Source organism: Microvirga sp. HS2 (genome assembly GCF_055792805.1).
Map to the genome: position 1 here is coordinate 56,991 of NZ_JBVVAJ010000010.1, position 112,341 is coordinate 169,331.

Annotated in this window: 105 protein-coding genes, 1 tRNA gene and 1 pseudogene (1 of these 107 cut by a window edge); 56 read left to right on the plus strand and 51 right to left on the minus strand. The window is 64.3% G+C overall.

Features of this window, described 5'->3' with window-relative positions; genetic code table 11:
* From ACS5Q0_RS11275 to olsB, 6 genes and pseudogenes are all read left to right on the plus strand, one after another.
* Nucleotides 1-14, plus strand: partial view of a TnsA endonuclease N-terminal domain-containing protein gene (locus ACS5Q0_RS11275; protein ID WP_473126726.1) — the 3' portion only. It extends 796 nt beyond the left edge of the window; the window shows 14 of its 810 coding nt (coding positions 797-810); its start codon lies off the left edge, out of view; the stop codon is at nucleotides 12-14.
* Between the two features lie 456 nt (nucleotides 15-470).
* Nucleotides 471-2,219 carry a Mu transposase C-terminal domain-containing protein gene (locus tag ACS5Q0_RS11280; RefSeq protein ID WP_473126727.1) on the plus strand — a complete coding sequence of 583 codons (1,749 nt, stop codon included), beginning with the start codon at nucleotides 471-473 and terminating at the stop codon, nucleotides 2,217-2,219.
* 112 nt (nucleotides 2,220-2,331) lie between these two features.
* Nucleotides 2,332-3,792 (plus strand): ATP-binding protein, encoded by a 1,461-nt coding sequence (locus tag ACS5Q0_RS11285; RefSeq protein WP_473126728.1) that lies wholly within the window; start codon nucleotides 2,332-2,334, stop codon nucleotides 3,790-3,792.
* A 77-nt stretch (nucleotides 3,793-3,869) separates the two neighbouring features.
* Nucleotides 3,870-5,495, plus strand: a complete 1,626-nt coding sequence (locus ACS5Q0_RS11290) for a TnsD family Tn7-like transposition protein (RefSeq protein ID WP_473126823.1) — start codon at nucleotides 3,870-3,872, stop codon at nucleotides 5,493-5,495.
* 168 nt (nucleotides 5,496-5,663) lie between these two features.
* Nucleotides 5,664-6,341: pseudogene (locus ACS5Q0_RS11295) on the plus strand (ATP-binding protein); the annotation flags it as partial.
* Nucleotides 6,342-6,478: 137 nt separating this feature from the next.
* The gene (gene olsB, locus ACS5Q0_RS11300; protein WP_473126729.1) at nucleotides 6,479-7,405 is read left to right on the plus strand and encodes a l-ornithine N(alpha)-acyltransferase; all 927 of its coding nucleotides are present in this window, start codon (nucleotides 6,479-6,481) and stop codon (nucleotides 7,403-7,405) included.
* Here olsB and ACS5Q0_RS11305 read toward each other — a convergent pair.
* Genes ACS5Q0_RS11305 through ACS5Q0_RS11315 form a run of 3 tightly spaced genes read right to left on the minus strand, consistent with a single transcriptional unit; the run spans nucleotide 7,393 to nucleotide 10,084 of the window.
* Complete coding sequence (locus ACS5Q0_RS11305; protein WP_473126730.1) at nucleotides 7,393-8,259, minus strand: SDR family oxidoreductase; 867 nt, start codon at nucleotides 8,257-8,259, stop codon at nucleotides 7,393-7,395. The two genes, olsB and ACS5Q0_RS11305, sit on opposite strands and share 13 nt — an antisense overlap.
* Nucleotides 8,256-9,368: a tRNA epoxyqueuosine(34) reductase QueG gene (queG, locus tag ACS5Q0_RS11310; RefSeq protein ID WP_473126731.1), complete on the minus strand. Its 1,113-nt coding sequence runs from the start codon at nucleotides 9,366-9,368 to the stop codon at nucleotides 8,256-8,258. The genes ACS5Q0_RS11305 and queG overlap by 4 nt, the downstream gene beginning before the upstream one ends.
* Before the next feature lie 26 nt (nucleotides 9,369-9,394).
* On the minus strand, nucleotides 9,395-10,084 hold the full coding sequence (locus tag ACS5Q0_RS11315) for a glutathione S-transferase family protein (RefSeq protein ID WP_473126732.1): 690 nt from the start codon (nucleotides 10,082-10,084) through the stop codon (nucleotides 9,395-9,397).
* A 177-nt stretch (nucleotides 10,085-10,261) separates the two neighbouring features.
* Here ACS5Q0_RS11315 and ACS5Q0_RS11320 point away from each other — a divergent pair, with 177 nt between their 5' ends.
* Together ACS5Q0_RS11320 and ACS5Q0_RS11325 are read left to right on the plus strand one after the other, a co-directional pair.
* Nucleotides 10,262-11,059: an undecaprenyl-diphosphate phosphatase gene (locus ACS5Q0_RS11320; RefSeq protein WP_473126733.1), complete on the plus strand. Its 798-nt coding sequence runs from the start codon at nucleotides 10,262-10,264 to the stop codon at nucleotides 11,057-11,059.
* 3 nt (nucleotides 11,060-11,062) lie between these two features.
* A complete protein-coding gene (locus ACS5Q0_RS11325; protein WP_473126734.1) occupies nucleotides 11,063-11,308 on the plus strand; it encodes a hypothetical protein in 246 nt (81 codons plus the stop codon).
* A gap of 4 nt (nucleotides 11,309-11,312) precedes the next feature.
* Here ACS5Q0_RS11325 and nth read toward each other — a convergent pair whose 3' ends face one another.
* Nucleotides 11,313-12,071 (minus strand): endonuclease III, encoded by a 759-nt coding sequence (gene nth / locus ACS5Q0_RS11330; RefSeq protein WP_473126735.1) that lies wholly within the window; start codon nucleotides 12,069-12,071, stop codon nucleotides 11,313-11,315.
* 20 nt (nucleotides 12,072-12,091) lie between these two features.
* On the opposite strand from nth, the gene ACS5Q0_RS11335 reads away from it, so the two are divergent.
* The 13 genes from ACS5Q0_RS11335 (at nucleotide 12,092) to ACS5Q0_RS11395 (ending at nucleotide 23,871) form a co-directional block, all read left to right on the plus strand.
* A complete protein-coding gene (locus ACS5Q0_RS11335) occupies nucleotides 12,092-12,604 on the plus strand; it encodes a DUF2244 domain-containing protein (RefSeq protein ID WP_473126736.1) in 513 nt (170 codons plus the stop codon).
* Nucleotides 12,605-12,673: 69 nt separating this feature from the next.
* Nucleotides 12,674-13,030, plus strand: a complete 357-nt coding sequence (locus ACS5Q0_RS11340) for an energy transducer TonB (protein ID WP_473126737.1) — start codon at nucleotides 12,674-12,676, stop codon at nucleotides 13,028-13,030.
* Nucleotides 13,031-13,830: 800 nt separating this feature from the next.
* Nucleotides 13,831-14,739: a bifunctional transcriptional activator/DNA repair enzyme AdaA gene (locus ACS5Q0_RS11345; RefSeq protein WP_473126738.1), complete on the plus strand. Its 909-nt coding sequence runs from the start codon at nucleotides 13,831-13,833 to the stop codon at nucleotides 14,737-14,739.
* Nucleotides 14,740-15,124: 385 nt separating this feature from the next.
* Nucleotides 15,125-17,047, plus strand: coding sequence for a molecular chaperone DnaK (gene dnaK / locus ACS5Q0_RS11350; protein ID WP_473126739.1), 1,923 nt, complete (start codon nucleotides 15,125-15,127; stop codon nucleotides 17,045-17,047).
* 212 nt (nucleotides 17,048-17,259) lie between these two features.
* Complete coding sequence (gene dnaJ, locus ACS5Q0_RS11355; protein ID WP_473126740.1) at nucleotides 17,260-18,402, plus strand: molecular chaperone DnaJ; 1,143 nt, start codon at nucleotides 17,260-17,262, stop codon at nucleotides 18,400-18,402.
* A gap of 66 nt (nucleotides 18,403-18,468) precedes the next feature.
* On the plus strand, nucleotides 18,469-19,092 hold the full coding sequence (locus ACS5Q0_RS11360; RefSeq protein ID WP_473126741.1) for a class I SAM-dependent methyltransferase: 624 nt from the start codon (nucleotides 18,469-18,471) through the stop codon (nucleotides 19,090-19,092).
* Nucleotides 19,089-19,823, plus strand: coding sequence for an orotidine-5'-phosphate decarboxylase (gene pyrF / locus ACS5Q0_RS11365; protein WP_473126742.1), 735 nt, complete (start codon nucleotides 19,089-19,091; stop codon nucleotides 19,821-19,823). The genes ACS5Q0_RS11360 and pyrF overlap by 4 nt, the downstream gene beginning before the upstream one ends.
* Nucleotides 19,824-19,875: 52 nt before the next feature.
* Nucleotides 19,876-20,163, plus strand: a complete 288-nt coding sequence (locus tag ACS5Q0_RS11370) for a DUF1330 domain-containing protein (protein ID WP_473126743.1) — start codon at nucleotides 19,876-19,878, stop codon at nucleotides 20,161-20,163.
* 4 nt (nucleotides 20,164-20,167) lie between these two features.
* Nucleotides 20,168-20,473 (plus strand): DUF1330 domain-containing protein, encoded by a 306-nt coding sequence (locus ACS5Q0_RS11375; RefSeq protein ID WP_473126744.1) that lies wholly within the window; start codon nucleotides 20,168-20,170, stop codon nucleotides 20,471-20,473.
* 211 nt (nucleotides 20,474-20,684) lie between these two features.
* Nucleotides 20,685-21,491 (plus strand): 4-hydroxy-tetrahydrodipicolinate reductase, encoded by an 807-nt coding sequence (gene dapB / locus ACS5Q0_RS11380; protein WP_473126824.1) that lies wholly within the window; start codon nucleotides 20,685-20,687, stop codon nucleotides 21,489-21,491.
* A 31-nt stretch (nucleotides 21,492-21,522) separates the two neighbouring features.
* A complete protein-coding gene (locus ACS5Q0_RS11385) occupies nucleotides 21,523-22,143 on the plus strand; it encodes a 2,3-bisphosphoglycerate-dependent phosphoglycerate mutase (RefSeq protein WP_473126745.1) in 621 nt (206 codons plus the stop codon).
* A 117-nt stretch (nucleotides 22,144-22,260) separates the two neighbouring features.
* A complete protein-coding gene (locus ACS5Q0_RS11390; RefSeq protein WP_473126746.1) occupies nucleotides 22,261-22,899 on the plus strand; it encodes an alpha-ketoglutarate-dependent dioxygenase AlkB family protein in 639 nt (212 codons plus the stop codon).
* A gap of 33 nt (nucleotides 22,900-22,932) precedes the next feature.
* Entirely contained in the window at nucleotides 22,933-23,871 is a 939-nt protein-coding gene (locus ACS5Q0_RS11395; RefSeq protein WP_473126747.1) for a hypothetical protein, read from the plus strand.
* Here the strand turns inward: ACS5Q0_RS11395 and ACS5Q0_RS11400 are convergent.
* The 3 genes from ACS5Q0_RS11400 to ACS5Q0_RS11410 all read right to left on the minus strand — a co-directional run bounded on the left by ACS5Q0_RS11400 (nucleotide 23,868) and on the right by ACS5Q0_RS11410 (nucleotide 28,167).
* The gene (locus ACS5Q0_RS11400) at nucleotides 23,868-24,506 is read right to left on the minus strand and encodes a trimeric intracellular cation channel family protein (RefSeq protein WP_473126748.1); all 639 of its coding nucleotides are present in this window, start codon (nucleotides 24,504-24,506) and stop codon (nucleotides 23,868-23,870) included. The genes ACS5Q0_RS11395 and ACS5Q0_RS11400 overlap by 4 nt on opposite strands.
* A 227-nt stretch (nucleotides 24,507-24,733) precedes the next feature.
* The gene (gene grpE, locus ACS5Q0_RS11405; protein ID WP_473126749.1) at nucleotides 24,734-25,357 is read right to left on the minus strand and encodes a nucleotide exchange factor GrpE; all 624 of its coding nucleotides are present in this window, start codon (nucleotides 25,355-25,357) and stop codon (nucleotides 24,734-24,736) included.
* A 62-nt stretch (nucleotides 25,358-25,419) separates the two neighbouring features.
* Nucleotides 25,420-28,167 (minus strand): [protein-PII] uridylyltransferase, encoded by a 2,748-nt coding sequence (locus ACS5Q0_RS11410; RefSeq protein WP_473126750.1) that lies wholly within the window; start codon nucleotides 28,165-28,167, stop codon nucleotides 25,420-25,422.
* Between the two features lie 259 nt (nucleotides 28,168-28,426).
* Between ACS5Q0_RS11410 and ACS5Q0_RS11415 the strand changes: the two genes are divergently transcribed.
* The 4 genes from ACS5Q0_RS11415 to ACS5Q0_RS11430 all read left to right on the plus strand — a co-directional run bounded on the left by ACS5Q0_RS11415 (nucleotide 28,427) and on the right by ACS5Q0_RS11430 (nucleotide 31,713).
* Complete coding sequence (locus ACS5Q0_RS11415) at nucleotides 28,427-29,398, plus strand: aliphatic sulfonate ABC transporter substrate-binding protein (protein ID WP_473126751.1); 972 nt, start codon at nucleotides 28,427-28,429, stop codon at nucleotides 29,396-29,398.
* Nucleotides 29,399-29,418: 20 nt separating this feature from the next.
* Nucleotides 29,419-30,273 carry an ABC transporter permease gene (locus ACS5Q0_RS11420; RefSeq protein ID WP_473126752.1) on the plus strand — a complete coding sequence of 285 codons (855 nt, stop codon included), beginning with the start codon at nucleotides 29,419-29,421 and terminating at the stop codon, nucleotides 30,271-30,273.
* Between the two features lie 126 nt (nucleotides 30,274-30,399).
* Nucleotides 30,400-31,188, plus strand: coding sequence for an ABC transporter ATP-binding protein (locus tag ACS5Q0_RS11425; RefSeq protein WP_473126825.1), 789 nt, complete (start codon nucleotides 30,400-30,402; stop codon nucleotides 31,186-31,188).
* A 15-nt stretch (nucleotides 31,189-31,203) separates the two neighbouring features.
* Nucleotides 31,204-31,713 carry an OsmC family protein gene (locus tag ACS5Q0_RS11430; RefSeq protein WP_473126753.1) on the plus strand — a complete coding sequence of 170 codons (510 nt, stop codon included), beginning with the start codon at nucleotides 31,204-31,206 and terminating at the stop codon, nucleotides 31,711-31,713.
* Between the two features lie 9 nt (nucleotides 31,714-31,722).
* Here the strand turns inward: ACS5Q0_RS11430 and ACS5Q0_RS11435 are convergent, their stop codons facing one another.
* A complete protein-coding gene (locus ACS5Q0_RS11435; RefSeq protein ID WP_473126754.1) occupies nucleotides 31,723-33,039 on the minus strand; it encodes a penicillin-binding protein activator in 1,317 nt (438 codons plus the stop codon).
* A gap of 137 nt (nucleotides 33,040-33,176) precedes the next feature.
* Between ACS5Q0_RS11435 and rsmI the strand changes: the two genes are divergently transcribed.
* A complete protein-coding gene (gene rsmI / locus ACS5Q0_RS11440; protein ID WP_473126755.1) occupies nucleotides 33,177-34,115 on the plus strand; it encodes a 16S rRNA (cytidine(1402)-2'-O)-methyltransferase in 939 nt (312 codons plus the stop codon).
* Between the two features lie 89 nt (nucleotides 34,116-34,204).
* Nucleotides 34,205-34,582 carry a YraN family protein gene (locus ACS5Q0_RS11445; RefSeq protein WP_473126756.1) on the plus strand — a complete coding sequence of 126 codons (378 nt, stop codon included), beginning with the start codon at nucleotides 34,205-34,207 and terminating at the stop codon, nucleotides 34,580-34,582.
* A 208-nt stretch (nucleotides 34,583-34,790) separates the two neighbouring features.
* Here the strand turns inward: ACS5Q0_RS11445 and ACS5Q0_RS11450 are convergent, their stop codons facing one another.
* The gene (locus ACS5Q0_RS11450; RefSeq protein WP_473126757.1) at nucleotides 34,791-35,663 is read right to left on the minus strand and encodes a LysR family transcriptional regulator; all 873 of its coding nucleotides are present in this window, start codon (nucleotides 35,661-35,663) and stop codon (nucleotides 34,791-34,793) included.
* Nucleotides 35,664-35,766: 103 nt separating this feature from the next.
* On the opposite strand from ACS5Q0_RS11450, the gene ACS5Q0_RS11455 reads away from it, so the two are divergent.
* Nucleotides 35,767-35,985 carry a YjiS-like domain-containing protein gene (locus tag ACS5Q0_RS11455; RefSeq protein ID WP_473126758.1) on the plus strand — a complete coding sequence of 73 codons (219 nt, stop codon included), beginning with the start codon at nucleotides 35,767-35,769 and terminating at the stop codon, nucleotides 35,983-35,985.
* Here the strand turns inward: ACS5Q0_RS11455 and ACS5Q0_RS11460 are convergent.
* Complete coding sequence (locus tag ACS5Q0_RS11460; RefSeq protein ID WP_473126759.1) at nucleotides 35,982-36,851, minus strand: lipid kinase; 870 nt, start codon at nucleotides 36,849-36,851, stop codon at nucleotides 35,982-35,984. The two genes, ACS5Q0_RS11455 and ACS5Q0_RS11460, sit on opposite strands and share 4 nt — an antisense overlap.
* Nucleotides 36,852-37,112: 261 nt before the next feature.
* Between ACS5Q0_RS11460 and gshB the strand changes: the two genes are divergently transcribed.
* Complete coding sequence (gene gshB, locus ACS5Q0_RS11465; RefSeq protein ID WP_473126760.1) at nucleotides 37,113-38,060, plus strand: glutathione synthase; 948 nt, start codon at nucleotides 37,113-37,115, stop codon at nucleotides 38,058-38,060.
* A gap of 154 nt (nucleotides 38,061-38,214) precedes the next feature.
* Here gshB and hemW read toward each other — a convergent pair whose 3' ends face one another.
* The gene (gene hemW, locus ACS5Q0_RS11470; protein ID WP_473126761.1) at nucleotides 38,215-39,375 is read right to left on the minus strand and encodes a radical SAM family heme chaperone HemW; all 1,161 of its coding nucleotides are present in this window, start codon (nucleotides 39,373-39,375) and stop codon (nucleotides 38,215-38,217) included.
* A 208-nt stretch (nucleotides 39,376-39,583) separates the two neighbouring features.
* On the opposite strand from hemW, the gene ACS5Q0_RS11475 reads away from it, so the two are divergent.
* Nucleotides 39,584-40,249 carry a TetR/AcrR family transcriptional regulator gene (locus ACS5Q0_RS11475; protein ID WP_473126762.1) on the plus strand — a complete coding sequence of 222 codons (666 nt, stop codon included), beginning with the start codon at nucleotides 39,584-39,586 and terminating at the stop codon, nucleotides 40,247-40,249.
* 139 nt (nucleotides 40,250-40,388) lie between these two features.
* Nucleotides 40,389-40,865 carry a DUF2852 domain-containing protein gene (locus ACS5Q0_RS11480; RefSeq protein WP_473126763.1) on the plus strand — a complete coding sequence of 159 codons (477 nt, stop codon included), beginning with the start codon at nucleotides 40,389-40,391 and terminating at the stop codon, nucleotides 40,863-40,865.
* A 207-nt stretch (nucleotides 40,866-41,072) separates the two neighbouring features.
* Here the strand turns inward: ACS5Q0_RS11480 and ACS5Q0_RS11485 are convergent, their stop codons facing one another.
* Entirely contained in the window at nucleotides 41,073-41,954 is an 882-nt protein-coding gene (locus tag ACS5Q0_RS11485) for a LysR family transcriptional regulator (RefSeq protein WP_473126764.1), read from the minus strand.
* 104 nt (nucleotides 41,955-42,058) lie between these two features.
* Between ACS5Q0_RS11485 and ACS5Q0_RS11490 the strand changes: the two genes are divergently transcribed.
* Nucleotides 42,059-42,766 (plus strand): glutathione S-transferase family protein, encoded by a 708-nt coding sequence (locus tag ACS5Q0_RS11490; RefSeq protein ID WP_473126765.1) that lies wholly within the window; start codon nucleotides 42,059-42,061, stop codon nucleotides 42,764-42,766.
* Between the two features lie 179 nt (nucleotides 42,767-42,945).
* On the opposite strand, the gene rdgB is transcribed toward ACS5Q0_RS11490, so the two are convergent.
* Both rdgB and rph read right to left on the minus strand, forming a co-directional pair.
* The gene (rdgB, locus tag ACS5Q0_RS11495; RefSeq protein ID WP_473126766.1) at nucleotides 42,946-43,587 is read right to left on the minus strand and encodes an RdgB/HAM1 family non-canonical purine NTP pyrophosphatase; all 642 of its coding nucleotides are present in this window, start codon (nucleotides 43,585-43,587) and stop codon (nucleotides 42,946-42,948) included.
* Nucleotides 43,584-44,297 (minus strand): ribonuclease PH, encoded by a 714-nt coding sequence (rph, locus tag ACS5Q0_RS11500; protein WP_473126767.1) that lies wholly within the window; start codon nucleotides 44,295-44,297, stop codon nucleotides 43,584-43,586. Before rph ends, rdgB begins: the two co-directional genes overlap by 4 nt.
* Nucleotides 44,298-44,443: 146 nt before the next feature.
* Here rph and hrcA point away from each other — a divergent pair, with 146 nt between their 5' ends.
* From hrcA to ACS5Q0_RS11520, 4 genes are all read left to right on the plus strand, one after another.
* Entirely contained in the window at nucleotides 44,444-45,535 is a 1,092-nt protein-coding gene (gene hrcA / locus ACS5Q0_RS11505; protein WP_473126768.1) for a heat-inducible transcriptional repressor HrcA, read from the plus strand.
* 203 nt (nucleotides 45,536-45,738) lie between these two features.
* Nucleotides 45,739-46,146 (plus strand): hypothetical protein, encoded by a 408-nt coding sequence (locus ACS5Q0_RS11510; RefSeq protein WP_473126769.1) that lies wholly within the window; start codon nucleotides 45,739-45,741, stop codon nucleotides 46,144-46,146.
* Nucleotides 46,147-46,566: 420 nt separating this feature from the next.
* Complete coding sequence (lepA, locus tag ACS5Q0_RS11515) at nucleotides 46,567-48,372, plus strand: translation elongation factor 4 (protein WP_473126770.1); 1,806 nt, start codon at nucleotides 46,567-46,569, stop codon at nucleotides 48,370-48,372.
* Between the two features lie 248 nt (nucleotides 48,373-48,620).
* A complete protein-coding gene (locus ACS5Q0_RS11520) occupies nucleotides 48,621-49,871 on the plus strand; it encodes an MFS transporter (protein ID WP_473126771.1) in 1,251 nt (416 codons plus the stop codon).
* 12 nt (nucleotides 49,872-49,883) lie between these two features.
* Here the strand turns inward: ACS5Q0_RS11520 and ACS5Q0_RS11525 are convergent, their stop codons facing one another.
* From ACS5Q0_RS11525 to ACS5Q0_RS11540, 4 genes are all read right to left on the minus strand, one after another.
* Entirely contained in the window at nucleotides 49,884-50,663 is a 780-nt protein-coding gene (locus ACS5Q0_RS11525; protein WP_473126772.1) for an SDR family oxidoreductase, read from the minus strand.
* A gap of 69 nt (nucleotides 50,664-50,732) precedes the next feature.
* The gene (gene arsC / locus ACS5Q0_RS11530) at nucleotides 50,733-51,158 is read right to left on the minus strand and encodes an arsenate reductase (glutaredoxin) (RefSeq protein ID WP_473126773.1); all 426 of its coding nucleotides are present in this window, start codon (nucleotides 51,156-51,158) and stop codon (nucleotides 50,733-50,735) included.
* Complete coding sequence (locus ACS5Q0_RS11535) at nucleotides 51,149-52,456, minus strand: sensor histidine kinase (RefSeq protein WP_473126826.1); 1,308 nt, start codon at nucleotides 52,454-52,456, stop codon at nucleotides 51,149-51,151. Before ACS5Q0_RS11535 ends, arsC begins: the two co-directional genes overlap by 10 nt.
* Before the next feature lie 189 nt (nucleotides 52,457-52,645).
* The gene (locus ACS5Q0_RS11540; protein ID WP_473126774.1) at nucleotides 52,646-53,284 is read right to left on the minus strand and encodes a hypothetical protein; all 639 of its coding nucleotides are present in this window, start codon (nucleotides 53,282-53,284) and stop codon (nucleotides 52,646-52,648) included.
* Nucleotides 53,285-53,422: 138 nt separating this feature from the next.
* On the opposite strand from ACS5Q0_RS11540, the gene ACS5Q0_RS11545 reads away from it, so the two are divergent.
* Nucleotides 53,423-54,256, plus strand: a complete 834-nt coding sequence (locus tag ACS5Q0_RS11545; RefSeq protein WP_473126775.1) for a lytic murein transglycosylase — start codon at nucleotides 53,423-53,425, stop codon at nucleotides 54,254-54,256.
* Nucleotides 54,257-54,317: 61 nt separating this feature from the next.
* On the opposite strand, the gene ACS5Q0_RS11550 is transcribed toward ACS5Q0_RS11545, so the two are convergent.
* The 6 genes from ACS5Q0_RS11550 to ACS5Q0_RS11575 all read right to left on the minus strand — a co-directional run bounded on the left by ACS5Q0_RS11550 (nucleotide 54,318) and on the right by ACS5Q0_RS11575 (nucleotide 59,613).
* Nucleotides 54,318-55,406, minus strand: coding sequence for a TRAP transporter substrate-binding protein (locus ACS5Q0_RS11550; protein ID WP_473126776.1), 1,089 nt, complete (start codon nucleotides 55,404-55,406; stop codon nucleotides 54,318-54,320).
* A gap of 182 nt (nucleotides 55,407-55,588) precedes the next feature.
* Nucleotides 55,589-55,762 carry a DUF1328 domain-containing protein gene (locus tag ACS5Q0_RS11555; protein WP_473126827.1) on the minus strand — a complete coding sequence of 58 codons (174 nt, stop codon included), beginning with the start codon at nucleotides 55,760-55,762 and terminating at the stop codon, nucleotides 55,589-55,591.
* 87 nt (nucleotides 55,763-55,849) lie between these two features.
* Entirely contained in the window at nucleotides 55,850-56,941 is a 1,092-nt protein-coding gene (locus ACS5Q0_RS11560; RefSeq protein ID WP_473126777.1) for an ATP-dependent DNA helicase, read from the minus strand.
* The gene (locus ACS5Q0_RS11565; protein ID WP_473126778.1) at nucleotides 56,938-57,804 is read right to left on the minus strand and encodes a DMT family transporter; all 867 of its coding nucleotides are present in this window, start codon (nucleotides 57,802-57,804) and stop codon (nucleotides 56,938-56,940) included. The genes ACS5Q0_RS11560 and ACS5Q0_RS11565 overlap by 4 nt, the downstream gene beginning before the upstream one ends.
* 498 nt (nucleotides 57,805-58,302) lie before the next feature.
* Nucleotides 58,303-59,061: a hypothetical protein gene (locus ACS5Q0_RS11570; protein ID WP_473126779.1), complete on the minus strand. Its 759-nt coding sequence runs from the start codon at nucleotides 59,059-59,061 to the stop codon at nucleotides 58,303-58,305.
* Between the two features lie 141 nt (nucleotides 59,062-59,202).
* On the minus strand, nucleotides 59,203-59,613 hold the full coding sequence (locus ACS5Q0_RS11575) for a PRC-barrel domain-containing protein (protein ID WP_473126780.1): 411 nt from the start codon (nucleotides 59,611-59,613) through the stop codon (nucleotides 59,203-59,205).
* A 441-nt stretch (nucleotides 59,614-60,054) separates the two neighbouring features.
* Between ACS5Q0_RS11575 and ACS5Q0_RS11580 the strand changes: the two genes are divergently transcribed.
* Nucleotides 60,055-61,218, plus strand: coding sequence for an SDR family oxidoreductase (locus tag ACS5Q0_RS11580; protein ID WP_473126781.1), 1,164 nt, complete (start codon nucleotides 60,055-60,057; stop codon nucleotides 61,216-61,218).
* Between the two features lie 234 nt (nucleotides 61,219-61,452).
* Nucleotides 61,453-62,379, plus strand: coding sequence for a penicillin-insensitive murein endopeptidase (gene mepA, locus ACS5Q0_RS11585; RefSeq protein WP_473126782.1), 927 nt, complete (start codon nucleotides 61,453-61,455; stop codon nucleotides 62,377-62,379).
* Between the two features lie 36 nt (nucleotides 62,380-62,415).
* Here mepA and msrA read toward each other — a convergent pair whose 3' ends face one another.
* Both msrA and ACS5Q0_RS11595 read right to left on the minus strand, forming a co-directional pair.
* Complete coding sequence (gene msrA, locus ACS5Q0_RS11590; RefSeq protein ID WP_473126783.1) at nucleotides 62,416-63,075, minus strand: peptide-methionine (S)-S-oxide reductase MsrA; 660 nt, start codon at nucleotides 63,073-63,075, stop codon at nucleotides 62,416-62,418.
* An 84-nt stretch (nucleotides 63,076-63,159) separates the two neighbouring features.
* Nucleotides 63,160-63,480: a PetM family of cytochrome b6f complex subunit 7 gene (locus ACS5Q0_RS11595; protein WP_473126784.1), complete on the minus strand. Its 321-nt coding sequence runs from the start codon at nucleotides 63,478-63,480 to the stop codon at nucleotides 63,160-63,162.
* Between the two features lie 197 nt (nucleotides 63,481-63,677).
* Here ACS5Q0_RS11595 and ACS5Q0_RS11600 point away from each other — a divergent pair.
* A tRNA-Ser gene (locus tag ACS5Q0_RS11600) sits at nucleotides 63,678-63,767 on the plus strand.
* Between the two features lie 124 nt (nucleotides 63,768-63,891).
* Here ACS5Q0_RS11600 and ACS5Q0_RS11605 read toward each other — a convergent pair.
* Both ACS5Q0_RS11605 and ACS5Q0_RS11610 read right to left on the minus strand, forming a co-directional pair.
* Entirely contained in the window at nucleotides 63,892-64,065 is a 174-nt protein-coding gene (locus ACS5Q0_RS11605) for a DUF1328 domain-containing protein (protein WP_473126785.1), read from the minus strand.
* 90 nt (nucleotides 64,066-64,155) lie between these two features.
* Entirely contained in the window at nucleotides 64,156-66,552 is a 2,397-nt protein-coding gene (locus ACS5Q0_RS11610) for a bifunctional diguanylate cyclase/phosphodiesterase (protein ID WP_473126786.1), read from the minus strand.
* A 424-nt stretch (nucleotides 66,553-66,976) separates the two neighbouring features.
* On the opposite strand from ACS5Q0_RS11610, the gene ACS5Q0_RS11615 reads away from it, so the two are divergent.
* Both ACS5Q0_RS11615 and ACS5Q0_RS11620 read left to right on the plus strand, forming a co-directional pair.
* Nucleotides 66,977-68,140, plus strand: coding sequence for an HlyD family secretion protein (locus ACS5Q0_RS11615; protein ID WP_473126787.1), 1,164 nt, complete (start codon nucleotides 66,977-66,979; stop codon nucleotides 68,138-68,140).
* Nucleotides 68,141-68,149: 9 nt separating this feature from the next.
* Nucleotides 68,150-69,697, plus strand: coding sequence for a DHA2 family efflux MFS transporter permease subunit (locus tag ACS5Q0_RS11620; RefSeq protein ID WP_473126788.1), 1,548 nt, complete (start codon nucleotides 68,150-68,152; stop codon nucleotides 69,695-69,697).
* Between the two features lie 5 nt (nucleotides 69,698-69,702).
* Here the strand turns inward: ACS5Q0_RS11620 and ACS5Q0_RS11625 are convergent, their stop codons facing one another.
* The 6 genes from ACS5Q0_RS11625 to ACS5Q0_RS11650 form a co-directional block, all read right to left on the minus strand.
* Nucleotides 69,703-70,464 (minus strand): TIGR02186 family protein, encoded by a 762-nt coding sequence (locus ACS5Q0_RS11625; RefSeq protein WP_473126789.1) that lies wholly within the window; start codon nucleotides 70,462-70,464, stop codon nucleotides 69,703-69,705.
* The gene (locus ACS5Q0_RS11630; RefSeq protein WP_473126790.1) at nucleotides 70,461-71,390 is read right to left on the minus strand and encodes a sulfite exporter TauE/SafE family protein; all 930 of its coding nucleotides are present in this window, start codon (nucleotides 71,388-71,390) and stop codon (nucleotides 70,461-70,463) included. Before ACS5Q0_RS11630 ends, ACS5Q0_RS11625 begins: the two co-directional genes overlap by 4 nt.
* A gap of 145 nt (nucleotides 71,391-71,535) precedes the next feature.
* Nucleotides 71,536-72,507: an aliphatic sulfonate ABC transporter substrate-binding protein gene (locus tag ACS5Q0_RS11635; RefSeq protein ID WP_473126791.1), complete on the minus strand. Its 972-nt coding sequence runs from the start codon at nucleotides 72,505-72,507 to the stop codon at nucleotides 71,536-71,538.
* Nucleotides 72,508-72,526: 19 nt separating this feature from the next.
* Complete coding sequence (locus tag ACS5Q0_RS11640; protein ID WP_473126792.1) at nucleotides 72,527-73,312, minus strand: ABC transporter ATP-binding protein; 786 nt, start codon at nucleotides 73,310-73,312, stop codon at nucleotides 72,527-72,529.
* Complete coding sequence (locus ACS5Q0_RS11645) at nucleotides 73,309-74,055, minus strand: ABC transporter permease (RefSeq protein ID WP_473126828.1); 747 nt, start codon at nucleotides 74,053-74,055, stop codon at nucleotides 73,309-73,311. The genes ACS5Q0_RS11640 and ACS5Q0_RS11645 overlap by 4 nt, the downstream gene beginning before the upstream one ends.
* Before the next feature lie 181 nt (nucleotides 74,056-74,236).
* Nucleotides 74,237-75,016 carry a helix-turn-helix domain-containing protein gene (locus ACS5Q0_RS11650; RefSeq protein ID WP_473126793.1) on the minus strand — a complete coding sequence of 260 codons (780 nt, stop codon included), beginning with the start codon at nucleotides 75,014-75,016 and terminating at the stop codon, nucleotides 74,237-74,239.
* Between the two features lie 295 nt (nucleotides 75,017-75,311).
* Here ACS5Q0_RS11650 and ACS5Q0_RS11655 point away from each other — a divergent pair, with 295 nt between their 5' ends.
* The gene (locus ACS5Q0_RS11655; RefSeq protein WP_473126794.1) at nucleotides 75,312-76,850 is read left to right on the plus strand and encodes a sulfatase family protein; all 1,539 of its coding nucleotides are present in this window, start codon (nucleotides 75,312-75,314) and stop codon (nucleotides 76,848-76,850) included.
* A gap of 6 nt (nucleotides 76,851-76,856) precedes the next feature.
* Nucleotides 76,857-77,792 carry a formylglycine-generating enzyme family protein gene (locus tag ACS5Q0_RS11660; RefSeq protein ID WP_473126795.1) on the plus strand — a complete coding sequence of 312 codons (936 nt, stop codon included), beginning with the start codon at nucleotides 76,857-76,859 and terminating at the stop codon, nucleotides 77,790-77,792.
* A gap of 16 nt (nucleotides 77,793-77,808) precedes the next feature.
* On the opposite strand, the gene ACS5Q0_RS11665 is transcribed toward ACS5Q0_RS11660, so the two are convergent.
* On the minus strand, nucleotides 77,809-78,621 hold the full coding sequence (locus ACS5Q0_RS11665; protein WP_473126796.1) for an IclR family transcriptional regulator: 813 nt from the start codon (nucleotides 78,619-78,621) through the stop codon (nucleotides 77,809-77,811).
* A gap of 176 nt (nucleotides 78,622-78,797) precedes the next feature.
* Between ACS5Q0_RS11665 and ACS5Q0_RS11670 the strand changes: the two genes are divergently transcribed.
* From ACS5Q0_RS11670 to ACS5Q0_RS11700, 7 genes are read left to right on the plus strand one after another with little or no spacing between them, the layout of a single operon-like run.
* Nucleotides 78,798-79,865, plus strand: coding sequence for an ABC transporter ATP-binding protein (locus ACS5Q0_RS11670; protein WP_473126797.1), 1,068 nt, complete (start codon nucleotides 78,798-78,800; stop codon nucleotides 79,863-79,865).
* A gap of 9 nt (nucleotides 79,866-79,874) precedes the next feature.
* Nucleotides 79,875-80,735 (plus strand): ABC transporter permease, encoded by an 861-nt coding sequence (locus ACS5Q0_RS11675; protein WP_473126798.1) that lies wholly within the window; start codon nucleotides 79,875-79,877, stop codon nucleotides 80,733-80,735.
* A 5-nt stretch (nucleotides 80,736-80,740) separates the two neighbouring features.
* Nucleotides 80,741-81,535, plus strand: a complete 795-nt coding sequence (locus tag ACS5Q0_RS11680) for an ABC transporter permease (RefSeq protein ID WP_473126799.1) — start codon at nucleotides 80,741-80,743, stop codon at nucleotides 81,533-81,535.
* Nucleotides 81,536-81,546: 11 nt separating this feature from the next.
* Nucleotides 81,547-81,837: a (2Fe-2S)-binding protein gene (locus ACS5Q0_RS11685; protein ID WP_473126800.1), complete on the plus strand. Its 291-nt coding sequence runs from the start codon at nucleotides 81,547-81,549 to the stop codon at nucleotides 81,835-81,837.
* Entirely contained in the window at nucleotides 81,834-83,210 is a 1,377-nt protein-coding gene (locus ACS5Q0_RS11690; protein WP_473126801.1) for an FAD/NAD(P)-dependent oxidoreductase, read from the plus strand. Before ACS5Q0_RS11685 ends, ACS5Q0_RS11690 begins: the two co-directional genes overlap by 4 nt.
* Nucleotides 83,207-84,382 carry an NAD(P)/FAD-dependent oxidoreductase gene (locus ACS5Q0_RS11695; RefSeq protein ID WP_473126802.1) on the plus strand — a complete coding sequence of 392 codons (1,176 nt, stop codon included), beginning with the start codon at nucleotides 83,207-83,209 and terminating at the stop codon, nucleotides 84,380-84,382. Before ACS5Q0_RS11690 ends, ACS5Q0_RS11695 begins: the two co-directional genes overlap by 4 nt.
* Nucleotides 84,379-85,431 (plus strand): ABC transporter substrate-binding protein, encoded by a 1,053-nt coding sequence (locus tag ACS5Q0_RS11700; protein WP_473126803.1) that lies wholly within the window; start codon nucleotides 84,379-84,381, stop codon nucleotides 85,429-85,431. Before ACS5Q0_RS11695 ends, ACS5Q0_RS11700 begins: the two co-directional genes overlap by 4 nt.
* Nucleotides 85,432-85,559: 128 nt before the next feature.
* On the opposite strand, the gene ACS5Q0_RS11705 is transcribed toward ACS5Q0_RS11700, so the two are convergent.
* The 12 genes from ACS5Q0_RS11705 to ACS5Q0_RS11760 form a co-directional block, all read right to left on the minus strand.
* A complete protein-coding gene (locus tag ACS5Q0_RS11705) occupies nucleotides 85,560-86,189 on the minus strand; it encodes a histidine phosphatase family protein (protein ID WP_473126804.1) in 630 nt (209 codons plus the stop codon).
* 40 nt (nucleotides 86,190-86,229) lie between these two features.
* Nucleotides 86,230-86,898, minus strand: a complete 669-nt coding sequence (gene gph, locus ACS5Q0_RS11710; RefSeq protein ID WP_473126805.1) for a phosphoglycolate phosphatase — start codon at nucleotides 86,896-86,898, stop codon at nucleotides 86,230-86,232.
* A gap of 75 nt (nucleotides 86,899-86,973) precedes the next feature.
* Nucleotides 86,974-88,071 (minus strand): ABC transporter ATP-binding protein, encoded by a 1,098-nt coding sequence (locus tag ACS5Q0_RS11715; protein ID WP_473126806.1) that lies wholly within the window; start codon nucleotides 88,069-88,071, stop codon nucleotides 86,974-86,976.
* Between the two features lie 29 nt (nucleotides 88,072-88,100).
* Nucleotides 88,101-89,843: an ABC transporter permease gene (locus tag ACS5Q0_RS11720; RefSeq protein WP_473126807.1), complete on the minus strand. Its 1,743-nt coding sequence runs from the start codon at nucleotides 89,841-89,843 to the stop codon at nucleotides 88,101-88,103.
* 70 nt (nucleotides 89,844-89,913) lie between these two features.
* Nucleotides 89,914-91,236, minus strand: a complete 1,323-nt coding sequence (locus ACS5Q0_RS11725) for an ABC transporter substrate-binding protein (RefSeq protein ID WP_473126808.1) — start codon at nucleotides 91,234-91,236, stop codon at nucleotides 89,914-89,916.
* A 201-nt stretch (nucleotides 91,237-91,437) separates the two neighbouring features.
* Nucleotides 91,438-92,784, minus strand: coding sequence for a sigma-54-dependent transcriptional regulator (locus tag ACS5Q0_RS11730; RefSeq protein ID WP_473126809.1), 1,347 nt, complete (start codon nucleotides 92,782-92,784; stop codon nucleotides 91,438-91,440).
* Nucleotides 92,781-94,685, minus strand: coding sequence for an ATP-binding protein (locus ACS5Q0_RS11735; protein ID WP_473126810.1), 1,905 nt, complete (start codon nucleotides 94,683-94,685; stop codon nucleotides 92,781-92,783). The genes ACS5Q0_RS11730 and ACS5Q0_RS11735 overlap by 4 nt, the downstream gene beginning before the upstream one ends.
* A complete protein-coding gene (locus ACS5Q0_RS11740; protein WP_473126829.1) occupies nucleotides 94,682-95,995 on the minus strand; it encodes an ABC transporter substrate-binding protein in 1,314 nt (437 codons plus the stop codon). Before ACS5Q0_RS11740 ends, ACS5Q0_RS11735 begins: the two co-directional genes overlap by 4 nt.
* A gap of 194 nt (nucleotides 95,996-96,189) precedes the next feature.
* Complete coding sequence (lpdA, locus tag ACS5Q0_RS11745) at nucleotides 96,190-97,587, minus strand: dihydrolipoyl dehydrogenase (RefSeq protein WP_473126811.1); 1,398 nt, start codon at nucleotides 97,585-97,587, stop codon at nucleotides 96,190-96,192.
* A 5-nt stretch (nucleotides 97,588-97,592) separates the two neighbouring features.
* On the minus strand, nucleotides 97,593-98,918 hold the full coding sequence (locus ACS5Q0_RS11750) for a dihydrolipoamide acetyltransferase family protein (RefSeq protein ID WP_473126812.1): 1,326 nt from the start codon (nucleotides 98,916-98,918) through the stop codon (nucleotides 97,593-97,595).
* A complete protein-coding gene (locus tag ACS5Q0_RS11755) occupies nucleotides 98,919-99,932 on the minus strand; it encodes an alpha-ketoacid dehydrogenase subunit beta (RefSeq protein ID WP_473126813.1) in 1,014 nt (337 codons plus the stop codon). It abuts the gene before it with no gap.
* 3 nt (nucleotides 99,933-99,935) lie between these two features.
* Nucleotides 99,936-101,195 carry a thiamine pyrophosphate-dependent enzyme gene (locus tag ACS5Q0_RS11760; protein WP_473126814.1) on the minus strand — a complete coding sequence of 420 codons (1,260 nt, stop codon included), beginning with the start codon at nucleotides 101,193-101,195 and terminating at the stop codon, nucleotides 99,936-99,938.
* Between the two features lie 189 nt (nucleotides 101,196-101,384).
* On the opposite strand from ACS5Q0_RS11760, the gene ACS5Q0_RS11765 reads away from it, so the two are divergent.
* Both ACS5Q0_RS11765 and ACS5Q0_RS11770 read left to right on the plus strand, forming a co-directional pair.
* A complete protein-coding gene (locus tag ACS5Q0_RS11765) occupies nucleotides 101,385-101,741 on the plus strand; it encodes a lysozyme inhibitor LprI family protein (RefSeq protein ID WP_473126815.1) in 357 nt (118 codons plus the stop codon).
* Between the two features lie 174 nt (nucleotides 101,742-101,915).
* A complete protein-coding gene (locus ACS5Q0_RS11770; RefSeq protein ID WP_473126816.1) occupies nucleotides 101,916-102,134 on the plus strand; it encodes a hypothetical protein in 219 nt (72 codons plus the stop codon).
* A 135-nt stretch (nucleotides 102,135-102,269) separates the two neighbouring features.
* Here ACS5Q0_RS11770 and ACS5Q0_RS11775 read toward each other — a convergent pair whose 3' ends face one another.
* Both ACS5Q0_RS11775 and ACS5Q0_RS11780 read right to left on the minus strand, forming a co-directional pair.
* The gene (locus ACS5Q0_RS11775) at nucleotides 102,270-103,007 is read right to left on the minus strand and encodes a Crp/Fnr family transcriptional regulator (protein WP_473126817.1); all 738 of its coding nucleotides are present in this window, start codon (nucleotides 103,005-103,007) and stop codon (nucleotides 102,270-102,272) included.
* 117 nt (nucleotides 103,008-103,124) lie between these two features.
* Complete coding sequence (locus ACS5Q0_RS11780) at nucleotides 103,125-103,379, minus strand: hypothetical protein (RefSeq protein ID WP_473126818.1); 255 nt, start codon at nucleotides 103,377-103,379, stop codon at nucleotides 103,125-103,127.
* 144 nt (nucleotides 103,380-103,523) lie between these two features.
* Between ACS5Q0_RS11780 and ACS5Q0_RS11785 the strand changes: the two genes are divergently transcribed.
* The 3 genes from ACS5Q0_RS11785 to ACS5Q0_RS11795 all read left to right on the plus strand — a co-directional run bounded on the left by ACS5Q0_RS11785 (nucleotide 103,524) and on the right by ACS5Q0_RS11795 (nucleotide 108,701).
* A complete protein-coding gene (locus ACS5Q0_RS11785; RefSeq protein ID WP_473126819.1) occupies nucleotides 103,524-104,552 on the plus strand; it encodes a chemotaxis protein CheB in 1,029 nt (342 codons plus the stop codon).
* A gap of 163 nt (nucleotides 104,553-104,715) precedes the next feature.
* Entirely contained in the window at nucleotides 104,716-108,303 is a 3,588-nt protein-coding gene (locus ACS5Q0_RS11790; RefSeq protein ID WP_473126830.1) for a CheR family methyltransferase, read from the plus strand.
* Nucleotides 108,304-108,494: 191 nt separating this feature from the next.
* Entirely contained in the window at nucleotides 108,495-108,701 is a 207-nt protein-coding gene (locus tag ACS5Q0_RS11795) for a hypothetical protein (protein WP_473126820.1), read from the plus strand.
* A 166-nt stretch (nucleotides 108,702-108,867) separates the two neighbouring features.
* Here ACS5Q0_RS11795 and ACS5Q0_RS11800 read toward each other — a convergent pair whose 3' ends face one another.
* Nucleotides 108,868-111,468: a DNA translocase FtsK gene (locus ACS5Q0_RS11800; protein ID WP_473126821.1), complete on the minus strand. Its 2,601-nt coding sequence runs from the start codon at nucleotides 111,466-111,468 to the stop codon at nucleotides 108,868-108,870.
* A gap of 499 nt (nucleotides 111,469-111,967) precedes the next feature.
* Nucleotides 111,968-112,341, minus strand: a 374-nt coding sequence (locus ACS5Q0_RS11805) for a hypothetical protein (RefSeq protein WP_473126822.1), incomplete at its 5' end; no start/stop codon positions are given.

The window sequence follows — 112,341 nt, forward strand, 5'->3', positions numbered from 1 at the left end:
TGTTCCAATTCTGATCGCCGATGACCTGGTCAGCACAGATTCCACTCGCACGTCGAATGCTAATCTGGGACGTCGCGCACGAGGAAGTGTGCCGAATAGTCGATCTCAATCCAATGACAGGGCTGGCCTGGCTTTATAGGGTACAGAGGTCTGAATGGCCCTACCCAGTTCCCCAGGAGACACTGCTAAACGCAATCCAAATGCCTGACGGTGACTTCCGCATATACTGCGATGACCCACTGAGACCGACCTTCTCCTCCACGACCGGCCTGGATGACGCGGCACTGAGTGCAACCGATAGGAAACACGCCAAACTCTGGGAGATGATCAAGCCCTTGGTAACGGGCGAAAATGCGCGTGCACTGCTGACAAAGGCTACCCGGACGCCGCTTATTTCTGCCCGATCGAAGGAAGTGAAATGCAGCCGACAAACTTTGGTCAGGACGCTTTGGCGTTTTTGGGCGCGCGGAATGACCTACCAGGCAATAAGGCCTGATCTACGAAACTGCGGGGCACCCGGCAAGGCCCGCATCGCAACTGAACGTAAGCTTGGGCGGAAGACTCCAGACTCATCAGGTACAGGAGTCCTCATAAATGAGGAAACTCGTCATTGGCTTCATATCGGTGCAGATTACTATTTTCACACCAAATGCACCCGACAGCAGGCATTGGATTTCGTCGTAGAGCGCTTCTGCACAGAAGACTCCGTCGACTCCATGGGCCGCCCGGATGTTCGCATCGATGATCGCACTCCAACCCTCCGCCAGTTCGACCATTTCGTGCGAGTTTTTTATTCTTACTCCCGCCGTTACCGTGGAGTGCATGGAGAGAAAGCTTGGAATCTTCAGGGTCGGCCCACAACAGGCGATGCCAAGGGCGACGTACTTGGTCCTGGTGATCGCTACTACATCGATGCTACTGTTGCAAACGTTTACCTCCGGTCGCAGCTTAATCGCCAACTCATTGTAGGCAGACCGATCATCTACCTCGTTGTAGACGCCTATAGCGACATGGTCGTCGGAATCTACGTCGGCTTCGAGGGACCCTCTTGGATAGGTGCCATGATGGCGCTCGTCAACGTCGTGACTCCCAAAGTCGAGTTCTGTCGTCAGTTCGGCGTCGACATCACGAGGCATGAGTGGCCATGCCATCAGCTTGGGAAGGTAATCCAGGGTGATTGCGGAGAGCTGAAGCATGCTGTCGCGGGCCAGAACATCGAGAGATCCCTTGGTGTTGAAATCGACAACACCCCTGTGGGGCGACCGGACCTGCAAGCCCCGGTCGAGAGACGCTTTGGCACAATACCCGCGACGTTCAGGGAGTTCACCCCAGGATATGTTGAACCAGACTTCGGTGAACGCGGTGCCAAGGACTATCGTCGCGCAGCGAGACTCACCCTAAAAGAGTTCACCGCAATCCTGATCTACGCAGTATTGGATCACAACTACCGTCCAGTTGAAGGCAGGCCCATCCCACCTGAGATGATTACTGCTGGCATGGTTGGCTCTCCACTCGACTTTTGGGAATGGGGGATCGCCAATCGGAGCGGTGAGCTCACGCTCGCCTCAATCGACGAGGTAGCCCTGAGCGTTTTATGCATGACTTCGGCGCAGGTGACTCGGAATGGTATCCGCTTTGAAGGCGAATACTATACCTGTGACACCGCTCAAAACGAGGAGTGGTTCGCCAGAGCTCGCGTTCGCGGCTGGCGCGTTTCGATCTCGTATGATCCACGAGATCTCGGTACCTTTTATCTTCGCGACCCGAAGCTTCACGGCGGATATGAGATTTGTCGCACCATCAACCCAGACTCTGACCGTGTCGGCACATCTCTTGTCGAGGTCAGGGATCTCAACCGGGAGAGAAAGGCCGTACTGGCCACCACTGCCAAGGATCGACTGAAACGCCGGATCAAATATCGCCGCGCCGTCGCTGCAATTGAGAGGCAAGCGACTGCGAAGACCGAAGCTGTACTAGACCCCAATCTATCAAAGGCGGAGCAAGTGTCATCGATCAAACAGAACAGGGCGGAGGAGAAGCATGCGCAACGTAAACGAGAAAGCCTTCTATTCAGACTGGATACGTCCGAAAAGTTTGACGACAAGAAAATCCTCACTGAAGCGGCTGAAGCGGTGATGCGCTTTGAACAGGATGCAATCACCTCCCTTGAAGAACATGACCACGAGTTCGAGAGGCCAGAGCAGGATGACGACACTTGAGAGAATCCCTCGCCCCAAAATCCTAACCGCCGAGTACCGGCCCGCAGCGCTTCCGGAGCACCGCGGAAACCCCCTGATTGAAGCGCTCCCTCCTTTTGCTCAGGGCAAAGACATGGCGAAGGCCTTCGCACGCTACCCACCAATCTCGAAAGAGGAGAGGCGTTATCCCCCCGAAATTCGACTGCAAGCAATACTGCGGCTGCACCGCTACCTTCAGCCTCTCCCTTCTCACTTCGAGATCATGGAAAGGATCAATCTCATTTTGCGTGCCGGTTACGTATATCGCAATCCATTGGATGAGCAATTTCGAGCCGCCCAGGTGGCTTTGTACAGGGCAAGTATGGATGGGCTATTCCAACCCATAACGTACTATGAGCCAACCACAGCCCCATCCGCATCCCTATTTGGAATATCTGGTGTGGGGAAGTCGACCGTGGTGGAACAGACTCTCTCATTCCTTCCACGCGCAATATGTCATGAAAGACATGGCTTCATCCAGGTCCCTTGGCTCAAAATCGATTGTCCGCCAGGGGGACACCTTAAGGATTTTCTCCTTGCAGTTCTATTGAAGATTGATGACTTACTTGGCACTGAGTATCGTCCAGCTAGACGTTCCGATAGGACCATTGCGGAGCTGATACTCAACACTGCGAAAGTTGCCGCGAGCCACTACCTAGGTATTCTCGTGATTGACGAGATCCAAAACCTAATCGATGCAAGTGGCGTCGGCCTGGACCTTCTCTTGCAGTTTTTCGTGATGTTCGCAAATGTCGTGAAGATACCGATCTTCGTAATTGGCACCCCTCGCGCAGTCAATCCGATCCAGCGTACGTTCCATGGAGCACGGCGGGTCGGAGACTTTGGCGCGATAGTCGCCCTACCTCTTAGCCGTGGCCGGTCTTGGGACTTCTTCTTGCCTCGAGTGTTCAAATACCAGTGGGTGGCGAAACCGGTCGTTCTGGATGATGAACTCTCATCTGCCATATTTGACCTGACCCAAGGGGTACACGCACTTGTCATTCGGCTATTCCAACTAACGCAAATCGAGGCTATTCGCCTTGGAACTGAGACGCTCACAATACAACTGCTTCGGATGGTGGCTTCGCGCCAGTTTCAGCTTGTCGAACCAATGCTAAAAGCGCTGCGGAGAGGAAAGGATATCAAGAAAAGGAGCCACGATGATCTTTTCGCCACCGGATTGACCGCAATCGGAAATTCTGTGGCAGATACCGTTCGCCTGGAGACCTTGAGGCAGGCAACAACTGAAGATGACCTTTCCAATGCGCACAGGCTCCACGTCATATCCGTTCTGATTGGATTCGGCTTCGACCAGGATCGCGTGGATGAAGTTGTAAACGCAATGTTTAATGCTGATCCAATTCTGAGTGTTGCAGATGCAGTGCGCCAGGCATTGGAGCAACTGCAAGTACGATCTGCATGCAACCAACACCCTCCCCACCCGACTTTGCAGGAAATCGTCGGAAATGCTGCGTCCGACGCTCGCCCGGCTGAAGCATTACGATCGGCTGGAGTGATCTACCCCTTGATTGGAGACAGCAGCAAGTCACCTTGAACGACAGGGAGATCTGACTGTTCCGTTAAAGTAACGGCAACGAACTATAGGGATTTCGCATGTCGGTTCAACTCCCGATGCCGTATCCGGATGAGCTTCTATACAGTGTCATCGCACGCTACGTCCGGTATCTTGCTCTGTCGTTCAAGCATGTTCAATGGGCATTGTTCGGCCGTTTGGAGGCACCTCGCATGGCCCTACCAGTGTCTCTTGGTGAATTGGCGGCTAGGACGGCTGCGACCTGGGGGAAGTCGGCTAATGAGATCGCGATCGAATTGACGCTTTTTCCATACTATGGATGCTGGGCAGTTGAGAGAAGATCCAATAACTGCCTCGAGCTGATGCGAAGTGGCGGAGGCAGTGCATTTCTCAGTATCGGCGCGACCGCTTCGTCCGTAATGCCAAAGCACTATCCAATGTTCTGCCCGGAATGTCGAAGTGATGACTTGTCGAAGTATGGAGAAACCTACTGGCGTCGATGCCATCAGCTTCCGGGTGTCTTCGTTTGCGTCGAACACGAGTGTCATCTTGCATTTAGTGGATGTAACACTAAGGCGCAGCACTATTTTGACGCTACGGACCACACACACTCGGCCGCGCCAATGCGCCTACCGACTTCGGGAGCTGATATGGCGCATTTGATCGCTATTGCAAAGAGATCTCGAGACATACTCTATGGTAAGGCTCCGGATTGGCTAGGTGATGACTTGCACTTCGCCTATGCCACGAAATTGGCCAATGCGGGATTTACAGGGGCCAAGAGTCGCGATCTCATCGATAGGATCGAACGAGCCTTTGACGAACATTTTGGAGGGTTCGCACTTAGGTTCCTCCCATTACAAGGTAGGCGATCTTGGCTTCGTGAAATACTGTGGCGAAGAAAGGAGACGACATGCCACCCTCTGCGTCACATACTATTCCAGCTTTTCCTAGAAGCGTGTGGTAATGAACCGTCTGGAGAAGTCCGCTTCGCGGCTGGTCCGTGGAAGTGCCCCAATAAATACTTTCAGCATGAAGACCCCTTTCCGATTACGGGGACGTTCAGCAAGCCCAGATGCGATGGAGTACGATCGGTATCGGCACGATGTTCCTGCGGCATGCGTTTTACGTTTTCCCGCTGCAATGAGGCAGACGCACGACTTCCTATTATCAGGACGGTTCGCTGTCTGGCCCCAACTTGGGCAGAGGAAATTAATCGCTTGAAGGCATCCGGTATTAGTACCTTACGGATTGCTATGCAGATGCAGCTTCCTTTCAATTCAGTAAAGTATCTTCGCAATTGTAAAGTTGGTCCAAACTGGTTGCGGGACCGCCAGTCTGATTTGCGAAAACGTTGGAAGCAATGTGTTCAAGAGGCACCAAGAGGTAGCTGGAGTATCGCGCATAGCAGAAACAGGCAGCTATACAGAGAATTGCTAGCGCTTGATCGGAAATGGATGGAAGAAAACAGGCCAAAAAGGGGTAGACCCGCGCGCCTGACTAAGAGCGATTGGCACCTTAGGGACAGGGAATACTCAAAACGTTTGAGAGATGCTGTGCGAGTCCTCAGAAGAGATATGACACACTGCTCAATATCAGCCCACCGAGTCATCCATGCAGCGAATTTGAAACCGTGGCTCTACAGGAGGCTTGGCTGTTTGCCCAAATGTCGACGGCTATTAGCGCCAATGATGCGACGACAGCATCGAGTGATACCGCCCTAGGAAATGGGACAATATATCACAATATTCTTTATGACTGGCGCTAACCAAATCTCAGCTTAAACTTGTACCGGTTGAGCATTTTACCGGCTTGATTGCCCAACGCGGCGAAACTTTATTGTTATGTACAAACTTTATTGTTATGTACAAACTTTATTGTCGCCCCACACCAGGCCCGGCGAGGCGTCACTCGCCCATCACGGCGTTCTCTTCCTCGATGAACTGCCCGAATTCCAGCCTCAGGTGCTCGATTCTCTTCGCCAGCCCCTGGAGGTGGGGGAGATCCTGATCGCGCGTGCCAATCACCGCGTCACCTATCCGGCACGCTTCCAGCTCGTGGCCGCCATGAACCCCTGCCGGTGCGGACAGGCAACGGAGCCCGGCTATGTCTGCCGTCGCCAGCCCAACGAGCGCTGCATGGCGCAATATCAGGCGCGGCTCTCCGGCCCCCTTCTCGACCGCATCGATCTCGCCATCGAAGTGCCTGCCGTGACCGCGGCCGATCTCATTCTGCCGCCACCTGTGGAAGGCTCGTCGCAGGTCGCGGCCCGGGTGGCGGCAGCCCGCAGGCGGCAGGAGAAGCGCTATTCCGCCTTAGGCATTGGAATTGCTACCAATGCCGCATGCCCGCCGGCTCTTCTGGAGGAGGTCGCGCAACCCGATTCGGAGGGGCTCTCGCTGATCCGCGACGCCGCCAACGCCATGCGCCTCTCGGCGCGCGGTTTCCACAGGGTCCTGAAGGTAGGCCGGACACTTGCCGATCTCGACGGCGAAGAGCGCGTCCGGCGCATCCACATCGCCGAGGCCCTGTCCTACCGGTCCCAGATGGATCGCCGGTCGGCGGCATGAGTTGAGGAAACCAACCTTGTGTTCTTGTGAAATCACACTGCTCCCGTGATATACTTTGTCACAAAACAGTTTGAAACAATGGCTATGTCACGGCGAAAGGCCGCATATCCACCGACCGCCCGTCCCACGAGACCTCGATGACCTCTTCTCTGCTGAATGGAATGGCAGCTTCCGTAAAACCTGCGCTGACACCAACCTTGAAGGGCTTTCGTGCCATGGTGAGGCGAGCCGTCCGCGATTACGGCAGCCTCGATCCCGTGCTCGGCCGCATCGGCTCCCTGGAGGTCCGCCTCGCCACGACGGCTCAGGAGATTCGCCAGGCTCAGAAGCTGCGGTTCAAGGTCTTCTACGAGGAGATGTCGGCGGTGCCGAAGGGAGCCGCCTTGCTCTCGCGCCGCGATGTAGATGATTACGATTTCATCTGCGATCATCTTCTCGTTCTCGACTACGGTGCGAAGTCAGGCCCCCTGCGGCGGGCCAAGCCCAGGGTGGTGGGGACCTATCGCCTGCTTCGTCAGGATGTGGCGGAGCGCCACCAGGGTTTTTACACCCGTGGCGAATACGACATCGCTCCGCTTTTGAAGGCACATTCCTCTTTGCGCTTCCTCGAGCTCGGCCGCTCCTGTGTGCTCGAACCCTATCGCAACAAGCGTACCGTCGAACTCCTGTGGCACGGCATCTGGACTTACGTGCTCCACTACAAGATCGACGTGATGATCGGCTGCGCGAGCCTGGAAGGCACCGATCCCGAGGCACTCGCCCTGCCCTTGAGCTTCCTCCACCATTACGCAGCTGCACCTGCCTCCTGGCAGGCTCGCGCCTTGCCCGAACGCTTCGCGCGGATGGATGTCCTGCCGAAGGAAGCCGTCGACCCCAAGCCTGCGCTCCATGCCCTGCCCCCTTTGATCAAGGGCTATCTGCGCCTTGGCGCGACCTTCGGGACGGGCGCAGTGATCGATGAGCAATTCGGCACGACGGACGTGCTCGTCATCCTGCCCGTCTCAGCCATCAATCCGCGCTACATCGATCATTTCGGACCGACCGCGAACCGTCACGCGGCCTGAGCATATTCACCCGACGCATAGAGTTCGGCCAAGCCTTCGCGGTAGGTGGGAAAGCGCAGGCGCACACCGAGTTCATCCTTGATCAGGTAGTTCGAGATACGCTTGTTCTCGGCATAGAAGCTGCGCGCCATCGGGCTCATCGGAGCGTCCTCGAAAGCCACTTCGGGCGGCGGCTCGATACCGGCCAGCCGAGCGGCATAAGCGATGACATTCTGGGGCGGCGCGGGCTCGTCGTCCGTCACATTGTAGATGGCGCCGGCCCGTGGCTTATGCAGGGATACGGCGAGCGTCGCAGCGATGTCGTCCACATGGATGCGGTTGAACACCTGCCCCGGCTTGATGATCCGTCGCGCGGTGCCTTGCGCGAGACCAACGAACGCATTGCGTCCCGGGCCATAGATCCCGGTGAGCCGGAAAATATGGACGGCCTGCCCCGTTCTGCGCCCGAGATCGAGCCATGCCTGTTCGGCTGCGAGGCGCTGCTGCGATGAGCGGCTATGCGGCGCCGCGGGCGTCGTCTCGTCGATCCAGGCTCCGCCATGATCGCCATAAACGCCGGTCGTGGAGAGATACCCGATCCACGAAGCGCCCGACGACGCGATCCGATCCGCGAACCGGATCAGCGTGGGATCGCCCTCGGCGTCGGGCGGAGTCGAAATCACGATCGCATCGGCGCGCCGGAGATCGTCCAATAGATCCATGTCGCGTTCGGCCAACGCATGTGCGGCAATGCCCTCGGCCCTGAGGCGCTCCGCCTTCTCCGCCTCGCGCACCGTTCCGGCGACATGCTCCCACTCAGCCGAGCGGATGAGGGCTTGCGCTGCATATCCGAGTCCGAAAGCAAAAAGCCTCACGCGACCTCCTCGTCGACTGAAAGAACACGACTCCATTCCGCGCGCACATCCGCATCGGCCTCACGCTCGAAACGGGAAGCGCCCAGCGAAACGACAGCCCTGCCCGGAAGCAGCCGGCCGATCGCCCACACCGCCATGGCGCGAACGAGCGGCGAAGGGTCGTCGAGGAGGCGCACGGCCTCCTCGGCCAAGGCGGCATCACCGGAGTTACCGATGGCGACGAGCACGTTGCGGATGAAGCGGTCGCGCCCCGTGCGCTTGATCGGCGTGCCGGAGAACCGCGCGCGGAAAGCGGGATCGTCGAGGCGCGCCAGTTCCGCGAGCGGCAGAGCGGCGAGATCGTCCCGCTGCATGAGCTTCGCCTCGCGGCTGGCCTGCGCGAACTTGTTCCAGGGGCAAACCGCAAGGCAATCGTCGCAGCCGAAGATGCGATTGCCGATCCCGGAGCGAAGCTCCTCGGGAATATGGCCCTTGTGCTCGATCGTCAGATACGAGATGCAGCGCCGCGCATCGAGCTGGAATGGGGCCGGAAAGGCATCGGTCGGACAAACGTCGAGGCAGCGGCGGCAGGAGCCGCAATGGTTGCGTTCCGGCTCGTCGGCAGGCAGTTCCGCCGTGGTGAAGATCGCCCCCAGGAAGAGCCAGTTGCCGAACTCGCGGGAGACGACGACCGTATGCTTGCCCTGGAATCCGAGGCCCGCCGCTTCCGCCAGAGGCTTTTCCATCACCGGCGCCGTATCCACGAACACCTTCACGTCGGCCGAGGCCTTCGCGGCGAGGAAGCCTGCGACCTCCTTGAGCTTGCCCTTGATCACATCGTGATAATCGCGGTTGCGGGCATAGATCGAGATCGAGCCGTGGTCCTTCTTCGAAAGCGTCGCCAACGGGTCGCCGGTGGGGCCGTAATTGACGCCGAGCAGAATGACGCTGCGCACCTCCGCCCAGAGGGCGCGGGGATCGGCGCGGCGCTCGGCGGTATCCGCCATCCAGTCCATGGAAGCGTGATGGCCCGCCTCCAGCCAGGCTCTCAGCCGTTCCGGCGCCAGCGGAATGGAATCGGGAGCCGCGACCCGGACAGTGTCGAAACCGATCTGCGTCGCGCGCTCCACGAAGGCGCGCTTCAGGGCACTCCCGCTCAGAAGTCCAGATTGTCGTAGTGATCCGCCGGAGCCATGCCCGGAACCCGGTCCGCCAGGAGCGCACGAAACGACGGCCGGGATTTCACCCGGGCGTACCAATCCTTCGCCGTTTCGTTCTCTTCCCATGGCACGTCGCCGAGATAATCCACCACCGAGAGATGGGCCGCCGCCGCCAAATCCGCATAGGTCATCTGGTCGCCGGCCAGCCAATTCCGCTTGGAAATCAGAAATCCGATATATTTCAGGTGATATCGCACATTGGTCCGCCCAGCGCGAATCGCGCTCATGTCGGGCGGACCGCCGCCCAGCTCCGCGGGCATGAACCGCTTGTAGATCTTTTCCGTGGCGAGGTAATCCGAGACCTCCTCGTGGAACTTGCCCAGGAACCAGTCGAGCAGGCGACGAACCTCGACCCGCTGCACGATATCCTGCGGCAGGAGCCTGCGGTCGCTCAGATCGCCTCCCCGTACATCGTCGAGATAATCCGCGATCCCCCGGGCGCCCGGAACGGGCAAGCCGTCATCCACCAGCACCGGAAGGGTCCCGGCAGGATTCATTTCCAGAAGTGGGATCCGCCGATCCCACGGCTTCTCCTCGACGAAATCCGCCTCGAGACCCGTTTCCGCCAGGGCAAGGCGCACAAACCGCGAGTGCGGGCAAAAAGGATAGGAATGTAGGGTGGCCATGGATTATGTGAGCGCCAGACAGACGGCGAGAATAAGGCCGCGTTTTGTTAACGTGCGGTAAGGAATTTTGGTGAATCTCATGTCCCAGACGCATAAAGAAGGCCTTGTGGTTGCAATGCTTTCTTGACACGCCCGGGAGCGCCCCTGCATCTGGCGCCGTTTTTAGGATTTTCAACGATGGCGAACATCATCGAGGCGCTCTTCCTGGGCCTCATCGAAGGGCTGACTGAATTCCTGCCGGTCTCCTCCACGGGGCATCTGCTGCTCGTCGGCCATTTCCTGGGATTTGAATCCACGGGCAAGACCTTCGAGGTCCTGATCCAGCTGGGCGCGATCCTTGCGATCCTCTCGGTCTATTTCCACAAGCTCCTGACCATCGCCAAGGCCCTGCCCCGGGATCCGGACGCCCGGCGCTTCGTGGTCGGCGTCGTGATCGCCTTCCTGCCGGCCGCCCTCATCGGCGCCTTGCTGCACAGCTTCATCAAGGAGGTGCTCTTCGACCCCTGGATCGTGTGCATGACCCTGATCGCGGGTGGCTTCGTGCTGCTGCTTGTCGACCGCATGCCCCTGGAAGCCACCCGGGACGACGCGACCCGCTTTCCCCTGCCCATGTACCTGAAGATCGGCATTCTCCAGTGCCTCGCGATGGTGCCCGGCGTGTCCCGCTCGGGCGCCACCATCGTGGGCGCCATGCTGATGGGCGCCTCCAAGCGGGCAGCGGCGGAGTTCTCGTTCTTTCTCGCCATGCCCACCATGGCGGGCGCCTTCGCCTACGACCTTCTGAAGAATTACAAGATCCTCTCGGCCAACGATGCGATCATCATCGTCGTGGGCTTCATCGCCGCCTTCATCGCGGCGGTCTTCGTCGTGAAGAGCCTGCTGGACTACGTCTCCCGCCACGGCTTCACGCCGTTCGCCTATTGGCGGATCCTCGTCGGCGTGGCGGGGCTTGCCGGCCTCATCGCCTTCGGGTGAGCCATGCTGTCCCGTGACGAGGCTCTCGCCGTTTCGCTCGCCATCCTGGTCGCTCTGATGGTGACGGTGCTGGCGCTGCTTGCGGGCGCTCTCGCAGGCCCGCCGGCCGCCGGTCAGGCCGAATCCGAACCCGCCTGCTCCGAATGGACCGACGGCTGCCTCGTCTGCGCCCGCACCGCGCAGGGGCTCGCCTGCTCGACCCCCGGCATCGCCTGCATCTCCAAGCCGCTGCGCTGCGTGAGGCCGTGAGGCGTTACGGAATCATCTTGTCCGGGTAGCGGCAGAGGTCGTTGACCGGGCAGCGCCAGCATTCGGGCCGCCGGGCCTTGCAGATGTAGCGCCCGTGCAGGATGAGCCAGTGATGGGCGTGGAGGAGGTATTCCTTCGGGATCAGGGCCTCCAGCGCCGCTTGCGTTTCCAGCGGCGTCTTGGTGACCACGAGCGGCAGGCGGTTGGCGACGCGGAAAATATGCGTGTCGACGGCGATGCGCGGGTCGCCGAAGGCGATGTTCACCACGACGCTCGCGGTCTTGCGTCCGACCCCCGGCAGGGTCTCGAGGATCTCGACGGAATTGGGCACCTTGCCCCCGAATTCCTCGACGAGCCGCTTCGCCATGGCGATCACGTTTCTCGCCTTCGTGTTGAAGAAGTTCAGCGTCTTGATGTGCTGACGGAGGCCTTCCTCGCCCAGTTCCAGCATCTTCTGCGCCGTATCGGCGATGCGAAAGAGCTCCTTCGTCGCCTTGTTGACGCCCACGTCCGTGGCCTGCGCGGAGAGCGTCACCGCCACGAGGAGCGTATAGGGATTGGTGTAATCCAGCTCGCCCTTGGGCTCCGGATTGGCCTCCTTGAGGCGACGGAAAATTTCGATCATGGTAGCCCTGTCGACGGGCTTCGGCTTGCGCAGGCGCAGGGCCTTCCCAACGGCCCTCGCCGGGACGGCGGCCTTGGGCGTCGGCGGAGACTTCTTCGACACGGATTTGCGGCGGATCGGCTGCTTCAGATCGGACATGCCCGCGTTATATCTGGACCATGGCAGGCAGCAAGGTGACATTTGAGGATGAGGGCGACCGGTTCGAGAAGCCGGTGTTCTCGGCCGTCATCCGCCCGCACAGGTCCTTGAGCCCGCAAGGGTTCAGAATCGTGATGGCGCTGGTCTGCCTGACCTCCGTCGTCGCGAGCCTGCCCTTCGTGATCATGGGCTTCTGGCCCGTCGCCGGCTTCTTCGGCCTCGACTTCCTCGGCCTCTTCATCGCATTCCGGATCAGCTACCGGCAGGGCCAGGCCTTCGAGCTTCTGGAGCTGACCCCGATCCGGCTGCTGCTTCGCAAGGTCAGCGACCGGGGCGAGGCGCACGAATGGCAGTTCAATCCGCTCTGGACCCGCCTCGACCGCGAGGTCGACGACGAGTTCGGCCTGCAGGAACTCGCCCTCACCTCCCGCAACCAGCACGTGGTGATCGCCCGGGACCTCTCCCCGGAAGAACGGGAGACCTTCGCCGATGCCTTCAGCCGGGCGCTGTCGGACGTGAAGCGGGGCTATTGAAGCGACCGCTCTCGCGAGCATTGATTCCTACAGCCTTTCAGCGATGATCGTCGGGCGAAAGGGTGTCCGATGAAACCTCCGTTCTCGCTCCTGCTGTTTGGCACGGTCGCGACCGCCTTGTCTGCGTGCGTCACCGCCTCCGACACGCGGGAGGATCTGAAGGCCGCGTTCCATGATCAAATCAAGGCTTGCTACAGGCTCCCGAGGAAAGCGGCCGGAGCGGAACCCGTCGTCCTGGAGGTTCGGTTGAAGCCGGACGGATCGGTGGAGCGCCAGCCGAAGGTCACGAGCGGCTCGCCCGATTCCCTTGCGGCCAAGGGTGCTCTGCAGGCCCTCGATGAATGCACGCCTTTCAGGATCTCGCCGGGCTGGGCTTCCCGCTACAGCGATTGGAAGGTGCTGCACATCCGGTTCGACACTCGGTAAGGCCAGATCCGCGGTCATGTCCGCGGCCAGGTACCGCTTGCCGCACGGGGGCCTTCCGATGCGTCTGACGCATCGCTTGCCGTGAGCGATGGGGCGCGTGGCAGGCGTGGGCATGATGCAAGATGAGCGGAGCTGTCAAAGAGCGCAGAGCATGGAGGATCGGCCTCGGAGCGGATTGGCACCGAGGGGGAGCAGTCGAGGGGTCGCGCGAGGAGCGGTCCGGCTCGATGGAGAATGGTGATGGCTGGGGAACCCGACGGCTCCTCGCGCACGGTTCTTTTAGGCGGACTGGCGACGCAGGCTCCGGGATGCCGTTGGCGAGCGCGCCTGCCGTTGCGTCCTGCGACGCGCCGGAGACGGCGGGCGGCGGTGCATGCCCGGACCCCTGGGCCGAGCCAGGGCCTCCCGTCCGCCCAGGCTGCGTGGCCTGGAGCGCGGGACCGTGCCCCGGCTCCACAACCTGCGACGCCTCGCGAGCGCGCCCCTCGGTGAGCCGGGACAGGTCACGATATAGTTTAGCTTGGCGCGCCTGTCAAGAACAAAACTGGAACATGCCTCCTCATCCCCATGCGACCACCCTCCCCGTCATCCCCGGCCTTGAGCCGGGGATCCACGTCTTTACGCCGTGGCGGGTCCCAAGACGTGGATGGCCGGGACAAGCCCGGCCATGACGAGAGGGGGCCAGAACGGCGGGAGGATCATGACAAAAAGGTTCGGACTGGATTGAGTGAACAATGCCACAGAAATCGGGTGTCGCCCTCTCCTGGGACCGCTTAGAGTGCCCACAAGAGGAAAACGTCATGCTCGATACATTGCGCGACATCACCATTGAGCCCGGCCAGCTCACCCTGCCGGAGGAGCCGCAGGCCGATTACGAGCGGGTGCGCCGCATCATCGCGTACATCTCGGAGCGCTGGCGCGAGCAGCCGTCGCTGGAGGCCATCGCGGACCATGTGGGGCTCTCCACGACCCATGTGCACCACCTGTTCCGGCGTTGGGCGGGTCTGTCGCCCAAGGCGTTTCTGCAGGCGATCACCCTCGACAACGCCAAGGCGCTCCTGTCCGATTCTGCCAGCGTTCTCGACGCCACCTACGCGGTCGGGCTCTCGGGCCCCGCCCGGCTGCACGATCTCTTCGTGACGCATGAGGCCATGACTCCCGGCGACTACAAGACGGGCGGAGCGGGCCTCACCATGCGCTACGGCTTCCACCCCTCCCCCTTCGGCGAGGCGGTTCTGGTGGTGACGGAGCGGGGCCTCGCCGGGCTCGGATTCGTGGACGACGGGGATCGGGAGGCGGGCCTGGCCGACCTCACCCGCCGCTGGCCGAAGGCGCATTACGTCGAGGACCAGGCCGCCACCGCGCCGCTCGCCCGGCGCATCTTCAACCCGTCCCAGTGGCAGGCGGAACAGCCCCTGCGGGTGGTCCTCATCGGCACCGATTTCGAGGTGCGGGTCTGGCAGACCCTGCTGCGCATTCCCCGAGACCGGGCCACCACCTATTCCGACATCGCCCGCCACATCGGCAAGCCCGCCGCCTGCCGGGCCGTTGGCGCGGCAGTGGGCAAAAACCCCATCTCCTTCGTGGTCCCCTGCCACCGGGTCCTCGGCCGCTCCGGCGCGCTTACGGGCTACCATTGGGGGCTGACCCGCAAGCAGGCGATCCTGGGGTGGGAAGCGGGGCGGGGTTTGGAGACGAATGCATCTTGACGCATCGGGTCGACCACCTCTCAGTTGACCGCCCTCCATTGTCATGGCCGGGCCTGTCCCGGCCATTCCGACCCGATGAGCGCCACATCTTTCCAATCGAGATCACCGGCACAAGGCCGGTGATGACGAGGGGGTAACGAGGAGAGGACTGATCTGCCCCTTCCCCAGTCGCCTCCCCCTATTGCAGCCCTGCAACAGCGCCCGTCTCCGATAAGATCCGGCAAACAAGCCATCAGGATCGTCTTGCAGCGCTTGAAAGCCCTTCTTATATCAGCGCCAGCAGGGCTCGCCTCGGAAGAAGCGGACCTGTTCAGTCAGTCAACATAAGCCATGGGCCGCGCCGCTTCGGGGTGCGGCGGTCTGCTTGAAAGTGAGGGATCCCGCCATGGGTAAGGTCATTGGTATCGACCTCGGCACCACCAATTCCTGCGTCGCTGTCATGGAAGGCACGACGCCCAAAGTGATCGAAAATGCGGAAGGCACCCGGACGACCCCGTCCATCGTGGCCTTCACGGACGAAGGCGAGCGCCTCGTCGGCCAGCCGGCCAAGCGCCAGGCGGTCACGAACCCGTCGCGCACCTTCTTCGCCATCAAGCGCCTGATCGGGCGCACCTTCAACGACCCCATGACCCAGAAGGACATGGGCCTCGTTCCCTACCACATCATCAAGGGTCCGAACGGCGACGCCTGGGTCGAGGCCGACGGCAAGCAATATTCGCCGTCGCAGATCTCCGCTTTCACCCTGCAGAAGATGAAGGAAACCGCGGAGGCCTATCTCGGCCAGCCGGTGACGCAGGCCGTCATCACGGTTCCCGCCTACTTCAACGACGCCCAGCGCCAGGCCACCAAGGACGCGGGCAAGATCGCGGGCCTCGAGGTTCTGCGCATCATCAACGAGCCGACCGCTGCGGCGCTGGCCTACGGCCTCGACAAGAAGCAGACCGGCATGATCGCGGTCTACGACCTCGGCGGCGGCACCTTCGACGTGTCGGTCCTGGAGATCGGCGACGGCGTGTTCGAGGTGAAGTCCACCAACGGCGACACCTTCCTCGGCGGTGAAGACTTCGACATGCGCCTCGTCGAGTACCTCGCGGCCGAGTTCAAGAAGGAGCAGGGCATCGACCTGACCAAGGACAAGCTCGCCCTTCAGCGCCTGAAGGAAGCCGCCGAGAAGGCGAAGATCGAGCTCTCCTCGGCCGCCCAGACCGAGATCAACCTGCCCTACATCACGGCGGACGCCTCCGGTCCGAAGCACCTCGCCCTCAAGCTCTCGCGCGCCAAGTTCGAGCAGCTCGTGGACGACCTCGTGCAGAAGACGATCGAGCCCTGCAAGAAGGCCCTCAAGGACGCCGGCATCTCGCCCGGCGACATCGACGAGGTGGTCCTGGTCGGCGGCATGACCCGCATGCCGAAGATCCAGGAAGTGGTGAAGAACTTCTTCGGCAAGGAGCCCCACAAGGGCGTGAACCCGGACGAGGTCGTGGCCATCGGCGCAGCGATCCAGGCGGGCGTGCTCCAGGGCGACGTGAAGGACGTTCTGCTCCTCGACGTGACCCCGCTCTCGCTCGGCATCGAGACGCTCGGCGGCGTGTTCACCCGTCTGATCGAACGCAACACCACGATCCCGACGAAGAAGAGCCAGGTCTTCTCGACCGCGGAGGACAACCAGAACGCGGTGACTATCCGGGTCTTCCAGGGCGAGCGCGAAATGGCGGCGGACAACAAGCTGCTCGGCCAGTTCGACCTCGTGGGCATTCCGCCCGCCCCGCGCGGCGTGCCGCAGATCGAAGTGACCTTCGACATCGACGCGAACGGCATCGTGAACGTCACGGCGAAGGACAAGGCCACCGGCAAGGAGCACCAGATCCGCATCCAGGCCTCCGGCGGTCTGTCGGATGCCGATATCGAGAAGATGGTGAAGGACGCCGAGGCTCACGCCGAGGAAGACAAGAAGCGTCGCGAGCTCGTCGAGGCGAAGAACCAGGGCGAAAGCCTGGTCCACGCCACCGAAAAGTCGCTCAATGATTACGGCGACAAGGTTGGAGAGTCCGACAAGCAGGGCATCCAGACCGCCATCGACGCGCTCAAGCAGGCCCTCGCCGGCGAGGATTCGGAGGTCATCAAGGCCCGCACCACGGACCTGATGCAGGCCTCCATGAAGCTGGGCGAGGCCATGTACCAGGCTCAAGCCAATGCTGGCGAAGGCGCCGAGCAGCCGGAAGGCGGCGAGAGCGCCCAGAAGGACGACGTCATCGACGCCGACTTCCAGGAAGTCGACGAAGGCGACAACAAGAAGAAGCGCGCCTAAGAACGATGCGCACTTCGTGAAGAGAATTCGGCACCCGGTTTGATCGCCGGGTGCCGTTTTCGTGAAACGGCTAGAAACAACAATGACCGATCGTTCGTCTCATCATCACGACGCCTTGGCCGACGGGCCCGCTGCCGCGGGCCGGTCCAAGCGCCCGGATTCGACGACCGGCCGCATAACGGAGCGTTTCGTCGCTCCCTGGGGCGCCTGACATGTCCAAGCGCGATTACTACGAGGTTCTCGGCGTTGCGAGGACCGCGACCGAAGCGGAGATGAAATCCGCCTTCCGCAAGCTCGCCATGCAGTATCACCCGGACCGGAACCCGGGCGACCATGAGGCCGAGATCAAGTTCAAGGAAATCAACGAGGCCTATCAGACCCTCTCCGACGGGCAGAAGCGCGCGGCCTACGATCGCTACGGCCATGCGGCCTTCGCCAATGGCGGCGCAGGCGGACCGGGCTTCGGCGGCGACTTCTCCGACTTCATGTCGGACATCTTCGAGAATTTCTTCGGCGATGCGGGCGGCGGACGCGGCCGAGGCCGCGCGTCCAGCGGGCGCGAGCGTGGCGCGGACATGCGCTACAACCTCGAGATCACCCTCGACGAGGCGTTCCACGGCAAGACCGCCGAGCTGAAGATTCCGACCTCCGTCACCTGCGAAGCCTGCTCGGGCTCCGGCGCGAAGCCCGGCTCGAAGCCGAAGGCCTGCCCCACCTGCGGCGGCGCGGGCCGCGTGCGGGCGACGCAGGGCTTTTTCTCCATCGAGCGCACCTGCCCGAACTGCCATGGGCGCGGCGAGGTGATCGACGATCCGTGCGGAGCCTGCGGCGGCGCCGGCCGCGTCACCCGCGAGCGTACGCTCTCGGTCAACATCCCGGCCGGCGTCGAGGACGGCACGCGCATTCGCCTGGCGGGTGAAGGCGAGGCGGGCCTGCGCGGCGGCCCGGCGGGCGACCTCTACATCTTCCTGTCCCTCAAGCCGCATCCCTTCTTCCAGCGGGACGGCGCGGACCTGTTCTGCCGGGTGCCGATCTCCATGGTGGCGGCGGCGCTCGGCGGCGAGTTCAGCGTGCCGACGCTCGGCGGCACCGACGCGCTGGTGAAGGTTCCCGAGGGGACCCAGACCGGCAAGCAGTTCCGTTTACGCGGCAAGGGCATGCCGGTCCTGCGCTCGCGGGACGTGGGCGACCTCTACATCCAGGTTGTTGTGGAAACCCCGCAGAAGCTCACCAAGCGCCAGCGCGAGCTTCTGGAGGAATTCGACAGGGAATGCTCCAAGGAAAACCACCCTGAAAGCTCGGGCTTCTTCTCGCGCTTTAGGGAGTTTCTCGATGGCTTCAGCGGATCAAGTTAACTTGACGGTCGTTTCCTTTGAGTTCTAAACAACCCGTGTGATCCGCCCGCTTGAGGGGTCTTCCCAGTGCTTCAGTCGTCCCAACGGCCCACGACCCGGAAACTGCCCTTCAAGAAAGATCGCTTTCAGGACGAGGCCCGGTTCCTCCGCTCCTGGCTCGAGCGCCCGCTCGTCGTCGGCGCGGTGACGCCCTCGGGCAAGATCCTGGCGCGGACCATGGCCTCCTATGTCGATCCCCGCATTCCGGGGCCCATCGTCGAGCTGGGTCCCGGCACCGGCCCGGTCACCGACGCCCTGATCAGGCGCGGCGTGGAGCAGGAGCGGTTGATCCTCGTCGAATTCAACCCCGAGTTCTGCCAGCTCCTGAAACGCCGCTTCCCGAAGGCGACCATCGTTCAGGGCGATGCCTACGACCTCAAGGAAACGCTGTCCGGCGTCCTGAAGGAACCCGCGGCCGCCACCGTGTCGAGCCTGCCGCTCTTCACCAAGCCCATGGACCAGCGCCTGACCCTCCTCGAGACGGCGCAGGGGCTGATGCATCCGAGCGCCCCCTTCATCCAGTTCACCTATGCGGTGGTGCCGCCGATCCCGGCGCGCTCGCAATCGCACAAGGCCAGAGCCTCCAACCGGATCTGGCGCAACCTGCCCCCGGCCCGCGTCTGGGTCTACAACAAGGTCTCCCATCCATGAGCCAGCCTGTGTCTCCTTCAACGAATCCCGTTTCGAAGGGGGACATGCGCGACAGGCTCATCATCGGCCTCGACGTTCCGAGCGTCGAGGAAGCGCGCTCCATCGTGGCGCGCATCGGCGACGCGGGCACCTTCTACAAGATCGGCTACCAGCTGGCCTATGCGGGCGGCTTCGAGTTCGCGCGCGAGCTGATCGGCCAGGGCAAGAAGATCTTTCTCGATCTCAAGCTGCACGACATCGGCAACACGGTCGAGGAAGGCGTGCGCTCCATTGCCCGCATGGGCGTCACGTTCCTGACCGTTCACGCCTATCCGCAGACCATGCGCGCAGCCGTCGCCGGAAAGGCCGGATCGTCCCTGAAGATCCTCGCGGTGACCGTGCTGACCTCCTATGACGACAAGGATCTCGTCGAAGCGGGCTATGTGCCCGTATCGGCGGCCGAGCTCGTCGCCCGCCGGGCGGCCCAGGCACGCGAGATCGGCATCGACGGCCTCGTCTGCGCGGCCACCGAAGCCCAGCGCGTCCGCAGCATCATCGGCCCCGACCGCTTCATCGTCACGCCCGGCATTCGCCCCGCGGGAGCGGAGGCCGGCGACCAGAAGCGCGTCGTCACCCCGGGCGATGCGATCCGCAACGGGGCCACCCATCTCGTGGTGGCGCGCCCCATCGTCAAGGCAGCGGATCCGCGCGCGGCGGCAGAGGCCATCGTGCGGGAGATGGCCGGGGCCTGACGCCTCGCGCCGCCCCGCCTTCGTCGTTCATTCACTTCAGGAGGAGCCCACCATGCCCAAAGGCTACGTCATCGCCCGCGTCACCGTCACGAACCCCGAGGCCTATGCCGAATACGCCAAGGGTGCGACGGAGGCGATCAAGCAATATGGCGGACGCCCGCTCGTGCGCGGCGGCGCCTACGAGGCGCTGGAGGGCGAGGCCCGGGCCCGCAACGTGGTGATCGAGTTCGATTCCGTGGAGCAGGCCCGCACCTATTACCATTCCCCCGAATATCAGGCGGCCAAGGCCAAGCGCGAAGGCGCCTGCGTGGCCGAGTTCGTGCTGGTGGAAGGAGCCTAATGCGATGCCGAAGGGCTATTGGATCGGCCGGGTCGATGTGCAGAACCCGGAAGCCTACAAGAACTACGTGACGGCCAACGCTGCGGCCTTCTCCAAGTACGGCGCCCGCTTCCTGGTGCGGGGCGGCGGCTTCCGCGTCGCCGAAGGCGGCTCGCGCGACCGCAACGTGGTGATCGAGTTCCCGACCTATCAGGCGGCCCTGGAGTGCTGGGATTCGCCCGAGTATCAGGCCGCGAAGGCCGAGCGGGACGGCCACGCGGTGGCGGATATCATCATCATCGAAGGCTACGAGGGCCCGCAGCCGGGTTGACGCTTTTCGTCATTCCCGGCCTCGTGCCGGCCATGCCGGGGGCGAGATACAGCGCTTCTCAGCCCCCCTCCGAGCCGCTATATCCAGCGTCTTGAGCCATTTCCGGCGAAGTGGCCCCGGTTCGCCGCCAAAAATGCGGCACACCGAAGAGAAGAGCTGATTCCACGCAAGGGGAAACGGCTCTAACAACAGGAGATCCAGCATGAGCGAAATGCGACTTGTCGTGGTCGGAGCGGCCGGGCGCATGGGGCGCATGCTCATCGATACCGTGGCCGAGACGGAGGGCTGCCGCCTCGTCGGCGCCATCGAGCGCGAAGGCTCCCATGCGCTCGGACAGGATGCGGGCGTGCTCGCAGGGCGTGCCCCGCTGGGCGTGAGCGTCACCGCCGATCCCCTGCCCGTCTTCGCCAAGGCCGACGGCGTTCTCGACTTCACCACGCCCGCCGCCACGGTGGCCTTCGCGGGTTTGGCCGCCCAGGCCCGCATCGTCCATGTGATCGGCACCACGGGCCTGCAGGACGACGACTTCACGAAGCTCGAAGCCGCGGCCCGGCATGCGCGCATCGTCCAGTCCGGCAACATGTCCCTCGGCGTCAACCTGCTCGCAGGCCTCGTGCGCAAGGTGGCGGCGACCCTGGGCGAGGACTTCGACATCGAGATTCTCGAAATGCATCACCGCATGAAGGTGGATGCGCCCTCGGGCACCGCCCTGCTCCTCGGAGAGGCGGCCGCGGCGGGGCGCGACATCTCGCTCAAGGACCGCGCGGTGCGCAGCCGCGACGGACACACCGGCGCGCGCAATGCGGGCGATATCGGCTTCGCGACCCTGCGGGGCGGCTCGGTGGTCGGCGACCATACGGTGATCTTCGCGGGAGCGGGCGAGCGTCTGGAGCTGTCGCATCGCGCCGAGGACCGCAGCATTTTCGCGCGCGGCGCGGTGAAGGCCGCGCTCTGGGGCTTCGACAAGAAGCCCGGTTACTACACCATGGCCGATGTGCTCGGCCTCAAAGACCTCTAAGACCCCTACACGATTACGGAGACGCTGAGAGATGGATCGCCTTCTTGTGCTTGCCCGCCACGGCCAGAGCGAATGGAACCTCAAAAATCTGTTCACCGGCTGGAAGGATCCGGGCCTGACCGACCTCGGCATCGAGGAGGCGCGCACGGCCGGCCGTCGCCTGAAGGAGATGGGCGTGCAGTTCGACGTCGCCTACACCTCGGCCCTGGGTCGCGCCCAGCGCACCTGCAAGCTGATCCTGGAGGAAATCGGCCAGCCCGACCTCAAGACCATCGCCGACCAGGCCCTCAACGAGCGCGATTACGGCGACCTCTCCGGTCTCAACAAGGATGACGCCCGCGCCCGCTGGGGCGAGGAGCAGGTTCACGTCTGGCGCCGCTCCTACGACGTGCCCCCGCCCGGCGGCGAGAGCCTGAAGGACACCGTGGCCCGCGTGCTGCCCTATTACATCCGCGAAATCCTGCCCCGCGTGATGCGCGGCGAGCGGGTTCTGGTGGCCGCCCACGGCAACTCCCTGCGCGCGCTCGTGATGGTGCTCGACGGCCTGACCGCCGAGACGATCCCGAGCCTCGAGCTCGCGACCGGCATTCCGCTGGTCTATCACCTCAATGCCGACACCACCGTCGCCAGCAAGGAAGTGCTGGAGGGGTAAAAACAAGCTCGACCTACTCTCCTCCCCCTTGTGGGGAGGAGTTGGAGGTGGGGGTGTTGGCACCAGACCTGAATAGGCTATCGCTCACACCCTGGCCCTCCCCACAAGGGGGAGGGAATGAGGACAGTGCTTTTCATGCCCTCCATCACCCTCGCCCCCGGCCTCGTCTATCACCCGGATTACCTGGACCGTCCGTCCCAGGAGCGGCTGCTCCAATCCCTGCGCGAGATCACGCGCGCCGCGCCTCTTTTCGCCCCCCGCATGCCGCGCACCGGCAAGCCCTTCTCCGTACGGATGACCAATTGCGGAAGGCTCGGCTGGGTCTCCGACATCGACGGCTATCGGTATCAGCCGACCCATCCCGAGACGGGACAGCCCTGGCCTAAGATGCCCGACCAGGTCCTGGAGGCTTGGGACGACCTGAGCGGCTATCCGCATCCTCCGGATGCCTGCCTGATCAATTTCTACGATCCCGGAGCCCGCATGGGCCTGCACCAGGACAAGGACGAGGAGGAGCTCGGCGCGCCGGTCGTCTCGCTCTCCCTGGGCGATACGGCCCTGTTCCGCTACGGCGGCCTCGAGCGAAAGGATCCGACCCGCTCGATCCGCCTGAAATCCGGTGACGCGATCGTGTTCGGCGGACCGGCCCGCCTGATCTATCATGGCATCGACCGGCTGATCCCCGGCCATTCGGACCTGCTGCCGCAGGGGGGGCGCCTTAATCTGACCTTGCGCAAAGTGGAAAAGCCGCTCTAAGCCTTAAAGCTCAAGAACGCTCAAGGGGTTACCATGAAAGTTCCGACCGCTGCAGCATTCGGTTTCATCCTGTCGCTCCAGGCGGCTTTTGCCGCCGAAGCCGTCTTCCCGCCGGCTTCCCGCCTCGGCCTGGTCCCTCCGCCGGACATGACCCTCTCGAAGCGCGGCGGCGGGTTCGAGAACGAGGAGCGGGCCGCCGTGATCACCTTCGCGGAACTGCCCCCCGGCGCTTTCGAGCAGCTCGCTTCCGGATTGAACAAGGACGTGCTCAGGAAACAGGGCATGGAGCTGACGTCCCGGGAGAACGTGAAGCTCGGCTCCAGTTCCGGCATTCTCGTCAGCAGCACCATGGCGAAGCCCGATATAGGTCGCAAATGGCTCCTCCTGGTCAAGGACGAGGCCCTGACCGGCCTCGTGGTGGCGCAGGTGAGCGGCGGCCAGGACGGCTACAGCGACACGCAGATCAAGGATGCCTTGAAGAGCGTTGTGGTGCGCCACGACGTGTCTCTGGAGGAGCAGGTTTCCGCCCTGCCCTTCCGCCTCGTCGAGACGGCCGGCTTCAGGCCCGTCCGCGTGATCGCCGGGACGTCCGTGCTGTACACCGATGGGCCGAAGGATACGATCAGGGCCGTCGAGCAGCCGATGATGATCATCGGGGCCTCCGTTCAATCCCCGCCCCCTTCCGATGAAAAACGGAAGCAGTTCGCGCAGGCGGCTCTCTACGCCAACCAGGTGATCAAGAACGTCAAGATCGAGCGGTCCGATTCCTTCCGCCTCAGGGGGCAGGATTGGCATGAGATCGTGGCGAGAGCCATCGAGGCGGAATCGGGCCAGCCGATCGTGGTGATGCAATCGATCCGCTTCGAGGGGGACCGCTATCTGCGCATGGTCGGCCTGACGCGCGAGGAGCAGCGGGACCAGAACCTGCCGCGCTTTCGTGCGATCGCCGACAGTATCGAGTCGAAATTTTAAGACTCGCGGCCCGGAAAGGTCGGGAGCGACCATCCACGCAGGATTGCGAGCGCCCTCAACCCGAAGGCGGCGGCAAAGCCCGCCATGGCGCTCCAGGAAAGCGGAAGGCCGATCGACTGCAGCGTCACCATGACGGCTGCGCCCAACGCCGCCGCCGTCACATAGATTTCCTGTCTGAGGACGAGCGGCGTGATCCCGGCGAAAACGTCGCGAATGATCCCGCCGAAGGTCGCCGTGATGGTGCCGAGCGCGACGGCCGAGAGGACGGGGACATCGGCGGCCAGGGCCTTCGCCGTGCCGGTGATGGCGAAGAGAGCCAGGCCCAGGCCGTCCGCCCACAGGAGCAGGCGACTGCGTCGGCCGCCTTCCAGGGCCGCCACCTTCTTCGGACCCAGCGCGAAAACCAGCTCGGCGACGATCAGGCAGACGAGCACGTCCGTCGGATCGCCCACCCAGAAGACGGGGCGGGTTCCGATCAGCAGATCCCGCACCGTCCCGCCTCCCACGCCCGTGAGCGTGGCGAGCAGGGCGAATCCGAACGGATCCATGCCCTTGCGAGCCGCCACCAGCGCGCCCGTGAGCGCGAAGACGGCGACTCCGATGGCTTCGAAAGGAATATGGTGGAGAAGGTCCACGGCAATACCTTGCCTGATCTGGCGCTGGAACCCCTCCCCCGCATGCCCCCGGCTTGCCCGGGACTTGTCTTTGTCTGCCGCAGGTCGGGAATATTCGTCTTGCAGTGGGGGAATGGGGTGTGAGCGATGGCCGATGGGGGTGCGGCGCCCGCACCCCACCCTGCCCCTCCCCGCAAGGGGGAGGGAGTTCAGTGCCCTATCGGCAGATGCTTTGCGCTATGCCGTCTCTAGGAAGCGGAGGAAGGATTGTCGGCGGCCTCCGAGCCCGCGCCGTTCGCCGGGGCCTTCGGGCCTCCCTTGGAGACACCGACGAGAGCCGGGCGCAGCACGCGGTCGCCGATCACGTAGCCGGACTGGACCACCTGCACCACCGTGCCCGTCGGCACGTCCGGGTTCGGCACCTCGAACATGGCCTGATGCACGTTCGGATCGAATTTCTGGCCCTGCGGATCGAGCTTCTTCACGCCGTGACGTTCCAGCGTGTTGAGGAGATCCCGCTCCGTGAGGTCGATTCCCTCGATGAGGCCCTTGAAGGCCCCTTCGGCCCCGGCGCGAGCCTCGTCCGGCACGCTCTCGATGGCGCGGCGCACGTTGTCGGCCACGGTGAGCATATCACGGGCGAAATTCGCGACTGCGTAGGTGCGGGCATCGGCGACCTCGCGCTCCGTGCGGCGGCGCAGGTTCTCCATATCCGCCATGAGGCGCAGGAGCTTATCCTTCAGATCGGCTTTCTCGGCCTCGAGAACGGCCACCGGGTCGGGCTGAGACGCAGCGGCGGCCTCGGTCTCGGCGCCGTTGGGGTTCTCGGCCTGTGGATTCATGTTCTGGTTGTCCGTGTCGTTCGGGTTCATGGTCGATCAACTAAAGGTAGGAAAAAGGGTCAGGGCACATATCAGGTCGAAGCGCTCACAAATCAAGCGCTTCGCCGCTGGAACGGCTCAGCTTCGTCCGTCTTGAACACATCGAGCAGGGCGCGGCGGATGGTGGATTGGCGGCCCGCATGGGTCACCTTCGTGCCCGTCAGGTCGGTCACATAGAACACGTCCACGGCCTTCTCGCCGAAGGTCGCGATGTGAGCGGAAGCGATGTTGAGGTTGAGTTTGCCGAGAGCCGTCGTGAGGTCGTAGAGCAGGCCCGGCCGGTCCAGCCCCGAGATCTCGATGACGGTCTGGCGGCTCGACAACGAGTTGTCGATAGTGACCTCCGGGGGCACATGGAACGCTTTCGCGGGCTTCGAGGGCCTCTTGCTCTCCACGAGGTCCGCGATCTTGACCTCGCCCTTCAGGGCACGCTCGATGGCCTTGGCGACACGCTCCGCCCGGCGCAGTTCGTCCTCGTCCCGGTCGAAAGCGCGCGACAGCACGATCGTGTCGAGGGCCATGCCGTCCGTCGTCGTGAAGATCTGCGCGTCCACGATGTTGCCGCCTGCCGCGGCACAGGCGCCTGTGACGATCGCGAGCAGACGCGGATGGTCGGGCGAGAGGATGGTGAGTTCCGTGACGCCGCGGAAATGATCCGTCTCGTAGGACGTCGTGACCGTGCGCCCCGCCCTTTCCGCATCGCGCACGAAATGCGCCTGCTTCGCGCGCCGCTCCTCGTCCGTCTTCAGCCAATAGGCCGGCATGTGCCGCGCCGCGTAGGCTTCGAACGCCTCGTCCGACCAGTCGGGGAGCGCCGCCCGCAGCTGCTCCTGCGCGAGCCGGACGCGATCCGAGCGCGCCACGTCCGCCGCGCCGCCGCCGAGCTGCATTTCGGTTTCGTAATAGAGCGTGCGCAGGAGCTGCCCTTTCCAGCCGGTCCAGGTGCCGGGCCCCACCGCCTTGATGTCGGCGATGGTGAGCACGAGCAGGAGCTTCAGGCGCTCCATGGTCTGCACCATATCCGCGAAGCTCTTGATGGTGGCGGGGTCCGACAGGTCGCGGCTCTGGGCCGTGTTGGACATGAGCAGGTGATGCTCGACCAGCCAGGCGACCGTATTCGTTTCGGCTTCGGTCAATCCGAAACGGGGGCCGAGCTTGCGGGTGATCGCAGCGCCCGCGATCGAGTGATCCTGCGGCCGACCCTTGGCGATGTCGTGCAGGAAGACGGCCACGTAGAGAGCCCGGCGGTTCTGGATCGTACCGAAGATCTGGTTGGCGAGAGGATGTTCGTTGCCGAGCTGTCCCGCCTCGATTTCCGTCAGCACGCCGATGGAGCGGATGAGGTGCTCGTCCACTGTGTAGTGGTGATACATGTTGAACTGCATCATCGCGACGATGCGTCCGAAATCGGGAACGAAGCGGCCGAGCACGCCCGCCTCGTTCATGCGCCGCAGCACCACCTCCGGCGCGTTCTTCGAGGTGATGATGTCGAGGAAGAGCCGGTTTGCTTCCGGATCACGACGAAGGTTGGGACCGACCAGCTTGAGCGAGCGCGTCGCCAGCCGCGACGCATCGGGATGAATTGCGAGGTTGTGCTTGTCCGCGAGCCAGAAAAGACGAATGAGATTGACGGTATCGCGCGCGAAGACGTCCTCGTTCTTCACGTTGATGCGGTTGTTGTCGATGACGAAATCGTTGCCCGCGATCGCGCCTCCGCGCCGGCGACGGAAGCGCCCCAACATGCGATCGAGCATGGGCCGCTTCTTCGTCTGACGCGCTTCGAGCTCTGCGCAGACGATGGCGGTCAGGTCGCCGACGTCCTTGGCGATGAGGAAATAGGCCTTCATGAACCGCTCGACCCCGGACAGCCCGCCCCGGGGCGCAAAGCCGATGCGCTCGGCGATGACGCGCTGCAGGTCGAAGGTGAGACGCTCTTCGGCGCGGCCGGTCGCAAAATGCATGTGGCAGCGCACGCGCCAGAGGAACTCCTCGCATCGCTGGAAAAGCTTGAACTCCTCGGGCGTGAAGAGTCCCGCCTTCACGAGATCCCTCGGCTTCTTCACCTGATAGACGTATTTGCCGATCCAGAAGAGCGTGTTGAGATCGCGCAAGCCGCCCTTGCCGTCCTTCACGTTGGGCTCGACGAGGTAGCGCGACGCACCGGCCTTGGCCACGCGCGCATCGCGCTCCTTCAGCTTCGCGTCAACGAACTCCGCGGCGGACGTGGCGACGATCTCCTTGTCGAAACGCTGCACGAGATCGTTGTAGAGCGCCCGATCACCGAACAGGAACCGGGCTTCGAGAAGCGAGGTGCGGATCGTCATGTCCGCAGAGGATTCGCGCAGGCAATCGTCCACCGAGCGGGTGGCGTGCCCGACCTTCAGCTTGAGATCCCACAGCACATACAGCATCGCCTCGACGACGCTCTCGCTCCAGGCGGTCTGCTTGTAGGGAAGAAGGAAAAGAAGATCGACATCCGAGCCGGGGGCAAGGGTTCCCCGCCCGTATCCGCCCGTCGCCACCACGGCGATGCGCTCGCCCGACGACGGGTTCCCGGCCGGATAGAGATGCCGCACCACGGAATCGTGCACGAGGCGGACGAGATCGTCCATCCGAGCCGAGAGATACTTGGCGCAGACGAGGCCGTCTTTCGTCTCCAGGAGCTGCCGCTCGGCCTCGGCGCGGCTTTCGTCCAGGTAGAGCTTCAGCTCGGGCACGAGCCTGGTCCGCAACTGCGCCGAGTCGCGGATCGGCTCGTCGCCAAGGGACGCAAGGATGGCATCGGGAGATTGAAGCGGCATGGGGCAACCATCGCGGATACTTGCACTGGCTTACCACTCCGGATGGCCGCCCCCAAGAGCAGGCTGGACTTATCCGTTAAGACGAATAGAGTGTTCTTTATAAGAGATTTTGTTTGACATAAGAAACGATCAGTTTCATAAAACGAACACGCGCCGATTTGAGCAAGCAGCTTGCGGGCGCGAAACAAGTGCAGCTAAAGCGCCGGGCGCTGCCGGATCACGGTCCCAAGCCCCATGCGCGCAACATGGGACTGACACAATGAGCCTGACCCGCCGTCTCCTGCTCGCCGCCTCCTTCGCCACGGGCCTGACCTCCTTCGCCACCGGCGCCCTCGCCCAGCCGAAGGAGATCAAGATCGACTTCGCCACCTACAATCCGGTGAGCCTCGTCTTGAAGGACAAGGGTTTCCTGGAGAAGGAGCTGGAAAAGGACGGCATCGGAGTCCGCTGGGTGCAGTCGCTCGGCTCCAACAAGGCCCTCGAATTCCTCAATGCCGGCTCCATCGATTTCGGCTCCACGGCCGGCGCCGCCGCCCTGATCGCCAAGATCAACGGCAATCCCATCAAGTCGATCTACGTCTATTCCCGTCCCGAATGGACCGCCCTCGTCACCCGCAAGGACACGGGCATCACCAAGGTCGAGGACCTGAAGGGCAAGCGCGTCGCCGTCACCCGCGGCACGGACCCGCACATCTTCCTCGTCCGCGCCCTCCAGGACGCCAAGCTCACCGAGAAGGACGTGAAGCTCGTCCTGCTCCAGCACCCGGACGGCCGCACGGCCCTCGAACGCGGCGACGTGGATGCCTGGGCCGGCCTCGACCCGCTGATGGCCGCAGCAGAAGTCGAAAGCGGCGCGCAGCTCTTCTACCGCAATGCGGCCGCCAACACCTGGGGCGTGCTGAACGTGTCCGAGAGCTTCGCCAAGGACAATCCGGCCCTCGTCGGCCGCGTCCTGAAGGCCTATGAGCAGGCCCGCCAATATGCGCTCGCCAATCCGGCGGAGCTGAAGAAGACCCTCGTGACCTACACCAAGCTGCCGGAAGCCGTGATCGAGCGTCAGCTGGAGCGGACCGAGCTCACCCATTCCGCCATCGGGCAGCCGCAGGCCGACACGATCATCGCTGCGGGCGTCGCGCTGCAACAGGCCGGCGTCGTTCCCGCCGATACGGATGTGCGCGCCGTCGTCGATGCCCTCATCGACCGCCGCTTCGCCACGGCCGCGGCTCAATGACTTCGTCACGGGAGAGCGCCGTGTCAGGCGAAATCGCAACTTCCGCCTGGTCCTCCCAACAGGAGTCCGCCGCTCTCGCGGCTCCTTCCCTTGCCGAGAAGCGTCGCGCCTTCGACTGGCGCATCCTTCTCGGCATTTTACTCCCCGTCGCGGTCGCGCTTCTCTGGGAAGCCGCCGTGCATGCCGGCCTCGCGCAGGGGCGCCTCGTTCCGCCGCCGAGCCGGATCTTCGCAACGCTCTGGGCTCTCGCCGAAACGGGCGAATTGTGGACCCATGTCTGGGCCACGCTGTGGCGCATCGTGACCGGTTTCGTGCTCGGCGCCGTTGCCGGCATCGTCTTCGGCGCGCTTTCGGGGGCGAGCGAAACGATCCGCCGCATTCTCGATCCCACGCTGCAGGCCCTGCGCGCCATTCCGTCCATCGCCTGGGTCCCGCTCTTCATCCTCTGGCTCGGGATCTTCGAAGCCTCGAAGGTGGCGTTGATCGCTGTTGGCGTGTTCTTCCCCGTCTATCTCGGCATCGCGGGAGCGATCCTGTCCGTCGACCGCAAGCTCGTCGAGGTCGGCCATGTGTTCCGGCTCTCGCGCTACAAGCTCGCCAAGCGCATCCTGCTGCCAGCCATTCTGCCGGAAGCCGTTATTGCGCTGCGCTCAGGTCTCGGCCTCGGGTTCATGTTCGTGGTCGCGGCCGAATTCATGGGGGCTTCGGAGGGCCTCGGCTACCTGCTCGTCGACGGGCAGCAGATGGGCAAGCCCGACCAGATCCTGGCCGCCATCATCGCCTTCGCCCTCCTCGGCAAGATCGCCGACAGCCTGCTCGTCCTTCTCACCAAGCCGCTCGTGCGCTGGCAGGACACCGTGCGGGAGAGATTGTGATGCGATCACCAGCCTACACCCCGTCATCCCCGGACTTGTTCCGGGGACCCACGTCTTGCGTGGCGTGGAGTTTCGAAGACGTGGATGGCCGGGACAAGCCCGGCCATGACGAATGGAGCCTATGAGATGCTTCAGCTCGAACACCTCTCCAAGACCTATGCCGACGGCACGCGCGCACTGTCCGACATCAACCTCTCGGTCCGCCAGGACGAGATCATCGCTCTCATCGGGGGCTCTGGCTGCGGCAAGACCACCTTGCTGCGCCTCATCGCGGGCCTCGATCAGGCAAGCGCGGGCGCCATCCGCCTCGATGGCGAGGCGCTTGCCGGCCCGCACCCTTCCGTCGGGATCGTCTTCCAGGAGCCGCGCCTGCTGCCTTGGCTGTCGGTGGCGGACAACATCGCCTTCGGCCTCGAACATCTCACGGCAGCCGAACGCAAGGCGCGCGTCCGGCACGCCCTCGAGAAGATCGGCCTGTCCGAACATGCCGGCCGCTGGCCCCGAGACCTGTCCGGCGGGCAGCAGCAGCGCGTGGCAATTGCCCGCGCTTTCGTGACGAACCCGAAGGTGCTGCTGCTCGACGAGCCCTTCTCCGCCCTCGACGCCTTTACCCGTGCGAGCCTGCACGAGCATCTGCTGGGCTTGTGGGAGGAGACGCGCCCCACGGTCGTTCTCGTGACGCACGACGTGCAGGAGGCCGTGACACTCGCCGACCGCGCCGTCGTGATGCAGCCCAAGCCCGGACGCATCTTCGACGAATTGCCGCTCACCCTCTCGCGGCCGCGGGACAAGACGGGGCTGCCGTTCGAGACCTCCGTGCGCCGCGTCTTGACGGCGCTCGATCATTCGCTCAACACACCACAACAGCAGCCCCAACGCGAGCGCGACCGCCAGGCTGCCGCTTTGTGGTGGTAACCAAGGACAGGCATCATGGACTCGACCGAATTGCGCGCCCTCCAGGCGCCCTTGAAAGACCAGTATCGCAGCGATCCGGACTCCGCCGTCATCACGCTGAAAGCACAGGGCACGCTGGACGACCAGCACATCGCCTGCAAGGTCGAGACCGGCCGTGCCCTCGCCGTGGCGGGCCTGCATCCGGCCACCGGCGGCTCGGGCGCGGAACTGTGCTCCGGCGACATGCTGCTCGAAGCGCTCGTCGCCTGCGCCGGCGTCACGCTGAAGGCGGTGGCGACCGCCCTCGAGATCGATCTTCGCGATGGCACCGTGAAGGCCGAGGGCGACCTCGATTTCCGCGGCACGCTCGGCGTCGACAAGACCGCCCCGGTCGGCTTTAGGGATATCCGCCTCTCCTTCGAGATCGACACGGATGCGCCGCAGGAGAAGATCGATCAGCTGCTCAAGCTGACGGAGCGCTATTGCGTGGTGTTCCAGACTCTCAACAACAAGCCGAACCTGAGCGCGACGCTGACGCGCAAGTAGGATTTGCGGTCAGTTGTTCGCCATCAGAGTACGCGGCGCGGTGCTGAGAACGGCAGCCGCGCCGCCTCGAATTTCCTGAACGGTCAGGGCACGGTCGTTGGTGCCGTTAGGATTGAAGCGGAACACCCCGTCGGCTCCGGCAAAGCCCGCTCCGTTCGTGAGCACGCTGTCGTTGAAGGCCTGCGGCCCCTGGATGCGGGCAAGCGCAGCCGCCAGCGTCACCGCATCGTAGGACAGCGACGCGAGGCGAACCGGATCGCTGTTGAAGCGCACCCGGTAGCGCGTGGCGAAATCCATGAAGCCGCGCTTGTCCGGAGCCGCGAACCAGCCGCCCTGGAGCGCGGGCAATCCGAAGACGCGCGCCTCGTCCCACACGCCGGTGCCGAGGAGCTTGACCTGCTGCCCGTTGAAGCGAACCGTTTGCAGAGCCTGCGCGACGGCGGGCAATCCGTCGCCGTTGTCGGGAACGAAGAGCGCGTCCACCCGAGGCGACATTCCGCCGATGACGGAGCCCAGGCGCTGCACGGCATCATGCGGCTGTCCGGCGGGGTAGCGCTCGATGGCGACGACACGCATGCCGTTCTCGGCTGCCGCCTCCCGCAGCTGCGCCTCCGCCACGGAGCCATAGGCCGTATTCGGGATCAGAGCCGCGAGCGAGCGGCGGTTCTGCGAGACGGCATAGGCGATGATGCGGTCGACCTCCGATTGCACCATGAAGCTCAGGAGATAGACGCCCCGTGTTCCGGCCGCCCTGTCGGAGGAGAAACCGATGAGCGGTTTTCCGGCCTGTCGCGCCACCTGCCCCGCCGCCTGAACGGAACCGGCGAAAAGCGGCCCCAGGATGAGCTGGGCTCCTTCCGCGAGAGCCTGATTGGCCGCCTCCCGCGCGCCTTCCGGCGTGCCGCGATCGTCCTTGACGAGAAGGGTGAGGTCCGAGCCCTGGAATTCACCGATGGCCAGCTCGGCGGCGTTACGCATGCTCTGCGCCACGGCGGCACCCTGCGGGGAGCCGGACAGCGGCAGGAGCAGCGCGACTTTCACAGGGCCGTTGCCGATGGTTGCGCTGCCCATGGGCGCATACGTGGGCCCGCCAGGATACTCCTGCATCGGGGCGGTCTGCACCTGACCGGCAGCTGGGCCTTCCGGAGACGGATCGGCATTGTAGACGGGCTGAGACGACGCGGCTTTCTGCGCGGGCCGGCTCGGCTTCTGCGTCTGCCGGGTCGCCCCGACGCATCCCGAAAGGGCCAGTGCGACGGCCAGCAGCACGGTCAACGGGGCCCGTTCGACAGGGCCCGTCTCCCAATCCTTGAAAAGCGACGCCATCTCCGCCCCCTTATGGAAACAGTCATCGGACCAGCGTCGATCTTGGCCTCAAATAGTAAACATTGTTTCCACGGGGGCTTGTGGAGAGAACGGGACCGCTTTCGCCAAGCGGGGCGTTTATGCGAGAGTGAGCGGCAATGACACAGAGAATCGACAACCGGACCAGACGGCGCGAGCCGGGCGAACGGACCGCCACCTTCACCGCCTTCGGCCTCGCCGCCGAGGCCAAGCCCCTGACGCCCGGCCTCTACGTGGTCGCAACCCCCATCGGCAACCTGCAGGACGTATCCTTCCGCGCCCTGAACGTGCTGGCCGCCGCGGATGCGATCCTCGCCGAGGACACGCGCGTGACGAAGACGCTGCTCGCCCATTACGGCATCACCACGCCGCTGGTGGCCTATCACGAGCATTCCAACGACGCGGTGCGCGACCGCATGGTTCACCGCATCCGCGAAGGACAGGCCCTGGCGCTCGTCTCCGATGCGGGCACCCCGCTCGTCTCGGACCCCGGCTACAAGCTGGTGCAGGCGGCGATCGAGGAAGGCCTGCCGGTCACCCCCATTCCCGGCCCCTCGGCCGTGCTCACCGCTCTGGTGGCCTCCGGGTTGCCGACCGATCGCTTTTTCTTCGAAGGCTTCCTGCCGCCCAAGAGCGCGGCGCGGCGCGCGCGTCTGACCGAGCTCGCCGCGATCCCCGGAACGCTCATGCTCTTCGAAGGTCCGCACCGCCTGCCCGAGATGCTGGCGGATGCCGCGGCGGTTCTCGGCGAGCGGCAGGCCGTGGTCGCGCGCGAACTGACCAAGATGTTCGAAACGATCCGGCGCGGCACCCTGCCGGAACTCGCGGCGCAATTCGCGGAGGAAGGCCCGCCGAAGGGCGAGATCGTGGTGCTGATCGGCGAGGCGACGAAGGAAATGCACGCCGCCGAGGCCGACGCAGCGCTCGACGGCAAGCTCGAAGCGGCACTCAAGAACCATTCCATCAAGGACGCGGCCGCGCTCGTCGCCGCCGATCTTGGCCTGCCGAAGCGCGAGGTCTATGCCCGCGCCCTCGAACTCGCGAAAAGGGATGCATGAAGACGGCGCCAAAGCATTTTCCGGCGAAGTGGCTCCGGTTCGCCGCCAGAAAATGCGGCACACCAAAAATGAGCGCTGATTCCAGGCCAATGGAATCAGCGCTCCAACGGCGGCGCGCCACGTTCCTGCGTGGCCATCATGCCGAATGGATCGCGCTGCTGTTCCTGCTGGCCAAGGGCTACCGTCCGCTCGCCCGCCGCTATGCCGCCGCAGGCGGTGAGATCGATCTCATCGTGGCGCGCGGCGACACCGTCGCCTTCGTCGAGGTGAAGGCGCGTGGATCGATGGACGATGCGCTTTCCGCCATTACCGCCACCAAGCGCCAGCGCTTTTCCCGCGCCGCGCGGGCATGGCTCGCGCGGCATCCTCATGCGCAAGGGAAGACATGGCGCGCCGATGCGGTGTTCATCGCGCCGCGACGATGGCCACGGCACATCGTGTCGGCATTCGAGCTGGAGATATCCTAAATGGAGCCTTCGCCGTCATGCCCGGGCTTGTCCCGGGCATCCACGCCTTGACTCGCCAAAGACGTGGATGGCCGCAACAGGTGCGGCCATGACGAATTGGTGCGTTCCCTAGCGCATCGTGCGGACCCAGCGGGCCGCGATGCTCTCATCCAAGAAGGGAGCATCGGATCGATCCCAAAAGTGCAAATCCACTTTTGGGTCCGATGCTCTAGGCCGCGATCTTTCTTGGGTCCCTCACGGCGTTGCGGATCGTGCGCGCCATTTCCTGCACGATGTGGTTGCCGCCGCCTTTCGGCAGGTAGAGATTGACCATGAAGGGTGGAAGCAGCGGCAGGCCCGTCTCGGGGCCGATCACCTCCAGATTGCCGGGCACGGTGGACGCCATCCAGGCCATCACGGCGGTATCGGCCGCAACAGTCGCCACCTGCGCCGATGTATTGGTGGAATCGAACACCGAGCGCCACTCGATGCCGGCCTTCTGCAAAGCCTCGCGGACAGGTGCGCGGAAGGCGCAATCGGAGCAGCCGATGGAGACCGGCAAGGGTCGCTTCCAAGCTGCCTCCCCGCCGCGTGCGCCGACCCAGACGAGTCGGTCCATCACGAGGTTTTCGCCATCCGCGTCGCACGCGAGTTCGGTCGCCATCACCACGTCGACCTTTCCGGCGCCGAGCCTCCCGCGAAGCTCTGCGCTCGAACCGCTTTGGAGCGTGATCTGCACGCGGGGGTAGCTGCGCGCGAAATTCTTCAGGAAGGTGGGCAGGTAGGTCGTGATGATGTCGCTGGGAATGCCGAGGCGGATCTCGCCCTCGAACTCGGGCGTCGTCATCTCGGTCCAGATCTCGTCGTTCATGGCGAGCAGGCGCTTGGCGCGTCCGAACAGCCGCTCGCCCGCGCGCGTCAGGGTCATCCCCCGCCTGTCACGGGTGATCAGCTCCTCCCCCAAGGCCTCCTCGAGCCGCTTGACCTGCTGGCTCACCGCCGCCTGGGTCAGGTTGAGAACGCCCGAAGCCGCTGTCATGCCGCCGGTATCCACCACCGCCACGAAGGCCCTGAGAAGGCTGACATCGAGATTGCGAGGCATGAGCAGAATCCATAATGGGTCATTATTCTCGATATAATGAACATTCGTTTCCCTTATGCAAGGGGCAGCCTCATACTCTCCCCATCAACTCAAGGAGAGCGCCATGTCGAACTTCTCGAACACCTGCACCGAAAGCTATGAAACCTCCGCGGCCCGCGCTTCCGGCCTCAGGGGCTTCTTCTCGGCCGTCATGCGCGAGATCCGCATCCGGCGCGCCCTGCGGGAGGTGAACGCCCTGGACGATGCGATCCTCCAGGACATCGGCCTCGGTCCCAGCCACGGCGCCATCGAGGGCGCCATCCGTCGCGGGCGCGATTGCTAAGGCGCGAACACCGTTACGGCACTGGGCCGGATAGAGAAATGTGCGGGCGTCTCGGTTACGATCTCGCCATCCGCATTAATGGGCCTCGGCCTCCTCGTGCGGATGTCGAATTCTCTCGCCCGAATCGCCCGCACCTCGCTCCAGGCGCCATGCTCGCCATAACGGAAGGAGCGCGCCATGAAGGCGAGCTTCCAGGCGCGCTCGAATTCCAGGCTGTAGAGATCGAGATGCTGGTCGTCGATGGCGGCATCCTTTTCGACGGCGTTCCCGCCACCGTAGAAGCGCCCGTTTCCGACCGCGATCTGCAGCGTTCGCACGCGGACGGACTCGGCTTCGCTCGTGATCGTCGCGCGGAAGGGCTTGGCCTGCGCCAGAACCTTCATGGCGACGAGCGCATAGCCGAGCCGGCCGAAGCGCCGCTTGATGTCCCGCGTCAGCTTCTGCGCCAGCTCCGCCGAGAGGCCGATGCTCGCCACGTTGAAGAAGGGCTCGCCGTTCACGAGGCCGAGATCGATACGGCGCATGCGCCCATCCGCGATGACCTGTGCCGCGCCGTCGAGATCGAAGGGGATGCCGAGCGTCCGCGCCAGATCGTTGGCCGTGCCGAGAGGCAGGATCCCGAGCGGCAGCCCGGCCTCGATCACGCCGAGGGCCGCCGCGTTCAAGGTTCCGTCCCCTCCGCCGACGACGGCGCATTCCACATCGTCACGATGCTTCACGATGAGAGGGGACAGATCCTCCCGCCGGCTGCATTCCACATGAATGGGCTCGATTCCGTGGGACTCAAGAGCGGCGACGGCTGCCTGCGCCTGGGCTTCTCCGCTGCGGCTTTTGGCATTGATGATGAGAAGGGCGCGGCGTGACATGACCTATCAGATGTGGAAGCTGGGGCTTATCCGCAAGGTTCCGGAGAGGCCCGAAGCGCGGCTATTCGACAACCCTCCTCCACCTTTTTCGTTCATTCCGGCGCTCACAAGAGTTGCCTTCCTCGAGAAACAGTCCAATAAATCCGCTCAGCCGGAGCCGATCTCACACGCCGTGAGATCGGCTCCGTTCCTTGCAGCGCCGCATTTTCGAACGCGAACCAAAATCCTTTCGCCAGGGAAATGCTCCAGGAGGCCTGACCGATGACCCTCACCGTTGCGATCCAGATGGATCACATCAACAGCATCAAGATCGCGGGCGACACGGGCTTTGCGCTGCTGCTCGAGGCGCAACGGCGAGGCCACCAGATCCTGCACTACACCCCCGACCGCCTGTCGCTCCGCGACGGCAGGGTAATCGCCATCGCGGATCCGATCACGGTGCGCGACGAGGAGGGCAACCACTTCACCCTCGGCGCGCAGGAACGCGTCGACCTCTCGGAGGTGGACGTGGTGCTCATGCGCCAGGATCCGCCGTTCGATCTCGCCTACATCACCGCCACGCACTTCCTGGAGCGCATCCATCCGAAGACCCTGGTGGTCAACGATCCGTCCCACGTGCGCAACGCGCCGGAAAAGATCTTCGTCACCCAGTTTCCGCACCTCATGCCGCCGACGCTGATCTCCCGCGACAAGGCGGAGATCGAAGAGTTCCGCCGCGAGCACGGCGACGTGGTGATGAAGCCGCTCTATGGCCATGGCGGCGCGAGCGTGTTCAAGGTCGGGCGCGAGGATCCGAATTTCGGCTCGCTCTACGATCTCTTCTCCAATCTGTTCCGCGAGCCCTGGGTGACCCAGCGCTTCCTGCCGAAGATCACGGAAGGCGACAAGCGGATCATCCTCATCGATGGCGAGGCGGCCGGAGCGATCAACCGTGTTCCGGCGGCCAACGACATCCGCTCGAACATGGTGCGCGGCGGCGCAGCGAAGCCCACGGATCTCACGCCGCGCGAGCGTGAAATCTGCGAGACGATCGGGCCCGATCTGAAGCGCATGGGCCTCATTCTCGTCGGCATCGACGTGATCGACGGGAACCTCACCGAGATCAACGTGACGGCCCCGACGGGCATCCGCGCCATCAAGCGCCTCGGCGGGCCGGATCTCGCGGCGACTGTGTGGGACGCCATCGAGAGCAAGGTGAAGCGCGTTTAGGAATGCGATTCTGGACAAAGCGTCGTTTGTCTCAAAAGACCTGAACTCCCTTCGTCATGCCCGCGCTCGTCGCGGGCATCTACGTCTTGGGAGCCGCTGAGCCATCAAGACATGGATACCCGGCACAAGGCCGGGCATGACGGGAAGGCGTTGTTCAAGCTGCGAGTTCCGCAATCACCGCATTGAGCACCGGAAAGCCTTTTTCCGTGACCGCGAGACGCGTGCCATCCGTGCGGACGAGGCCTTCTTCCTCCAGGATCCGCAGGCCGCGCTGATTCAGCGGCTTTCCCGTGAAGGCCTCGTAGCGGCGCGGATCAATGCCCTCCTTCAGGCGAAGGCCCATGAGGAGGAACTCGTCGCCTTCGGATTCGGAGGTCAGAACTTCCTCTTCGATCACCCCGTGACCATCGCGCTCCACATGATCGAGCCATGTTTCCGGGTGCTTCTCGGTAGAGGTGGCGAGCCTCGCATTGCCCGTGACGAGCCGTCCGTGAGCGCCGGGTCCGATGCCCGCGTATTCGCCGTAGCGCCAATAGAGCAGATTGTGCCGGGATTCCGCGCCGGGCCTGGCGTGGTTCGAGATCTCGTAGGCCGGAAGCCCATGCTTCTCGCAGGTTTCCTGCGTGATGTCGTAGAGCGCGCGGCCGGTTTCCTCGTCGGGCACCGTGATCTTGCCGGCATCGTAGAGCCGCTGGAACCAGGTGCCGGGCTCGATGGTGAGCTGGTAGAGCGAGAGATGCTCCACGGCGTAGCCGATGGCCTGCTCCAGCTCCGCCGCCCACGCCTCGGGCGTATGTCCGGGACGGGCGTAGATCAGATCGAAGGAATAGCGCTCGAAGATGGAGGCCGCGATCTTCACGGCGGCCAGGGCCTCCTCCACGGAATGCATCCTCCCGAGGCGCCGCAGGTCGGGATCGTTGAGCGCCTGCACGCCCAGGGAGACGCGGTTGATCCCGGCGTGGCGGTAGCCGCGGAAGCGCTCCGCCTCGACGCTGGTGGGGTTCGCCTCCAGTGTCACCTCTGCCTTGGAATCAATGGCCCACGCCCCGCCGATGGCATCGAGGATCGCCCCGACCGTCTCCGGCTTCATGAGCGAAGGCGTGCCGCCGCCGAAGAAGATGCTGGTGACCGTGCGCCCGGGAATGCGCGCCGCCGTATGCGCGATCTCGCGCCTGAAGGCCGAAAGAAACCGCTCCTGATCCACCGGCTTGTGGCGGACATGGCTGTTGAAATCGCAGTAAGGGCATTTGGAGGCGCAGAAGGGCCAATGGACGTAAACGCCAAAGCCAACATCGCGCGTCGGATGATCGATCATGGGGCGTATATGGCAGGTCTTGCCTCTCCCGTCACGGGCGGCGTTGTCACGCGCTGCTTGCCGCCTTTCGGGCACAGGGGTAAGGCCCCGCGAACATTTCTGAACCTCTTGCGACGGCGTTTGTTCACCCCTCATGCGTCCTCTGCCCTAGCCTCCCCCGTGGCCGGAGCCTAAGATCGGCGGACGTCGAGTTCAAAAAGGACCCATCATGCGGCACTGGCGCGGCCCGTTCGACCGGCAGGGTTATCACCACGGCAATCTCAAGGAGGCGCTGATCGAGGCGGCGCAGCGCTTCATCGCGGAGCGCGGCCTCGGCGGCTTCACCCTGGCGGATGCCGCCAAGCTCGTCGGCGTCACTCCGGCCGCCCTCTATCGCCATTTCCGCGGGCGTGAGGCCCTGGTCGCGGAGGTGGCCTTCCGGGGCTTCGACGAACTCGCCAAGCGGCTTGGAAAAGCCCTGCAAAGCGAGGGCACGCCCCGGGAGCGTTTCACCCGCATGGGAGAGGCCTATCTGGCCTTCGCCGAGCAGGAGCCGGGCTTCTATGCCGCGATGTTCTCGGCCAAGCCTGTTGAGGGAGAAGGCTGCGGCCCCTGGAGCAAGGGCGCCGGGGACAGCTCAAAGGGCAACAATGGCGCCTTCGACTACCTGGTCGAAGGCCTCATGAAGACCTATCCGGAAGGCTTCCAGAACGTCGACGTTCGCTTCATCGCTCTCGAGGTCTGGGCTCTTTCCCATGGCATCGCCACGCTCGACGCCGCCGGCCAGCTGCCGAAGGGCCCGAACCTGCCGGACAAGTACGAGCTTCTCCGGGCCGGCGTGCTGGCCCTCGTCCATGGCGCCCTGAAGGACAAGCGGGAGACGCCGTCCGGCTGAGCCCCTCCGGATCTTACGACGAGAGCCGAACCCTGCCCCGCTCCGAGCCTCCACGAAAAATTCGTGAGAACCTCTCTTGAAAGCGCCAAAATCGATCCGCATGTTAATGTTGTTAGCATTAACATAGCGAGACCCACCGATGTCTGACTCTTCTTCAACCGCCTGGAATCAGGGCCCGCATGCGGGACCTTGGAATGCCGGCGCTCACCGTCGCTGCGGGCGCTCCCCCCGACGCGGTCTGGAGATCGCCGGGATCGTCTTGGGCTTCATTTGGTTCTGGCCGCTCGCGCTGGCCTATCTGGTGTGGAAAATGTGTGGATATCCGAAATACGACGAGGCGAAGGCCTTCTTCCGTGACACCGTCGGCCGGGCCAAGGACGACTTCTTCGGCTCGCGCGGCCCCACGGGCGGCTTCGGCTATGCCAGCTCGGGCAATGCGGCCTTCGACGATTACCGCCGCAGCGAGCTGGAGCGCCTTGAGGAAGAGCGCCGCAAGCTCGACGAGGAGGCCCGCGCTTTCCGCGACTTCGTGGAAGAGCTGAAGCGCGCCAAGGACCGCGAGGAGTTCGACGCCTTCATGGCCAAGCGCCGCGGCAACGGCCCGACGAACGTTTAAGTCTTGGAATAAGAGAAGCGCCCTGCGGGGCGCTTCTTCGTTTTGGAAGCCACCTTACATCGGCTTTCGACAGCAAAAGCCACCAATTCGGATCGAACCCGTCTGATGTCCTCAAGGATCGTCAGGACGGCGCTCTCCACGTCATGCCCATGACGCGCACCCGCCTCCCACCGCAGCGATGCTCGCCGGAGGCATCCGCGACCGCCGTTAGCCGCCTGCCAAGAAGTCGATGACTGCCCTGACGGCCGGGAGTTGGCCGCGCCGATGCGGCGTCAGAATCGTGGAGGTCACGCTCCCTGCGGTCCAGTCCGGTAGCACCGTTGCCAGTTCCCCGGTTCCGACCAATGCCCCTGTCATGGTCTCAGGAAGGCAAGCGATGCCAAGCCCCGCAGCCGCCGACCGCAACAGCACCGAGGACTCATCGGCAACCAGCCGCGCCATCGGGGTGACCTGAACCTCCAGACCGCCGGTGTCCTTCAGGTGCCATGTCCTCGACGCGGGACCCGTCAGCAGCCCATCATGCCCGACGAGGTCCTCCGGACGCCCAGGCGTGCCCCGCCGCGCCAGATAATCCGGCGAGGCGACCAGCGTGATCTGCTCGATCTTCATCCGGCGCTGCATGAGATCGGAATCTGGCAACGGCGCAAAATGGCTCCGGATCGCAATGTCGAAGCCCTCGCGGATCAGGTCGACGAAGCGGTCGGTGACGTGGAGTTGCAGGTCCAGCTTGGGATAGGCGCGGGCGAGAGCCGGCAGGCGGTCGGCGAGATGGAACTGCGCCACCGGCACGGAGGCGGTGATCCTGACCGTGCCCTGCGGCTCCGCCTGCCGTCGCTGCACCACGCTTTCCGCGGCCTCCGCCTCGATGACGGCCGCCCGAGCATGGTCATAGAAATCCTTCCCGACGTCGGTCAGCACGAAGCTGCGCGAGGTCCGATGGATGAGACGGACGCCGAGATCCGCCTCGAGCTCGGCAACGCGCTTGCTGATCGTCGACTTGGGAACGCCCAGGTGACGCGCCGCAGCCGCGAAGCCCCCGCTGTTCACTGCCTGGGCGAAGATATGCAGATCGTTGAGGTTGAACCTCATGCGCCATCGTTCACGCTTGTGGACTTTGAGTTTCCAAATTAGCTGCTACAGCCTGAAAGTCCATAGCGTCATCTTGATGTCGTCACAGACACAAGGAGACACCCATGGTTCAGACCCTCATGTACGGCATCCCGTCGGGATGCTCGCTCGGCTCGATCGTCGCCCTCGAATGGCTCGGGGAGCCGTATCGGCTCTGCCGCATCGAGATGCCGGCGGAGGTGCAAAGCGAAGCCTATCGTCAGATCAATCCTGTCGGCGAGACCCCGACTCTGGTGACCGCTACGGGCGAGCGGATCAGTGAGAGCATGGCGATCCTCCACCATCTCGGTGCGCGGGGGATCGGCAAGGGACTGTCCTTTGCCCAAGGCACGCCGGGGTTCGATCGGCTCAACCAGGTCCTGGCATTCCTCAACACGAGCTTCTTCGCCGCCTTCGGCCCGCTCTGGTACGCCCTTGAGCATGGGATTGAAGGAACCGACAAGGACGCCCTCAAGGCCTACGGAGCGGCGAAGGTGGCCAAGGCTCATGCCGATCTGGAACGGATGCTCGGAGACAAGGAGTGGCTGCTGGGAGATCGGCGCACGTTGGCCGATGCTTACTTCATCGGCATCGCGCGTTGGACCAAGTATCACGACGTTGTCGATCGCCGCGCTTATCCCGGCTTGCAGCGGCTGTTCGAGAAGCTGGCGGCTGATCCGGCCGTCCGTTTCGCGCATGCGATCGAGCGCGGCGAGACCGCTGTCAGCGGTGGCGGATTCGTGGGCGAGGTCACATTGGACGATATTCTACGTCAGCAGGCGCTCGCTGCCTGATCCAGCACGGAAATCCCGCCTCACGCTATGAGGCGGGTTTTCGGCATGAGGTGAACCCCATCCGTCGAACGCACCCGCTGAAGATCCGTTGGGTGCCGTCTGACGATATCCCGCTTGGGCAGGCGCAGTATCCCGAACCATGTCGTCACCGGCACAAGACCGGTGACGACATGGGAGGATCACGCCCTCTTCAGACACCCCGCCGCGAGCTTCAGGAAGGCCCGCGCCCGGTGCGACAGCCCTTCCGGCTCCGGCTTCGACCAGTCGATGCCGTGTTTCTCGTCCGACGACAGCTCGCCGAAGGTCTGGGTGAACCCGTCCGGCTGGAACATCGGATCGTAGCCGAACCCCTTCTCGCCGCGCGGCGGCCAGACGACATTTCCGAACACCCGGCCCTCGAAGAGCTCCTCGTGCCCATCGGGCCAGGCGATCACGAGGGCGGAGACGAAATGCGCCCGGGTGTCGGTGGCCTCACGCTTTTCCATCTCGCGTTGCACCCGCGCCATAGCCGCAGAAAAGTCCCGGTTCGGGCCGGCCCAGTCCGCCGTGAACAGCCCCGGCGCGCCATCGAGGGCATGGACGCACAGGCCGGAATCGTCGGAAAAGGCAGGCAGCCCCGTGGCTTTCGCAGCCGCGTGAGCCTTGATGGCGGCATTTTCCGCGAACATATGGCCGGTCTCGTCGGGGACCGGCAGGCCGAGCTCGCCCGCCGAGACGGCCTCGATGCCGAAAGGCGCCAGCAGCTCCTGCATCTCACGCAGCTTGCCCGCATTGTGCGTTGCGACCACGACCTTGCCGGTGAGAGGACGGTGCTGCATCACGCCACCGCCTTCTTCTGAAGCTCGACGAGCTGCGCCACGCCCGCCTTCGCAAGGCGCAGAAGGCTCAGGAACTCCTCCTCAGAGAAGGGTTTCCCCTCCGCCGTGCCCTGCACCTCGACGATGCCGCCCGAGCCCGTGATGACGAAATTCGCATCAGTCTCGGCAGCGGAATCCTCCGCGTAATCGAGATCGAGCACCGGCTGGCCCTGATAGATGCCGCAGGAAATGGCGGCGACGGGCTCGCGCAGCGGGTTGATGGAGATGATCGAGCGGTTCTGCATCCAGGTGAAGCATTCGTGCAGGGCGACCCAGGCTCCGGTGATGGAGGCCGTACGGGTCCCGCCATCGGCCTGGATCACGTCGCAATCGAGCACGATCTGGCGCTCGCCGATGGCCGGCAGGTTCACGACCGCGCGGAGCGAGCGGCCGATGAGGCGCTGGATCTCCTGGGTACGGCCGGAAGGCTTGCCGGAATTGACTTCGCGCTTGGTGCGCTCGTGCGTGGCGCGTGGCAACATGGAATATTCCGCCGTCACCCAGCCCCTGCCGGTGCCCCGCAGCCACGGCGGGCCCTTTTCTTCCAGCGAGGCGGTGCAGAGCACCTTGGTATTGCCGAAGGTCACGAGACAGGAACCCTCCGCATAGCGCGCGACGCTACGCTCCAATGTGACGGGACGCAGTTCGTCGGGGGCGCGCTTGGACGGACGCATGTTCGTTATCTCCATAAGCCTTGGTCAGAACGCCTGTTTGAGGCCATGAGGCCCATTAGGCAAGCTCAAGCCTTGCCTAATGCATCGTTCATCCGCACATAATGCCGACTTGCAGGGTGGAATTGTGAACGGGTAGAACCTCTTACATGCACGCAACCGGTCCCTTCTCAAATCTGTCCGAAGCCCGCGCCATCGCGGAGCTGAACGAGCGCTCCCGCGAGATTTTCCGCCAGATCGTCGAGAGCTATCTCGTGACCGGCGAGCCGGTCGGCTCGCGCCATCTCTCCCGCATCCTCCCGATGACGCTCTCCCCGGCCTCCATCCGCAACGTCATGGCGGATCTGGAGGCGGCGGGCCTGATCTTCGCGCCCCACACCAGCGCCGGGCGCCTCCCGACGGAAATCGGCCTGCGCTTCTTCGTGGACGCCATGCTGGAGATCGGCGACGTGACGGCCGACGAGCGCACCCGCATCGAGGCGCAGATGCGCGCGGCGGCAAGCGGGCACACCATGGAGACCGCCCTCGCCGAGGCCTCGGCGCTCCTGTCGGGCGTCTCGCGCGGGGCGGGCGTGGTGGTGACGTCGAAATCCAATGCGCGCCTCAAGCATATCGAATTCGTACGGCTCGATCCCACCCGGGCCCTCGTGGTGCTGGTATCGGAGGATGGCTCCGTCGAGAACCGCCTCCTCGACCTGCCGGCCGGCTTGCCGGCGGGCGCGCTGGTGGAGGCGGGCAACTTTCTCAATGCCCGCATCCGCGGCAAGACCTTGAGCGATCTGAAGTTCGAGATCGAAGAGCGGCGCACGGACATGGAGCGCGAGCTGGACGCTCTGACCGCCAAGCTCGTGGAGGCGGGGCTCGCGACCACGGTCGGTCCGGTGGAATCGCGCCAGCTCATCGTGCGCGGCCAGGCGAACCTGCTCGACGACCTGAAAGCCGTCGAAGATCTGGAGCGCATCCGCCTGCTCTTCTCCGATCTCGAAACCCAGACCGATGTCATCGACCTGCTCAGCCGCGCGGAAGGCGGTGAAGGCGTGCGCATCTTCATCGGCTCCGAGAACAAGCTCTTCTCGCTCTCTGGCTCCTCGATGATTGCAGCTCCCTTCAGGGACGCGAGCCAGAAGATCGTCGGCGTTCTCGGCGTGATCGGTCCGACACGGCTCAACTATGCCCGCATCGTCCCCATGGTCGATTACACGGCCAAGGTCATCTCACGCATTCTTGAACAGGGACGCTGACGGTCGAGCCTGCAGCCTCTTTGCAGCAGCATCAGGACAAAGCTCCGCTCGGCATTCGAAAACGACATCGCTGCAGAATTCGTTCTTGCGGCCCGGATAGAACCGTCACACCCCCGTCTCGAATAGGAAACCATCTCCTCTCCAAGCGTTAAACCTCCGGACCGTGGAAGCGGCCAATTTTCCCATCAACCCTGGAGGTTTCTGTGAAGACGCTCTCGATTATCGCCAGCACCGGTCTCATGGTGCTCGGAACCATCGGCCTTGCGCAGGCTCAGGTCAGCGGAACGCCCACGTCGCCCTTCCCGAATGCTGCTCCGCATGAAATCCGGACGATCAACGGCGTTCCGTGCCGCACCGTCCTCGACCGCGAGAGCGGCCATCGCGTTCCGGTGCAGTGCGCCGCCCCGACCGGCATGGTCGGCATGGATCCGGGCTCGACCGGCAGCATTCTCGTGGCTCCTCCGGCTGGCGGCGTTGCAGTCTCCGGAACTCCGGCTTCCGCCTTCCCGAACGCCGCGCCACATGAGATCCAAGTCATCAACGGCGTTCCGTGCCGCACCGTCCTCGTCCAGGGCACGAACGAGCGCGTTCCCGTCGAGTGCGCCCGCTAAAGGGCTTTTCCAAAGCACGACAAGCCTGCTCTGAGCCTTGTCGTGCTTTGGGTTCTCTCGGAGAGGAGCGGAATTCCTGAGCGAAGCGCCCGAACGGCCGAGCTGACCGGATTCAGCGCGGAGAAGCGGCCCTCACCATCGCCGACGGGGCTCCCGGCTGACAAACGACCTCCCTCCCCCTCGCAATCCTCCCCTACGTCCGTGGCTCGCCTTTCCGGGCCATGACCGGCATTGCCGCTCTCGACCGGGTTGTGCCGAGGTTCCGCCACCCCGATATTCTGGTTTGGATGCGGGCTCGACGAGGCGAGCGCCGCCCTGCCGGGCAGCCAAAACGTCGGCGCGGCACCGCCTTCCCTTGGCATTACGGGGCCGGGCTGCTATTGCCCGGCCCACAGGGTTTCATGCCCGCCGAGTTTAGCGATGACCGTACGTACGTTCGACAATATCCGGAATTTCTCCATCGTGGCGCATATCGACCACGGCAAGTCGACCTTGGCCGACCGCCTGATCCAGACCACGGGGGCGCTCTCCGCCCGTGAAATGACGGAGCAGGTGCTCGACAACATGGACATCGAGCGCGAGCGCGGCATCACCATCAAGGCCCAGACCGTGCGCCTCGAATACAAGGCCCAGGACGGTCAGACCTATATCCTGAACCTCATGGACACCCCCGGCCACGTGGACTTCGCCTACGAGGTCTCCCGGTCGCTCGCCGCCTGCGAAGGATCGCTGCTGGTCGTCGACGCCTCCCAGGGCGTCGAGGCCCAGACGCTCGCCAACGTCTACCAAGCCATCGACGCCAACCACGAGATCGTGCCCGTCCTCAACAAGATCGACCTGCCCGCCGCCGATCCGGACCGGATCAAGGAGCAGATCGAGGAGGTGATCGGCATCGACGCCTCGGACGCGGTTCCGATCTCGGCGAAGACCGGGCTGAACATCGAGGGCGTGCTGGAGGCGATCGTCAAGAAGCTGCCGCCGCCCAAGGGCGACAAGGAAGCGCCGCTGAAGGCGATGCTCGTCGATTCCTGGTACGACGCCTATCTCGGCGTGGTCGTGCTCGTGCGCATCATCGACGGCACCCTGAAGAAGGGCCAGACCATCAAGATGATGGGAACCGGAGCCACCTACGGCGTCGACAAGGTCGGCGTGTTCCGGCCCAAGATGACCGATGTGGAAGTGCTCGGCCCGGGCGAGGTCGGTTTCCTCACCGCCTCAATCAAGGAAGTGGCCGATACCCGCGTCGGCGACACCATCACCGACGAGCGCAAGCCGACGGCCGAAGCGCTGCCCGGCTTCAAGCCCGTGCAGCCGGTGGTGTTCTGCGGCCTCTTCCCCGTGGATGCCGCCGACTTCGAAAACCTTCGCGCCGCCATGGGCAAGCTGCGTCTGAACGACGCGAGCTTCACCTATGAGATGGAGACCTCGGCCGCGCTGGGCTTCGGCTTCCGCTGCGGCTTCCTGGGCCTTCTGCATCTCGAGATCATCCAGGAGCGCCTGGAGCGCGAGTTCAACCTCGACCTCATCTCCACCGCGCCTTCCGTGGTCTATCACCTGCGCATGCGCGACGGCTCGGTCAGGGAGCTTCACAATCCGGCCGACATGCCGGACGTGATGCAGATCGAGACCATCGAGGAGCCGTGGATCCGCGCCACGATCCTCACGCCCGACGATTATCTCGGCGCGGTGCTGAAGCTCTGCCAGGACCGCCGCGGCGTGCAGATCGACCTCAACTATGTCGGCAAGCGCGCCATGGTGGTCTACGATCTGCCGCTCAACGAGGTGGTGTTCGATTTCTACGACCGCCTGAAGTCGGTCTCGAAGGGCTACGCCTCGTTCGATTACCATATCTCCGACTACCGCGAGGGTGATCTCGTGAAGATGTCGGTGCTGGTGAACGGAGAGCCGGTGGATGCGCTCTCGATGCTGGTGCACCGCACCCGCGCCGAGGGTCGCGGACGCGCCATGTGCGAGAAGCTGAAGGAGCTGATTCCGCCGCACATGTTCCAGATTCCGGTGCAGGCGGCCATCGGAGGCAAGATCATCGCGCGCGAAACCATCCGCGCGCTGCGCAAGGACGTGACCGCCAAGTGCTACGGCGGCGACGCCAGCCGCAAGCGCAAGCTGCTCGACAAGCAGAAGGAAGGCAAGAAGCGCATGCGCCAGTATGGCAAGGTCGACATTCCGCAGGAAGCCTTCATCGCCGCGCTCAAGATGGATTCCTGAGCCGGCGCGGAGCGCATGCATTTTCAAAAGGCCCGGCTTGTTCCGCAAGCCGGGCCTTTTGCTGTGGCGCATGATCTTCGGAACCTCGCCCCACGGGCAGAGTTCAACTCTCGCACAGGGCTCATAGCCTCCATCGTTGTTCGTCCGCAGCACGGTGTCACTTTCGACGCCGGGCTTTGGCACGTCGGTTGGGCTTGAGGTCGTTCGCCAACCATGCGCCGGGCCACCGGGTCCGACTTGGGAGAGCCATGCCTACTTCACTGCGGAACACGCTGCCGACCCTCTTCGCGCTTCTCTTCGGTTACGCCCTCATGCAGATCGGCAACACCCTGCAAGGGACGCTGCTGAGCGTGCGCGGGGGACTTGAGGACTTTTCGCCGACGCAGATCGGCGCCGTCGGTGCCGCCTTCTGGGTCGGCATCGTCGTCGGCTCTCTCTGGGCGGGCCGGGTCATCAAGCAGGTCGGCCATGCCCGCACCTTCGCCGCTCTTGCGGCCGTCGCCTCATCCGTCGCCCTGCTGCATCTTCTGGTGATCTCGCCCGCGGTCTGGATCGCAGCGAGAGGGGTCACCGGCTTCTGCTTCGCCGGCCTGTTCATCGTCGTGGAGAGCTGGCTCAACGCCGCCGCGACGCCTCAGAACCGCGGCCAGATTCTTGGCTTTTACGGCATGACGGGGCTGATCGCGGGGATCGGGGGGCAGATGCTCCTGCCGACGAGCGATCCTGCGGGCTTCAGATTGTTCTGCTTCGCCGCCATTCTCATCTCTCTCGCACTGGTGCCCACCGCCCTCTCGCGCGCCAGCGCACCCGCGCACGCGGTCGGGGAGGTCTCGATCAACCTGAAGCGTCTCTACCGCCAGTCCCCCTTCGGCGTGATCGCAGCCGTTCTCTGTGGCGTGACGACAAGCTCGTTCTTTGCCCTCGGCCCCGTCTGGGCTCAGCAACGGGGATTGAGCACGACAGAGATCGCCGTCTTCATGGCCTGCGGAACGCTCGGCGGCTTCCTGACCACCTGGCCCCTCGGCTGGCTCTCCGACCGCATGGACAGGCGCTACGTCATCATCGGCGCATCGGCGATGGCGGCGACGATCCTGACCGCACTCATCCACTTCGTTCCCGGCAACGTGGCCGTCTGGCTGCTCTTCATCTATGGGGCGATTTTCGGCGGCAGCGTCATTCCCACCTACAGCATTGTCACTGCGCACGTGAACGACATGGTCAAGCCCGGCGAATTCGTGTCGGCCTCGGGCGGCCTTCTCATTCTTCAGGGATTGGGCGCCGCATCGGGACCGATCGTCTCCGGCATGGCGATGTCGCAGTTCGGGAGAACCGGCCTTCCCTATGTGGTCATTGTGGCACAGGCTCTGATGGCCTTGTGGGGAGCTTACCGGAGCCTGCAGCGCCCTGCCCCGTCGGACGAGGACAAGGAAGGCTTCGTTCCGGAGCCCACAATTCCCGTGGGCACGGCGCTGGCGCCGGCCCACGAGAGCGCCCACTGACGGAGGGCGCCTTCACACCACGAGCGACTGCCCGCCGTCGATCCACACCGGCGTACCGGTGATGTGCCGGGCACGGTCGGAGGCGAGAAAGAGCACGAGTTCGGCCACCTCTTCGCTCGTCCCCGGCTCGCTCCCCGTAAGCGGAATGGGGCCTTCGGGAAACTCGGCGGGCACCCTGGCCTCTTCGGTGTTCCGCCGCTGGGTGTTGTCCTGGATCTCCGTGTCGATCCTGCCGGGGCAGACCACGTTGACCCGGATCTTATGCTTGGCCAACTCGACCGCCAGCATCTGCGCCATCGCCACTTGCGCGGCCTTGGTGGCGGAATAGGCGGTCGCGCCCGCGCTCGTGAAGGTGCGCGAACCGTTGATGGACGCCGTGATGATGATCGAGCCGCCGGCCCGTTTCAGATGCGGCACGGCATGGTGAAGGGTCAGATAGGTTCCGCGCAGGTTCGTGTTGATGGTGCGGTCCCATTCCTCCGGCCGCAACTCGTCGATGGGAGCCCACACGCCGTTGATGCCCGCATTGGCGAAGACGATATCGAGACGGCCATAGGCTTCGATCAAACCTGCCACGGCCGCCCTCATCCGGGCGTCGTCCGCCACGTCCGCCACGAGCGGAATGGCCTTTCCGCCGGCGTTGACGATCTCCTCCGCCGTCTCGCGGATCTCGTCCTCGGTGTGGCTCAGAACCCCCACCATCGCGCCCTCCCGCGCGAAGCGCAGGGCTGCGGCCTTGCCGATGCCCGACCCCGCGCCTGTCACAAGCGCAACCTTACCCTGAAGCTCCATGTCGGTTTCTCCTCCATGACGGAACCGTCACAGGCTGAACCGAAGGAGAAGCGGCTTGTTCCTCGATCTTCAGGCTGTTCCGGCGCGTCTTCCGGAGGCATCCACCACGAGTTCCCCATCCTCCTTCCGGAACTCGCCCAGCTGCGGCGGCAGAATGTCGAGGACGAGCTCGGAAGGACGGCAGAGACGGACGCCCATGGGCGTGACGACGATGGGGCGATTGATCAGGATGGGATGCGCGATCATCGCATCGAGCAACTGATCGTCGGTGACGGAGGGATCGTCGAGGCCGAGCTCGTGAAACGGCGTTCCCTTCTCGCGGATCACATCGCGCACGCTCACTCCCATTCGCGCGATGAGCTGCCGCAGGAGAAGGCGGGTCGGAGGCGTCTTCAGGTATTCGATGATGTGCGGCTCGATGCCGGCATTGCGGATCAGGCCCAATGTGTTGCGGGAGGTGCCGCATTGAGGATTGTGATAGATGATCACGTCCATGATCCGTCTCCTGATGAATCCGTCAGTGGAATCCTGATCCGGCATTCAAGGCCGGATGGCGAATAGTCCGCTTCGATGCAGCCGCCGAGCTCATGCGCGATGCTGCGGTCGATGAGGCGCGTTCCGAAGCCTTGACGTCTGGGCTTCGTCACGGGCGGACCGCCCTGCTCCCGCCAGTGAATGAGGAGCTGGCGCGAGCCGGCGTCAAGGCTTTCGACGCGCCACGTAATCGTGACATTCCCCTCGGCCGACGAGAGGGCGCCATATTTCGTGGCGTTGGTCGCCAGCTCATGGAAGGCCATGCCGAGGCTCAGAGCCTGCTGAGGCTTGAGCTTCACGGTTCCTCCCTGCGCCTTGATGCGCTTCTGATCAATCCCTCCATGGGGACGCAATTCGGCGTCGAGCACCTCGCTGAGCGAGGTGCTCTCCCAGTAGGTCTGGGTCAGGAGATCGTGGGTGGCGGAGAGCGCCATCAGACGCGCCATGAAATTGGACTGAAACGCTTCCGGATCGGGACTGCTGCGCACGGTCTGGATGGCGAGGGATTGGACCGTCGCTAGAGTGTTCTTGACCCGGTGATTGAGCTCGTGGATCAGGAGCGACTGACGCTCCTCGGCCCTCTTGCGGCCGGTGATGTCCAAGCATGCGCCGATCATATAGAGCGGCTCTCCTTCGGCATCGTAGATGGCGCGGCTGCGGTCATAAATCCATCGCTCCTCGCCCCCCGGGAGCAGAGCGCGGAACTCATATTCGATGGTCCGCCCGTCCTTAATGGCATTCGCAATCACAGCTCTCGCATAGTCGCGATCATCGGGGTGAATGAGGGCGGCGAACTCCTCGACGTTCCGTGGCATCTTCCGGATGCCGATTCCAAAGACGTTGACCATCGCCGGATCCCATTCGACGATGTCCTTCTGAATGTCCCAGCGCCATGTGCCGGTGTTCGACGCATCCAAAGCCGCGAGCAGTTTCTCCTGAGCCTCCTCGAGACGCTGGACCGCGCGCCGCATGGACGTGGCCACGAGAACCATCAGCAGTGCCCCCAAGGTAAAGAAGAGGATGCTCGTCACATCCGCCACCGAGACGGGGCCGAAGGTCAAACCCGGCGAAAAGAAGAAGAACCAGGTCGCCGCAATGCACAAAGCGGTCGCTAGCAAACCCGGCCTGAGCCCTCCGACGATCGTCGCCACCAGAACGGCGGGGAACATGGTGATGAAGGGAGCCGTGGGGCCGATGATCGCTGACAAGGCGACCCGCACACCCGTGGCTAAAGCGACACACCCGACCGCTATCCCCATCGCGAGAGGAGAATTGGCCGGAACGAGCTTTGTATAACGAGTGAGCAAGAAACGAGCTTTTTACCGGAGGAGAAACAGAGGCTTCTACATAGTCTGCAAGAGCAGAAGAGGAAACCGCATCCGTTCGGCGTCCCCCTCGTCTTTCCGGCCTTTCCACGAAGACCGGCTCTCATTCAGGCTTCCGGCCGATCAGAAAGCCGCGTGGCTGGTGCATCGCGCCCCCTGATGCACGCTCAGACCCGTCAGGAGGCTGCGCGAGAGGGAGTTGTATTCCTCCTCGGCGTTGAGACGTGAAAAGGAGAGTTCGAGCACCCAATCCTCGGACAGAGGAACGATGAAGGCTTCGACGGTCATGGGACCGCCCGGGAGATTGGCATCGACCCAGGTCGCCGACCACCGGCTCGCTCCGGGCGAAAGCGAGGCCAGGGAGACCGATTGCGCGGGGCGTCCGAGGAGGTTCTCATAATCCTGCTGCAGCAGCGCCGCATCCCGGCTCGTCAGGTCCGGCTGCGGCAGGCCGCGGAGTTCATGCGAGGATCGAAGGCTCACCTGAAGTTCCGCGTCGGACCGAGCCGATTTCAGGCGTGTTTCCAATCCGCCCGACATGGAACGCCATTCCTGCGGCAACGCGAATGCGAAACACTGGCTCGAACCGACGAAACCGGCGACGCGGGTTTGACGCGACTGAGGATCGAACCGGACCTGGACGTCGTCCGCGAGATGGGCGGAAGTCTCGATCGGGACCTTCGCGGCGTCGGCGTCCGGCGTCCCGGACAGCACCGCCGCCAAAGCCACGACACCAGAAAGCAATGCAAGCTTCTTGCCCATGTCCTGAAGATCCTCGAACCTCATTCTGCTGGTAGCAACGCCTGAGAACTGCGCAGGTTGCCTGTCGAGCCTTGGCCTTGAGTTGCCCGCCGATGGCCCTACCTCGCTCAAGAACCAAACGAAACTGGGAGAGAGCACATGAGGGCTTTGGTGCGCGCCTCGATCATTGCAACCCTTCTTCTTGCGGCGGGACAGGCCTCGGCGGCGACCTGCCGCGATCCCGCCGGTTTCGAGAAATGGCTCGGCGACATCGAGCAGGAGGCTATCGCTCGCGGCATCTCGCCCCAAGCGGTCAGGCAGGGCCTGTCGGGTGTGACCTTCGATCAAGGCATCATCAACCGGGATCGTGGCCAGGGCGTGTTCAAGCAGAGTTTTGCACAATTTGCCGGGCGCATGGTGTCCCCTGCCCGCCTGAAGGGTGGAGCGAACATGCTGAAGAGGCATGCTGGCACGCTCTCGCGGATCGAGCAGCGCTATGGTGTGCCGGCCCCTATTCTCGTGGCGATCTGGGGACTGGAGACCGATTTCGGCGCGGTGAAGGGCAAGCTCCCCGTGATCCGTTCCGTCGCGACGCTGGCCTTTGATTGCCGCCGCTCGGAATTCTTCCAGGCTCATCTCTTCGACGCGCTGCGCATTGTCGATCGGGGAGATCTGACGCCGGACGAGATGCGCGGCGCTTGGGCCGGCGAGATGGGGCAGACGCAGTTCATGCCTTCGAACTACGTGAAATACGCCGTCGATTTCGACGGCGACGGGCGCGCCGATCTGCTCCACAGCCCCGCCGATGTGCTGGCCTCGACAGCGAATTACCTGAAGGCGCACGGCTGGGCGCGAGGCGGCGACTGGTCGCCGGGCACTGCGAATTTCGAGGCCATCCGCGCCTGGAACAAGTCGCAGGTCTATGCGCAGACCATCGCGTTTTACGCCACCAAGCTCGCGGGCGGAGACACGTCCGCCTTCCAGGGGCAGTGAGCCCTCCGCAAAAGAAAAGGCGGGCACGACGGCCCGCCTTGTCCTGACGATGGTTTGCTGATCAGCCCCGCGCGCGGGCGCGGATCATGAAGGTATCGTAGGCGTACTCGGCCACTTGGAACCAGAGATACTCCTCGCCGCGGAAGGCCTTGTAGCTCTCGTAGATCTTCTTGAAGTCCGGGTTCTTGGCCGAGATATCGTCATAGATCTCGTTGGCGGCCTTGTAGGCGGCTTCCATGATCTCCTGCGAGAAGGGACGCAGCTGCGCGCCGTTGCCGATGAGGTTGCGCAGGCCCGCCGGGTTCTTGGCATCGTACTTGGCCTGCGTGTCCACGTTCACGTAGCCCGCAGCGGCCTGGATCGCGGCCTGATAAGCCTTCGGCAGCTCCTTCCACTTCTGCAGGTTGATGAACATGTGGATCGCCGGTCCGCCTTCCCAGAAGCCCGGATAGTAGTAGAACGGCGCGACCTTGTTCAGGCCGAGCTTGTCGTCGTCGTACGGCGCCACCCACTCGGCGGCGTCGATGGTGCCGCGCTCGAGCGACGGGTAGAGATCGCCGCCCGCGATCTGCTGCGGCACGACGCCGAGCTTCGTCATGATCTGCCCGGCGAGGCCCGCGATGCGCATCTTGAGGCCCTTGAGGTCCTCGACGGTCTTGATCTCTTTGCGGAACCAGCCGCCCATCTGGGCGCCGGTGTTGCCGGCGGGCAGAGCGTAGAGGTTGTGCTTGGCGTAGAAGTCGTTGAGCAGCTCGTTGCCGCCGCCGTGATAGAGCCAGGCATTGGTCTGACGGGAATTCAGGCCGAAGGGCAGATTGGTGCCGATGGCGAAGGTCGGATCCTTGCCCACGTAATAGTAGGAGCAGGTGTGCCCCATCTCGACCGTGCCGGCCGCGATCGCGTCTGCCGCCTGCGGCGCGCCGACGATCTCGCCCGGCGCGAAGGGCTGGATCTGGAACTTGCCGTCCGTCGCCTCGGACACGAGCCTCGCGAAGGTCTCGCCGCCGCCGAACAGGGTGTCGAGGGATTTCGGGAAGGCGGAGGTCATGCGCCAGCGGATCTCGGGAGCCGATTGCGCGATGGCCGGTTTGGCGATGGTTCCTGCAGCCGCGCCGATGGCGGCTGCCTGGATGAATGCACGGCGTTTCATGGCGTCTCTTTCACGAAAGAAGATTTCAATGCGCCGGCGAGACATAAAGTTTCAACCCGACGTCTTGAAATGTAAAAAAGGAGACACCCTCATAAGGCTCCGGAGACGAGAAAGCACTGTCCTGAAAGCAGAGGCATCATGCAGCGGATGCATATACTCCCTGCGTGGAGCGACGCCTTAGCTTAAAGGATGAGCTGACCCGCGCTCCAGGCCAGAAGCACGAGGACGATGAAGGCGAGCAGGAACAGGCCGAAGAGGATCTTGGCGATCGTCTTGGCTCCGGAAGCGACGCCCGTGAATCCCAATGCTCCCGCGATCAGAGACACCACGAGAAAGATCAGCGCCCATTTCAGCATCGTCGAAGCCTCGTTCACGGTTCAGCTTGACGTATAAGCGCCCAGCTTCGCGCAGGTTCCTTTCGACCCGCTGCCCCGGCCCTGCGATCACATCACGACGGTCACCTTGTCGGCGGCGCGGGTCAGGCCCGTATAGAGCCACCGGCTGCGATGCTCCCGGAAGGCATAGGACTCGTCGAAGAGCACGAGGTCGTCCCATTGCGAGCCCTGAGCCTTGTGGACCGTCAGCGCATAGCCGTAGGTAAACTCGTCGGACTCGCGCCGCAGCGGGAACGGCACCTCCTCCTCCGTCCCCTCGAAGAAGGCCTTGTGAACCGCCACCTCCACGGATTTGCGGCGCACGTCGTCGTCGGGCACCACGTCCATGCGGATGAAGTCGTTGCGGATGCCGCGCAGGGCCTGGATGCTCCACGTGCCGCCGTTGAGCAGCCCCTTGGTCTTGTCGTTGCGCAGGCACACGAGCTTCTCGCCCGCAGCCGGCATCGGATCGCGATAGCCGTTCAGTTCGCGCAGGCGCGTGTTGTAGAGGCGGCGCGTCTTGTTGAGACCGACCAGCACCTGATCGGCGGCCATGACGGTCGTGGCGTCGATCTCGCGGCGACGGATGATGCGGCTCTCGCCATAGATCCCGGGCTCGAGCCTGCCGCCCTCCCGCACCTTCAGGGACAGATGAACGATCGGGTTGTCCTTGGCCTGCCGGTGGACCTCGGTCAGCATCACGTCCGGCTCGGCTTCCGTGAAGAACCCTCCGCCTTTCACCGGCGGCAATTGCGCCGGATCGCCGAGCACGAGAACCGGCTTGCCGAACGACAGGAGATCGCGCCCCAGCTCCTCGTCGACCATGGAGCACTCGTCGATCACGATGAGGTCGGACTTGGCGGCCTGGCTCTGCCGGTTGATGACGAATTGCGGCCCGTTCTCATCCCCTTCCCGCGAGCGGTAGATCATGGAGTGGATGGTGGACGCATCCGCGCAGCCCTTGTTGCGCAGCACGAGGGCCGCCTTGCCCGTGTAGGCGCCGAAGCTCACCTCTCCGTCCACGCCTTCCGCGACGTGGCGCGCGAGCGTCGTCTTGCCGGTGCCCGCGTAACCGAAGAGACGGAAGACGGGACGATCTCCGCGCCGGAGCCAATCGGCCACGGCTTTCAGAGCGGCATCCTGCTGGGGCGACCAGGTCATGACGATTTCGCCTCGCGGTTCAGATTGTAGAGCAGGCCGACGACGATGCAGGCGCTGCCGAGAAACACATAAGGATCGAGCGGCTCACCATAGAGCTGCCAGCCGACGAAGGCGATCAGGGGAATACGCATGAAGTCGAGCGGCACGACCATGGTGGCATCGCCGCGGCGATACGCGTTGGTCAGGCAGTAATGCGACAGCAGGCCGCCCACGCAGATGCCGATGAACGGCAGGAAATGAGCCGGCGTGACCGCGAGCCAGAAGGCGCGGCCGACGCCGGCGAGGTTCATGGGCAGTTGCAGCAGATTCATGAAGAAGAGGATCGAGAAGGTGCTCTCCGTTCGGGTCAGGCGCTTCGTCATGATGGCGACGAGCGCGAAGGAGAAGGCGACGCCCAGCATCAGAAAACTGGCCGGCTGCAAGGTTTCCAGGCCCGGGCGAAGGATGACGAGAACACCGGCAAAGCCGAGAACCACGGCCACGAAACGCCCTCGGGTCATTCGCTCCTGAAGCAGCGGGATTGCCAGCAGCGCGACCCATGCGGGCGCCGTGAACTCAAGCGCGAACACGGTGGCCAGCGGCAGAAGCGTGAGGCTGAAAGTCCAGCCGTCGGTGCCCGCGAAATGCAGGACGTTGCGCGCGAGATGAAGCGGAAAGCGGCGCGGTTTGAGTCCGGGTCTCAGCTCGGGTCTGATGCCTGCGAGGAGGAGCAGGATCGCAACGCCCGCGAGGTTGCGGACCGCCAGCATTTCGAACACCGAGAAGTCCGGCGCGAGCGCGCGAACGGCGACAGCTGTTGCGGAGAAGGCGAGGAGCGCGCCGGTCATCCAGGCGACGACGGCGATGAGATGGCGATGGGACAAGACGGACCACGGAGAGCTGATTGACCACCCTCGCTTACCGCGCCTCGCGCACCGCGTGAAGGGCCGTGCGGGAGTCAGGTTGCCGCGTCCGCGCCGCGCACGCATGACGTCGAAATCAGCGTCCCTCCTGTCGCAACGTCAGGGCATGCGCGAAGTGATTCTGGAGTCGCGTGACGCATCGACGCGCATCGCCGACACCTGCGCGAGGCATTTTTCGGGGTGGGTCGGCGAAAAAATTTTCAACCGTCGCAAACCATCCTTTCGACGTCTCTTCGACGTGATCGATCCACCTCTTCGAGACGACGCTTCCGACGCGCGATACTGATCGCCACGAGCAGCGGCGGCATCGACCATCGCACATTTAAGACATTGATTTTGAAAGGCTTTATAGTAGCGATCAAAACTAGTCTGATAGAGCCGAAGTGATGCCGAACAGTCCCAAGAAGAGTCTCTCCGAGTCGGCTCGCGCGCCTTCTATCGCGTGCTGAATGTGCAAGTTCAGGGTACTCTCGCGGCCAAAGTATCCACAGAAAAAGTACGAATTCTACTTTCTACACTTTTCGTTAGTCGGAACCCCCTTGGTATAACGACGTTGCCTTGCAAGCGTGACGGTTGCACGCGAAGGCCCTTGAAGGAGGCGGCTATGCCGACAGACAACAAGAACCCGCTGACAGCGTTGTTCACGGGTGACACCGGTGCGACCAGCACCAAGAAGAGAAGCGGAGCCAAGAAAAGCTCCAGCAAGACCAGCGCCAAGAAGGCCAGCACCTCGTCGGCTCGCAAGAGCACGAAGAAGGCCGGCACGAAGACCGCTGCCAAGAAGACCGCTGCCAAGAAGACCTCGACGAGGTCGGCTGCGAAGTCTTCTGCCACGAAGACGGCTGCCAAGAAGACGGCCGCCAAGCGGACCTCGGCCAAGTCGGCCGTGAAGTCCACGGCCAAGAAGACGGCCGCCAAGAAGACCACTGCCAAGAAGACCGCTGCGAAGAAGACTGCTGCGAAGTCGGCTCCCAAGTCGGCTGCCAAGAAGTCCGCTGCTCGCACGTCCACGGCCCGCAAGAGCACCGCTCGCACCTCGTCGGCCCGCTCGACGACGGCTCGCAAGTCCGCTGCTCGCAGCACCGGCCGCAGCACGGCGAAGTCCTCTGCCAAGAAGACCCCCGCCAAGACGACGAAGCGCGCAGCCGCTGCGTCCAGCCGCACTTCCGCAACGAAGAAGTCCGGCAAGGTCGCCAAGCGCTCGACGAGCGCCCGCAAGAGCCCCTCGAAGGCTCGCAAGCGCTAAGCCAAGCATGCTCCCTGCGCCGAGAGAGGGGTCATCCTCGTCACTTGGCGCAAGGGCATAAAAATCGCCCGGTGAGAGCCGGGCGATTTTTCTTTTCAGGGAAGGTTTTCGCCTCAGCGCCCGGTGCTCATCGGGTCGCTTTCGCCCCAATAGGGGGTGGCGTTGTAGTAGCGGTGGACATGCTCCTCCCACTCCCGGTCGTAAGAGGCGTCATGCCCCTCGGCGGTCCGGCGCGGAGCGCCACGCAGTTGGTCTTCCGATAGGTTAAGCTCATAGGCGTCGAGCTCGACGTTGTATTTCAGAACGCTCCAGGGCAGCGTGTAGTATTCCTCGCCCAGACCCATGAAGCCGCCGAAGCTCATGACGGCATAGGCAACCTTGCCGGACCGCTTCTCGATCATGACGCGCTCGATCGTTCCGATCTTCTCGCCATCCGAGCGTCGCACCGGGGTCCCTTCCACCTTGTCGCTGGCGATCAGGTTATGAGTTTCGCGGACGTCACTGCTTTGTACCGTCGTCTCCATTCTCTCGCTCCCTTCATCGGTAAGGTCTAAAGGCAACGCTCCCGCACAGAAGCCGTTCCGGTCGGCGGCCCTGCGCTTTTGCGAGCCATTGCAAGGTTTTGGACCGGGCACGGTTTGGAGCCCGTCTCTCCGGCACAGGCGATTGTCATTCCTGCCCGGGACCCGGGGGAGCGCATCTTTCGACGCGGCGCTTCCGGAGACCTGGATGACCGGACCAAGCGCGGCCATGACGATGGTGGATGCGGCCGACCAAGCTCCATCGTCATGGCGGGCCCCGTGCCGGGCATCCACGTGTTTTGGCGCGTAGTGCATCGCCGCAGCGAGTTGCCTCCAAAGACTCGCCTCGCGGACTTGGACAGCCGCGAAGCGCTGCCATAGGAACCCCGCCATGACGCTCACGTTGACCCTCGCTTTGCCCCCAGGACAACGAAGGAGATTGCCATGCCCGTTCGACAGAAGCCGGTCGAGGAGCAAGTGGTCGTCATCACGGGCGCATCCAGCGGCATCGGCCTCGCGACAGCGCATGACTTCGCCTCGCGCGGCGTCAAAGGCCTCGTGCTGGCGGCCCGCAACGAGGAGGCGCTACGCAAGGTCGCCGATGAGCTCAGCCGGGGCGGCACCCGCGCCACCGCGGTGCCGGCGGACGTGAGCAAGCGCGAGGATCTCGAACGGATCGCCCGCACCGCCATCGACACGTTCGGCGGGTTCGACACCTGGGTGAACGACGCCGCTGTGGCTCTCTACGGGCGCCTCGACAAGATCCCTCTGGAAGATCAGCGGCAGCTGTTCGAGGTGAATTACTGGGGCGTCGTCAACGGATCGCTGATCGCGGCGGAACACCTGCGCCAGCGCGGCGGCACCATCATCAATGTCGGCAGCGTCCTGTCCGAGCGCACCATGATCCTGCAGACACAATACTCGGCCTCGAAGCATGCCGTGAAAGCCTTCACAGACGGGCTGCGCATGGAACTGGAGGAACAGGGTGCGCCGATTGCCGTGACCCTCATCAAGCCCTCCTCCATCGATACGCCCTACGTCGAGCATGCCCGCAATTATCTCGACAAGGAGGCCGCCGTTCCGCCTCCGAGCTACGATCCGCATCTCGTCGCCAAGGCGATCGTCTTCGCGGCGGAGCACCACAGGCGCGAACTCACCATCGGCTTCGGGGGCTGGGTGATCGGCGCCATGGGCAAGGTCGCGCCGCGCCTCCTGGACAAGGCGATGGAGGTGACGGGCTACGGCTCCCAGACGACCCATCAACCCGAACGCCGTCAGATGCGCGACAATCTTTATCGCGCCCGCGAGGACGGCGACATGTATTCGTCCCTGCCTGGCGAGCCGCGCAAGACGAGCCTGCTGCTCGAAGCACAGCTCCACCCCTTCACGACGGCGGCCGTTCTAGCGGGCGTCGGCGCGGCGATCGCAAGCCTCGTGCTTGCGCCGTTCGCGGGCGGCACGCGCCGCACGCCCCGCTCCAAGCGGCCGACGCCACGCTACCAGCCCACCATGCGGCGCAGCGGCAACGGCCACGACAAGCGCACTATGGGGCCCGGCCACATCAGCCAGCGCGGCGCTGGCGAAGGCCGTCCGCAGCCGCGCCACTGACCCCGGCAGCGGAGCGCCGATCGCCCTTCGCCGTGTCACAGCCTCCAGCTCTCTCGTCATGGCCGGGCTCGTCCCGGCCATCCCGATCCGAAAAGCACGGTGCTTCAAGCAATCGGGATCACCGGCAACAAGGCCGGCGATGACGCAGGAGATGAGCCCGAGGGTGACAGCAGAGGCGCATTGGTCGCGCCGAGGCCGGATCCCTTTTCCCGCACGATGAGCTAGCCTTCCCGCATGAATTCGATTCGCTCTCTCGCCTTCCTCGCCGCACTCGCCATCGGCGGCTCATGCCTCGTTCACGACGCTTTCGCCCAGGACAAGGGCGCGCTCGACCCGAAGCCGCTGCCGCCCCTTGCCAATCCCGATGATCCGAAGCTCGCCGCCAAGGAGCTGTTCGGACGCAGCGCGGTCCCGGCGTCTCTTCAACCCCAGTCCATCGGCAGCTATGCGCGCGGTTGCGTGGCCGGCGCCGCGGCCATTCCCGTCGATGGAGAGACGTGGCAGGTGATGCGCCTGTCCCGCAACCGCAACTGGGGTCACCCGCAGCTCGTATCGCTTCTGCAGCGGCTCTCCGCGCGCCTGCCCGACATCAACGGATGGCCCGGCCTTCTCATCGGCGACATGTCGCAGCCGCGCGGCGGGCCGATGATCACGGGCCATGCGTCCCACCAGGTCGGCCTCGACGCGGACGTATGGCTCACGCCCATGCCCGATCGCCGCCTGTCGCGGGTCGAGCGGGAGGAAATGTCCGCCACCAACGTCGTGCGCGACGACTGGCTCGACGTGGACCCTGCGGTCTGGACGCCGCAGCACACGGCACTCATCCGCGCGGCCGCGCAGGAGAAGAGCGTGGCGCGCATCTTCGTGAATCCGGCCATCAAGAAGGCGCTCTGCCGCGAGGCCGGGGAGGATCGGGGATGGCTGAGGAAGGTGCGCCCCATGTGGGGCCACAATTATCACTTCCACATCCGGATCGCGTGCCCGGCCGGAGACGCCGCCTGCTCCGATCAGGATCCGCCGCCGGGCGGCGACGGATGCGGGGCGGATCTCGCCGCCTGGTTCACCCCCGCGATGCTGCATCCGAAGCCCGGCAAGCCGCGCCCACCCCTGACGATGGCGCAGCTCCCCGAGCAATGCCGCGGAGTCCTTGCGGCGCCCTGAGAAGTCCGGAGACGATCAGGTCCTCAGGGCCCTCAGCTATTCGGCCGCGACGCCCGTGCCGATCTGGCAGGCCACGCCCGTGCCGCCGAGGCCGCAATAGCCGTTCGGATTCTTGGCCAGATATTGCTGGTGGTAATCCTCGGCGAAGTAGAACGGCCCGGCGTCCAGGATCTCGGTGGTGACCGGTCCGTAGCCGCGCGCCGCGAGGGCTTCCGCATAGGCCGCCTTCGAGGCTTCGGCGGCGTTGCGCTGGGCCTCGTCGAAGACATAGATCCCCGAACGGTACTGCGTGCCCACATCGTTGCCCTGGCGCATGCCCTGGGTCGGATCGTGGTTCTCCCAGAAGGTCTTCAGCAGCGTCTCATACGACGTTTTCTTCGGATCGAAGACCACGAGCACCACCTCGTTGTGCCCGGTCATGCCGGTGCACACCTCCTCGTAGGTGGGATTGGGCGTGATGCCGGCGGAATAGCCCACGGCCGTCACCCAGACGCCGTCACCCATCTGCCAGAACTTGCGCTCGGCGCCCCAGAAGCAGCCCAGCCCGAACAGCGCCTTCCCCATGCCTTCGGGGTAAGGCGGCTTCAGGGGGCGGCCATTGACGAAATGGGTCTCGGCGGTGGGAAGCGGCGCCGCGCGGCCCGGCAGGGCCTGGTCGGGCGTGGGAATGTCGAGGGGTTTTTGGAAGCGGAACATGGAGGCCTCTCTTGTGACCTGCCTAATGTAAGCCTTCCCCGCCCCCGACGGGAGGGGCCCGCCCCTCCCCTTGCCGCGTGTGGATCAGCGGCCCGCGAAATAGCCGATGGGCTCGAGCGGCTTCTGGCCGAGCCAGAGCAGCAGGACGCCGACGAGGAAGCCCGTGACCGAGGCGGGAAGCTGGAGAAGGTGACTGACGATGGGATCCCACAGCCAGGGGTAGGTGCGCGCCGCCACCTGCCCCTCAAAGCCCGCCGCGCCGTCCGGGAACAGGGTTCCCGCAGCGTTCGCGATGGAGACGAAGGACACGGTGTGATTGACGATCGACCGCGTTCCATCGATCACAAGACCGATGAAGCCGCCCGCGACCAGCAGAAGCCCGAGACTACGCGCCAGGAATTTCACAAAGAGCCCCCATAAACATAGGGGGATTATCTAGAGCGTTTTTCGAGTGCCGCAAAGTCACCCTGCAGAAACTTTCTTCACTTCGGTCTTGCCTTCCGCACCGTTTTGGAGCTACAGGAGCGCTCCGCAGAGATGCAGGGAATCCCCGGTTCGCACAGGATGCGAACAAGGTTTCGACCTTGGGAGGGTTCCACGTCGGAGGGGTGGCCGAGTGGTTGAAGGCGCACGCCTGGAAAGTGTGTATACGGGAAACCGTATCGCGGGTTCGAATCCCGCTCCCTCCGCCATTTTCTGCCGCTGACCGGGAACGGTTACCCCGGACCCGTACGGCACCCGCTCCCAGCGCTTCAAGACATCAGCGATCCCTCGCCCGAGGCCGAAAGGCCGCGGCGCTCCGCCCGGATGGCGCCTCTAGAAGAGGGTTTCTCCTGCGATCAGGCCCAGAATGAGGAAGATGACGAAGATGGCGATCGCGAGGAAGAACAGCCACTTCGCAATCGTTGCCGCACCGGCTGCGATGCCCGTGAACCCGAGCAGGCCTGCGACGATCGCGACGACGAAAAAGATCAAAGCCCATTTCAGCATGGCACGGCGACTCCTATCACCCACGGGATGAAACAAACCTCCATCGGCGGAATCGGTTCCAGATCAGGGAGCCCCGCTCCGTCGTTCGCCTCACCCTGAAGCGGCCGCTGCCACCGAAGGCGCGGTCACGCCGCCGAGGATCAGCGACGTCAACGCGGTGATGGGCTCCGGCCGGCCGAGCAGGTAGCCTTGAGCCTCGCCGCACCCTTCCTGGCCGAGGAAGCTGAGTTCCTCGGCGGTCTCCACGCCTTCGGCGATCACGGGAAGTCCCAGGCCTCGTCCAAGACCGAGCACGGCGCGCACGATGGCGGCGGCCTGCGGCTTCGTATGGACCGATTGAATGAAGGACCGGTCGATCTTGATCTTGTCGAAGGGAAAGAGCTGCAGGTTCGACAGCGACGAATAGCCGGTCCCGAAATCATCCATGGCGATGTTCACGCCGAGCGCCTTGAGCTTCTGCAGAACCAGCAGCGCGCGGTTCGGATCGCGGATGAGAGCCGATTCCGTAATCTCGATCTCCAGCCGATCGGGCGGCAATCCGGTTTCGTCGAGAATCGTCCGGACCGTCTGGAAGAAGCCGTCGCTGCCCAATTGCAGGGGCGACACGTTGACGGCGATGCTGAGCGGCCGCTGCCAGCCCGCCGCTTCCCGGCAGGCCTGGCGCAGGACCCATTCGCCGATCTGGAGGATCAGCCCGCTTTCCTCGGCGATCGGAATGAAGACCGACGGCGGCACGAGGCCGCGACCGGGATGGTGCCAGCGCAGCAGAACCTCGAAGCCGAGAACCTCTCCGGTTTCGATCTGCGCCTGAGGCTGGTACACGAGTTTCAGCTCGCCCTTGGCGATGGCCTTGCGCAGATCGTTCTCGATGCTGCGACGCTCCCGGATCTGCGCCCCCATGGCGGCCTCGAAGAAGCGGTACGTGCCCTTCCCTTCGAGCTTCGCGCGATACAGGGCGGTGTCGGCACTGGAGAGGAGCTCCGTACGGTCCGGTGCATCGGACGGGTAGACCGCAATGCCGATGCTGACGGAGATCAGGCCCGTCGGCGTTCTCGACGGATCCGCGTTCTTGAGGCTCGCCAAGAGCCTCTCGGCCAGGGCCTCGACCTGGGCCGGGTCCGTGACGTGAGGAGCGATGATGGCGAACTCGTCACCGCCCAGCCGGGCCAGCATGTCATCCTCGGCAAGCGAAGCGGAGAACAGTTCGGCGGTGTCCTGGAGCAACCGGTCTCCGGCCGCGTGGCCATAAAGATCGTTCACCTCCTTGAAGCCATCGAGATCCAGGCACAGGAGGGCCAGTTTCTGTCCGGTTCTCTGATGCAGTTTGATTTCACGGTCCAGCCGCTGTTCGAAGCTCGACCGGTTGCTGAGCCCGGTCAGCGGATCGTGATGCGCCAGATAGCGGATCTGAGCCTCCGCGTTCCTGCGGTCGCGCAGGTCGCGAAACGCCACGACGTTGTGCAGGCGCCCATTATAGGAGATCTGATGGGCGATCAGCTCGACCGGAACGAGATCGCCCTCGCCGTTCGAGAGATCGCTCTCGACGGCCTGGCCCATGGCGTTGAAAAGCGCCTTGCGCTTCTCGGCGTCGGGCACGCAGGCGCTCAGCGTCTTCCCGCAGATCTGCTCGGGCGTCAGATTCGCGAGCCGGGCAAAGCTCCGGTTGACGGAGACGATGGTTTCGCCGTCGCAGAGAACGAGCCCCTCGACCGCCGCGTCGGTGAGATCCCGCATCCGCTCCATTTCGAGTGCGGCGCGCCGGCGCTCCCGCAGGTCGAGGCTCAGCGCGGCGCAGGCGAGGAGAAGAATGCCTAAGCTGACGGCGGCCACTCCAACGGCCAGCCAGTGGGGCGGAATAGCCAGAGGCGAAAGCTCGATCGTGCTGTCGGGCATGATGGAAGCAGCCGCCATGGCCGTGAAATGATGGAGACAGATCGCCAGCGTCAGGAGCAATCCGCCCGAAAGCTTCCACAGCGCCGCATCGCCTCTGAGGCCCACCGGCACTGCGAGGCCCGCGAAGAGCGAGCCCAGGACGATGGACATGGCGACCAAGGTCCAGTCCCACGAGACGGTGCCGGCGACATCGAAGGCTGCCATCCCCGTGAAATGCATGCCGCCGATCCCGAAGCCGACGAGCGCGCCCCCGAGCCACGCTACGCCTTTGACGCCCGGCACGAAAGCGATGCGAAAGCCGATGCCCGTGACGATGACGGCGACGAACAGCGACAGAATGGTCAAGGGGACATCGTAGGCAGCCGGCACGGAGGGAGAGAAGGCCAGCATGGCGATGAAATGCGTGGACCAGATTCCGAAGCCGGTCGAAACAGCGGCGACACCGAGCCACAGGCTGTGCCGGGAGCCCTCCGACCGCCGGACATGATGCAGGAGATGGATGGCGGTGAGCGATGCAAGGCCACACACCAAGGCTGCGAGAGCAACGAGGCGCAGATCGTGGTCTGAGACGATGCACGTATAGACCGTCAGCATAGCAAACCCATGTCTCCCTTCGCCCGAGCAACCACGGCGCTCGGCGGGTTACCCGAAGGCTTAGATCCAGGTTGAAATTCGGGGGACATACCGGGTTCGCACCGGTATGGCGGAGCGGCATCATGCCGTGAACCGCCATCGTCTGGACGGCGTTCACCCCGCCATTGCGGCTATAGCACGAGCTATCCGGAAATCCTGCCTCGACGTTGCCAGATCAATCGAAGTCACCTTTCCTCGGGCATTTCTTTATGAGGATGGTTAACGTCAGAGCCGCGCCCCCCCAGCCGCCGCAAGCCATCGGCACAGTCAGGCTCGGCCTTCGAGCTCGAAGCCGCCCATCATTCGGCGAGCCTGGAACGATCAATTGCCGGTTTCCGGCGTTAAGGCCATGCCCTGTCCTCCGAAAGTGCAGGAGTAAGGCCTGATGACCGACGCGCAGACAGCCTCCTACGCCAGGCGTGCGCCCGAGGGTGCCCCGCCGGAGCCTCGGGTCGGGCCCGAACCTCCCCAGGAGGCCGCGCCCCCAACGGACGAGGGCAAGCGCCGCCCCTGGCTGCGGCGGGGCCTCCTCATCCTCGGGCCTCTGGTGGTCGCGGTGGCCGCTCTCGCATTCTATCTCTCGGGCGGGCGATACGTCTCGGAGGAGAACGCCTATGTTCAGGCCGCAACGGTGTCGATCTTGCCCCAGGTGACAGGGCTCGTGGCCCAGATCTCGGTGCGCAACAATCAGCGGGTCAAGGAGGGAGACCTGCTCTTCACCATCGACCAGGAACCCTACCGCATCGCCCTGGCGGGCGCACGGGCTCAGCTCGGCGTGACCCGCGATCAGCTGGCCGGAATGACCGAGACCTATCGCAGCCGGCAGGCGCAGGTCGCGCAGGCGCAGGCCAATCTGGAATACGCCCAGTCCGAGTTCGACCGCATCAACGATCTCGTGCGACGGGGCGTATCAGCACAGGCGCAGCTCGACGAAGCCCAGCGCAACCTGTCAGTCGCGAAGGCTGCCCTCGCGACGGCGCGGGAGGAGGCGGCGACGGTCCTCGCGCAGCTCGGCGGCGATGGAGACGAGCCTCTGGAGCGGAGGCCGCAATATCAGCAGGCGCAAGCCAATGTGGACACCGCAGCGCGCAACCTGCGGCTGACCGAGGTGCACGCGCCCTTCGCCGGCATCGTGACCAATGTCGACGCCATTCAGGTGGGCATGTTTCTCAACCCCGGACAGCAGGCGATCAGCCTGGTTTCCGCCACGTCCGTTTGGGTCGAGGCCAACATCAAGGAAACCGACCTGACGAATGTGCGCGTCGGCAACCCGGTGAGCATCGAAGTGGATGCCTATCCGGACGTCACGTTCCAGGGGCGCGTCCAGAGCATCAATCCCGCGAGCGGCGCGACCTTCGCGCTGCTGCCTCCGCAGAACGCGAGCGGCAACTGGGTGAAGGTGGTCCAGCGCATTCCAGTGCAGATCAGCGTGCAGCAGGCTGACGACGGCCCTCAGCTGCGTGCGGGCATGAGCGCCACCGTGTCGATCGATACCGGCCAGGAGCGCTCCCTCTCCGGATTGTGGCGCGACCTGTGGCAAAACCTGTAGGGATGGGCCATGACCGACACGGCAGCGCCCGCACCATCCGCCGCCGCCTCCGCCGGCGGCAACCGGGCTGCGATCACCGCCTGCGTCATGCTGGCCGCCCTCATGCAGGCGCTCGACACCACGATCGCCAATGTCGCCCTGCCCTACATGCAGGGCAGCCTGTCGGCGACCCAGGATCAGATCAACTGGGTGCTTACGTCCTACATCGTCGCAGCCGCCATCGTGACCCCGGCCACCGGTTTCCTGGAGAACCGCCTCGGGCGAAGGCGGCTGTTCCTGATTTCGGTGGCAGGCTTCGTTTCCACGTCCGTCCTGTGCGGCGCGGCGCAGTCGCTCGACCAGATGATCCTGTTCCGGCTGCTGCAGGGAATCTTCGGCGCACCCATGGTGCCGCTGGCGCAGGCAGTGCTTCTCGACACCTATCCGATCGAGCGGCGGGGCCAGGCCATGGCGATCTTCGGGCTCGGCGTGATGCTGGGGCCGATCATCGGCCCCTCGCTGGGCGGCTGGCTGACGGAAGTCTATAACTGGCGCTGGACCTTCTACGTGAACCTGCCCGTCGGCCTCCTGACTGTCGCGGGCCTCTACGTCTTCCTGCCCGAGCCGCCGCGCGCCGAGCCGCAACCCTTCGACCTGTTCGGATTCGCGATGCTGAGTCTCGCCATCGGGTCGTTGCAGATGTTCCTCGACCGGGGCGAGCAGATCGACTGGTTCGAAGCCACCGAAATCTGGATCGAGGCGACGCTGGCGGGACTGGCCGCCTACATGTTCGTGGTGCATCTCGCCACGGCGCGGCGGCCGTTTCTGGAGCCCCGCATGTTTCGAGACCGGAATTTCGTCGTCGGTCAGCTCCTGATCTTCTGCATCGGCGCGATTCTGCTCGCCACGCTGGCGCTTCTGACGCCCTATCTCGAGCGCCTCATGAATTATCCCGTGATGACCGCGGGCCTCGTGCTCGCGCCGCGCGGGATCGGCACCATGGTCGCCATGGTGCTCGTGGGCCAGCTCATCCGTTATCTCGATGCCCGCTGGCTCATCGTCGGCGGGCTGATCCTGACCGCTTTCGCATTATACGAAATGTCCGGTTTCACACCGGACGTCTCGCAGGGCGCGATCATCCGGACCGGCATGGTCCAGGGCTTCGGCCTCGGGCTCGTCTTCGTACCGCTGAGCACGCTGACGTTCACGACCCTCGCCCCTGCCCTGCGCACCCAGGGGACCGCGTTCTTCAGCCTGATGCGCAACATCGGGTCGAGCATCGGCATCAGCTTCACCACCTTCCTGCTCACGCGCAACATGACGATCATGCACGCGGAGCTCGTCGCGAACCTCACGCCGTTCAGCCCCGGCGTGCGTGAATACGGCCCGCTGCTTCACCTTCAGACGCCCGCGGGCCGCGCCAGCCTCGACAGCATGGTGCAGTTCCAGGCGTCGAGCATCGCCTATGCGAACAACTTCCTGCTGATGATGTACGCCGCCATCGTCATCATCCCGCTCGTCTTCCTGATGCGGAAAAATCCCACGGGCCGAGGGAGCGAAGGGCCCCGCAGAGCGTGAATCGCTCAATCCCGCCTGAAGATGACGTTGGCGAGCCACCCGAAGAAGAGTGCGATCGCGGCGGTAGCGAGGCCATAGAGCAGCGACCAGTCCCGGGCGATGACGCCGACCTGTTCCTCGAAGCCGGTCTTCACCAGCTCGAAATCGGTATGGGTCCGGGCGAGAATGACCGTGTCGGCGAAGAGCGTGACATCGACCTCGTAATTGCCCGGCGGCGCGGTCGCCGGCAGCGGGACGCCGGCGCGGAAGATGTCGGGCGTGAGAAACGTCACCCCGCGCTCTTCCTCCAGATAAAGTCCCTCCTGAGCCTTGAGGCGGTAAAGCGCCTCGCGAAAGGGCTTGTCCGTGCCGTCCGGCGAGAACGTGAAATCGTTGGCGTTGACGATGGCCTGCAGGCCGATCTTCTGGCGCTGGCGCAGCTGATCGCTCGTGATCTCCGCAATCGGTCCGGAGCTCAGCACGCTGACATAGGCCGGAACCGAAGGAAATTTCTGTTGGTCCCGGTTGATCCAGATCGGCCCGAGCCGCTCGCGTTCGCGCACGGTCAGAAACTGCCGCGGCCCGCGCACCGTGACGACCACGTCGTAGCCCGTAGCGCGCGCGACCGTCTGGGCGTCGCGCTCGATGGCTCCGAACACCGCGATCTGCGTGCCGGTGTAGTTCGAGCTGATGAGGACCCGATGGCTCGACAGCGACGTGACCAGGGTCTCGGCCTCGGCGGGGATCAGGCTCCAGAGGAGCGGCAGGAGGAAGCCGAGCGCCCTCATGAGCGCACCTCCTGCACGGTGATGGAGAAAGGCTCCTCCGGATGCAGCACCAGCTCGAGCCCGAAGCGCAGGCCGACGGCGAGCAGCAGGATCGCGAGAAGAAAGCGGAACATGTCCGCGCGCAGGTGGCGCCCCATGCGCGCGCCGAACTGCGCTCCGAACACGCCGCCGACGATGAGCAGGATCGCCAGCACCATGTCGACCGCCTGGTTCGAGATCGCGTGCAGAACGAGGGCGACGAGGGTGGTGCAGACGATCTGGAACTGGGAGGTGCCCACGACCACGTTGGTGGGCACGCGGAAGATGTAGAGCAGCGCCGGCACCACGATGAAGCCGCCGCCGATGCCGAGCAGCGCGCCGGCAAAGCCGATGAACAGCGACAGCAGCAGGATCGGGATCACGCTGACATAGAGCTTGGAGCGGTAAAAGCGCATCCGCAGCGGCCAGCCGAGATAGGCCGCATGCTCGCCCGCCTGGCGCCGCAGGCGCACGCTGCCGCCTTTGCGCTTGTGCCAGAACTCGCGGATGCTCTCTTTCAGCATCAGGCTGCCGACGACCGTGAACAGGGTCACGTAGGAGACGACGATGACCAGATCGAGCTGGCCGGCCCGGCGGGCGGCGGCGAAGAACCAGACGCCGAGCGCCGAGCCGACGAAGCCGCCGGCCACCAGGATGGCGCCGAGCTTGTGATCCAGCGCGTTGCGGCGCAGCGCGCCGAGCACGCTGGTGGTGGAGGAGGCGACGATCTGGGCCGATTGGGTGGCCACGGCCACGGCGGGGGGAATGCCGAGGAAGATCAGGAGCGGGGTCATCAGGAACCCGCCGCCGATGCCGAACAGCCCGGAGATGAAACCCACCGCTGCGCTCATCCCTAAGATAAGCAGGATGCTCACCGGCATCTCGGCGATCGGGAGGTATAAGGTCACGGTCTTCCTTGTTTCAGCTCTAGAGGTCTTTCGCGACGCTTGCGGTCATCGTCCGTGCCGTTCGACTTATGCCTGAGGAGAGGAGCATCCGGGGCGAAAGATCGACCGCTCCGGATGCCCGCGTCGTCTGATCACGAATGCCGCATCACGCGGAGGTGTACAGATCGGCCCGGAAATACTCCTTCGGATCGAGCGGGTTCGCCACTCGGCCGAAATCCTTGAACATCTCGTTCATCTTCGTGAGCCAGCCGGCAGCGGTCCCGTCCTTGGTCTGGGCATTGAGTTCCGCAGTGGTGAGGAACTTGGAGTTCTTTGCTTCCACCGCCAGCTTGTCGGCCGGGATGCTGATGAATTTCGAGGTGATCTCGATGGCCTTGTCCAGGTTGCTCGCCCTGTAGTCGTTGGCTTTCTTCAGAACGGCGATGACCTTCTTCGTCAGATCGTCGGCGACCTCGTTCCTCGCGACGAAGGCGCTCGGGAAGGCGAGCTGGGGATAGAAATCGCCGTTCTTGGCGAGTTCGTTCAGGTCGGGCACGCGGTCCTTGATGACGTCCACGAGCGGATACCAGATGCCGGCAGCATCGATCTGCTTGCTGGCGAAGGCTGCGACGACCGTGCTGGGATCCATGCGGACGAGTTCGACGTCGTCGGTCGTCATCTTCTGCTTCTGCAGCGCCAGACGCAGGAGCATGTCGCCGGACGTTCCCTCGGGCACGCCGACCTTCTTGCCCTTCAGATCGGCGATGGTCTTGATGCCGGCCTGGGCGATGACGCGGTCGCTGAATCCGAGCGTGTTGATCGAGATCACCTTGGCGCGGCCGCTGGCCGGCAGCCACAGGGCGCCCGGGCCGATATAGCCGAAATCGAGGCTTCCGGCGCCGAGGGCCTGAATCTGAATCGGCCCGTTGGTGAAGACCTTCAGGTCCGGCGTCAGGCCCTGCTGGGACCAGAGATCCTGATCGTTGGCGATGGCCGCGAGGCTGGCTCCGTTGAAATCGGCGATGTATCCCATGCGCACGGTCTCGGCCGCGAGAGCCTGCCTCGGGCGTCCGCTCCAGAGCACGGCGGCCGAGACGCCGGCGGCTGCGATGAACTTGCGGCGTGATAGGCTGGTCATGTCCCTCTTTCCTCCTTCATTATACGTTTGTGTCCGCCGTCATCGCCGGCTGGTGATAAACGGCATGCCATACGCGGTTGCGGATGGCAGCGAATTCCGGCGAGAGCCGGATCTCCTCGGTGCGCGGATAGGGCAGATCGACGGGAATGATCTCGTAGAGCCGACTGGGACGCGCAGCCATGACGATGACCCTGTTCGCGAGATACACGGCCTCGTCGACATCATGGGTGATGAACATGATCGTCCGGCGCTCGCGGCTCCAGGTTTGGAGCAGCTGATCCTGCATCTGGACGCGGGTCAGCGCGTCCAGCGCGCCGAACGGCTCATCCATCAGAAGGATCGTCGGATTGACCGCGTAGGCGCGCGCGATGGCGCAGCGCTGCCGCATGCCGCCCGACAGGGTCTTGGGAAGGGCATCGGCAAAACGCTCGAGTCCGACCAACTCGATGAAGCGGTCTGCGATCTCCCGCCGCTCCCTCGACCCCTTCTTAGCGATGCGCAGCCCGAACTCGACGTTCTCCCTGACCGTCAGCCAGGGGAACAGCGCGTATTGCTGAAAGATGACGCCTCGCTCCGGCCCGGGGCCGCGAACCTCGCGTCCGTCCACGAGAACCTCGCCGCTGCTGGGTTCGACGAGACCGGCGGCAATGTTCAGGGCCGTGGACTTGCCGCAGCCCGACGGTCCGACGACCGTCACGAACTCGCCGTCCGCGACATCCAGCGACAGCCGGTCGAGCGCCAGGAACGATCCTCCGGCAAGGTCGAACCGGCGCGACACGTTCCTGAAAGAGATCTTGCTGTTCATAGTCTCTCCTGCCACTGGGTGAGACGCTTCTCCACGCCGAGGAGAAGACGATCCATGAGGAGGCCGAGCACTCCGATCGTCACGAGGCTGACGAAGATCGTCGGCAGATCGTAGAAGAGCTGCGCCTGCTGCATGCGAAAGCCGAGCCCCGATTGCGCGGCGATCAGCTCCGCCGCGACGACGGTCGCCCATGCCGATCCGAGGCCGATGCGCATGCCCACGAGAATGAAGGGCGTCGATGCCGGAATGATGACGCGCCTGAAGATCGTCGCGTCGCTGGCGCCGAGCACGCGGGCGGCGTTGATGAGGGTCTTGTCGACGCTTACCACGCCCTGATAGGTGGCGACGACGCTGGACAGGAACGACGCGAGAAAGATCACGAACACCTTCGGCGTTTCACCAATGCCCATCGTGACGATCGCGAGCGGGATCACCGCCAGCGGCGGGATCATCCGGAAGAACTGGACGAAGGGCTCGATCAGGCCGCGCGCGATCTTGTACCACCCCATCAGGAAGCCGACGGGAACGGCAAGCAGGACGCCGAGGGCGAAGCCGGTCAGAACCCGCTGGAGGCTGGCGAACAGATCCTTCGGGAGTTGCCCGCTGGACAGAAGCTCTCCCGCGCGGCCGAGCACCTGCAGCGGCCCGGGCAGGACGACCTTGCCGAACGTGACGAGCGCGCCCCAGGCGAGAATTCCGCAGCACACGGCCACTATGTTCAACATCAGCATCGTCGGCGGCATGAGCCGCCGGACGGGCCGGGGCCGCGGCAGGCCTTTCATCGTTCTGCTCATCACGTGCCTCCTCCCCGGCAGGCAAAAATCATTTTTGTTTCCAACGTGGCGTCCTGCGTATCCAGGAGTGGTTGCAACCGGCGCCGGCGTGCTGCCTCAAGGCCATTGCGACCACCCTGCGTCGGATTGTTCATTGTGCCGCATATGGAATTTCCGAAAGCCGACGGGCGTATCGTTCGAGTTCCTCGCGTCCCTTATTCAGAATGGCGATGTTTCTCTGGACATGACCCGCCTCGTCGGTGAGCGGGTATGCAGCCTCGGCGATGCTGAGAATATGGAGCCATTCACCGCCCGGGCCTCGCACGCTCGTGGCGAAGCGGCGCACGCCGCGCCGGTTGCCCTCGATGTCGTATTCGACGCCCTGCGGATCGGTGGCCTCGATGATCCTGCGCGCCTCGCCGGACGTGACGAGTTCGTGCTGGATCCCGGTGCGATAGAACGCGTCGATGTCGAAACGGCGCTCGACCTCCGCCCACCCGAGACCGCTGAGGTAGAGCCGGGACAGGGAGTCGAGCTCGTTCATGCCACGCCGATAGCCGGTGCGCGCACGAATCCGCACCGACAGCTCGGCATGCTCCTCCTTGTGATACCACTCGAACTCGTTGCCCCGCACGATGATGGCTTCACACGACTGCTTCGTTTCCTGCACGATCGACGAAACGACCTTGGCGAGGGCCTCGGAATATTCGGGAGGAAGCCCGATCAGCTTCCGGAACACGAGATTGCAGCGATAGCGCTTGGAGCTGTCGCGGAAAATATAGCCGCTGTCCTCCAGGGTCTTGATGATCCGGTGCAGCGTCGCACCGGAAATGCCGCACGCATCCGCAATCTGGGCCTGGGTGAAGGCCTCGCCAGGGCTACCTGCAAAGAACTCCAGGACGCTCAGCGTTCTGCGGACTGGCTCGGACATGCGACGGGAACATCTTCCAAATGTGGTTGATTAGTTTTCATATATGAAGTATCAGCAGGGGTCAAGAAACGTCCTTTGAGCCGCGGAGCCCGATTTGCGGCCGCCGATCGGACGGCGCTTCCGCCGCAACAGGCCCTGAAGGTTGCAAGCCATGTCCCGCCAAGACCGCAAGGCGAACGCCGCTGACCTGATGCCTCTAAGCCTGCAGAGGGCAACCGGCTCGCCTCGGCGCTTTCGCCGCCCCGCTCTCCCTCTCATCTCGTGACCGCCAACCTGCAACGCCGTGGACCACACCATGCGACCCAACATTCTCTTCATCATGTCCGACGATCACGCGGCGCGCGCGATCTCGAGCTACGGCCAGAGCCTGAACCACACGCCGAATATCGACAGGCTCGCCGCAGAGGGCATGCGACTCGACCGCTGCTACGTGACGAACTCGATCTGCACGCCGAGCCGAGCCGCGATTCTCACCGGCACCTACAACCACGTGAACGCCGTCACGACGCTCGACACCCACATCGACAACCGCCTGCCCAACGTCGCCAAGCACCTGCGCGCCTCCGGCTATCAGACCGGCATCTTCGGGAAATGGCATCTCGGGGAAGGCCCCGCCCACGAACCGACCGGCTTCGACCAATGGTCCGTCGTGCCGGGCCAGGGAGCCTATTTCGATCCGGTGATGATCGAGATGGGGCAGCGGCGCACCGAACACGGCTATGTGACGGACATCATCACCGACAAATGCCTCGACTTTCTCCGCAGCCGCGACACGCAGCGGCCCTTCTTCCTGATGTGTCACCACAAGGCGCCGCACCGGAATTTCGCGCCGCATCCGAAACATCGCTCACTCTGGGCCGATGAGGACCTGCCGATTCCGGAAACTTTCACGGACGACTACGCGAACCGCGCAGCAGCAGCGGCAGCCGCGAAGATGCGGATCCGCCAGGACATGACCTACGACGATCTAGGCCTCGTCCAGCCGGAAGGCGGGTCAGAAGTCGGCGAGCTCATTCTGGAGGGCTGGACCGGCCGCAAGGTTCCCGATCTCAAGGAGGGGGAAGAACTCACCCTGATCGATGCGGAGACCGGCCGGAGCTTTACTTTCCGCGACCCGAAAGCGCTCGCCGAGTTCAAGTATCAGCGCTACATCAAGCGCTATCTTCGCACCGTCGCATCCATCGACGAGAATGTCGGCCGATTGCTGGATTATCTCGACGAAACCGGCCTGGCCGATAACACGATCGTCATCTACACATCGGATCAGGGCTTCTTCCTGGGCGAGCACGGCTGGTTCGACAAGCGGTTCATGTACGAGGAATCGCTTCAGATGCCCTTCCTCGTCCGCTACCCGAAAGGCATCCCGGCAGGCTCCATCTCGAAACAGATCGCCACGAACGTCGATTTCGCCCCCACCTTCCTCGATTACGCGGGCGTGCGCATTCCGAGCTACGTGCAGGGCACGAGCCTGAGGCCGCTCTTCGAGCAGGCCACCGGCCCAGACTGGCAGGATGTCGCGTATCATCGCTACTGGATGCATAAGGACGAGTTCCACAACGCCTATGCCCATTACGGGGTGCGCGACGCACGCTACAAACTGATCTACTGGTACAATGATCCGCTCGGCCAGGAAGGCGCCCACGGGCCCAGCGAACCGCCGGAATGGGAACTGTTCGACTGCGACGAGGACCCGTTCGAGCTTTACAACCGCGCTGACGATCCCGCCTATGCGGAGGTGTTCGAGCGGATGCTGGAAAAGCTGGATGCCGAGATGGCGGACATCGGCGACATTCCCGTCCATGACAGCGCGGCCGTCCTGCGGAGCCGGAGGTAGGATCCGTTGTCGTGCTGCAGCAGCCTGCCACGGCGCGATGCGGGGACGCTTTCCCATGCCCCATCCATCGCGGTCGGGAAAGGAGATGGAGCGCCATCCGCGCCCCGCATCCCGTTTCCGCCCGCTCCATCGTCCGTCGGCACGAAAAGGCCGGTTATCGGCGAGGACGGCGAAGGGCCGCCCCGCAAGATCACGCTCCGCGGCTTCTGCCTGGAAGCCCACGCGGTAACGAATGCTCGGTTCGCGGCCTTCGTGGCGGCGACCGGGTATGTCACGGAGGCGGAACGCTTCGGCTGGTCGACGGTCTTCCGCGGCCTTCTGCCCACGGACGCTTTCTATCCGCCGTCGCGAGGACCGACCCCCTGGTGGGTCAAGGCGGACGGAGCCTGCTGGAACGCTCCCGAAGGCCCAGGATCCTCCTTCGAGGATCGGGGCGACCATCCCGTCGTGCATGTCTCCTGGGCCGACGCCAAGGCTTTCGCGGAATGGTGCGGCGGACGTCTGCCGAGCGAGGCGGAATGGGAGCACGCGGCGCGCGGCGGGCTCGATGACCCTCGGTTTCCATGGGGCGACGAGGAGCCCACGGACGAGCGGATCTTCTGCAACATCTGGCAGGGCCGCTTTCCCGATGTGAACACGCAAGCCGACGGCTATCTCGGGACGTGCCCGGTGACGGCCTTCGCGCCGAACGGCGCAGGCCTCTACAACATGGCCGGGAACGTCTGGGAATGGACGAGCGACTCTTTCAAGGTCCGCTCCCTCTCGGGCCAAGCCAAGCGGCGAAACGCCGTCGCGCTGAAGGACAGGGAGAAGGTTCTGAAGGGCGGATCCTTCTTGTGCCATTACACCTATTGCTATCGCTATCGGGTCGCCGCCCGCATTCCGCTCACTCCGGATTCGGCCGCGAGCAATGTGGGCTTTCGCGTCGCCTACGACCTGTGACGGCGCGCCCGAACGATCATGCCGCTCCCGTCCCGAGGCTTCGGGCGGGGTAGCGCAGGGTCGGATCGAAGGGGTTGAGCTGACGGCCGATCTCGCGCGACTCCTTCTGCAGCAGCGCGACCACCAGCGGCAGACGCTCGCCCTCCAGGCGGTTGGAGAGCGTTCCGATGCTCAACGCCGCCACGGCCCGCCCCTCCGAGTCGAGGATGGGTACGCCGACGCCGGCCATTCCGGGAATGAGGCCCGTGTTGAGGCTGGCGAACCCCGTCTTTCGCACGGTCTCGATCTCCATCCGCAGTCCCACTTCGTCGAAGCCGCCCCGGTCGAGCAGGCGCGGGACGTTGAAGCGGATGATCGTCTCGCGCTCGTCCTCCGGCAGATAGGACAGAATGGCGAGGCTACCCTGCCCGATCCCGAGCGGCACCTTGCCGCCGATGTCGCCCGTGAAGGTGCGGATCGGGAACGGGCCCTCCACGCGATCCAGGCAAACGGCGTCGAATCCGTTGCGGACTAGAAGAAAGACGCTGTCGCTCAGGGTCGATGACAGGCGCAGGAGCGCCGGCCGCGCCATGCCGCGCAAGCCGCCGGCATGTCCGGCCCTTGCGGCCAGCACGAAGAAATCGAGGGCGAGCCGATACCGGCGGCTTGCCTCGACCTGTTCGACGAACCCTTCCGCCATCAGAGCCTTCAGAGCGCGATGGGCGCTGGGCTGGCTGAGCCCGCTTTCACCGGCGATGTCCGTCAGGCGCATGCCCTGAGGATCCCCGCCCCCCAGAACCTTCAGGAGATTCAGCGAACGCCTCAATCCGGATACAGTATCTTCCGTCAAGTGAAATTCCTCAGCTTCTTTGCGACTCACTTTTACGTACACTGAAATAAATATCAAAAAAATTTCATCCTGTGGAACCGATGTGTTGACTTGCTCCGGCGCATGGCCGTGACTTGGGCCCGGCATAGCGCTGAAAGGGACTGCGGTCGGAGGCGCTGCAAGGATCGGAGGGTTGTATGGCGTTCCTGACGCTCGAAGGGGTTTCCAAGGAATTCGGCCCGTTCACCGCCGTGCGCGATTTCAATCTGGGAATCGACAAGGGCGAGTTCGTTTCCCTTCTCGGCCCCTCGGGCTGCGGAAAGACGACGACGCTGCAGATGATCGCCGGGTTGGTCGAGCCGACCCATGGGCGGATCTCGCTCGACGGCCGCGACATCACTCACGAAAAACCCAACCGCCGCGGCCTGGGCGTGGTCTTCCAGAGCTACGCCCTCTTTCCTCACATGACGGTCGCGCAGAACGTCGCCTTCGGCCTCGAAATGCGGCGGGTGCCGCAGGCCGAACGCGCGGAGCGCGTGCGCGATGCGCTCGCGCTGGTGCAGTTGTCCTCCTTCGCCGATCGCTTCCCCCGCCAGTTGTCGGGAGGCCAGAGACAGCGCGTCGCCATCGCCCGGGCCCTCGTCATCGCACCGCCCGTCCTGCTGCTGGACGAGCCTCTTTCCAATCTCGACGCCAAACTGCGGGAGGAGATGCAGTTCGAGCTGCGGCGGATTCAGCGCAAGGTCGGCACGACGACCATCATGGTCACCCACGACCAGGCCGAAGCCCTGTCCATCAGCGACCGCGTCGTCGTCATGGAAGCCGGACGAATGACGCAGGTGGATGCGCCTTACCGCCTCTACGAGCAGCCTTCGAACGCCTTCATCTCGTCCTTCGTCGGCAAGACCAACCTCGTTGCCGGAACCATGCGCCGCAGCGGCGCATCCGCCGCCGTGGACGTCGACGGCTTTCTTCTGGAGGTCGCTGCGCCGGACATCGCGGCCGGCGCGCCGGTCACGCTGTCGATCCGCCCCGAGAAGATCCTGCTCGGCGCGGCCGGCGCGGGCCGCCTCGACGGCCGCATCGCCAGCCGCTTCTTCCTCGGCAGCCAGTGGCTCTTCACGGTCGAGACCCCTCTCGGCACGATGACCGTCTCCACGCCCAACCAGGGTGGCGAGCCGCCCCAGGAGGGCGCCCCTGTCGGCCTCGACTGGGCACCCGCCAATCTGCGCATCATGCCCGGCAGCAGCGCCGCGGCCGCCTGAGGTGCCACAATGACGAGGCGCTCCTCTTTCATATCCGCTCCGTGGCTGCTCGCAGGTCCCGGCGCTCTGTTCTTCACAGGTCTCGTCCTGCTGCCGCTGGCGCTGACCGTGATCCTGTCGTTTCACGCCTACGATTATTCCACGGGCATCCAGAACAGCTTCACACTGTCCCATTACATCGCCGTCGTCACGGACGAGTATTATCTCAGCGTCTTCTGGAGAACCCTGCGGATCGCGCTCCTGACGACAATCATCTGCGCCGTGATCGGGGTTCCCGAATCCTACATCCTGTCGCGGATGCGCGACCCGTGGCGGTCGATCTTCCTTCTCGTCATCATCGGCCCGCTGCTCGTCTCGGTCGTCGTGCGCACGTTCGGGTGGAGCATGCTGCTCGGCTCGCAGGGGCTCGTCAATCAGGCGCTCGGGGCGCTCGGATTCGCGCCGGCCAAGATCCTCTACACCGAAACCGCCATCGTCATCGCCCTCGTCCACGTGATGCTGCCGTTCATGGTCATCCCCGTCTGGACGGCCCTGCAGAAGCTCGATCCCATGGTCGAAGCCGCGGCCTGGACCCTCGGCGCCTCGCGCTTCACGGCGCTTCGCCGGATCGTTCTGCCCCAGGTCTCGCTCGGCATGCTGTCCGGCAGCCTCATCGTGTTCGGATTGTCGGCAAGCGCCTTCGCCGTTCCAGCCCTGCTCGGCGGGCGCCGTCTCAAGATGGCGGCGACGCTCGTCTATGACGAATACCTGCAGGAGCTGAACTGGCCCCTGGGAGCCACGATCGCGATCATCGTGCTCGTCGCGAACCTCTGCATCATGCTGGCCTACAACCGCATGGTCGAAGCTCGCGCGCGCCGGACACTCGGGTGATCCCCATGCACAAGAACGGTCCCGTCGCCCTCCTCTTTCACACGCTCGTGGTGGCTTTCGTCCTGGCCCCGCTCGTCGTCATCTGCCTGGTCGCGTTCACGCCCGAGAACACCTTGAGCCTGCCGACGACGGGCCTGTCGCTGCGCTGGTTCAAGGCCATCTTCGACCATCCGGATTTCGTGACCTCGTTCTGGAACAGCATCTGGCTCGCGACCTTCTCAGCGACGCTGGCGGTCGCGCTCGCCGTACCGGCGGGGCTGGCGATCAGCCGCTACGCGTTCCCGGGCAGAGACTTCCTGAACGCCCTCTTCCTGTCGCCGCTGATCATCCCCCATCTCGTGCTCGGCGTCGCCTTCCTGCGTCTCTTCGCGCTCATCGGCGCGACAGGCAGCTTCTCGTGGCTCGTCGCGACGCACATCATCATCGTGACGCCCTACGTGCTGCGCCTCGTGCTCGCCGCGCTGTCGGGTCTCGACCGCAGCGCCGAACAGGCGGCCCTGACGCTCGGCGCGAACCAGTGGACGACGTTCCGCCGCATCACCGCTCCGATGATCCTGCCGGGCATCACGGGCGGCTGGCTGCTCGCCTTCATCAACAGCTTCGACGAGCTCACCATGTCGATCTTCGTCACGTCGCCGGCGACCGTCACGCTGCCCGTGCGCATGTACATGTACGCGACGGAATCCATCGATCCCATGATGGCCGCCGTCTCGGCTCTTATGATCGCCCTGACCGCCACCGCGATGATCGTACTCGACCGCGCATTCGGTCTGGACCGCATTCTCGTCGGACAGCGCTGAAGGTAACGGACATGGCTCTCCTCAAGCGCCTCGCGCGGCATAACCTGCCCTCCATCGCCTTCTCGTTGAACGGCACGCCCTGCATCGGCCGGGCGGGCGACACAGTTCTGACCGCCATTCTCACCCAATCGGACCGTCTGCGCTCCAGCGACTTTTCGAAGGAGCCGCGTGCGGGATTCTGCCAGATGGGGGCGTGCCAGGATTGCTGGGTGCTCACAACCGACGGCCGACGGATCCGGGCCTGCAGCACGCCCCTGGAGGAAGGGATGAATCTTCAAACCGCTTCGGAGACGAGATCGTGAGCACTGCTCTCCAGCCGCTGATCGTCGGCGCCGGTCCCGCGGGCATCCGTGCCGCGCAGGCGCTCGTCGCCGCGGGCATCAGGCCGATCGTCGTCGACGAAGCTCCGTCCGCCGGCGGCCAGATCTACCGGCAGCGGCTCGTTCCGGACGAGCGACGCCCCCGCGATCTCTATGGGTCGGAGGCTGGAAAGGCGAATGCGCTGCATCACGCCTTCGCGCAGATCCGGGACAGGATCGACTACTTCCCCGAAAGCCTGGTGTGGAACATCCGCGACAAGGCCGCCGATGTCATGACGGGTGACCGCAATCGCCGTCTCGCGTTCACGCATCTGATCCTCGCCACGGGCGCGACCGATCGCGTGGTGCCCTTCAAAGGCTGGACGACTCCCGGCGTCTTTACTCTCGGAGGCGCGCAGATTGCATTAAAGTCGCAGGGCTGCGCCATCGGCGAGGAGGTTATCTTCCTCGGCTCGGGGCCCCTGCTCTATCTCGTCGCCTGGCAATACATGAAGGCCGGAGCCCGGGTCGCCGCCGTTCTCGATACGGCGCCGTTCGTGGCTAAACTGCATCTGGCCCGCGGGCTGCTGGCGCAGCCCGGCGTCGTCATGCGCGGCGTCCGCTATGCGGCCGAGCTCATGGCGCGCGGCGTTTCCGTCCGCTTCGGCGTCGAGCCCGTCCGCATCGAAGGCCAGGATCGCGTCAGCGCGGTCCTCTGGCGCGAAAATGGGAAAGAGCACCGTCTCGCCTGTGATGCCGTCGGCTACGGCTTCGCCCTCCGGTCGGAAACACAGCTGGCGGACCTGACGGGCTGCCGCTTCGTCTTCGACGAGCGGGACCGCGCATGGCGCCCTGACCGCGATGCGGCAGGACGCACCAGCATGGCAGAGATCTACATCGCGGGTGACGGCGCGGGCATCGCCGGCGCGGACGCGGCCGAACTCGCAGGCGAGCGCGCGGCCCTCGCGCTCCTCGAAGATGCGGGCCTGACCTTCGACCACGTGCGCGTTGCGGCCCTGGAGCGGAAGCTCGACGGCATTCGCCGGTTCCGGGACGTACTCGAAGCGGCCTTTCCGTTTCCGTCCGCGTGGGCGAGCCGCGTCGAGGACGACGTTCACCTGTGCCGCTGCGAGGAGGTTTCGGTCGGCCACGTGCGCCACGCCGTGCGCGACCAGGGCATCGTCGAAATCAATCGCCTCAAAGCGCTCACGCGAGTGGGCATGGGGCGCTGCCAGGGACGCATGTGTTCGAGCGCCGCGGTTGAAATTCTGGCACAGGCCAGCGACCAGCCGGTGGCGGCGGTTGGCCGCCTGCGCGCGCAGCCTCCAGTGAAACCGCTTCCCCTTGCGCTCGTGAGCGATGGAGAGAATGCATGAGCCGGCTCCTCGACAAGGATGTGGCCATCATCGGCGGCGGCCTCGTCGGCAGCTCGGCGGCACTGGCCCTGCGAGGCATGGGACTCTCCGTCGCGCTCCTCGACAAGGGCTTCTGCGGCGCGCAGGCCAGCGGCGTGAATTATGGTGGCGTACGCCGCCAGGGTCGCCCCCCTGAGCAAATCGCCCTGTCGCAGCGCGCACATGCGATCTGGCCGCGCCTGAAGGAGGTCATCGGAATCGACGGAGAGTTCGTGCGCTCCGGCCACCTCAAGCTGGCGAGGACCGAAGCCGAGATGGCGTCTCTAGAAGCCTATGCCGCCCGCGTTACGGGGATGGGGCTCGACCTAGAACTCGTCGGACACAACCAGCTGCGCGAGCGCTTTCCCTGGATCGCAGGAGACATCGCCGGTGCGTCACTCTGTCAGGGCGACGGGCACGCCAATCCGCGCCTCGTCTCGGCAGCCTTCGCGCATGCGGCCCGACGGGCCGGGGCCGACGTTCTCGAACAGACGCCCGTGCTGCATGTCGAGAAGGTGACCGAGGGCTTTCGCGTATCGGCCGACCGCGGAATCGAGATCAAAGCGCGGTTCGTCATCAACAGCGCCGGCGCCTGGGCGGGACGTTTCGCGGAAACCTTCGGAGAACCCGTTCCACTCACGACGATTTATCCCAGCATGATCGTCACCGAGCCCATGGGATCGTTCATGAGCGTGAATATCGGGGCAGAGGGCGGCGGCATCTATGCGCGCCAGGTGGAGCGCGGCAACTGCATCGTCGGCGGCATGCGCGGCGCGGTGAACGCCGACATGGATTTCTCGCGTCCGACGAGCACCGGCGCCATGACCATCATGAACCGCGCCGCATCGATGTTTCCCGCGCTGCGCCACGCCCACGCGATCCGCTTCTGGAGCGGCACGGAGGGCGAGATGGCGGACCGGAATCCGGTGATCGGCTTCAGTCACACGACACCGAACCTCATTCACGCATTCGGCTTCTCCGGAGCCGGATTCCAAATCGCGCCGGGAGTGGGCGAAGTCCTGGCCGAGCTCGTCCGTGACGGCGAAAGCCGCACGCCGATCCAATCCTTCGCCATCGATCGTTTCGCCCCGACGGAGACGGATCTCCGCTCGGTGAACATTTCAGAGCCAACAACAAAGGGAACATCCAAGTGACCAGGACCAGACTTCTGCAGGCTGTCGCATTCGCGGCACTCGCCACCACTGTTGCCGGGACTGCCCACGCGCAGACAAAGACGCTCTATGTGGGCATGAACGGCGGCAATTTCGAACGGACCTACACGCAGCACGTCTTCCCGGATTTCGAGAAAGCCAACGACGTGAAGATCGTCGTCGTTCCGGGCACGTCCGCCGACATCCTGGCGAAAGCCACGGCCGCCAAGGGCAATCCCCAGATGCACGTCATGTTCCTCGATGACGGCGTCATGGTGCGCGCCATCGGCGCGGGGCTCTGCGAGAAGGTCAAGGATTCGCCGGTTCTGGCCGATCTCGCCCCGGGCGCCCGCCTGAAGAACGACATGGCGGTCGGCATCGATCTCGGCATGACGGGCCTCGCCTACAACAAGAAGATGTTCGAGGAGAACGGCTGGGCGCCGCCGACCTCGTGGATGGATCTGGCGGATCCGAAGTACAAGGGCAAGGTGGTCTTCCAATCCGCGGCCGCGTCCTCCTTCGGTCTTCACGCATTCCTGATGTTCAACCGGATCCAGGGCGGCAACGAGCAGAACGTCGAGCCCGGATTCTCGAAGTTCAAGGACACCATCGGCAAGAACGTGCTCGAATACATTCCGAGCTCGGCCAAGATCTCCGAGATGGTGCAGACCGGCGAGGCCGCGATCTTCCCCCTGACGCCCACCGCCGTCGCCGCGCATCAGGAAAAGAACATACCCGTCGAATACGCGCAGCCCAAGGAGGGCTCCGTCGTGCTGATGGTGACCGAGTGCGTCATCGCCAACAACAGCGAGCCCGAACTGGCGCAGAAGCTCGCCGCCTATCTTCTGTCGCCCGAGGCACAGAGCAAGGCGCTCGAGCACGGCAACATCGTCCCCTCCAACGTGAAGGCCAAGGCGCCCACGCCGGAGGCGGAAGCCAAGCTCAAGAAGTTCCACGAGTACATGAAGACCGCCATCACGCTCGATTGGGACGCAATCAACGAGAAGCGGCCTGAATGGAACAACCGCTGGAACAAGACGATCGAGCGCTAAGGCTCGTAACAATCGGAGCGGACGCGTCGCGCGTCCGCTCTCCTCGAAAGAGCATGAGCTGGTTCCACGTCAGTGGAATCAGCTTTTTCTTTGGCTCAACCGCATTGCTTGAAGACCGCCCCGCCCGATCAGACGGGCGCGTGATCGAGGCCTTGCGTTCGCAGATCGTTTGGGGACGGCGCGATGTTGAAAGCCACGAGGCGCGCGGCGTGCGATGGAGCCGAGCGATCGATGTCGAAGATCGTGAGAGCCGCCGGGGAAATGGGCGCGAGCCTGGATGGCGGGAGGCCGACCAGAACCGCACAGGCGGCGCGCACCACGCCCTCGTGGGTGACGATCACGAGATCGCCTTCGGATCGGATGATCGCGTCCCTCATCGCCTCCCCGACCCTTGCGCAGAACGGCTCCCATTCCTCGCCGCGAGGGGGCGTGTAGACCCCGAGCCGCCAGTCGCGATAGGCCCCCTTCTCCGCCACCTCGATCTCCTCGATCCAGCGGCCCGTCCAGTCGCCGAGATCCATCTCGCGCAGACGGGGATCCGTGGCGAAGGCCGAGAAGCCGAGAAGCTCGGCCGTGTGGCGGGCCCGGCTCAGGTCCGACGACACGACCAGACTCGGAGCCGGTGCGCCCGCGAAGAATTCGGCCGTGCGCCGGGCCTGACCGATTCCGCGCTCTGACAAGGGAGCATCCGCGTGCCCCTGCAGGCGGCGCTCGGCATTCCAGACGGTCTCGCCGTGGCGAACCAGGGTCAGTCTCATGACTCACGGATCCCGAGCAGGACGAAAGTGTCCGGCGACATCACGCCGCAACGCCGTGTTCGACGACGGGGAGCAGTTCGGGCATCGCCTCGATGAGACGATCGGCGCCGAGCTCCGCGTGAGGCTTGTGGCTGTATCCGTAGGTGACGGCGAAGGCACGCACGCCTGCAGCGCGGGCCGCCTGCACGTCATGGTAATTGTCACCGACCATGAGTGCCGACTCGGGCCCGATGCCGAGCTCTTTGAGCGCCATCAGAATCGGAGCCGGATGCGGCTTTCGCTCAGGCAACGTGTCGCCCCCGATCACCGCGTCGAAATAGCCACGCAATCCGAGCGTCTCCAGGATGTCCATGGTCGCCGCATAGGGCTTGTTGGTGACGACCGCCAACGGCAGCCCCAGGCGCCGTAGGCTCGCCAGCGTATCCGCCACGCCGGGATAGGCTTCCGTGTGCCGGGAGGCATTGGCTTGGTAGATCTCGAGAAAGCGGGCGACGAACTCGGGAAGGCGCGTCCCATCGCCTCCCGTCGCGGAGATTGCGCGCTCGACGAGCTTGGCGGCGCCGTCCCCGATCATGGACTTGGTCTCGTCGAGGCTGATCGGCCGCAACCCTTGTTCCGCCAGGAGAGCGTTCGTTGCGTCCTGCAGGTCGCGCGCGCTGTCGACGAGGGTTCCGTCGAGGTCGAAGATGATGGCTTTCAGCTGAGACATGCGATGGGTACTAGCGTGTGTGGAACAGGATGGCCAGCGCGGAAGGGAGCGGACCTCCCTTCCGCATCGGTCGTCTCAGGATGCAAGCCAGAGGGCCGAGCGCAGCGACAGGCCGATCTCCACTGGGGAGCCGGGCTCATGGAGAGCCTCGCCCGAGTGGAACGGCGTATCGATGGACACTTCCGCGGCTCCGATTTTGACACCGTAGCGGAGCGTCGAGCCGAGGAACTCGCTGTGCGCGATGATGCCCGGCAGCAAGACGTCGCTTACCCTGTCCTTGCCCAGGGACGCATGCTGGGGGCGGAAGACGAGCCTGGCTCCCTCGGGCACGACCACCTGCGCCGGGATCGGCAGGCGCACACCTCCCTCGATGTCGAAGAAGCGCTCGCCGCCCTCGCGCACCACGCGGCCCGGGAGGATGTTGGCCGTGCCGAGGAAGTTCGCTACGAACAGGTTCGCGGGCTTCTCGTAGAGCTCCATGGGCGTGCCCACTTGCTGCACGATGCCGTCGTTCATCACCGCGATCCGGTCGCAGATCGTGTTGGCTTCCTCCTGATCGTGCGTGACGAAGATCGTCGTCAGGCCGAGCCGCTGCTGCAGGTCGCGCAGCTCCCGCCGCACCTGGACGCGCATCTTCGCATCGAGGTTGGACAGGGGCTCGTCGAGGAGAAGCACTTTCGGCTCGATGGCGATCGTCCGCGCGACCGCGACGCGCTGCTGCTGGCCGCCGGACAGCTGGGAGGGACGCCGGTCGGCCAGATGGGCGAGACCGACGAGTTCCAGCGCAGCCATGACGCGCCTGTCGATTTCGGCCCTCGGAACCTTCCGCTCTTCCAGGCCGAACGCCACGTTGCGCCTCACCGTCATATGCGGCCACAGGGCGTAGGACTGGAAGACCATTCCCACGTCGCGCCTCCAGGGCGGCAGGTGGGATACCTCGCGGCCGCCGACCAGGACCTCGCCGCCATCGGCCTGGTTGAAGCCTGCGATGAGGCGCAAAAGCGTCGTCTTGCCGCAGCCGGACGGTCCGAGAAAGGCGAAGAACTCACCCGGCCGGATATGCAGGTTGATGCCCTTGAGAACATGGTTGGAGCCATAGGACAGATCGACGTTGCGGATGTCCACGTCGACGGCGTTGGCCCCGAGCGAAGTGATGGGAAAAGGCTGGTTCATGGGTGTCGTTTCCTCAGGCCCGCACGCGGTCAGCGTCCGGCCGCTTTGGCCTTTTGGCTTTTTTCGATGATCAGATGAGACGCGAAGGTGCACAGGGCGACGAGCACAACGGCGATGACGCCCAGGGCCGCGCCGGGACCGCGCCCTGCCGGCGACTGCATGAAGACGTAGAGACCATAGGCGAGAGGCGCATCCGCGTTCGACTGAACGAGCATCAGCGTCGCCGAGAGCTCCACGGCGGCGGTGGCGAAGCTCGTGACGAAGCCTGCCAGGATGCCGCCTGCCATCAGGGGCAGCACGATGCGCCGGATCGTGCGCAGCTTGGTGGCGCCGAGATTCTCCGCTGCCTCCTCGAGAGAGACCGAGATCTGCTGCAGAGCCGCGTAGCAGGCGCGTAGCGCATAGGGCAGGCGCCGGATCGCGAGCGCCAGCACGATCATGATCCACAGGGCCGCGAGCGGCGTGCCGTCGGGCAGCTGCACGCCGTAGAAAGTGCGCAGATATCCGATACCGAGCACGACGCCGGGGATCGCCAGCGCGGCCGTGGCCGCCCAGTCGAGCCATTCGCGGCCAATGAGCTTCGTCCTGAGCACGAGATAGGCGATGGCCGTTCCAAGAACGACGTCGATCAGCCCCGCGATGGACGCATAGACCATCGTGTTCTTCACGTAGACGAAGCTCTCGCCGAACACGCGCCCGTAATGGGCAAGGGTATAGGCATCGGGCAGCGGGCTGAAGGACCAGACAGTCGCGAAGGAGAGCAGCAGCAACCCGATATGCGGCGCCAGGACCAGGAACAGAATGAGCAGGACGGCCCCATAGGCGATGGCGCTTTCCCAGGGACGCATCCGGCGCTTCGCCAGGCCGCCGCCGCCACGCTGCACGGTGGCGTAATCCTTGCCGCGCATGGCTCGCGCCGAGATCCACATAGCCAGGATCGACATGCAGATCAGCACGACGGAGATCACGTATCCCATCGGATCCGCGATGCCGATGGAGGTGACGCGCAGATAGGCCTGCGGCGCGAGCATGTCCTTGACGTTCAGGAGCAGCGGCGTCGCCAGATCATCGAAGACCTTGACGAAGACGAGCGATGCGCCCGCGATGTAGCCAGGCATGGCGAGCGGAAACACGATGCGGCGGAACAGGCGGAATCCGGAGCTGCCGAGATTCTGCGCCGCCTCCTCCATCGCCCGGTCGATATTGCGCAGAGCGGCCGAGAGATTGATGAGGATGAAGGGGAAATAATGCACGGCCTGAACGAAGATGACTCCGTTCAGCCCTTCCATGAAGGGGATCTTGATACCGAACCAATCGTCGAGGAGCAGGTTCACCGTCCCGTTGCGGCCGAACAGCAGCAGCATCGCGACCGCGCCTACGAAAGGCGGCATGATCAGCGGCAGGAAGCCCAGAGTCTGGATCAGCATCGCGCCACGGAATTCGAAGCGCGTGGTGATGTAGGCGAGCGGCAGCGCGAAGACGGAGGCTACGACCACCGACATCGCGGAGACGTAGACGGAATTCCAGAACGAGCGGATGAACAGGTCCGTCCGCGCGAAATCGAGGAAATTGACGAGGGTGAATTCGCCCGTCCCCTTCTCGGTGAAGGCGACGTAGATCACCGTTCCGACGGGGACGACGAGGAAAAGGACGAGAAAGAGGGCAATCCCGAAAGCCAGGGCGATCTGCCCTGGCGATGCGGATCCCGTCTTGAAAAATCTGGAAGACGCGGACGGCATTCGCGCTCGCCCGGCGGTGGTGGCGCCAGCCATGGACGCACTCCTAAAAGTCGAAAAGGGCCTTTGACGGGCGGCTCGCTTCGTCGAGCCGCCCGATGGACGATCAGCGTGCCAGCTTCAGGGCCTGCTCGGCCTTGGCCTGAGCCTGCTGGTAGCGCTCCTTGGCGAAGGCAGCCCATTTCTGCTCGAGCTCGGCCTGACGCGCGCCTTTCTCCTTGCCGCCGGTGAAGGCGCCGGCGATCTCAGGCGACGAGGCCTGCTGTCCGGTGACCGGCATGGCGGCCACGAGGTCGCGCGCCTCCTTCACCAGGGCCTTGGCCTCGGCATTGTCCTTCTTGGCGATCGCGGCCTCCGCGTCGTGGATGGCCTTGGTGGCCGCCTTGAGCGCATCGAGCTGGAACGTCACGGTCTGGTCGTAGAGCACGTCGACGACGTTCGTGCGCTTCTCAGACACGTCCACGTCGAACTTCACCCGCGCTCCGAGGGACGGATCCTTGAAGGGGTTCGGGTATTCGGCGGGAGCCTTGGAATAGACGGTCGGGTTCACCGGCAGACGGCGGATGCTCGGCTCGAGCAGAACCTCCTGCCCGGCGGGAGAGACGAGGTAATCGACGAAGGCTTCGGCGCCGGCCTTGTTGGGCGCATTGTTGATCACCGCCACGTTCGCCGGCACGATGGTCGTCACGGTCGGGTAGACGAACTTCACGGGGAAGCCCGAGGCCTGGGACGAGAAGGCGAAGAAGTCGATCACGATGCCGAAGCCGACCTGGCCGGAATTGACCGCCTCAGGCACGCCGAAGGAGCGCTCCGTGATCTGGCTGAAGTTGCCGGACACTTCCTTGAGCGTGCGCCAGCCCTGATCCCAGCCTTCGCCCTGCAGGATTGTCTCGATGGTGAGATGCGTCGTGCCCGAGCGGGACGGCGCCGCCATGGCGATGTGGTCGAAATAGACGGGCTTGGCCAAGTCCTGCCAGTCCTTGGGCTCCGGCAGCTTGTTCGCCTTGGCGTAGCGGTCGTTCCACATGATGCCATAGCCTGAGGCTGCAAAGCCTGAATAGAAGTTCTCAGGATCGTTGATCGGATAGGAGCCGATCTTCTCCGGAATACCCTCGGCCTTAGGCTTGTACTTCTGAAGCAATCCCTTGCCCTTCAGAACCTCGAACGCGTCCGGCGCGGAGGCCCAGAAGACGTCGACCTGATTGTTGGCCTTCGTCTCATCGACGAACTTGACGCCTGCGTTCGTGTTCCGGTTCTGCACATCGAGCGTCATGCCCGGATGGGCCTTCTCGAAAGCCTGCTTGAAGGGATCGGTCACGTCCTTCGAGAACGAGGTCACGACGGTGACCTTGCCCGACTGGGCGAAGGCGGCGCCCGTGAACAGGGCAGCACCGACCAGAGCCGCCGCGGCGGCAGAATGGCGAAGCATCAGTTTCCTCCAACATGATGTTATGGGCTTGGGTCCGCCACGAGGGCGGCCGACGAGCCTCTTGCAACAATCATGCCAAACGGGGCCGTATCGCTTCGCGCCCTGTTTCAAAGCTCCGTTTTCAGACGAAACCCTCCACTGCAGTCCAATCCCGGGAAAGAACGGTAACCTCTCCCGACCCCATGGGTCATTCGCGTAACATCACGCCTCGATTCCGCCGGCCCGGCCGAGATCGTATTTTTTCATCTTCAGGTAGAGGGTCTTGCGGGTGATCCCGAGCGCCTCCGCGGTGGTGCCGATGCGGCCGCCGAAACGGGCGAGAGTTTCTTCGATGACCCGTCGCTCGGCGATCTCCATCTGCTGTTCGAGCGTCAGAGCGCCGTGAAGGCTCGGCACTGCCTGCGGCTCGTCCTCATCGAGGCCGAGAAGATAGCGCTCTGCGGCATTGCGCAGCTCGCGCACGTTTCCGGGCCATTCCTGCTGCTGAAGTCTCTCCAGAAAAGGCATCTCGAGCGACGGCGCGGCCCTCGCTTGGCGGGCGGCCGCGAGATTGAGGAAGTGGGTGAAGAGCACCGCCACGTCGTCGCGCCGCTCACGTAGCGGCGGAAGACGAACCGTGACAACGTTGAGCCGGTAAACCAGATCTTCGCGGAATGCGCCCTTGGCCGCGAGTTCCGTCAGGTCGGCCTTGGTCGCCGCGATGACCCGGATATCGACAGGGATCTCCTTGTTCGAGCCGAGGCGCTCGATGGTTCGTTCCTGAAGCACCCGCAGCAATCGGATCTGCGCCGCCATGGGCATGGATTCAATCTCGTCGAGAAAGAGCGTGCCGCCACTCGCATGCTCGATCTTGCCGATGCGCCGCTCGCGGGCTCCCGTGAAGGCGCCCGGCTCGTGGCCGAACAGCTCGCTCTCGATCATGGTCTCCGGCATTGCGCCGCAATTGACCGCCACGAACCGCCCTTTCTGCCGAAGCCCGAAATCGTGGAGCGCACGGGCGGCCACCTCCTTGCCGGTGCCGGTCTCGCCCAACAGGAGGACATCGGCCTCGGCTCCCGCGAGTGTACGAAGCGTGCGCCGCAGACGCTCGATCGCGGCGGAATGGCCGACGAGGCGGCCCGCAAGCGGATCCTGATGGGCGGCCCTCGCCTTGAGAGCGCGGTTCTCCAGAATGAGGCTGCGGTGCGCGAAGGCCCGCCGGACCGTCTCAACGAGACGCACGGGATCCGCCGGCTTCTCGATGAAGTCCCAGGCGCCCGCCCGAACGGCCTTGATGGCCATCGGCACATCGCCGTGGCCGGTCACCAGAACGACTGGAATATCAGGGTCGATGGCCCGAACGGCATCGAGCAGCCCGAAGCCATCGAGGCCCGGCATGCGGACATCGCTCACGACGACGGCCGGGAGATCCGGCGACAGAATGGCGAGCCCGGCCCTGGCGGAGCCGACGGCCGTGACGTCAAAGCCTTCGAGATCCAGCGTCTGCCGATAGGCGTCGCGCACTTCCGAATCGTCGTCGACCAGAACGACCCTCAGCGCAGCGCTCATGACTCGCTCGCCGCCAGATCGATCACGAAGGTCGTTCCTTCCGCTCCCGTGGTCGCCAAAATCAAGTCTCCTCCAAAATCCTTCACGATGTTGTAGGACATCGAGAGGCCAAGTCCGAGCCCCAAGCCCGCAGGCTTCGTGGTGAAGAACGGATCGAAGACGGCCTTGCGGTGCTGCTCTTCGATCCCGGACCCGTTGTCCACGACCTTCAGGCGGACGCGCCGTCCCCGCGCCTGTGCCTGGATCTCGATGCGCCGCTCCTCCTGCCCTGCGATTTCGTCGAGCGCATTCGAGATCAGATTGACGACGACCTGCTCCAGACGAACCTCCTCCGCCAGGACGTTCAAGCGAGAATCCGGAAAGTGCATCCGCACAGCGACGTTCTCCTCGTCCAGACGCTGCTCGAACAGGCTCAGGGCTCCCTCGACGACAGCGCGAAGATCGACCGCGTCGAGCGTTGCCGCCGGACGGCGGGCGAACCGTTTCAGGTGCTTGATCAGCTCCGCCATGCGGGTCGTCAGGCCCTGAATGCGATCCAGGCTCGCCTTGGCCTCCTCCGGGCGGCCCCGCTGCAGCAGAACCGCCCCGTTATGCGCATGCGAGCGGATCGCAGCGAGGGGCTGATTGAGCTCGTGGCTGATGCCTGCCGCCATCTGCCCGAGCGCTGCGAGCTTCGCGGCCTGGACGAGATCGTCCCGCGTCTGCCGGAAAACGGCAAGCGCCTTCGCGAGATCGCCGAGCTCGTCGTCGGTCGGCGGAGGCAGGGCCGGCGTTGTGGGACCGCTGGCGATCGTCGTCGCCGCCAGCGTCAGGGCCTGAAGACGCACGACGAGATTCCTGCGGACGTAGAACCAGCCGACGGCGATCGTGGCGGCGAGCGACGCTGCGGCGATCGCCAGAAGGAGATTGCGCCCGATCACGATGGCCTGGGCCGATCGCTCCGCCGCCCGGCGCGCAATCGCTTCCGTCCGGCTGACCTCCTGCGAAATGAGCGCGCCGAGCTGCGTGACGATGCGCCGGTTTTCAGCGAGAAGCGCCTGCGCCTCGGCCACGGCCTGGAGTTCGGCCCGCTTCACGGATGCAAGCCCCGACGCCGGATCGGACACGGCCAGAAGACGCGCCGCGATCTGGCTGACGGTGATCGTGTCGGTCCAGTTCGCGAGCGCCTTGATCTCGATGTCGAGCTGGTCCGTGATCTCGCCGAGGAAGTTGCTCGTTTCCTGAAGATCCTCGATCGTCGGCACGGTCCCGAGACGCCCCAGCAGACCCACCACGAGGTTGGCCTGCGCATTGACCGTCAGAAGCGCCTCGCTCTTGCGGCTCTCCTCCAGCAGCGCCCTGCGCCCGGTCTCGGCCGCATCTCCCGGCGCGGTCCGGCCGATCGCCGTTTCCATGTTGAACCGGGCATCGTCGATGAGAGGTTCGACCTCCTCGATCAGGTCGGCCTGCAGCCATCGCAGCTCCTCGCCGATCTTCCGTGAACGCTCATGCAGGGGAAAGCGCCTTTCGGCAACCCGGTCGATCGCCTTGAGGTTCGTTTCGATCGCATCAGTGACGACGAGAAGCTCCGGCGACAGCGAGTGCTGATCGTTCCGCTCGTTGAGCACCGACCGCAGCGCGGCCAGGCGCTCGACCAGCGCTTCACGGATACGGTCATAGGTCTCGCGGCGCTCCGCAACCGCCAGATCGGGCGTGCTGGCAATCACGTTCGCGCCCGACTCCGCAAGGCGCGCGGAAAACGCGAGGGCCGGGAGATGAGCCGTCGCGACGGAATTCAGCTCCTCGCTGAGCCGCGCATAGGACAGCCAGCCGACGATGCACGCGCCAACCGCGAGCCCACCCACCCCGAGAAACGCCATAATGAGGCGCCCGCCGATTCCAAGCCGCGTCCGCCGCATCATGGCCCTCCGGCTCCCGCTCCACGCCGGCCCCGTTCAGGATCCTCCAGCCGCGCGGACGCAACGGCGAGCGCTCGCGTGGCCCGCCGCATGCCGTCCTCGATTCTCGCTTTGATCTCGGCTTCGAGGCGCGCCTGAGGCTCTGGGGTAGGAAGCCCCCGCGGGATGCGAACCAGGTCTTTCCAGCGCTCCAGTTCCGTGGCTTCGGCGCCGCTCAGGGGCGGCTCGGTCAGAGCACGCCGCGCCTCGCTCACGAGCCTCGCGATCTCCGCATCGGAACTCTCCGACAACGCCGCCTCCAGCGCCCGCACGGATCGCCACAGGCGTCCCAGTTCCGATCTGCGGAACGTGATCATCTCGTCGAAGATGATGTTGACGAGCTCATACCGGGCCGCCGAGAGGCCCGCATCGAACAGGCCCTTTGCGAACAACCCGTCGCGCAGGAAGGGATTGCTGTCCGGGGTTCCGCCGGCCGGATAGACGGATGGAGAAATCGGCAACCGCGCAATGGCGGGATCCTGCAACAGGCTCTGCCCCTCCGGCGAGAGCACGAAATCAACGAAGCGCTCGGCCTCCTTGCGGTTGGCGGCATCGGCCAGAACCGCGATGCTGGCAGGCACGAAGAGCGTCTCTTCGGGCAGGGCGAACAGGGTCGAGCCCTTGGGAAAGCCTTCCGGATTCGCCAGGAAGTCGATGGAGGGACCGACCCCGAAACGACCACGGGCGACTCCCGCCGAAACGCCGAAGCTGCGGGCGGTCACCGTCGCGAGATTGCCTCCGATCTCGGACCAGATCCCCCATCCCCGGTCCCAGCCGTAAGCCTGGAGAATGGCCTCGACCATGAGATGCATCGTGCCCGACCGGGACGGCGAGCTGATGCCGATGTGCCCGGCGTAAATAGGCGCCGCCAGATCGCTCCAGCTCCGAGGCACCGGCAATCCCCTCGCCCCGAGATAGGAGGGATTGTAGGCAAATCCGTAGCCGGACAGCGCGAAGCCGAGATAGGTCAGATCCGGATCGTTCACGGGATATCCGGCGATCCGCTCCGGTGCTCCCGTGGCGCGTGGCGTCAACGCCGCCAGCCTGCCGGACCGCTTCAGGATCTCGAACGCGTCCGGCGCGGAGGCCCAGAAGATGTCCGCCTTGTCCCTCTCGCCGATGATGTCCGCTACCGCCGTCGTCGTCTTGCGCTGCACGAATTCAAGGGAGATCTCCCCATGGCGCTCCTTGAAGGCCTTTCGGAACGGTTCGAAGAATTGCGGCGGGAACGACGTGAGGACCCGCACCGAATGCGTTTCAACCACGGCGGCCATCGTCCCGTGAGCCGAGAGGGACAGCAAAGCAGCAAGAACAATGGATAAAAATCGAAACATGAATGGCTGCAACGGCGGGGATCGGGCCGCATCATAGGCCCCAGTCCTGCCGGAGGATCAATACGCCCAACGTTGCATCGCCGCCTGATGCAACTCCGGAACACCGGCAGCAGGAAGCGCCCCCGCGACCGCAGCTACACGTGGAGCGCTTGTCCGAGCGCCTTGAAGGCGGCCTCCTGGAACGCTTCGCTTCTGGTGGGATGAGCGTGGATCGTGCCCGCGACATCCTCCAGACGCGCGCCCATCTCGATCGCGAGACCAAAGGCCGCCGAGAGTTCGGAGACACCCTGCCCGACTGCCTGGATGCCGAGCACCAGATGGTTGTCGGCCCGCGCAACGACACGCACGAATCCCTCCTCGGCGACCATCGTCATGGCCCGCCCGTTCGCAGAGAAGGGAAAGAGCCCCACGCGGAGCTCAACGCCGGTCTTCTGAGCCTCGTCGGGAGACATGCCGACCGCGACGATCTCGGGATCGGTGAAGCAGACGGCCGGAATGGCCCGCTTGTCCCAGACGCGCCTGTGGCCGGCGACGATCTCGGCCACCATCTCACCCTGCGCGCTCGCGCGGTGAGCCAGCATCGGCTCGCCGGTCACGTCGCCGATGGCATAGATGCCCCGCATCGAGGTCTGGCATTTCTCATCGATGCGGATGAAAGGGCCATCCATGTCGAGGACGAGCTCCTCCATGCCCCAACCTCGCGTCACCGGCCTGCGGCCGACCGTGACGAGTATCCTGTCCGCCGCGAGCGACACCTCAGAACCGCTCGCCGTTTCCACCAGCAGCGTGCCGCCCGCTTTCGTCAGCCCCTTCGCTTTCGCTCCCGTCATCACCTCGATGCCGAGAGCCTGCAGTCTCTTGCTCACCGGGCGCGTCAGCTCTGCGTCGTATTGCGGCAGGATGCGGGGCTGCGCCTCGACAATGGTGACCTTCGCGCCGAGTTTGGAAAACGCGGTGCCCAGTTCCAGCCCGATATATCCGCCCCCGATGACGATGAGCCGTTCCGGAACCTCCATCAGGGAGAGCGCCTCCGTGGACGAAATGACCGCGCCGCCGAAAGGCAGGCCGGGAAGCTCCACGGGAGCCGATCCCGTCGCGATCACGATTGTCTCGGCGCGGATGACCTGGCGGCCCGTTTCCGTGTCCACCTCGACCGTCTTGCCGTCGCGAAAGCGCGCCTGTCCGTGGACCATCTTGACCTTGGCCCGCTTGAGCAAGGCGGAAACGCCGCTGGTGAGACGGCCGACGATGGTGTCCTTCCAGGCGACGGTCCTGGACAGATCGATCGCGGGCTGCTGCGTTGTAATGCCCAGAGCGTTTCGTCCGGAGGCGAGATGAGTGATCCTGTCGTATTCCTCTGCCGCGTGGATGAGCGCCTTCGACGGGATGCAGCCCACGTTGAGGCAGGTTCCGCCGGGCTTGTTCGCATCGACGATCACCGTGTCGAGTCCGAGCTGACCGGCGCGGATGGCGCAGACATAGCCGCCGGGTCCGGCCCCGATGACGAGGAGCTTGCAGGAAATATCCTTCATCGGCGTCAGGCCTCCACGAAGATCATCGCGGGCGTCTCGAGCAGGGTCTTGATGCGCTGCACGAACACCGCCGCGTCCCATCCGTCGATGACGCGATGATCGAAACTCGACGACAGGTTCATCATCTTGCGGGGGATGAAGGTCGAGCCGTCCCAGACGGGGCGCACCGCGATCTTGTTGACGCCGATGATGGCGACCTCCGGATGATTGATCACCGGCGTCGTGACGATGCCGCCCATGGGCCCCAGGGACGTGATGGTGATGGTCGACCCGCTCAGTTCCTCACGGGTGGCAAGACCGGCCTTCGCGGCCTCGGCGACACGATTCAGCTCCATGGCGCAGCCCCAGAGATCGCGCGCCTCGGCGTGCCGGACGACCGGCACCATGAGGCCCGATCCGGTCTGCGTCGCAATACCGATATGAACGCCCCCATGCTGATGCACGACGCCGGACTCGTCGTCGTAGATCGCGTTCAGATGCGGCTGTTCGCCGATCGCCTTCACCATGGCGCGCATCACGAAAGGCAGAAGGGTGAGCTTGGGCCGGTCGGCTCGCTTGTTCGCGTTGAGCGCGGCCCGAAGATCCTCGAGCGCCGTCACGTCGACTTCCTCCACATAGGTGATGTGCGGAATGCGCGACTTCGCGATGGTCATCTTCTCCGCAATCCTGCGGCGCAGACCGACCACCTTGATGTGCTGAACCGACGTGTCGGGAGCGAGCCCCGGCGCCCTCGCGACCTGCGGGCCATGGGTCAGGAATGCGTCGAGATCCTCGTGAGTGATACGGCCGCCGGGACCGGTGCCCGGAACCTGGCGCAGATCGATCCCGGCCTCGCTGGCCCTCAGCCGGACGGCCGGCGAGGCGATCGGCTTCTCGCCTTCGCCGCGCGGTCTCGTCGGCCGCGGCATCGTCGCGGCGGGTCTCTGCAGTGCCTCGACCACCTCGGCCGGGGCCTGTTGCTTCTTCTCGATGGTAGGCTTCGTGGCCTCGCCCGTTCCCTGCGTCTCGGTTTCGAGCCGTTCGGATCGGTCAAAGGCTGCGGCCGGTCCCTTCTCGGTTTCGCCACCTCTGGGAGTGGCAGTTTCATCGCTTCCCACTTTCAGGCGGATCAAGGGAGAGCCGATGGCCACCACGTCGCCGATGCCGGCGCCGAGCCACACGACCTCCCCTTCCACCGGCGACGGGATCTCGACCGTCGCCTTGTCCGTCATGACGGCCGCGAGTACGTCGTCCTCGCGAACGATGTCGCCGACATTCACGTGCCATTCGACGAGTTCGGCCTCCGCGATGCCTTCACCCACATCGGGCATCTTGATCAGGTGCTCGCCCATTCACGCCTCCATCGCCTCGACCAGGGCACGCCCGACGCGAGCGGGCCCCGGGAAGTAATCCCACTCCTGCGCGTGCGGATAGGGCGTATCCCATCCGGTCACCCGGGTGATCGGCGCTTCCAGATGGAAGAAGCAGGCCTCCTGAACCAGCGCGGCCAGTTCGGCCCCGAAGCCCGAGGTGAGCGTCGCCTCGTGGACGATCACGCAGCGGCCCGTTTTCCTGACGGACGCGGCGATCATTTCCAGATCGAGCGGGATCAAGGTGCGCAGGTCGATGATCTCCGCATCGATGCCGGTTTCATCCGCCGCCGCCTGAGCGACGTAGACCATCGTGCCGTAGGCCAGCATGGTCACCGCCGTTCCCTCGCGGACGATCGAGGCCTTGCCGAGCGGCAGGGTGAAGTGGCCGCCCGGCACCTCGCTGAGTTCGTGCTTCGACCAAGGCGTGACAGGACGCTCGTGATGGCCGTCGAAGGGGCCGTTGTAGAGCCGCTTCGGCTCCAGGAAGATCACGGGATCCGGATCTTCGATGGCGGCGATCAGGAGTCCCTTGGCGTCGTAAGGGTTCGACGGCACGACCGTCTTCAGGCCCGCCACATGCGTGAACAGCGCTTCGGGGCTCTGGCTGTGGGTCTGCCCGCCGAAGATGCCGCCGCCGGTCGGCATGCGGATGACGAGAGGACACGTGAACTCGCCGTTCGAGCGGTAACGCAGGCGCGCCGCCTCGGACACGATCTGATCGTAGGCCGGATACATGTAATCGGCGAACTGAATCTCGATGCAGGGCCGCAGACCGTAGGTCGCCATGCCGATGGCGGTTCCGACGATGCCGGATTCGCTGATCGGCGCATCGAAGCAGCGGCTCTTTCCGTACTTTTGCTGAAGGCCCGCCGTGCAGCGGAAGACGCCGCCGAAATAGCCGACATCCTCGCCGAACACGACGACCTTCTCGTCGCGGGCCATCATCACGTCCATCGCGTCACGGATGGCCTCGATCATCGTCATCCGCGCCATGGGTCACACTCCCGCCTGCTGGCGCTGACGGCGCAGATGCGGCGGCATCTCCGCGTAGACCCCGTCGAACATATCCCGCGCGGAAGGCTTTCCGCCCGCATGAAGCGTACCGTAGCTCTCGGCCTCCTTCTGAGCGGCAATCACCGTGTCGAGGATCTCCGCCTCCGTCTGCCTGTGCCGCTCGTCCGACCAGACGCCGCGCCCGATCAGGTGATTCTTCAGGCGGATGATCGGGTCGCCGAGCGGCCACGCGTCGGATTCGGTTTTGGGACGATAGGCCGACGGATCGTCCGAGGTCGAATGCGCGCCGACCCGGTAGGTCACGTATTCGATGAGGGTCGGCCCGAGATTGCGGCGCGCGCGCTCGATGGCCCATTTCGCCACCGCGTAGACGGCCAGATAATCGTTGCCGTCGACCCGAAGAGACGGAATGCCGAAGCCGAGGCCGCGCGCCGCGAATGTGCCGGCTCCGCCGCGGGCGATGCCCTGGAAGGTCGAGATCGCCCATTGGTTGTTGACGATGTTGAGCACCACCGGCGCCTTGTAGGTCGAGGCAAAGACGAGAGCGGCATGAAAATCCGATTCCGCCGTCGAGCCATCGCCGATCCAGGCGGCTGCGATCTTGGTGTCGTTGCTGATCGCCGAGGCCATCGCCCATCCGACGGCCTGCACGTATTGCGTTGCGAGATTGCCCGAGATCGTGAAGAAGCCGTGCTCCTTGGACGAGTACATGACCGGCAACTGGCGACCCTTCAGCGGATCGCGCGCATTCGAATAGACTTGGCACATCATGTCGACCATGGAATAGCCGTCCGCGATCAGCAATCCGGCCTGCCGGTAGGTCGGGAAGTTCATGTCGCCCCGCGAGAGCGCCTTGCGGAAGGCGCAGCTGATGGCCTCCTCTCCCAGATGCTGCATGTAGAAGGATGTCTTGCCCTGGCGCTGGGCGATCAGCATGCGCGCATCGAAGGTGCGCAGCGTCATCATGTGGCGCATGCCCTCGATGAGCTCCTCGTCGCTCAAGAGGCCCGCCCATGGACCGACCGCCTCCCCGTTCCGATTGAGGACGCGAATGATGGAGAAGGCGAGATCGCGGATGGTTTCCGGTTCCACGTCCACCTCGGGACGGGGAACCGCTCCTGCCTTGGGGATCTTCACGTTGGAGAAGTCCGGAGTTCCTCCCGGGCGGACCGCCGGTTCGGGAACGTGAAGGCTCAGTGGTTCGGGTTCACCCATGATGTCGCGCAGTCCCTGATGATTCATGCCCCTGCGGTTCTTCCTTCCGATATAGGCCGCTCGTGCACGGCGGACAGATGAACGTGGCGAAGAGCACTCCACATCCGATGCTCCAGCCTCTCGTTAACCATAGCCCTGACTTGAGCGCCCGTTGCGCGGAGCCCGAGGCGGCTGAGACGGTTCTCTGACAGCACGAACCCGTTCGAGGAGATGCCGATGTTCAGGAACGCCCTTCCCCTTGCCGCCCTCTCCATCCTGGTTCTCATGACCGGCGGGGAGCCGGCACGGTCCGCCAGCTTCGACTGCGCCAAGGCCGAGACGGCCGACGAGAAGGCCGTCTGCGCGGATCGCCGGTTGAACGACGAGGATGTCGAAATGTCGGTTCTCTACACGCAGCTGAAGCCCCTTCTCGGCATGGGCGCGCGCGGAGATCTGGACGATGAACAGGTCGCCTGGCTCAAGCGGCGCGCGGCCTGCAGGGATGACCGCGCCTGCTTGAGCAATGCCTATGAGGACCGGCTCCGGCAGCTGAGAGGCGGCTTCGAGGCCCTTGCCAAGCGAGGCCCCTTCTGACGTCCCGATCCCGGGCCCCGCTCAACGGGGCCTCGGGCGGCGCCGCGGCCCGGGCTGCGCTGGCTGGACGCCCCATCCTGGAACCCGGCTGGAGGGGCGTGCCCTGGCGCACGCCCCTCCAGCCGCGAAAATGCCACGGTGGCGCGTCCTACTCTCCGGCCCGATGGAGGCAACATGCGCGCCATACTCGCCCTTCTTTGTCTGTTCTGCGGCTCGCCCGACGATCTCGCGGCGGAAAGTTTCGACGCCTCCCAGGAGCCGAAGGTGGAGAAATATCGAACATTCCTCTCCGAGCTGGCGTCCTCGATCACGGCTCCCGCCGCCGAAACTCTGATCGATCTGCCCGATGGGCTCAAGGAAGCCATCGAGGCCTGGACGGGAGACCGGAGCTGATCGAATGTCTCTTCTGGCACCTGAGGCCCGCCACCTCCCGCTCAGGCCGATTTCGGGGCCCCCTCACCTCAATTCCGCGCCAGAATGCAAGGCTGGGACACCGGCCCTGGCTCCTGTCGGGCCGCGAAGGTGCCGTCATCTCATCTGTTGAAGGTAAGCCGGGTCGAACTCACCGGCGTTTTGGAGCGCCTCCCAGTCCGGAATGGTCAAAGCGCCTCCCCGCAGGACGATCAGCCCCTCGGCCCTGAGATCCTGCAGGACGCGGTTCACGTGAACGGTCGACAATCCCAGGGCATCCGCCAGCTCGTTCTGGGTCACCGGCAGGTTGTAACCATTGTCCCTGGTCAGGCCGACGGCATCCAAGCGGATCTGGAGCTCGCACAGGAGATGGGCCATCCGCTGGAAGGCGGTTCGGCGGCCGATGGAGATCATCCACTGGCGGAATATGGCAGAATCGACCAGGGTGTCGCGCCAGAAAAGATCCGCAAGGTTGGGGTAGCGCCGCAGCACATACAGCAAATTCTGGTGCGGAATCAGAGCCACGCGGCTCGCCACAAGGGTGCCGATGCTGTTGTCCATCACGACGAGATGGAGGCTCTGCAGGTCCGGGATATCGCCCGGAATATAGAACCCCATGATCTGCCGCTTGCCGTCAGGGAGGATCTTATAGCGGCAGACGAAGCCATCGAGGACAAGGCAGCAATCGGATGGGCGGTCCCCATCCTGAACAATGTCGGTATCGGCCTCGAACACCTTGGTCACGTGAGGCAGGTCCAGAACCGCCTGTCTCTCCTCGTCCGACAGTCTGCCGAGGGCCTCCAGCTTCCGGAGGAGCGGATGCTGCCCTGTCTGCGCGGCGGGTGCGAGATTCATCGAGCGCCTCCAGGCCTATCAGGCGTCGCGGGGCGACAGGCGTCGGTCACGGCGGCTGCGACAGTTGTCCCGGGCTTCGTGTCCATCGCCTTTTAACTAGAGCATCATCGCCGCGGGCTAGCGGTGGGAGGGAAACGCATTATGCCGCTCCAGCTCCCGTAGGATCAGGTCCCTGTGATCGTACCAGCAAGCGAGCGTCTCCCGTAAGGTCAGCAGATACCGCTCCGCTTCGGCGGTATCATAGCCGTCCCGCCGCATCTCCTCGACGAGGAGAGCCTGGCGCGTGACACGCCTCTCGCCCTCGACGATATCCCGCTCGGCCCTGGCGAGGTGCTCTCTTTCGGCGGCGGGATCAACCATCGGCTTGCTCATGACGGACTCTCCGCCCTCGAAGGAGGACATCTTCGACAAGCCCGGTTTCCGGTCCACCCGAACGAACGACATTCGGGATTTTCGATGGAACCGTGGCAACAGCCCATTGTTGCCTCCCAAATCAGGTCGAAATGAGGGCCGCCCATGAGCAATCGGGACATCATCGTCATTGGAGGCTCCTCGGGGGCGACGGCTCCCCTCAAGACCATTCTCGGCGCACTCCCGGCGGATCTGCCGGCCGCAATCTTCATCGTCCTGCACATCCCGGCCCGCAGCATCGGCATCCTGTCGACCGTCGCTTCAGCCGCCGGCCCCCTGCCCGTCCACCAGGCGATCGACGGAATGGCCATCGAGCCGGGAAATGTCTATCTCGCGCCCCCCGACCATCACCTCATCCTGACCGAGGGACGCGTTAAACTCGGCCGCGGCCCGCGGGAGAACTTGGCGAGGCCGGCCATCGATCCCCTCTTCCGGTCGGCGGCGGTTGCCTATGGCTCACGTGTGATCGGGGTGATCCTGAGCGGTTTTCTCAACGATGGGGCCTCCGGCCTCGAAGCCGTCAAGCGCTGCGGGGGCATCGCCATCGTCCAGGATCCGGCCGACGCCACCGCCGACGAGATGCCTCGGAGCGCCCTTGCAGCCGTGACGGTCGATCACTCGGTCCCGAGCGTCGGGCTTGGCGATGTCTTGTCCAATCTCGCCCGCGAAACGGCCGGCCCCAATCTCCCGGCTCCGCCGGAGATCCACCTGGAGGTGGCGATCGCGGCGGGAGAAAGGGTCGATTCGGAGGTCATCGGAGAATTCTCGGACCCGGCTGCGTTCACCTGCCCCGCCTGTGGAGGCGCCCTCTCGAAGATTCGAAACGCCAAGCCCCTCCGTTTCCGGTGCCAGGTCGGCCACGCGTTCACGGCCGACGTTCTGGCCAAAGAGCAGGAGGACGCCGTCGACGAGGCGCTGCGTGTCGCGTTGCGCATCATCGAGGAACGGGCCGAACTGGTCTCCCGCATGGCGGAGGACGGGCGGCGCAGCGGCCGCATGGCCGTGGCCGAGATGTACGGGGAGCGCTCCGCCGAGTACCGCCAGTACGCCGACACCCTTCGCCGGGCCGTTCTGAAATCCATGAAGCCGCTCGGAACGCAGGTCGAGGAAGGTGGGCGGACCTCGACCGAATAGGCTACCCGGCACCGGCTTTGAGAAATGGCGCGTTTCCTCTTAATATGGCAAATCCTCTCCCGAGCAGGGATATTCAACATTGGCCCCCAAAAAGAAGAACAAGAACGCGCCTCCTTCCAAGACCGTTGACGGCAGTTCCCAGAACGGAAACGCCTCCACGAAACTGATCGTTGCCGTCGGAGCGTCTGGAGCGAACAGCCAACCGGTCGAGCGCTTTCTGGCTGAGCTGGAGCCCGACAGCGCCATGACGGTCGTTCTCGTCTTTCAGCACCGGGAGGCTTTGGACGCGGAACGGCTCAGACAAAACCTGGCGGAGCGCGGGCGCCAATTGACCCTGGCGACCGATGGATGCCCCGTGGAACCCGGCAAAGTCTACTGGTCGGAGACCAACAGAATCCTGACTCTGGAGCATGGGCATTTCGTCAGCCGCACTGCTCAGGAGCCGCCAGGGGAGCGCGGGACCATCGACAGCTTTTTCGTGTCGGCCGCGCAGGATCCGGAGATCGACAATCAGGAGCGGCAGATCGTCGGCATCGTCTTCTCCGGGACCGACGGAGACGGAACGCTGGGCGTCACGGTGATCAAGGAGGCCGGCGGCCTGACCCTGGCCGAGGAGAGCGGGGAGGTCACGCCGGAGGGCATCGCCCTCACCCACGACCCCAGCGCCATCGTCGACTTCGTCCTGCCTCCCGAGCAGCTGGCGCAGCGCGTGATGCTCTATGCAAGGCACCTCGCCCGCTACAGCAAGACTGCCCGCATCGAGACCGAGGCCACCGAGATTTCAGGCGCTCTCGCGAGCGTTGCGACGATCCTGCGCAACAAGACCGGACACGACTTCCACGGCTACAAGCCGAACACGTTCCTCAGGCGCGTCCAGCGCCGTATGCAGGTGGTGCAGGCCGACACTGTCGACACGTATATCGAAGTGCTGCGGACGCAGGGAGACGAGCCCCAGAATCTCTTCAACGATCTTCTGATCGGCGTGACCCAGTTCTTTCGGGACCCCCGGGAATTCGAGCTTCTGGAAAGCCAGATCATTCCCAAGCTGTTCGAGGGGAAAACCCGCGGCGACAATCTTCGGATCTGGGTTCTCGGATGCTCCACGGGCGAGGAGGCCTATTCCATCGCCATTCTCCTGCGCGAGCACATGGCCAAGCTGGATGCCGTGCCGCATGTTCAGATTTTCGCGACCGATATCGATGGCCGCGCCCTCACGGCGGCCCGGGTCGGGCGTTATACGGAAGCTATCTCAAAGGACATGACGCCCGAGCGCCTGGCACGCTGGTTCATCAAGGAAGGCAACACGTACTGCGTGGTCAAGGAGCTGCGGGAAATGTGCATTTTCTCGCAGCACAGCGCCATCAAGGACGCGCCGTTCTCACGGCTCAACATGATTTCCTGCCGCAACCTGCTGATCTATCTCAACGCCGATCTTCAGGACCGTGTGATCCCCCTCTTCCACTTCGCCCTCCGTCCGGGCGGCTTCCTGTTTCTGGGGAATTCTGAGAACATCTCGCGTCACACGCGGCTCTTCGCCCCTGTGGATCGAGGCTTTCGCATCTTCCGGCGTCTCGAGACGACGGCCAGGATTCTGCCGGATTTCCCGTTCACCGCCGTGGACAGGCGGCCGACGGCACACCCCGCGCCGCTTCGCCCGCGCCTGATCGAAAGCGGCCTGACCCGCAAGGCCGAGAACATTGCCGAGCGCTATGCTCCTGCCTATGTGGTGACGGACGACAACTTCGACGTCCTGCATTTCTCCGGCAGGATGGGCCGCTACATCGAGCCCGCCGGCGGCGCGGCAACGCTCAACCTGTTGAGCCTCGTTCATAACGATCTGCGCCTCAACCTGCGCGCGGCCCTGACCGAGGCGGCGGAAAAGCATCAAACCGTCCAGGTCGAGGGGCTCACCATCGGTACCAACGGCGGCCAGCTGATCGCCGACATCGTCGTCGAACCCATTCGGGAGCAATCCGATTCCAGACCCGGCTACGTGGTGATCTTCAAGGACAGTCCGGCTCGTTTGCACGAGGCTGGACGCGGCGCCCCGGATGCCCCCCACCGGTATGACGAACATGTCCAGCGGCTCGAGGAGGAGCTGCGGCTCACCCGGGAACGTCTCCAGGCGACCATCGAGGAGCTGGAAAGCACGAACGAGGAGCTGAAATCCTCGAACGAGGAATACCAATCCCTGAACGAGGAACTCCAGTCGGCCAACGAGGAGCTCGAGACCTCCAAGGAAGAGCTGCAATCGGTCAACGAGGAGCTGACCACGGTCAATGGCGAGCTGGCGCATCGCGTTCAGGAGCTCGCGCGTTCCAACAGCGATCTGAAGAACCTTCTCGAGAGCACCCAGATCGCGACGGTCTTCCTCGACAACGAGCAGCGGGTGATGAACTTCACCCCCGCCGTGGCCGAGATCTTCCATCTGGTCGAAACGGATATCGGCCGGCCCATCGCCCACATCAAATCCCGCATCGCCTACGACGAGCTGCAGGAAGATGTCCGCCATGTGATGCGCACGCTCGGCAGCGTGGAGCGCGAAATCGGCGATCCGACGAGGGGAACCCGCTACATGCTCCGGGTCCTCCCCTACCGCAGCATCGACAACTATATCGGCGGCGCGGTGGTGACGTTCACGGACGTGACCCCCCTCACCCGCGCGCAACGGGCGCTGCGCGAGAGCGAGGAGCGGTTCCGCGCCATGGCGGAGCAGGTCGATGTCGGCATTGCGATGGTGGATCGGGACGGACGCGTGATCTACGTCAACGACCGCTATTGCGCGATTGTCGGACGAGCCCGCGAGCAGATCGTCGGCCATACCGTCGAGGAGCTGACATATCCCGAGGACTGGCCGTGCAACAAACCCTTGGTGGAGCGGGCGCTCTCGGGCGGCGAGCCTTTCGTGATCGAGAAGCGGCACCAGCGCCCGGATGGCTCCATCATCTGGGTGCGCAACAGCGTCAACGCTCGCCGCGACGCGAATGGGAACGTGGTGGGCGGCGTCGCCGTGGCGATCGATCTGACGGAACGCATTCGCGCCGAGAAGGCTCTGCGCGAAAGCGAGAAACGCACGAAGCGACTTCTGGCTGAGCTGCAGCACCGCGTGCGCAACACCCTGTCCGTGGTTCGGTCCATCGCGCGGAGGACCGCCGCGACGAGTGAAACCATCGACGATTACGCCATGCACCTCGAAGGGCGCATCGATTCCTTCGCCCGCACTCAGACGATGGCGACGAGATCCGCCGACAACGGCGTCAATCTTGAGGAACTCGTTCGGGACGAGCTGCTGGCGCATACGGTACAGGACGAGAAAATGGCTCACGTCCACGGCCCTCCCGTGCGCCTCAAGGCAGAGACCGCAGAGACATTGGGGCTGGCCGTGCATGAGCTGACCACCAACGCCGTCAAATATGGCGCCCTCTCCGAAAAGGGCGGCCACATCGAAGTGGTTTGGCTGATCGACGGAAATGACGGGCAGAAAAAGCTCAGGCTGGAATGGCGGGAAGAGGGAGGCTCCCCAGCCAACGTCACCCCCCGGCGGCGAGGCTTCGGCTCGGAACTGATCGAGCGGACGCTTCCTTACGAGCTTGCTGCGGAAACGGCGCTGAACTTCACGGCGGATGGCGTCCGCTGTGTCATCGAACTGCCGTTCAACGAGCAAACGGCCGTGCTGCGCCTCATGGCGGGCGCGGATGACGCCGCGACGGACGGAGAACTCCATGCGCAGGATGCGAACTCGCAAGGCTGAATGACGTGACCGACCGTCGCGCATTCCCGGCTAGAGCTGTTTCCCCTCGTGGGCATCAGCCCCTTTCCCAGCTTTGCCTTTTTTCGCATGGCGAGCCGGGCCTTCTGCACTAACCACGGCTGGGGCGAGACACCTCACTCATACGTTCTGTCGCTGACAACAGGCGTGGGAATTCTGCGAAACGTGACGCCATGTCCCGTGCGGATGATCAGGCAGTTGTGGCCTCGCGCAAACCGCGAGAGGCGTTCCTGGGCGACGTCATTCCCGCCGAAGAGGCGCTGGATATCGGCATGGGCGACCTGGAGCTGCCCTCCCCCCTCGAGAAGGTCCATTTCCGCCTGCAAGTCTGGAAGCGTGAAATTCTTGTGCATCGTCAATCCCTCACGCAGGGAGACTAAAGCACGCAGCGCCCGCGGCGATCTTGCGTTTGATCAATTTCGCGATTGGTCGTTCCATTCTGGGTCAGCGGCCGCCGGAAGGCGATCCGTGAAAGGATCGCCCTCCAGAGCCTTCTTTCTGGCGCATCGTAGGAAAAAGTGGATTCCACTTTGTACGTCCGGCGCCCTAGTCTTCGCCCATCCCACGCAGGATCTCGCGTTTGCCGGCGTGATTGGCGGGCCCGACGATACCCTCATGCTCCATGCGTTCCATGAGCGAGGCGGCGCGGTTGTAGCCGATCTGCAGCCGGCGCTGGATATAGCTCGTCGACGCCTTCTTGTGTCGAAGGACAATGCCGACGGCCTGCTCGTAGATGTCCGACGCCCCCAAGCCGATGTCGTCATCCTCGGCAGAGAGCTCCGGCGCATCCAGATCCTCCGGCTCTTCGTCATCGGCCGTCACGGCATCGAGATAGACCGGTTCGCCCTGGCGCTTGAGGTGATTGACCACCTTTTCCACTTCCTCGTCGGAGCAGAAGGGGCCGTGGACGCGGGTGATACGCCCGCCGCCGGCCATGTAGAGCATGTCACCCTGGCCGAGCAGCTGCTCGGCGCCCATCTCGCCCAGGATCGTGCGGCTGTCGATCTTGGAGGTGACCTGGAACGAGATGCGGGTCGGGAAGTTCGCCTTGATCGTGCCGGTGATCACGTCCACGGAGGGGCGTTGCGTCGCCAGGATCACGTGGATGCCGGCGGCGCGCGCCATCTGGGCCAGACGCTGGATCGCGCCCTCGATCTCCTTGCCCGCCACCATCATCAGGTCGGCCATCTCGTCCACGATCACCACAATGTAGGGAAGAGGCGTGAGATCGAGCGTAACCTCCTCGTAGACCGCCTTTCCGGTCTCCTTGTCGAAGCCCGTCTCGACCGTCCGCGTGATGGTTTCGCCCCTGGCTTGGGCCTCGCTCACGCGGGCGTTGAAGCCGTCGATGTTGCGCACGCCCAGCCGCGCCATCTTCTTGTAGCGGTCCTCCATCTCGCGCACCGCCCAGCGCAAGGCGATGATCGCCTTCTTGGGGTCGGTGACCACGGGGGTGAGCAGATGCGGGATGCCGTCATAGACGGAGAGTTCGAGCATCTTGGGATCGACCATGATCAGGCGGCACTGCTCCGGGCTGAAGCGATAAAGCAGCGACAGGATCATGGTGTTGATCGCCACCGACTTGCCCGAGCCGGTGGTGCCGGCGACCAGCAGGTGCGGCATGCGGGCGAGATCGGCGATCACCGGCTCGCCGCCGATGGTCTTGCCGAGGCAGATCGGAAGCTTCTGCGTCGAGGCCTTGAAGTCGGCCGTCTCGAGCATCTCGCGGAGATACACCGTTTCACGGGTATCGTTCGGCAGTTCGATGCCGATCGCGTTGCGGCCCGGGATCACGGCGACGCGGGCCGAAACCGCGCTCATCGAGCGGGCGATATCCTCGGAGAGAGCGATCACGCGGGAGGATTTCACCCCCGGGGCGGGCTCCAGTTCGTAGAGAGTGACGACGGGCCCTGGACGAACATGAATAACCTCGCCCTTCACACCAAAGTCGCGAATGACCTTCTCGACGCGGCCGGCCCTCTCCTCAAGGATGTCCTCCGTGAGAACGTCCCCCTCGGTCTCGGGGGGCTCTGCCAGCAGCTCGACGTCGGGGAGCTCATAGCCTGCGCTCCTCGCGCGCTCCGGAGCGCGAAACTCGATAACGCGAGCAAGGGGTGCAGGGGCAAGCGGCGCCACAACCTCGGCCGTCTCGGGGACGATATCCGTGACCGCCTCCGGAATTTCTTCGGCAGTCTTCTGCCCGATCGGAGCCGGTGCGATTTCCTCTCCATAGAGAGCCAGATAACCCGGGTCGAATGCGTCGGCAGCCGGTTCGTCCGCGATCCCCGCCTCATCGGGCGCGATATCAGCCTCATCGGGAGCGGCCGTCTCCTCGACCTCACGCCATTCGGAAACGTCGTCCGGGATCTCCTTGAATCGGGCTGGCATCTCCTCCTCGTCGGCAAAGCCGTCCTCGGGAAGGCTGTCGTCGCCGACGACGTCCGGCACCAGCAGGTCGACGGCAGACCCCGGCTCGAAAGAGGTGACGGTCCGATAAAGGCGGGACTGGAAGGCAAAGGCGCAAAAGCCCAGCCTTGAGGCTTCGACGGGAACCGGCAACCGCTGCTCGACAGCGTGGTCAGGAGTACTCTCCTCGGCAGCAGGATGGTCCTCCACCGCCTCGTCGCTCATGCTGTCGATCGGAGCTGCGCACAGCTCCGGGCTCTCGGGCTCGATCGCCGCTTCGATGGCCTCGGAGGTCGCTCCGCTGGTCGGCACCTCGGTGGTTTCAGGGCGCGGAGCCGGCGGCTCCGCCCTTTCACGTTCGGGTGCCATGGCAGCCTGTCCGGCGACGGTGGACGATTCCGCTTGAGGCGTGGGCGAAGAAAAAATGGTCGACTTGGTTTCCATGGCCGCCCGCAGCCGCTCCAGCCGCGTCCGGATCGCCTCCTCGCAGGACCGGTCGGCGGCCCGTGCGAGACGAACGGCATTCATGGCCTCGCTGGCCGGAAGCGGCACGACATTGGTCTCCGGCTGCTTTCTGATGAAACGGTCGGGAGTGCGCGTCGCCCTCACATCCTTGTCGAGCGCAAAGGCCTTCCACCAGCCGGGCTCGGTCTCCCCGGCAGACGACCAGGGCGCCTCCCACACGAATCGATCACTCCCCGATTGCGTCGAATCGGCCCGCTCGTGAATCTCCGCTCGCATTTCGGGGATTCTGCCTTCTGAACGGGCTGTCGTTGCAACGAAGTCGTTGGGCTTAAATGGCTTACGCATGAGAACTGACAAATCTGCTGGAGCTGGAAATCGACACACCGCCGGTGCGGTTCGCCGGACTTTGGCCAACACGGGTAAAGACACCGTTAGTAAGTCGAGCGATGATGCTTCTTCCGGCCTCTCTCTGGCAGAGCATGTGGCCGCCCTCCCCTCATGCGGCAGTTTTTATCTTGCAAAGGGGTGAGGATGGGGTATGTGTCGCGCCCCGCGCCGTGGCGAGAGCCGGCGAGCGCGGTTATTTTTTTCCGAACCCGCTGACGATCAGTTCCTGAGCCTTTGCCCGGGAGCGATGTCATGTCGTCGGTCGCGCCGCTCACGCCGTCACAGGTTCGAGGGGCTTGGGCCGAGACTTTGTGTTCGGCGATCCAAGAGCCTTTTGGCATTGGCGGGGCGACCTGCGGTGTTTTGGGGCTCCTCTGGAGCATATCCTTCAGTCTTCGCCGGCGGGTTTGGCCCGTTCGGCAGGTTCAGCCTGGACGATTGCTGTCGTCCGGGAGCGGATATGCTGTGTCTGGCGCCGTTCGGCCCTGGTGAACACTTGCCAATTGTTCGGAACTTCTTTCGAACGGGTGTTGACGGGGCGGTTCGGATCGGGTAGACACCCCTTCATCGGCGGCGGCCTTGGGGCTGCTGCTTCCGGCGGGCTCTTCGGGGTCTTTGGCCGGTGTCCCGGACGGGACCGCATCTTTGGTGATGCTGCTCTTTGACAAGTGAAGAAGGAAGAAGAAGCGCAGGCGGCGGTGTCCTTGCGGCGGCCCTTTGGGGCTGCTTGGAACAAGACATCGACCTTTGTCTTGCGCTTTT

Bases quoted from the DNA above. Each gene is read 5' to 3' on its own strand.
- ACS5Q0_RS11770 (WP_473126816.1), top strand. From the start codon at position 101,916: ATGCGCGCCATACTCGCCCTTCTTTGTCTGTTCTGCGGCTCGCCCGAC.
- ACS5Q0_RS11385 (WP_473126745.1), top strand. From the start codon at position 21,523: ATGGATCGCCTTCTTGTGCTTGCCCGCCACGGCCAGAGCGAATGGAAC.
- ACS5Q0_RS11610 (WP_473126786.1), bottom strand. From the start codon at position 66,552: ATGCTGACGGTCTATACGTGCATCGTCTCAGACCACGATCTGCGCCTC.
- hrcA (WP_473126768.1), top strand. From the start codon at position 44,444: ATGCACGCAACCGGTCCCTTCTCAAATCTGTCCGAAGCCCGCGCCATC.
- ACS5Q0_RS11655 (WP_473126794.1), top strand. From the start codon at position 75,312: ATGCGACCCAACATTCTCTTCATCATGTCCGACGATCACGCGGCGCGC.
- ACS5Q0_RS11475 (WP_473126762.1), top strand. From the start codon at position 39,584: ATGCGGCACTGGCGCGGCCCGTTCGACCGGCAGGGTTATCACCACGGC.
- ACS5Q0_RS11670 (WP_473126797.1), top strand. From the start codon at position 78,798: ATGGCGTTCCTGACGCTCGAAGGGGTTTCCAAGGAATTCGGCCCGTTC.
- mepA (WP_473126782.1), top strand. From the start codon at position 61,453: ATGAATTCGATTCGCTCTCTCGCCTTCCTCGCCGCACTCGCCATCGGC.
- ACS5Q0_RS11285 (WP_473126728.1), top strand. From the start codon at position 2,332: ATGGCGAAGGCCTTCGCACGCTACCCACCAATCTCGAAAGAGGAGAGG.
- ACS5Q0_RS11545 (WP_473126775.1), top strand. From the start codon at position 53,423: ATGAGGGCTTTGGTGCGCGCCTCGATCATTGCAACCCTTCTTCTTGCG.
- ACS5Q0_RS11410 (WP_473126750.1), bottom strand. From the start codon at position 28,167: ATGCCGCTTCAATCTCCCGATGCCATCCTTGCGTCCCTTGGCGACGAG.
- ACS5Q0_RS11450 (WP_473126757.1), bottom strand. From the start codon at position 35,663: ATGCCTCGCAATCTCGATGTCAGCCTTCTCAGGGCCTTCGTGGCGGTG.
- lepA (WP_473126770.1), top strand. From the start codon at position 46,567: ATGACCGTACGTACGTTCGACAATATCCGGAATTTCTCCATCGTGGCG.
- ACS5Q0_RS11755 (WP_473126813.1), bottom strand. From the start codon at position 99,932: ATGGCGCGGATGACGATGATCGAGGCCATCCGTGACGCGATGGACGTG.
- ACS5Q0_RS11340 (WP_473126737.1), top strand. From the start codon at position 12,674: ATGAAACCTCCGTTCTCGCTCCTGCTGTTTGGCACGGTCGCGACCGCC.
- ACS5Q0_RS11675 (WP_473126798.1), top strand. From the start codon at position 79,875: ATGACGAGGCGCTCCTCTTTCATATCCGCTCCGTGGCTGCTCGCAGGT.
- ACS5Q0_RS11390 (WP_473126746.1), top strand. From the start codon at position 22,261: ATGAGGACAGTGCTTTTCATGCCCTCCATCACCCTCGCCCCCGGCCTC.
- pyrF (WP_473126742.1), top strand. From the start codon at position 19,089: ATGAGCCAGCCTGTGTCTCCTTCAACGAATCCCGTTTCGAAGGGGGAC.
- ACS5Q0_RS11750 (WP_473126812.1), bottom strand. From the start codon at position 98,918: ATGGGCGAGCACCTGATCAAGATGCCCGATGTGGGTGAAGGCATCGCG.
- ACS5Q0_RS11640 (WP_473126792.1), bottom strand. From the start codon at position 73,312: ATGAACAGCAAGATCTCTTTCAGGAACGTGTCGCGCCGGTTCGACCTT.
- ACS5Q0_RS11485 (WP_473126764.1), bottom strand. From the start codon at position 41,954: ATGAGGTTCAACCTCAACGATCTGCATATCTTCGCCCAGGCAGTGAAC.
- ACS5Q0_RS11520 (WP_473126771.1), top strand. From the start codon at position 48,621: ATGCCTACTTCACTGCGGAACACGCTGCCGACCCTCTTCGCGCTTCTC.
- grpE (WP_473126749.1), bottom strand. From the start codon at position 25,357: ATGAACCCGAACGACACGGACAACCAGAACATGAATCCACAGGCCGAG.
- ACS5Q0_RS11415 (WP_473126751.1), top strand. From the start codon at position 28,427: ATGAGCCTGACCCGCCGTCTCCTGCTCGCCGCCTCCTTCGCCACGGGC.
- ACS5Q0_RS11555 (WP_473126827.1), bottom strand. From the start codon at position 55,762: ATGCTGAAATGGGCGCTGATCTTTCTCGTGGTGTCTCTGATCGCGGGA.
- ACS5Q0_RS11490 (WP_473126765.1), top strand. From the start codon at position 42,059: ATGGTTCAGACCCTCATGTACGGCATCCCGTCGGGATGCTCGCTCGGC.
- ACS5Q0_RS11575 (WP_473126780.1), bottom strand. From the start codon at position 59,613: ATGGAGACGACGGTACAAAGCAGTGACGTCCGCGAAACTCATAACCTG.
- dnaJ (WP_473126740.1), top strand. From the start codon at position 17,260: ATGTCCAAGCGCGATTACTACGAGGTTCTCGGCGTTGCGAGGACCGCG.
- ACS5Q0_RS11740 (WP_473126829.1), bottom strand. From the start codon at position 95,995: ATGGCCGCCGTGGTTGAAACGCATTCGGTGCGGGTCCTCACGTCGTTC.
- ACS5Q0_RS11735 (WP_473126810.1), bottom strand. From the start codon at position 94,685: ATGATGCGGCGGACGCGGCTTGGAATCGGCGGGCGCCTCATTATGGCG.
- msrA (WP_473126783.1), bottom strand. From the start codon at position 63,075: ATGTTCCGCTTCCAAAAACCCCTCGACATTCCCACGCCCGACCAGGCC.
- ACS5Q0_RS11635 (WP_473126791.1), bottom strand. From the start codon at position 72,507: ATGACCAGCCTATCACGCCGCAAGTTCATCGCAGCCGCCGGCGTCTCG.
- lpdA (WP_473126811.1), bottom strand. From the start codon at position 97,587: ATGAAGGATATTTCCTGCAAGCTCCTCGTCATCGGGGCCGGACCCGGC.
- hemW (WP_473126761.1), bottom strand. From the start codon at position 39,375: ATGATCGATCATCCGACGCGCGATGTTGGCTTTGGCGTTTACGTCCAT.
- ACS5Q0_RS11370 (WP_473126743.1), top strand. From the start codon at position 19,876: ATGCCCAAAGGCTACGTCATCGCCCGCGTCACCGTCACGAACCCCGAG.
- ACS5Q0_RS11315 (WP_473126732.1), bottom strand. From the start codon at position 10,084: ATGGCCACCCTACATTCCTATCCTTTTTGCCCGCACTCGCGGTTTGTG.
- ACS5Q0_RS11785 (WP_473126819.1), top strand. From the start codon at position 103,524: ATGAGCAATCGGGACATCATCGTCATTGGAGGCTCCTCGGGGGCGACG.
- ACS5Q0_RS11625 (WP_473126789.1), bottom strand. From the start codon at position 70,464: ATGAGGGCGCTCGGCTTCCTCCTGCCGCTCCTCTGGAGCCTGATCCCC.
- ACS5Q0_RS11780 (WP_473126818.1), bottom strand. From the start codon at position 103,379: ATGAGCAAGCCGATGGTTGATCCCGCCGCCGAAAGAGAGCACCTCGCC.
- ACS5Q0_RS11430 (WP_473126753.1), top strand. From the start codon at position 31,204: ATGGACTCGACCGAATTGCGCGCCCTCCAGGCGCCCTTGAAAGACCAG.
- ACS5Q0_RS11560 (WP_473126777.1), bottom strand. From the start codon at position 56,941: ATGACCTGGTCGCCCCAGCAGGATGCCGCTCTGAAAGCCGTGGCCGAT.
- ACS5Q0_RS11715 (WP_473126806.1), bottom strand. From the start codon at position 88,071: ATGAACCAGCCTTTTCCCATCACTTCGCTCGGGGCCAACGCCGTCGAC.
- ACS5Q0_RS11775 (WP_473126817.1), bottom strand. From the start codon at position 103,007: ATGAATCTCGCACCCGCCGCGCAGACAGGGCAGCATCCGCTCCTCCGG.
- ACS5Q0_RS11800 (WP_473126821.1), bottom strand. From the start codon at position 111,468: ATGCGAGCGGAGATTCACGAGCGGGCCGATTCGACGCAATCGGGGAGT.
- ACS5Q0_RS11480 (WP_473126763.1), top strand. From the start codon at position 40,389: ATGTCTGACTCTTCTTCAACCGCCTGGAATCAGGGCCCGCATGCGGGA.
- ACS5Q0_RS11650 (WP_473126793.1), bottom strand. From the start codon at position 75,016: ATGTCCGAGCCAGTCCGCAGAACGCTGAGCGTCCTGGAGTTCTTTGCA.
- ACS5Q0_RS11455 (WP_473126758.1), top strand. From the start codon at position 35,767: ATGTCGAACTTCTCGAACACCTGCACCGAAAGCTATGAAACCTCCGCG.
- ACS5Q0_RS11620 (WP_473126788.1), top strand. From the start codon at position 68,150: ATGACCGACACGGCAGCGCCCGCACCATCCGCCGCCGCCTCCGCCGGC.
- ACS5Q0_RS11720 (WP_473126807.1), bottom strand. From the start codon at position 89,843: ATGGCTGGCGCCACCACCGCCGGGCGAGCGCGAATGCCGTCCGCGTCT.
- ACS5Q0_RS11325 (WP_473126734.1), top strand. From the start codon at position 11,063: ATGCTGTCCCGTGACGAGGCTCTCGCCGTTTCGCTCGCCATCCTGGTC.
- ACS5Q0_RS11730 (WP_473126809.1), bottom strand. From the start codon at position 92,784: ATGAGCGCTGCGCTGAGGGTCGTTCTGGTCGACGACGATTCGGAAGTG.
- ACS5Q0_RS11280 (WP_473126727.1), top strand. From the start codon at position 471: ATGACCTACCAGGCAATAAGGCCTGATCTACGAAACTGCGGGGCACCC.
- ACS5Q0_RS11580 (WP_473126781.1), top strand. From the start codon at position 60,055: ATGCCCGTTCGACAGAAGCCGGTCGAGGAGCAAGTGGTCGTCATCACG.
- ACS5Q0_RS11375 (WP_473126744.1), top strand. From the start codon at position 20,168: ATGCCGAAGGGCTATTGGATCGGCCGGGTCGATGTGCAGAACCCGGAA.
- ACS5Q0_RS11540 (WP_473126774.1), bottom strand. From the start codon at position 53,284: ATGGGCAAGAAGCTTGCATTGCTTTCTGGTGTCGTGGCTTTGGCGGCG.
- gshB (WP_473126760.1), top strand. From the start codon at position 37,113: ATGACCCTCACCGTTGCGATCCAGATGGATCACATCAACAGCATCAAG.
- ACS5Q0_RS11290 (WP_473126823.1), top strand. From the start codon at position 3,870: ATGCCGTATCCGGATGAGCTTCTATACAGTGTCATCGCACGCTACGTC.
- rsmI (WP_473126755.1), top strand. From the start codon at position 33,177: ATGACACAGAGAATCGACAACCGGACCAGACGGCGCGAGCCGGGCGAA.
- ACS5Q0_RS11605 (WP_473126785.1), bottom strand. From the start codon at position 64,065: ATGCTGAAATGGGCTTTGATCTTTTTCGTCGTCGCGATCGTCGCAGGC.
- dnaK (WP_473126739.1), top strand. From the start codon at position 15,125: ATGGGTAAGGTCATTGGTATCGACCTCGGCACCACCAATTCCTGCGTC.
- ACS5Q0_RS11335 (WP_473126736.1), top strand. From the start codon at position 12,092: ATGGCAGGCAGCAAGGTGACATTTGAGGATGAGGGCGACCGGTTCGAG.
- ACS5Q0_RS11765 (WP_473126815.1), top strand. From the start codon at position 101,385: ATGTTCAGGAACGCCCTTCCCCTTGCCGCCCTCTCCATCCTGGTTCTC.
- ACS5Q0_RS11695 (WP_473126802.1), top strand. From the start codon at position 83,207: ATGAGCCGGCTCCTCGACAAGGATGTGGCCATCATCGGCGGCGGCCTC.
- olsB (WP_473126729.1), top strand. From the start codon at position 6,479: ATGACCTCTTCTCTGCTGAATGGAATGGCAGCTTCCGTAAAACCTGCG.
- ACS5Q0_RS11615 (WP_473126787.1), top strand. From the start codon at position 66,977: ATGACCGACGCGCAGACAGCCTCCTACGCCAGGCGTGCGCCCGAGGGT.
- ACS5Q0_RS11435 (WP_473126754.1), bottom strand. From the start codon at position 33,039: ATGGCGTCGCTTTTCAAGGATTGGGAGACGGGCCCTGTCGAACGGGCC.
- ACS5Q0_RS11525 (WP_473126772.1), bottom strand. From the start codon at position 50,663: ATGGAGCTTCAGGGTAAGGTTGCGCTTGTGACAGGCGCGGGGTCGGGC.
- ACS5Q0_RS11550 (WP_473126776.1), bottom strand. From the start codon at position 55,406: ATGAAACGCCGTGCATTCATCCAGGCAGCCGCCATCGGCGCGGCTGCA.
- ACS5Q0_RS11425 (WP_473126825.1), top strand. From the start codon at position 30,400: ATGCTTCAGCTCGAACACCTCTCCAAGACCTATGCCGACGGCACGCGC.
- ACS5Q0_RS11645 (WP_473126828.1), bottom strand. From the start codon at position 74,055: ATGCCGCCGACGATGCTGATGTTGAACATAGTGGCCGTGTGCTGCGGA.
- rph (WP_473126767.1), bottom strand. From the start codon at position 44,297: ATGCGTCCGTCCAAGCGCGCCCCCGACGAACTGCGTCCCGTCACATTG.
- ACS5Q0_RS11725 (WP_473126808.1), bottom strand. From the start codon at position 91,236: ATGCTTCGCCATTCTGCCGCCGCGGCGGCTCTGGTCGGTGCTGCCCTG.
- nth (WP_473126735.1), bottom strand. From the start codon at position 12,071: ATGTCCGATCTGAAGCAGCCGATCCGCCGCAAATCCGTGTCGAAGAAG.
- ACS5Q0_RS11705 (WP_473126804.1), bottom strand. From the start codon at position 86,189: ATGAGACTGACCCTGGTTCGCCACGGCGAGACCGTCTGGAATGCCGAG.
- ACS5Q0_RS11320 (WP_473126733.1), top strand. From the start codon at position 10,262: ATGGCGAACATCATCGAGGCGCTCTTCCTGGGCCTCATCGAAGGGCTG.
- ACS5Q0_RS11795 (WP_473126820.1), top strand. From the start codon at position 108,495: ATGTCCCGTGCGGATGATCAGGCAGTTGTGGCCTCGCGCAAACCGCGA.
- arsC (WP_473126773.1), bottom strand. From the start codon at position 51,158: ATGGACGTGATCATCTATCACAATCCTCAATGCGGCACCTCCCGCAAC.
- ACS5Q0_RS11680 (WP_473126799.1), top strand. From the start codon at position 80,741: ATGCACAAGAACGGTCCCGTCGCCCTCCTCTTTCACACGCTCGTGGTG.
- dapB (WP_473126824.1), top strand. From the start codon at position 20,685: ATGCGACTTGTCGTGGTCGGAGCGGCCGGGCGCATGGGGCGCATGCTC.
- ACS5Q0_RS11760 (WP_473126814.1), bottom strand. From the start codon at position 101,195: ATGAATCATCAGGGACTGCGCGACATCATGGGTGAACCCGAACCACTG.
- ACS5Q0_RS11345 (WP_473126738.1), top strand. From the start codon at position 13,831: ATGCTCGATACATTGCGCGACATCACCATTGAGCCCGGCCAGCTCACC.
- ACS5Q0_RS11685 (WP_473126800.1), top strand. From the start codon at position 81,547: ATGGCTCTCCTCAAGCGCCTCGCGCGGCATAACCTGCCCTCCATCGCC.
- gph (WP_473126805.1), bottom strand. From the start codon at position 86,898: ATGTCTCAGCTGAAAGCCATCATCTTCGACCTCGACGGAACCCTCGTC.
- ACS5Q0_RS11395 (WP_473126747.1), top strand. From the start codon at position 22,933: ATGAAAGTTCCGACCGCTGCAGCATTCGGTTTCATCCTGTCGCTCCAG.
- ACS5Q0_RS11460 (WP_473126759.1), bottom strand. From the start codon at position 36,851: ATGTCACGCCGCGCCCTTCTCATCATCAATGCCAAAAGCCGCAGCGGA.
- ACS5Q0_RS11535 (WP_473126826.1), bottom strand. From the start codon at position 52,456: ATGGGGATAGCGGTCGGGTGTGTCGCTTTAGCCACGGGTGTGCGGGTC.
- ACS5Q0_RS11445 (WP_473126756.1), top strand. From the start codon at position 34,205: ATGGAATCAGCGCTCCAACGGCGGCGCGCCACGTTCCTGCGTGGCCAT.